Raw genomic sequence first — 114,726 nt, forward strand, 5'->3', positions numbered from 1 at the left:
CAGGTCACCACGACGGTCCGCGCCCAGCAGTCCCCGCTGCCACAGCGCGTCGATCAGGCCGACCATGAATGCGTCCCCGGCGCCGACGGTGTCCACCACCCGCACCGGGCGGGCCGCCACCCGCGCCGTCCCGGCCGCGCACATCGCGAAGGCGCCCCGGTCACCCAGCGTCACCGCCACGATCGACGGCCCCGACGCCAGCCAGCTGCGGGCGATCCGCTCGGCGGAGCGATCCGGGTCGATCCAGCGCAGGTCCTCGTCGCTGACCTTGACCACGTCGCTGCGTTCGACGAGGTGGTCAATGCGTTCGCGGCCCAGCACCGGGTCGGGCAGCAACCCCGGGCGCACGTTCGGGTCCAGGGTCACGGTCGCCGAGATGCGGTAGGCATCGATCAACGCCGCGACCGCCAGACAGCCCGGATCCAGCACGGCGGCGATCGACCCGGTGTGCACCAGCAGCGGTGGCGGCACCGTCGAGGGCCCGGGCAGCTGCCAGTCGATATCGAAGGCGTACTCGGCCGAGCCGTCCTCGGCCAGGGCGACCCGGGCGGTGGAGGTCCGCGCGGCCGTCGTCCCCGCCGGGACCAGGCGGGCACCCGACGCGTGCACGTACTCGGCGATCCGGTGCCCCCGCGGGTCGTCGCCGATGTGGGTCCAGAAATCCACCGGCCGGCCCAACCGGCCCAGCCCGACCGCGACGTTGAGCGGGCTGCCGCCGACGTACTCGCCGCTGACCTGCCCGTTGCGCTCGACGACGTCGATCAGCGCTTCACCGATCACCAGCGCCCTGCCCACTGGCGCCCTCCTTACCCAGCAGTGCCTCCAGCGTCGCCCGCGCCCCGCGGCGATGCAACGAATCCAGTGTCCACCGGTAGGCCGCCACGAAGCGGGGCTGACCCGCCAGATCCCCGAACAGCGCGGTGTTCTCGATGAACGCGGTCGGGTGGCTGCGTTGTGACCGGGCCAGCGGCACCAGCGACTCGGCGAGCCGGTCCACCACCTCGATCGGCCGGCCCCGCTCGTCGATGCCCTCGGCGTACCGCGCCCAGGCTGCGACCGCCGCGGCCGCCAATCGGATCGGTGCACCGCGGGCCAGGTTGGCCCGGATCACCGGCAGCAGCCATTTGGGGATGCGGTCCGACGCGTGCGCGCACAGCCGCGCGATCGTGTCGCGCACGCCGGGGTTGGCGAACCGCGCGATGAGGGTGCGCTGATACTCGGCCAGGTCGATCCCGGGCACCGGGTGCAGCGTCGGCGCCGCCTCGGAAACAAAGTAGCCGCGCAGCAACTCGGCCAGCAGCGGGTCGTTTGCCGCGTCGGCGACCCACCGGTAGCCGCACAGGTAGCCGAAATAGGCCAGGCACTGGTGGCCGGCGTTGAGCAGCCGCAGCTTCATCAACTCGTACGGACTCACATCGTCGACCAGCAGCACCCCGGCCCGCTCCCACGGCGGTCGGCCGGCGGCGAAGTCGTCCTCGAGCACCCAGGCGCTGAACGGCTCGGTGACAACCGGCCAGCCGTCGGCGACGCCGCAGTCACGGTCCAGCGCGGCCGCGACATCGGGGGTGGTGAGCGGGGTGATCCGGTCCACCATTGAGTTCGGGAACCGGGCGTGCTCGGTGATCCAGTCGGCCAACCCCGGATCCCGGCGCTCGGCGTGCATCGTCACCGCCCGGCGCGCCACCTCGCCGTTGTGTTCGATGTTGTCGCACGACATGATCGTCGGCGCGGTCAGGCCACGGTCGCGCCGGCGCGCCAGGGCCGCGGTGATCAGGGCGAACGCGGGCCCGTCGGGGTCCTGGTAGCCGCCCTCGGTGATGGTCAGCGAGACGATCCGGGTGCCGGGCGCGGCGAGCAGCTCGATCACCTTCTGCGGGTCGTCGGGCGCGTAGCGGTAGTCCACGATCGAGCCGATCACCCGCGGATCGCGCCGGCCATCGGGATGCTGCACCACCAGCGTGTACAGCCCGTCCTGGGCGCGCAGCACGTCACGCATCCGGCGGTCGGCGGGCAGCACCCCGACCCCGCAGATTCCCCAGTCCCGGGCCAGCCCCTGGTCCAGCAACCGGTCCAGGTAGGCGGCCTGGTGCGCGCGATGAAACCCGCCGACACCGAAATGCGCGATGCCGATCCCGATTTCGCTGCGGTCATAGCCCGGTGCGGGGATCGGCAGCCGGCCCAGTGCCGCGTTGGTCAGCTTCATGACGGGTCCACAGCGCTCATCATGCCGCCACGGTCGGCGGGCTCGCCGGCGTTCACCGTGAACCCACATTCACTCTGCGTGCACCAGGCGAAAGTGCGAGTGACCCGCGTGGTAGGCGCAGACTCAACGCGAATCCGGCACCCGGTGCGGGAACATGGAGCGGTGACGTCGACGCAGGTGTGGCCACCGGGTGCGACATCGGGTCCGCGGGTCAAGCTGACCAACGCCGACAAGGTGCTGTACCCGGCCAGCGGAACCACCAAGGCCGACGTCTTCGACTACTACACGCGCATCGCCGAGGTGATGTTGCCGCATATCGCCGGGCGCCCGGCGACCCGCAAGCGCTGGCCCAACGGCGTCGAGCAGCCGTCGTTCTTCGAGAAGAACCTGGCCGACTCCGCACCGGACTGGCTGCGCCGCGGCACCGTCGCGCACCGCTCCGGCACCACCAGCTACCCGATCCTCGACGACACCACGGCGCTGGCCTGGATCGCGCAGCAGGCGGCCCTGGAAGTGCATGTGCCGCAGTGGCGGTTCGTCGGCGGAAAGCCCGGCCCGGCAACACGGTTGGTCTTCGACCTGGATCCCGGCGAGGACGTGACCATGGCCCAGCTGGCCGACCTGGCGCGCACCATCCGGGAGCTGATCGGCGACATCGGGTTGAGCACCTTCCCGCTCACCAGCGGCAGCAAGGGGCTGCACCTGTATGTCCCGCTGGACAAACCGGTGAGCAGCCGGGGCGCCGTGGTGCTGGCCAAACGCATTGCGCAGCAACTCGAGCAGGAGGCACCGACGCTGGTCACCTCGACCATGACCAAGAGTGTGCGGGCCGGCAAGGTGTTCGTGGACTGGAGCCAGAACAACGGGTCGAAGACCACCATCGCCCCGTATTCGCTGCGCGGCCGCGAGCAGCCCACCGTGGCCGCGCCCCGCAGCTGGGCCGAACTCGACGACCCCAAGCTGCGGCAGCTGCGCTACGACGAAATGCTGGACCGGATCGGCGCGCACGGTGACCTGTTGGCGGCGCTGGACGCCGATCTGGGCACCGCCGACCGGCTCGACATCTACCGCGGCATGCGCAATGCCGGCAAGACCCCCGAACCATTGCCGAAGTCCGTCACCCCCGCCGGCAACAACGACCGGTTCGTCATCCAAGAGCACCACGCCCGCCGGCTGCACTACGACTTTCGGCTAGAGCGCGACGGGGTGCTGGTGAGCTGGGCGGTGCCCAAGAACCTGCCCGACACCCCGGCGGTCAACCATCTGGCCGTGCACACCGAGGACCACCCGCTGGAATACGCGACGTTCGAGGGCACCATTCCCAAGGGGGAGTACGGCGCCGGCCGGGTGCTCATCTGGGACGCCGGCACCTACGACACCGAGAAGTTCCGCGACACCGGCGAAAACGGGGAGGTGATCGTCACCCTGCACGGTGACCGGATCTCCGGGCGGTACGCGCTGATTCAGACCAACGGCGACCAGTGGCTGGCGCACCGGATGAAGGATCAGAAGGTGTTCGGCTTCCAGGAGCTGTCCCCGATGCTGGCCAGCGAAGGCTCGGTGGCGGAGCTGACCGCCCAGCAGTGGGCGTTCGAGGGCAAGTGGGATGGCTACCGGTTGTTGGTGGAGGCCGACCACGCGAACCTGCGGCTGCGGTCGCGTAGCGGGCGCGACGTCACCGCCGAATACTCCCAGCTGCAGTCGGTGGCCGACGCCGTGGCCGACCATCGGGTGGTGTTTGACGGCGAGGTCGTGGTGCTCGACGACGCCGGCGTGCCCAGCTTCACCGCGATGCAGAACCGCGGGCGCAGCGCCCGAACCGAGTTCTGGGCATTCGATCTGCTGTATCTGGACGGCCGGTCGCTGCTGCGGGCCAGCTACCGGGATCGGCGGCGTCTGCTGGAAACGCTGGCCGCCGGAACCGATTTGATCGTTCCGCCGCTGCTGCCCGGCGACGGCGCCGCGGCGCTGGACTACTCCCGCGACCGGGGCTGGGAGGGGGTGGTCGCCAAGAAGTGGGAGTCCCCCTACCAGCCGGGTCGCCGGGCCACGTCGTGGGTCAAGGACAAACACTGGAACACCCAGGAGGTCGTCATCGGCGGCTGGCGCGCCGGCGAGGGTGGCCGCAGCGGAGGTATCGGGTCGCTGCTGATGGGCATTCCCGGCCGCGGCGGGCTGCGGTTCGTCGGGCGGGTCGGCACCGGCTTCACCCAACGCGACCTGGCCCGGCTGAAGAAGACCCTGGCGCCGTTGCACACCGACGACTCACCGTTCAACGCCCCGCTGGGCACCCAGGACGCCAAGGGCGTCACGTTTGTCCGGCCGACCCTGGTCGGTGAGGTGCGCTACAGCGAATGGACGTCGGACGGTCGGCTGCGCCAACCCAGTTGGCGGGGCCTGCGGCCGGACAAGACACCGGACCAGGTGGTCCGGGAAGACAGGAGGTAGTGATGCGCTGGGTGACCTATCGGGACGGTGTGGGTGAACGCACCGGGGTGTTGTCCGGGGAGGCGATCCACCCGCTGCCCGCCGGTGTCACGCTGCTGGAGCTGATTCGGGGCGGCCCCGCCGGGCTGCGCCGCGCCGGGCAGGACGCGCTGCGGGCCCCGGCCACGGCGCGGCTGGCCGAGGTGACGCTGATGGCGCCGATCCCGCGGCCGCCGTCGATTAGGGACTCGCTGTGCTTTTTGGAGCACATGCGCAACTGTCAGGCCGCGATGGGCGGGGGCCGGGTGCTCAAGGACACCTGGTACCGGGTGCCGGCGTTCTACTTCGCCTGCCCGGCCACCGTGCTGGGCCCCTACGACGACGCGCCGATGGCGCCCGGAAGCGCTTGGCAGGACTTCGAATTGGAGATCGCGGCGGTGATCGGGGTGGCCGGCAAGGATCTGTCGGTCGCTGAAGCCGAAGCCGCGATCATCGGCTACACCATCTTCAACGACTGGTCGGCGCGCGACCTGCAGCAACTGGACAGCCAATTGGGCATCGGGCAGGCCAAGGGCAAGGACAGCGGCGTCACCTTGGGCCCCTACCTGGTCACCCCCGATGAGCTGGAACCCTACCGCCACGGCGACAAGCTCAGCCTCGGCGTCACCGCGCTGGTCAACGACACCGTGATCGGCTCCGGGTCGACCGCGACGATGGACTGGAGCTTCGGCGAAGTCATCTCCTACGCGTCGCGCGGGGTGACCCTGGCCCCCGGCGACGTCGTCGGCTCCGGCACCGTGCCGACCTGCACCCTGGTCGAACACCTGAACCTGACCGCGCCGGAAGCCTTCCCGGGCTGGCTGCACGACGGCGACGTGGTCACCCTGCGGGTGCAAGGGCTCGGCGAAACCCGGCAAACCGTGCGCGCCACACCCGTCCCGCACCCGCTGCCGCCGCGACCCAACCCGGACGCCGGCCCGCCCGCCGCCCGGGTGAACCCGGCGCCGGCGAAGATTCCGTATGCCCGCGGGCTGCACCAGGTCGGCGACCGGGTGTGGGCCTGGACGCTGCCCGACGGCGGCTACGGCTGGAGCAACGCCGGGCTAGTGGTCGGTGACGGCGCGTCGCTGCTGGTCGACACGCTGTTCGACCTGCCGTTGACCCGGGAGATGCTGGCCGCGATGCGGCCGTTGACCTCGTCGGCGCCGCTGACCGACGCGGTGATCACCCACTCCAACGGCGACCACACCCACGGCAATCAACTGCTGGACCGCTCGGTGCGCATCATCGCCGCCGCCGGCACCGCCGCGGAGATCGCGCATGGCATGGCCCCGGAGATGCTGACCTTGACCCAGACCGCCGACCTCGGCCCGGTCGCCACCCGCTACGCCCGGGATCGCTTCGGCCCCTTCGATTTCAGTGGGATCCGGCTGCGCAACGCCGACCAGACGTTCGAGGACCAGCTGAGCATCGAGGTTGGCGGCCGGCCGATCCGGGTGCTGAACCTGGGGCCGGCGCACACCGCCGCCGACTCGGTCGTGCACGTCCCCGACGCCGGGGTGCTGTTCGCCGGGGATCTGTTGTTCATCGGCTGCACCCCGATCGTGTGGGCCGGCCCGATCGCCAACTGGGTGGCGGCCTGCGACGCGATGATCGCGCTGGACGCGCCCACCGTGGTGCCCGGCCATGGCCCGATCACCGACCCGGACGGCATCCGCGCGGTCCGCGGCTACCTGCTGCACGTCGCCGAGCAGGCCGAGGCAGCCCACCGGAAGGGCCTGTCGTTCGCCGAGGCCGCCGACGCCATCGACCTCGGTGAGTATGCGGCCTGGCTGGACGCCGAACGCGTCGTCGTCAACGTGTATCAGCGCTACCGCGAACTCGACGCCGACACACCGCGATTGGAGCTGATGGCGCTGCTGGGCCTGCAGGCCGAGTGGCTAGCCAAACGCAGCAGGTGAAATTGCGCCGACTGTGCCGTTTCATACGCTTTTCGCCGCGTGGGCGTATGGCGCCGCACAGTCACGAACGGCCTGATTCGCGGACGCGCTGACGAGGGCGTTGTACCGATTGCCGACAGGTCTGCGCGCCCACATTACTGACTCAAGTCATTGACTCCAGTCAGCCAATCGGCTACAAAGAGCGGACCATGCCGCGAGTGACCGAGAAGCCATCCGCACGGGAGGCGCAGCGTCTGCAGACGCGTCAGCGCCTGTTGCGGGCGGCGCTGACCGAGTTCAAACGCGCCGGGATGGCCGAGGCGGACGTCGGCGCCATCGTCGCCGCCGCCGGCGTCGCGCACGGCACCTTCTACTTCCATTTCCCGACCAAGGAACACGTGCTGTTCGAGCTGGAACGGCGCGAGGAACAACGGCTGGCCGACGAGTTCGCGCGTTTCCTGGAATCACCGCACGACCTGGCGGCGGCCTTGACCGAGGTGGTGCGGGTGGTGGCCGCGCTCGAACAACGGCTGGGCAGCCTGTTGTTCAAAGACTTTTTGGCCCTGCACTTCTCGTCGAACCGGCCACCGGACGACGACTGGACCGACCACCCGCTGATCGTGCTGGTCGTTCGGGAGCTCGAGCGCGCCCGCGACGCCGGCGAGGCCGGCGCGGAGGTGGACCCCTTCCACAGCGCGGTGTTCTTCCTGCTGGGGCTGTATTCGCTGCTGACCACGACGCGGACGTCCGAAGCGCTCCGCGCCGACATGTTGGACACGTTCGTCGCCACCGCGCTGCGGGGCATGGAAGCTCGATGAGAGGGAGACCTGACCTATGTGGCAAGAAATCCTGCGCCTGCTGCTGGCCTGGGGCGCCATCTGCGGCATGGTCGCGTTCTGGTACTGGATGATGAGCAACATCGGCACGTTCTGACCATGTCCACCGCGTTAGCCGTTGAGCGCAGCTGTGCGCTGACCGCGGTCGCCCTGTCGGACCGCCGCCGGGTGGGGGTGCGGCTGATCTCCGGGGACCGGCGCAGCTTCGGGCTGAACCCCGCCCGAAACCTCGTGCAGGTCCCGTACCCGGCGCCGGTGCCCGACTGGACCCGGCGCACCGTGACCTGCGGTGTGGCGCTGCAGTGTTCGCCGTCGAAGGACCGCATCGCTCGGTATCCGCTGCATGAGTATTCGCCGCGGCGCCGCGCGGCGCTAACGCTGGTGGAAGGCGGTGTCGCGCTGGGGTGGGTCGCCGCGCGGTGGCCGGGGCTGCTGGCCGAAACCCGGCGGGTGCTGCCCGGCGTCGAGCCCCTCGACCCCGACCTGGGCGGCGACGAAATGCTGCACCGCGCTGCGGAATTGGCGCGGTCCCGGCAGCCACTGCCCGGCTACCCGCTGCTCGGGCAGTTGCCGCTGGCCGCCGCGGCGCACGGCGCGCTGGGCACCGCCATCCGGCGTGCCTACGGCCGGATGCCGTGGACCACGCCGCGCAAGGACGCCAAGCGGCTGATGTCGGTGCCGGTGGGCGGCGAAGGGGGCGTGCGCAATCCGAACCTGCCGCCGCCGAGCCGCCCGGAGAACGACGACATCGAAATCCGCCCCGATCAGCGCGCCGGCATCCCGTACCCGGAGTGGAACGCCTGGACGCAGCGGTTTCTCACCGATCATGTCGCGGTCCTGGAGCGCAGGCACGCGGCGCGGGGCCGGCGCTCGGTGGCGGTCCCCCCGGAGCTGCGTCGCTGGTTCGAAGAGCACACCCACCGCGCGATGCGCACCGGCCTGGAGGACGGATCCGATTTGGACATCGACCGCTACGTGAGCCACTACGTCGACGCCCGCACCGGCACCGCCGCCCAGCCGCGGGTGTTCCGCGACCTGCTGCCCAGCTGCCGCGACGTCACCACCGCGCTGCTGCTGGACGGCAGTTCGTCGCTGGGCATACACGGCGGCCGGGTCTTCCGGCTGGAGCTGGCCTGCGCCGACGCGTTATCCCGCGCCATGACGCTGACCCGGGAACGCCACGGCATCTTCGTGTTCAGCGGCAACACCCGGCACCGCGTCGAGGTGCGGTGCCTGAAGGACTTCGACGACACCCATGCCGTCGACCCCAGCGGGTCCGGGTTGGCCACCGGCGGCTACACCAGGCTCGGTGCCCCGCTGCGGCATTTGACCAGCCGACTGCTGGCCCAGCCGTCGGAGCGGCGGCTGCTGATCGTGATCGGCGACGGCCTGATGTCCGATGAGGGCTACGAGGGCCGCTACGCCTGGGCCGACGTCGCGCACGCCGTGCAGGAAGCGGGCGAGGCCGGCGTCACCGTGTACTACCTCGGCGTCGGGCCCACCCGGGTCGACCCGCTGCCGGAGGTGTTCGGGCCGCGGCGGTCCCAGCGCATCCGGCGGGTCGAGCAGCTGCCGCGGGTGCTGGCCCACGTGCATCGCGAGTTGGTGGCCGCGTGACCGGCCTCTACTACGCCACCGGCAACGAGATCGCGTTATTCGAGCGGGCCTTTCAGCAGCGGCTGCCGGTCATGCTCACCGGCCCCACCGGCTGCGGCAAGACCCGATTGGTCGAGCACATGGGCGGCCTGCTGGGTCGGCCGGTGGTCACCATCAGCTGCCACGACGACCTGACCAGCTCCGATCTGGTGGGCCGGTTCCTGGTGACCGGCGGTGACGTGGTGTGGACCGACGGCCCGCTGACCCGGGCGGTCAAAGACGGCGCAATCTGCTACCTCGACGAGGTGGTCGAAGCCCGGCACGATTCGCTGGCCATCCTGCATTCGCTGACCGACCACCGGCGCGCGCTGTATCTGGATCGGGCCGGGGAAGTGGTGCACGCGCCGGAGTCGTTCATGCTCGTCTGCTCCTACAACCCGGCGTATCGGAGCTCGCTCAAGGAGCTGAAACCGTCGTTCCGGCAACGCTTCGTGACCTTGGCCATGGACTACCTGGCGCCCGATCGAGAGGCCGAAGTGCTGGTCAAGGAGGCCGGCATCGACCTACCGACCGCGCAGCGGCTGGTGGCCTGCGCCACCAGCATCCGCCGCGCCGACGACGCGTTTCATTTCGAACCGCCGTCCACCCGGGTGCTGGTCACCGCGGCCCAGCTGATCGCTGCCGGCGCAGCAGAACTCGAGGCCGCCGACGCCTGCATCCTGGCGCCGCTCAGCAGCGACGGCGCCGTGTCCGACGGGTTGCGCGAGATTGCCGCAGCGACCCTGTCGGCCCCCGACGGATCACCGACGCAACGGTGAGGAAAGGACCCCGCCCGTGAATGACCAAGACCACAAACGCAAACGCGCGATGATCGCGTTCCAGCTCTTCGCCTATGGCTGGCTGCTGACGATGTTCTTGATCCAGCTGCACATGTACATGGTTCGGGATTGGTAGAGGATAGCGTGAACGTGCCTACGGTTTCCGCGGATTCGCTGACCTACGACGAACACCTGGAGCAATCGCGCCAGGCGCAACGCCAAGCCGACCGTTGGCTCATCGGCGGCTCGCTGCTGATCGGCACCATGTTCATCGGCTTCGCCGGCCTGCCGTTCTTCCTGCGGGGGGTGTGGCTGCAACGCAAGGCGCAGCAGTCCGGGCTGTCGGTGCGGCCCGTGATCGTCACGTTGATCGGCTACCTGGTGATCGTCGACGCCGCCCTCAACAGTCTGGGGTGGTCCCTGGATCTGCTGGCCAATCACACCCTGTTGAACCGCACCATCATCACCGCCTGGGGCAACTTCTTCGACGCCGGATACTTCTGGCATTACAACGAGCTGTGGATCGGCGGGGCGGGCGCGCCGGGGGAGAAGGCCTGGGAGGTCGCGCTCATCCTCACCGTGTTCACCATGCGCATCGCCGCGGCGATCGCGTTCTTGCAGATGAAGCGGTGGGGCCATCAGTGGCTGATCGTCACCTGCTGGTTCGGCATCGTCATCTGGATCGGCTACACGTTCAACATGACCATGTACGCCGACATCCGCTACGCGGGTGTGGTGTTGCCGGTGATCGGCTGGTGGATCTACGACATCTTCTACATCACACCGTTTTTGGCGATCCCCTACCTGCACACCGTCAACCGGGAAATCTTCTCCGACTGAGAAAGGACACTGCTCATGAGCATATCGACGTCGGATGAGCTTCCGCTGGGCACCACACCGGTGTTTGCGCGGATGCACAAGTGGCTCAAACGCGGGCTGTTCGTGTGTTTGTTCGGGCTGGTGATCGAGGGCTCGTTCACCATGCCGGCGCTGGCGGTCTGGTACGGCTGGCCGACGCTGTCGTTTCGCGAGATCTGCAGCGAGCTGATGAAGGTCCGCTACTCCGACGACACCGCGGAATGCGCGTTCCCGTACCCGATGGGCGGCGCGCCGTTCGGCGGGGCACCCGAAGCCGCCGGGCAGCACACCGCGCAGGACAAGTGGGGGGTGCAACCGGTGCCGCAGTATCACCGGATCGGATTCCGGGAGCTGGTCAAAATCCACGACGAGCGGCTGGCCCGCCAAGCCGCGACGGGTGCCGGACGTTGAGATTGCGTCGAGGGTCGTGCTTTTCGGAAAATCGCGACCCTACACGCAATTTCAACACGCTCGCGGGAAGGTCAGGGCAGCAACGGCAGCCGCCACCACGGGGTGTCGGCGTCGATCAGCCACAACTGGGTGGCGGTCAGCCGCAGGATACGCAGCGCCCCGATGATCAGGATCACCGCCAGCGGCAGCGACACCCCGGCGGTCAGCAACGACACCCACAAGTCGCGCGGGCCGGCGGTCATCACGTCGAACCACACGTCGCAGACCAGCAGCACCCCGGTGGTGAACGCGGACAGGATCAGCACCTGACGGCGTAGAAAACCCAGGATCGCGGTGCCGGCCATGAACAGCACCAGCAGCGTGTCGAAGCCCACCCAGGTCGCCGGCCAGTTATGCGCGAGATAGGTGTCCGGCAGCGTCAATGCCAAATAGACGATCCACGGGATCAACCCCACCGCACCGCTGATCATCAGCCCTAGACGGATCCGGCGCTCCCGCTCGTAGGTCATCGCCGGCACCAGATCGGCCAACGGCCGGCGTAGCCGACGAATCAGGTCGCGACGCTGGGCGGCGGACATGGCGGCGATCGTCGCGTCGGAGATGAGGTCTTCGGTCATGATGGCCCTTCCCAGGTGGCGAGCAGACACAGAATCGCACGGAGGCCGCACCATCGGCGGGATTCTGCGAGTCCTCGACGGTTACGGTGAACCCATGGCTGCGGTGGACGTGAAGACCCTGGACAACCAAATCGCCTGCGTGACGTTGAACCGGCCGGCCCGGCTGAACGCCATCGACGGCGCCCTGCTCGACGGTATGGACGCCGCCCTGGACCGGCTCAGCACCGGCGAATTCCGGGTCGCCGTCCTCACCGGCGCCGGGCGGGGCTTTTGCGCCGGCGCCGACCTGAGTGGCACCGGCGAGCCGTGGACCAAGCCCGGCCCCAGCCCGGCGTTCAAGACCAGCTACGACGCCCAGGTGCGGCTGGCCGACCAGCCACCCGGCTCTACGAGCTGCCGATCCCGGTGATCGCCGCCGTCAACGGGGTCGCCGTCGGCGGCGGGTTGGCGTTCGCGCTGCACTGCGACATCCGCATCGCCGCCGAGGCGGCCCGGTTCGGGTCGGTGTTCATCAAGGCCGGCTTCTCCTCGATGGACATGGGCACCAGCTACCTGCTGCCCAAAATCGTCGGCGCCGGGGTGGCCCGCGAACTCATGCTGACCGGCCGCATCATCGACGCCGACGAGGCCTACCGGATCAGGCTGGTGCATGAGGTGGTGGCCGCCGACGCGCTGATGACCGCCGCGGCGACGATGGCCCGCTCGATCGTCGACAACAACGCCTACGGCGTGTGGCAGACCAAGATCGGCCTCAACGCCGCCCTGGACTCGCCCAGCCTGCGGCACGCCAAGGAGATCGAGAACCGCACCCAGATCCTCAGCGGATTCACCAACAACCCGGCCGAAGCCGCCAAGGCCCACCAGGAGAAGCGCTCACCGATCTGGGATCCGCTGTAGCGGTTACACTTTCGCGATCACCCGCTCGGCGAACCGTTCCAGGTTGGCGATCTTGGTGTCCAGCGGCTCGGTGTCGGGGCCCACGATGTAGGGGACACGGAATCCCACGATGACGTCGGTGACGCCCTTGTCCTCCAGCCGCTTCACGCCGTCGACGGTGAACCCGTCCAGCGAGATCACGTGAATCTCAAACGGGCCGCTGCGCCCCTCTTCCCGCCGGAGCTGGCCCAGCCGGGCGATCAGCCGGTCGAGCTCGTCGGCGTCGCCGCCGCCGTGCATCCAGCCGTCGGCGCGCGCCGCGCGCCGCAACGCGGCGTCGGCGTGCCCGCCGACCAGAATCGGGATCGGCGCGGTGGGCGCCGGCGTCATCTTCGTCTTCGGGATGTCATAGAACTCGCCATGGAATTCGAAGTAGTCCCCGCTGGTCAAGCCCTGGATGATCGCGATGCACTCGTCCATCCGCTTGCCGCGCCGGGCGAACGGGACCCCCAGCAACTCGTAGTCCTCCGGCCACGGGCTGGTGCCCACCCCGAGCGCGAGCCGGTTGCCGATCAGCGCCGCCAACGATCCGGCCTGTTTGGCCACCAGCGCCGGCGGGCGGATCGGCAGCTTGAGCACGAACGGGGTGAACCGCAGCGTGCTGGTCACCGCACCCAGCGCGGCGGTCAACACGAACGTCTCGATGAACGCCTTGCCGTCCAGAAACTCCCGGTTGCCGTCGGGGGTGTAGGGGTACGTCGAGTCCGACTCGAAGGGATAGGCGAGGCTGTCCGGGATGGTCATGCTGGTGTACCCGGCCGCCTCGGCCGCCTGTGCCAGCGGCACATAAAACGAGGGGTCGGTCATGGCCTCGGCGTAGCTGAACCGCACGTCATCTCCTTGGCAGTCTGAGGGACCACCAAATACTAGAACGTGTTCTATTTCCGCGGGCGGGTTTGGCCGCGCCGGCGGATCAGACCGCGGCGCGCGGCGGCAGCGCGACTTCGACGTCGGGCAGCGGGAACGGCGGGTATCCGGCGACCCCGACCACCGCCAGCGTGCCCCACGGGGTGCGTTCGGCGACGCGGGCCGCGCCGCTGTGCTCGCCGATGCGGATGCTGACCCGCGAACCGGTCACCCGATCACCCGGCAGTTCGGCGAAAAGGGTTCCCTGCCAATGGTATTGACCGTCGATCGGGTCGACATGCCCGGCCAGTCGCACCCGGGCGGGGTGCTCCTGGCCGTCGTGGATCAACGTGGCCGGGCCGTCGTAGACCTCGTCGTCGGCGCCCACCGATCCGGTGAGGTAGAACCGGGACGGGCCGCGGGTCGGCAGCCGGCGATGCACCCGGATCCGCGACCGGGCCTCGATGCGGGTGGCCCCGCCGCGCCGCACCGCGTCCAGGCAGCCGGCCACGTAGCGGGCCTGCCGGTCGGTGTGCGGACCGGGGATCCGGAAGTGATTGGGGACGCCGTGCACGGCGACGACCTCGTCGTTGCTTTCGGTGGTGTCGACCAGTATCCGTGCGGTCCGGGTTTGGCCGTCGGCGGTGGTCACCGTCCAGGTGTCGGTGCGGTTGTCGAACCGCGTCGTCGCGGCGGACGGGACCGCGGTGTCGTAGCCGAGGAGCCCGCGCAGGCGGCCGGGGTCGCCGATGACCAGGACGCCGGTGCTCACAGGAACCCGGCCCGCCGCCACATCCGTCGGCCCAGCCGGCCCATCAGGCCGACCTCCTCGAAGAACGCGGCCAGTGGCGCGAACGCCGAACGGCAGTTGGCGTGGAAGTTGGGATTCGCGCGGGCGATGCGGCGGGTTTCCTTACCGTCGAGCCCGACCCGTTGGTACACCAGCGGGACGGTGAACAGGTAGCGGTAGAACGGGCCCCCGACGCCCTGGAGATTGGCCATATACATCCGGCGATACCACGGCATCGCCGGAACCCGCTGGCGCAGCCCGTCGCGGGCGAACTGGATGTGGCGGGCTTCCTCGGTGACGTGGATCCGCATCAGCCGTTTGACGATCGGCTGCAGGTCGGGGTCGTCGAGGATCTGGCGCTGCAGCGCGTCGAAGATCTCCTCACCGACCAGCGCCGCGCCCCACAACACGCTGCCGCGGAACAGCTTCGGCAACATGTTGATCACGACGCGTTGATAGAACTTGGGCCGCACCGGGACCCCGCCGACCCGGTCGATGGCCTTCCCGAACATCACCATGTGCCGGGTTTCGTCGCCGAGCTCGGTCAGCTCGTAGTGCGTCGAGGCGGCGGTGGGGTTTTTGTGCATCATGTTGCGCAGCAGCGCCTGGTTGAGAATGTTCTCGAACCAGATGCCGGCCGAGAGGATGTTGACCAATTCCTGCCGGGACAGCTCGATCTGCTGCTCCCGGGTCATCGACTCCCACAGCGCGGTGCCATACAGGGTGCACATCCGCGGCGGCAGGAAGAACTTGTCGTCGTCGAGCGGGGCGTCCCAATCGATGTCGACGATCGGGGCGTAGGACTTTTTGACCGAACCCTTGAGCAGCCGCTCGGCGAACTCGTCCCGAGTCGGGCCGTCTGTCTTCACTGCACTGCTCGTCATGGGCCGTCCCTTCGCTGCCGTTGTGCTTCACGAAGTTACGAAGGACACCGGCAAGATGTCAATACCCACGGTACCGGATACTTTGCGGGTCCGTCGGCTGGTTAGCCTGCCGACATGCGTTGGGTCCACGTCATCGGCATCGGCGCGGGCCATCCCGACTACCTGACCGTGCAGGCCATCGAGGCGCTCAACGACACCCAGGTGTTTTTCGCCATGGACAAGGGCGAGGCCAAAAGCGAGCTGGTGGAGCTGCGGCGGCACATCTGCCAGCGGTTTATCCGCCACCGCGACTACCGCTTCGTCGAACTGCCCGATCCGCCGCGGGCCACAGACGGCGACTACCGGCAGGCGGTGGCGGACTGGCACCTCGCCCGGGCGCGGATCTGGGCCGACGCCATCGCCGCCGAACTCGGCCCCGACGGCGTCGGGGCCTTTCTGGCCTGGGGCGATCCGTCGCTGTACGACAGCACGCTGCGCATCCTGGACACCGTCGCCGAGCAGATCGAGCTGCGCTACGACGTCGTCCCCGGGATCACCGCGGTGCAGGCGCTGACCGCGCGGCACCGGATCCCGCTCAACGACGTCGGCGAACCCGTCCTGATCACCACCGGACGTCGGCTCCGCGAGCGGGGCCTGACCGGCTCGGCGGTGGTCATGCTCGACGCCGACTGCGCGTTTCGCGGCTGCCCGCCGCAGACCCGGATCTGGTGGGGCGCCTACCTGGGCACCGAGCATGAGCTGCTGGTGGCGGGCACGGTGGGGGAGGTGGGCGCACGGATCGTCGGGCTGCGCGCCGAGGCCCGGGCACGACACGGCTGGATCATGGACACCTATCTGCTGCGGGCCGCGGAGTAGGTTCGGCGCATGGGCCCCTTCCTGCTTCGTGCCGCGCTCACCGGATTCGCGTTGTGGGTGGTCACCCTGGTCGTCGACGGGATCCGCTTCGTCGGCGGCGCGGAGACCTGGCAGAAGATCGGCATCATCTTCGTCGTCGCGGTGATCTTCGGTCTGGTCAACGCGTTCATCAAACCGGTGGTGCAGATCCTGTCGATCCCGCTGTACATCCTCACCCTGGGCCTGATCCACATCGTGATCAACGCGTTCATGCTCTGGCTCACCGCGTGGATCACCGAGAACACCACCCACTGGGGCCTGCAGATCGACCACTTCTGGTGGACGGCGATCTGGGCCGCGATCGTGTTGTCGGTGGTGAGCTGGCTGCTGTCACTGGTGGTGCGGGATGCCCGCCGCATCACCCGCTGACCGGGCAGACTGGAGGCCGTGCCTGAACTCCCCGAAGTCGAAGCGCTCGCCGACCACCTGCGTCGGCACGCCGTCGGGTTAACCATCGGCCGCGTCGACGTGGTCGCCCTCTCGGTACTCAAGACCTTCGACCCGCCGATCACCACGCTGCACGGGCAGACCGTGACCGCCGCGCACCGGTGGGGCAAATACCTGGGCTTGCAGGCCGACCAGCGGTACCTGATCGCGCACCTGTCCCGGGCGGGCTGGCTGCGCTGGTCGGATGCGTTGCCGGCCGCGCCGCCGCGGCCGGGTAAGGGACCGATCGCGCTGCGGGTGCACCTGGGTGCGCCCGGTGCGGCACCCGGGTTCGACTTCACCGAGGCGGGCACCCAGAAGCGGTTGGCGGTGTGGCTGGTCGACGACCCCAGCCAGGTACCGGGCATCGCCGCGCTGGGTCCCGACGCGCTGAAAGTGTCCGCTGATCAGCTGGCGGAATTGTTGGCCGGCAACACCGGGCGGATCAAGACCGTCATCACCGACCAGCACGTGATCGCCGGGATCGGCAACGCCTACAGCGACGAGATCCTGCACACCGCGCGGATTTCCCCGTTCGCCACCGCCGGGAAACTGACCGAGTCCCAGCTGGCGGCACTGCACGAGGCGATGACCTCGGTGCTGAGCGACGCGGTGACCCGCTCGGTCGGCCAGCAGGCCGCCACCCTCAAAGGCGAAAAGCGGTCCGGGCTGCGCGTGCACGCCCGCACCGGCCTGCCGTGCCCGGTGTGCGGCGACACGGTGCGTGAGGTGTCGTTCGCCGATAAGTCGTTCCAGTACTGCCCGACCTGCCAGACCGGCGGCAAGGTGCTGGCCGACCGGCGCATGTCGCGGCTGCTCAAGTAGCGGGCCCGCGATTTTTGACAGCTGTCGAGCCCGGCTAAGCTGCCCTGATGACCCGCCAGAAGATCCTCATCACCGGGGCCAGCTCCGGCCTGGGCGCCGGGATGGCGCGCGCGTTCGCGGCCAAGGGCCGCGACCTGGCGCTGTGCGCCCGTCGCATCGACCGGCTCGATGAACTCAAAGACGAACTGACGCAAAAGCACCCGAACATCACGGTGGCCGTCGCCGCGCTGGATGTCGACGACCACGACCAGGTGCCCAAGGTGTTCGCCGAGCTCGCCGACACGCTGGGCGGGATCGACCGGGTCATCGTCAACGCCGGCATCGGCAAGGGCGCGCGGCTGGGCTCGGGCAAGCTGTGGGCCAACAAGGCCACCATCGGAACCAACCTGGTGTCGGCGCTGGTGCAGATCGAGACCGCGTTGGAGATGTTCACCAAGGCCGGCGGCGGGCACCTGGTGCTGATCTCCTCGGTGCTGGGCAACAAGGGGGTGCCGGGCGTCAAGGCCGCCTACGCCGCCAGCAAGGCCGGGGTGTCGTCGCTGGGGGAATCGCTGCGCGCCGAGTACCCGAGCGGCCCGATCAGGGTCACCGTGCTGGAGCCCGGCTACATCGAGTCGGAGATGACCGCGAAGTCGGCGTCGACGCTGCTGATGGTGGACAACGACACCGGGGTCAAGGCCATGGTGGGTGCCATCGAACGGGAAACCGGGCGCGCGGTGGTGCCGGGCTGGCCGTGGGCGCCGCTGGTGCAGCTGCTGCGGGTGCTGCCGCCGCGGTTCACCAAACCCTTCGCCTGAGTTCTGCGCTCGCACTGTTGCCGCGAGCGGGAACGCCGCGACGCCATCTCGGCGTGTCGCGTCGTGAGATTCCCACTCGCGGGTGTGAGCTGCGGGTGTGAGCCCAACTAGCTAGCCCGCGCGGCCGCGCTCGACGCGGTAGCGGCGCACCAGCGCGTCGGTGGAGCTGTCCGACTGCTGACCCGGCGAGGCGTCGGCGGTGATCACCGGCAGCAGCGCCTTGGCCTGCGTCTTGCCCAGCTCGACCCCCCATTGGTCGAACGAGTCGATGCCCCACACCACGCCCTCGGTGAACACCTGATGCTCATACAGCGCGATCAGCTGGCCCAGCACCGACGGGGTCAGCTTGCTGGCCAGGATCGAGGTGGTCGGCCGGTTGCCGGGCATCACCTTGTGCGGCACCACCTCGGCCGGGGTGCCCTCGGCGGCGATCTCCTCGGCGGTCTTCCCGAACGCCAGCACCTGGGTTTGCGCGAAGAAGTTGCTCATCAGCAGGTCGTGCATGCTGCCGGTGCCGTCGGCGGTGGCCAGGTCGTCCAGCGGCTCCGAGAAGCCGATGAAATCCGCCGGCACCAGCCGGGTGCCCTGATGCAGCAACTGGTAGAAGGCGTGTTGGCCGTTGGTTCCCGGTTCGCCCCAATAGATTTCACCGGTGTCGGTGGTGACCGGGGTGCCGTCGGCGCGCACCGACTTGCCGTTGGATTCCATCGTCAGCTGCTGCAGGTACGCCGCGAACCGGGCCAGGTCGTTGGAATACGGCAGCACCGCCCGCGATTGCGCGTCGAAGAAGTTGGAGTACCACAACTCGATCAGGCCGAGCAGCGCCGGCGCGTTGGATTCCAGCGGGGCGGTGCGGAAGTGCTCGTCGACCAGATGGAACCCGGACAGGAAGTCGGCGAAGCGTTCCCGGCCAATCGCGGCCATCACCGACAGCCCGATTGCCGAGTCGACCGAGTACCGGCCGCCCACCCAGTCCCAGAAGCCGAACATGTTGGCGGTGTCGATGCCGAATTCGTCGACCAGCCGCTTATTGGTGGAGACCGCGACGAAGTGCTGCGCCACCGCGGCGTCGCCGAGCGCGTCGGTGAGCCAGCGCCGGGCGGCGGTGGCGTTGGTCAGCGTCTCCAAGGTGGAGAACGTCTTCGACGCGACAATGAACAGCGTTGTGGCGGGGTCTAAGTCGGCCAGGGTGGCGATCAGGTCGGCGGGGTCGACGTTGGAGACGAACCGGGCCGAGATGCCGGCGTCGGCGTAGTGACGCAGCGCCTGATACACCATCACCGGCCCCAGGTCTGATCCGCCGATACCGATGTTGACCACTGTCTCAATCCGCTTGCCGGTGGCGCCGGTCCACTCGCCGCTGCGCAGACGGTCGGTGAAATCCCCCATCGCGTCCAGCACCGCGTGCACATCGGCGACGACGTTGCGCCCGTCGACGATCAGCTCGGCGTCGCGCGGCAACCGCAGCGCGGTGTGCAGCACCGCCCGGTTCTCCGAGGTGTTGATGTGCGCCCCGGCGAACATCGCGTCGCGGCGCTGCTCCAGTCCGGCCGCGCGGGCCAGGTCGGTCAGCAGGGTGATGGTCTGCCGGGTGATCCGGTGCTTGCTGTAGTCGATGTACAGGTCGCCGACGCTCAGCGTGAGCTCGCGGCCGCGGTCGGGGTCGTCGGCGAACAACTGCCGCAGATGGGTGTCCCCGATCTGCTGGTGATGGCTGCGCAGGGCGTTCCAGGCGGGCGCGGCCGAGATGTCGGGGAGCTGTTGCGCGGAGGTCATAGTTTCGACCCTAATGCGGCGGTTCGGCGGGCGACGTCAATGATGGATCCATGGACATTCAACGGCTGCTGGCGGCGGTACCTACCGGACTGTGGATCGGTGGCGAGCAACGCGCCGGGTCGGCGCGCTTCGACGTGGTCGACCCGTCCAGCGGTGAGGTGCTGACCACCGTCGCCGACGCGTCTGCCGCCGACGGGATCGCCGCGCTCGACGCCGCCGCGGCGGTGCAAGCCGACTGGGCGGCCACCCCGCCCCGGGTCCGCGGCGAGATCCTGCGGGCGGTGTTCGAGACGATCACCGCCCGCGCCGACGACATCGCGACCGTGATGACCCTGGAAATGGGCAAGGTGTTCGCCGAGAGCCAACGCGAAGTGGCCTACGGCGCCGAATTCTTCCGGTGGTTCGCCGAAGAGGCCGTCCGCATCGGCGGGCGCTACGCCCCCAGCCCCGCCGGCGGCGGCCGCATCGTGGTGACCAAGGCCCCGGTCGGCCCGTGCCTGGCCATCACGCCGTGGAACTTCCCGCTGGCGATGGGCACCCGCAAGATCGGTCCGGCGCTGGCCGCCGGCAACACCATCCTCGTCAAACCGGCGGCCGAGACCCCGCTGACCATGCTGCTGCTGGCCCAGCTGATGGACGAGGCCGGGCTGCCCAAGGGGGTGCTGTCGGTGCTGCCGACCACCGATCCGGGCGCGCTGACCACCGCGCTGGTCGACGACGGCCGGATCCGCAAGCTGACCTTCACCGGCTCCACCGGGGTGGGCCGCGCCCTGGCCAAACAGGCCTCCGACCGGCTGCTGCGGCTGTCGCTGGAGCTGGGCGGCAACGCCCCGTTCCTGGTGTTCGACGACGCCGACCTCGACGCCGCGGTCGACGGCGCAATCCAGGCCAAGATGCGCAACGGCGGCGAGGCCTGCACCGCGGCCAACCGGTTCCACGTCGCCAACGCGGTCCGCGCGGAATTCACCGACAAACTCATCAAGCGGATGAGCGAGTTCACCCTGGGCCGCGGCCTGGACCCGGCCGCGACGCTGGGCCCGGTGGTCAGCGCCAAGCAGCGGGCGACCGTGCAGGACCTGGTCGCCGACGCGGTGGCGCGCGGTGCGACCGTCGCGCTCGGCGGCGACACCCCGGATGGGCCCGGCCACTTCTACCCGGCCACCGTGCTGACCGACGTCCCGGCCGACGCCCGGATCCTGCGCGAGGAGGTGTTCGGGCCGGTCGCGCCGATCGCCGGGTTCGACACCGAGGACGAGGCGGTGGCCGCCGCCAACGCCACCGAGTACGGCCTGGCGGCCTACCTCTACACCCGCTCGCTGGACCGCGCGCTGCGGGTCGCCGAGAGCATCGAGTCCGGGATGGTGGGGGTCAACCGGGGGGTGATCTCCGACCCGGCGGCGCCGTTCGGCGGCGTCAAGCAATCCGGGTTCGGCCGCGAGGGCGGCTTCGAGGGCATCGAGGAGTACCTGGAGACCAAGTACATCGCGCTGCCCTGACGCCCTGTCGCCCTGACGCCGAGATCGACGTTAGCGCGAAGAATTGCGAGATGACGTCACGTTAACGTCGATCTCGGCGCAGGAAACAGGCGCAAGAAGCAGCAGACCCTCAGTGGCCGAGCCGGCCGCGGCCCATCCGCAGCAGCAGCATCGCCAAGTCCTTGCCGTCCGGGCCGAGCTCGCTGTAGCGCTCGATGACCTTCATCTCCCGGCTGTGCACCAGCCGGGTGCCGCCGGAGGCCATCCGGGCCTTGCCGATCTGCTGGGACACCTCGGTGCGGCGTTTGACCGCGGCCAGAATGGTCGCGTCCAGGTGGTCGATCTCTACTCGCAGCTCGTCGATATCGGGGAGCTGCGCGGCTTCTACAGTCATGGGTGGGGTCTCCGGATTCTCGCTGTTGGTGGCTTCTGGTCCCATCCGTATCCCGGCTTCACACAACAGACGAGCCCCGGATCCGGATGCGGACCGCGGGGCTCTAGGAAGCAGCTACACCACGGGCACCGCTGGCCGGTACCCGTAGAAAAATCGAAGCTGCGCGTCGAGCACGAATTGAGTCTGCCACTAAGGGCCGTGCCTGCGCAAAGGCTGTCACCGGGCGGCGGTACGTTAGGGCAGAGATGAGTGTGAACCTTCCCGACACGCGGCCAGCCCCCGACACCGACCACCTGCTAGACGGGCTGAACCCCCAGCAGCGCCAGGCGGTGCTGCATGAGGGCTCGCCGCTGCTGATCGTCGCCGGGGCGGGCTCGGGCAAGACGGCGGTGCTGACCCGGCGCATCGCCTACCTGTTGGCCGCCCGCGATGTCGGGGTCGGGCAGGTGCTGGCCATCACCTTCACCAACAAGGCCGCCGCCGAGATGCGGGAACGGGTGGTGGGCCTGGTCGGCGCGCGGGCCCGGGCGATGTGGGTGTCGACGTTCCACTCGATGTGTGTGCGGATCCTGCGCAACCAGGCGGCGCTGATCCCGGGGCTGAACTCCAACTTCTCCATCTACGACGCCGACGATTCCCGGCGGCTGCTGCTGATGATCGGCCGCGACATGGGCCTGGACGTCAAGCGGCACTCGCCGCGGCTGCTGGCCACCGGCATCTCCAACCTGAAGAACGAGCTGATCGACCCCGACCAGGCGGTGGCCAACCTCACCGACACCTCCGACGACCTGACCCAGGTCATCGCCACCGTCTACGCGGAATACCAGCGCCGGCTGCGGGCGGCCAACGCGCTGGATTTCGACGACCTGATCGGCGAGACGGTCGGGCTGCTGCAGGCCTTCGACCAGGTCGCCCAGCACTATCGGCGCCGGTTCCGGCACATCCTGGTCGACGAATACCAGGACACCAACCACGCCCAATACGTGCTGGTCCGCGAGCTCACCGGGCACGGGGCCGCCGACGACGGGGTGCCGCCGGCGGAGCTGTGCGTCGTCGGGGACGCCGACCAGTCGATCTACGCGTTCCGCGGCGCCACCATCCGCAACATCGAGGACTTCGAACGCGACTACCCCGACGCGACCACCATCCTGCTGGAACAGAACTACCGGTCCACCCAAAACATCCTGTCGGCGGCCAACTCGGTGATCGCCCGCAACTCCGGGCGGCGGGAAAAACGGTTGTGGACCGACGCCGGGGAAGGCGAACTGATCGTCGGCTACGTCGCCGACAACGAGCACGACGAGGCCCGGTTCGTCGCCCAGGAAATCGACGCCCTCGCCGACGCCGGGGAGATCACCTACAACGACGTGGCCGTGTTCTACCGGACCAACAACTCGTCGCGGTCGCTGGAAGAGGTGTTCATCCGCGCCGGCATCCCGTACAAAGTCGTTGGTGGCGTGCGGTTCTACGAACGCAAAGAGATCCGTGACATCGTCGCCTACCTGCGGGTGCTGGACAACCCCGGCGACACGGTGAGCCTGCGGCGCATCCTGAACACCCCGCGCCGCGGCATCGGGGATCGTGCCGAAGCCTGCGTGGCCGTGTACGCCGAGAACACCGGTGCCGGCTTCGCCGACGCGCTGGCCGCGGCCGCCGACGGCAAGGTGCCGATGCTCAACACCCGCTCGGAGAAGGCGATCGCCGGGTTCGTCGAGCTGCTCGACGAGCTGCGCGCCGGCCTGGACGGCGATCTCGGCGAGTTGGTCGAGGCGGTGCTGGACCGCACCGGCTACCGCCGGGACCTGGAATCCTCGCACGACCCGCAGGACCTGGCCCGGCTGGACAACCTCAACGAACTCGTCAGCGTCGCCCACGAATTCGCCATCGACCGGGCCAACGCCGCGGCGCTGGAGGAGTCGTTGGACGTCCCGGACGACGAAGACGTGCCCGACACCGGCCTGCTGGCCGAGTTCCTAGAGCGGGTATCGCTGGTCGCCGACGCCGACGAGATCCCCGAGCACGGCGCCGGCGTGGTCACCTTGATGACCTTGCACACCGCCAAGGGGTTGGAGTTCCCGGTGGTGTTCGTGACCGGCTGGGAGGACGGCATGTTCCCGCACATGCGGGCACTGGGTGACCCGCGCGAACTGTCCGAGGAGCGGCGGCTGGCCTACGTCGGCATCACCCGGGCGCGCCGGCGGCTCTACGTCAGCCGCGCCAAGGTGCGCTCATCGTGGGGCCAGCCCATGGTGAACCCGGAATCCCGTTTCCTGCAGGAGATCCCGGCCGACCTCATCGATTGGCGGCGCACCGACCCGACTCCGTCGTATTCCGCCCCGGTCAGCGGCGCAGGCCGCTTCGGCGCCCCTCGGCCGTCCCCGACGCGAAGCGCCAGCAAGCGCCCACTGGTCGTGCTGGCGCCCGGCGACCGGGTGACGCACGACAAATACGGGCTGGGCCGGGTGGAGGAAGTCTCCGGTGTCGGGGAATCGGCGATGTCGCTGATCGACTTCGGCAGTTCCGGGCGGGTCAAGCTGATGCACAACCACGCCCCGATCAGCAAGCTGTAGGGGCGGGAGGCTCGGATCCCGTTACGGCAGTTTGCGATCCGTCGGTTCAGCGCGGTATGTGGATGCGCGACCAGCCAGGCACCAGCGCTCGGTGGAGGATGTGAGTGCCAGCGCAGCCGTCACGGAGGGCATGATGACGCCCACGATCAGGAGGGGTACGTTGCCGGCGGTCGCCACCCCATGCTCCTGTGAAAAGTCTTGGGTATAAGCAAAGTTGACGAAGATGAGCAGGATGGCGATCACACATGCCGTGACGATGATCAACCTCCCGCCGATGCGCCGGCGCAGCAGCATGATGCCCCCGACTAGGAGTCCGACCGCGACGACCAACCCCGCCAGGCCCACGAACCCAAAGTAGCCCGTGCTCACCCCGGCGGCCTCCAACTCCGGGGACCCGACCAACATGATGTTGGAAAGCGCGCCGACACCGTTGGCGAGACCGCCCAGGACGCTCAGGGTCCCGGCCGTGATGGCGGTACCGCGGCTGGGCGGTGACAGGTAGCCGGGCGGGGTGTCGTGAGGCCGTGGCTCCGGCTCTGACGGATCCATGGCAATGAACGCTAGCAGCGTGCTCCTGGTGGGAGAGGGGTGTTCGCCAACGCGGCGGACCACTGGCCGGACAACCAGCTTGTTGCTCACCAAGCTGTGGTGCTCGTCCTCGCCAGGCACCACCGCTTGGTGGCCGGTGCCAACGCAACGATAGTAGTTGGCACACCGATCGCCGCGGTAACAACGATGCCGATGATGGCAGCGTGTAGCGGTCCGTCGTAATGCCTATGTGCACTACGGATCAGCTCGGCGAACACCAACGCGACAATTTGCATCGCGACCGAGGTCGCGCAGGTAATGATCAGGATGACCCGGCTGGACAGCCGTCGGCAGAGCAGCATGACTCCGCCGACGAGAAGCGCCACCGCGACCGCGGACAACACCATCCCCATAAACACAAGGAAATGGGTCCCGTCGACGGGTAGGCGATTTCGACGTCGCGCAACCGTTGCGAGAAGCAACACCGCGGTGATGGCATAGATGGCGCAGCCAAGAAAACTCAAGACCGCCGCGGTGATGGCGGTGGCGCCGCTGGGGCGCGGGGGCGGCGGGTAGCCGGGTTGTCCATACGGCTGCTGCGTCGGTGGCATGGGCCAGCCCGGCTGACCGGGCGGCTGCTGCCAAGGGTTCATAGCCACGCACGCTATCAGGCGAGACGGGATGCGGCAGAAGCCAATTTCCGCGCTGGTGTAGCGCACATTCAGGCTCGGTGAGCCGGTCACCACGGGGGCGGCGGCCGCCTGGCCAGGCACCACCGCCGGGTGGACGGCACCAGCGCGAGCGTCATCGTCACCGCCGGCATGATCAGGTTCACCGCCAGGCCGGGCAAGCCGTAGGTTGATGCCGCAAACGCGTAGTCGTGCATCGCGTTTTGGGTATAGCCAAAGCTGACGAGCTCCATCGTCATGGCGATCCCGCACGCCACCGCGATGACCATCCGCCCGGCCAGTTTCCGGCGGAGCAGCAGGATCGCGCCGACGAGCAGAGCGATGGCGATCACGAACGAGACCAGGGCCAAGAACACAAAGAAACCGGTGTTCAGGCCAGCGGCTGCCGCCAGGGAGTCGCCGATCAACGACGACCAGATCACGATGACGCCCGAAATGACGCCGACCCCGTTGGCGGCGCAGCCAAGAAAACTCATGACCGCCGCGGTGATGGCGGTGGCGCCGCTGGGCGGCGGCTGGTGTGGGTAGCCGCCCGGCTGCGGACCGTACGGGTACTGCGGCGGCGGGGTGCCCCAGCCCGGTTGGCCCTGCCAGGGATTCGTCACTCGCCGATCACCACGCGCCCGGCGGCTGCGGGCTGGGTGGCTTGGCATAGCACCACCGCAGGGTCGGTGGCACCAGCGCCAGCGCCATGGTCACACCCGGCATGACCGTGTTCAGCAGCAAGCCGAGCGGGCTGCTGGTGAAGCCGGTAATGCCGTACCCGCGCAACAGGTGCTCGGAGTACGCGTAACTAGCGACCGCCAGCAGGATGACGGCGCCGCACGACGCCGCGATAACCACTCGCCCGGTGGGCCGGCGGCGCAGCAGCATGATGCCGCCCACCAGGAGGCCGGCCGCGACGCCACCGGATACCACCGCGAGCAACGCAAAGAAGCCACCGGACACGTTGCTGTACCGGGTGAGCGGCGAGGCGAGCCCCAACAGGCTGCCGACGGCGGCGATCCCATGGACGAGGCTGCCGAGGAAGCTCAAGATCGCGGCCGTGATGGCAGTCGCGCCGCTGGGCTGCGGCAGGGCCGCACCCAGCGGGGGATAGCCCGCCTGACCAGACGGGTAGCTGGGTTGGCCAAACTGGGAGCCCACCGCGGGACCATACGGATTCCCTGCCTGACCATAGGAATTCCCCGGTTGGCCATACGGGTTTGCCGCGGGGGCGCCGTACGGATTCTGTCCCGGGCCGGGGCCCCACCCGGGCGGCCCCTGCCAGGGAGTCACCACGGGCCGGTCGCCGGTGCGGCGGTCCTCGCCGGCCCGGCCAAACACCACAGCCGGGTGGACGGCACCAGCGCCAGCGTCATCGTGATCGCCGGCATCACCAGGTTGAGCAGCAGCCCGCCCATCCCATAGCCCAGGCCCGCCGCGCTGTTGACCGGCATGCCGTATTCGCTGGAAATGCTGTGCAGCATGTGTTGGCCGTAGGCGAAACCGATCAGCGCGATCAGCATCGCCGCCACGCACGCCCCGGCAATCACGGTCCGGCCGGTCAGGCGGCGGCGCAGCAGCAGGATCCCCCCGGTCGTCAGCGTCGCCGCCAGCGCCAGCGAGACCAACGCGGTGAAGGCGAAGTAGCCGGTGCTGGCGTATTTCGCCCACGGTGCGCTCAACGCGATGGCCGTTCCGATGACCCCGACGCCGGAGGCCACCGCGCCCAGGAAACTCAAGACGGCGGCCGCAATCGCCGTCCCGCCACTGGGTGCGGCACCCGGGTAGGCCGGCGGCGGGTAGGGCACCCCGGGGTAGGGGCCACCCACCGGCGGCGGGCCGTACTGCCCGGGCTGCGGACCGTACGGTCCGGGAGGCGTGGGGGGACCCCAACCCGGTTGGCCGGGCGGCTGCCAAGGGTTCATGCTGATGAACGCTATCAGGGGCAGGTGGGTGCGGTGGCCGCGAATTTCGGGCCGGGGCCGAGCGGGCTCAGCCGACCAGCCAGCGCTTGGTGGCCGGCAGCAGTGCGAGCACCCCACTAGCGATCTGCAGCACCGGGATGGTGTGCACGATCCACGGCACCCGGGCACCCGCGATGAACACGGCGCCGAACGTCAACAAGGCGATCACCGCGCCGACCGCGATCAGGTAGCGGCCAAAAGGTTGGCGCCGCAACAGCAGGATCACCCCGGACACCGTGCTCGCGGCGAACACCAGGGTGAGAAACCCGACCGCGACGCAGAACAGGCGATCCGACCCCCACCACCCGGCGATCAGGTCGGTGGCCACCACCGCGGTCGCCCAGCCGCTGAGGATGGTGATGGCGCTGGTGGCGATGGCGGTTTTGCCGCTGGATTCCGGCATGGGCGGGCCGCCGTAGGACCCCAGCCCCTCCGCGGGCGCGGGTGGTGGCCGGTGTTGGGCGACCCGGGTGGTCGGGATCGGTATCGCCCCGGTGGGGGCCCGACGGATGATCCCGGTTCGGGGACCCGTGAAGGCCCCGGTCCCCGGTCCGACGGGACCGCTGGAGGTTCGTGGATTCGCGCCGGAGGGGAATTCGTGCGAGTCGGTCACTCGACCAGATTATCCACCCATGTTGATGCCGCGCTTGGCCAGCCACGGGACCGGGTCGATCCGGCTCGAACCGTTGAGCAGCACTTCGAAATGCAGGTGCGGACCGGTGGAGTCGCCGCGGTTGCCCATCGTCGCGATCTGATCGCCCGCCAGTACCCGCTCGCCGGCGCTGACCGTCGTGGTGTTGACATGGCCGTACAGGGTGACCGTGCCGTCGAAGTGACGCAGCTTGACCAGCATGCCGTAGCCGGCGCTGGGACCCGCCTCGATGACGACGCCGTCGGAGACCGCCAGGATCGGGGTGCCGATGGAGTTGGCGACGTCGATGCCGCCGTGCAGGGCGCCCCACCGGTAGCCGAAGCTCGAGGTGAAGATGCCGTGCGTCGGCTGCACGTACAGCGGCCGCTGCAGCCGCGCCTCGCGTTCGGCGCGTTCCTGCGCGAAGGCCACGCCCTTGGCCAGTTCCTCATCGTGCACGACGGTGTTGGCGGCGGGCCGCACGGTGACCATCTGCATGTTCTGTGTCGGGGTGGGGCCGGTGCCGCCGCCCATCGAGGCGGCGCCGGCGGCCAGCACCGTCGTCGTCGACGGGGTCGCGGAGTGATTGAGCGCGGCGTGCGCCGCCGCGGAGGCCGCGCCGGCAGCCATGGCCGCGATCAGGATGCGCCCCTTGACCGCGCTGGTCGCCGGCTTGCGGTGCTGTCCGCGACGTTCGGTCGGCGTGTCGACGCTGGGAATGGTCAGCGTCAGCGCGGTCAGGTTGTCGGTGTCGTGCAGGTCGTCCAGTTCGGGGGCCTGCAGTACGTCACCGTCGAATGGCTCAGCGAGATCACCGAACTCGTCGAACGGGATGATGTCGGTGACTTCGTTACGGCTGGGTGCGGGGACGTGCGATCCACGGGTGGCTCCGGTAGCGGGAGACTGAGCCCGGCCGCGGTGCGTCAACCTGGAATCCCTCTGGTCGTGACCATAACGTTACATAGACCTTGGAGAGAGTAGCGACCGGTCGCCGAAACTGGCAAGTCATCCGGCAAATCTGCCTCCGCCTGTGACTTGAATCACTTCTCATCCTCGGTGAGATGTGCCACATGTGTGGTAGGCGGCGACGGGTACTCACTAGTAGGTCGATACAGTTCCCCCCGAGCGAGGCAGTCGACGACGATAGACAGTGAGGCCATGGATCTTTTCGAGTATCAGGCGAAGGAGTTATTCGCCAAGCACAGTGTTCCCACCACCCCGGGCCGGGTGACCACCTCGGCCGAGGACGCGCAGGCGATCGCCGAAGAGATCGGCAAGCCCGTCATGATCAAGGCGCAGGTGAAGACCGGGGGACGCGGTAAGGCCGGTGGCGTGAAATACGCCGCCACCCCGCAGGACGCCCACACGCACGCCAAGAACATTCTCGGCCTGGACATCAAGGGCCACATCGTTAAGAAGCTGCTGGTGGCCGAGGCCAGCGACATCGCCGAGGAGTACTACATCTCCTTCCTGCTCGATCGGGCCAACCGCACCTACCTGGCGATGTGCTCGGTGGAAGGCGGCATGGAGATCGAAGAGGTCGCCGCGACCAAACCCGAACGGCTGGCCAAGGTGCCCGTCGACGCGGTCAAGGGTGTGGATCTGGCGTTCGCTCGCTCGATCGCCGAGCAGGGCCACCTGCCCGCCGACGTGCTCGACGCGGCGGCGGTGACGATCCAGAAACTGTGGGAGGTCTTCGTCGCCGAAGACGCCACCCTGGTCGAGGTCAACCCGCTGGTGCGCACCCCCGACGACCAGATCCTCGCGCTGGACGGCAAGGTCACCCTGGACGCCAACGCCGACTTCCGGCAGCCCGGCCACGCCGAGTTCGAGGACCGCGAGGCCACCGATCCGCTGGAGCTCAAGGCCAAAGAGAACAACCTCAACTACGTCAAGCTGGACGGTCAGGTCGGGATCATCGGCAACGGCGCCGGCCTGGTGATGTCGACCCTCGACGTGGTCGCCTACGCGGGGGAGAAGCACGGCGGGGTCAAGCCGGCCAACTTCCTCGACATCGGTGGTGGCGCGTCGGCCGAGGTGATGGCCGCCGGGTTGGACGTCATCCTGGGCGACGACCAGGTCAAGAGCGTGTTCGTCAACGTCTTCGGTGGCATCACCGCGTGCGACGCGGTCGCCACCGGCATCGTCAAGGCGTTGCAGATCCTCGGTGACGCCGCCACCAAGCCGCTGGTGGTTCGCCTGGACGGCAACAACGTCGACGAAGGTCGACGCATCCTGGCCGAGGCCAACCACCCGCTGGTGACGTTGGTTGCCACCATGGACGAGGCCGCCGACAAGGCGGCCCAGCTGGCCAACGCCGGAAAGGACGCGTAAGGCGATGTCGATCTTCATCAACCAGGACAGCAAGGTCATCGTCCAGGGCATTACCGGCAGCGAGGCCACCATCCACACCGCACGGATGCTCAAGGCCGGCACGCAGATCGTCGGCGGGGTCAACGCCCGCAAGGCCGGCACCACCGTGTCGCACGAGAATAAGGATGGCCAAGGCGTCGATTTGCCGGTGTTCGGCAGCGTGTCCGAGGCCATGGACAAGACCGGCGCCGACGTGTCGATCATCTTCGTGCCGCCCAAATTCGCCAAGGACGCCATCGTTGAGGCGATCGACGCGGAGATCCCGCTGCTGGTGGTCATCACCGAGGGCATCCCGGTGCAAGACAGCGCCTACGCGTGGGCCTACAACGTGGAGAAGGGCAACAAGACCCGCATCATCGGCCCCAACTGTCCGGGCATCATCACCCCGGGCCAGGCGCTGGTCGGCATCACCCCCGCCAACATCACCGGCTCGGGCCCGGTCGGCTTGGTGTCCAAATCGGGCACCTTGACCTACCAGATGATGTACGAGCTGCGCGATTTCGGGTTCTCCACGTCGATCGGCATCGGCGGTGACCCGGTCATCGGCACCACCCACATCGACGCCATCGAGGCCTTCGAGAAGGATCCCGAGACCAAGGTCATCGTGATGATCGGCGAGATCGGTGGGGACGCCGAGGAGCGGGCCGCCGAGTTCATCAAGGCCAACGTGTCCAAGCCGGTGGTCGGCTACGTCGCCGGATTCACTGCCCCCGAGGGCAAGACGATGGGGCATGCCGGGGCGATCGTGTCCGGGTCGTCGGGCACCGCGGCGGCCAAGAAAGAGGCCCTGGAGGCCGCCGGGGTGAAGGTGGGCAAGACCCCGTCGGAAACCGCGGCGCTGGCCCGCCAGATCCTGGAGAGCCTGTAGCGGTTTTCCCGCGAGCAGACGCAAAAGTCCCGAAACCGAGGCTGTATCAGGGGCTTTTGCGTCTGCTCGCCGTAGAAAGGTGACCACATGAGTGTCCACCCGCGCACCCCCGTCGTCGTCGGGGTCGGCCAGGCCGCTGAGCGGATCGACGACGCCGCCTACCGCGCCATGTCCCCGGTCGAGTTGGCCGCCGCCGCCGCGCAGGCCGCCTTGGACGACGCCGGGGCGGACGCCACCCTGGTCGCCAAGGCCGTCGACACCGTGGTGGCCACCCGGCAATTCGAAAACTCGATTCCGAAAGCCCCGGCGCCGCTGGGCAAGTCGAACAACTTCCCGCGGTCGGTGGCGCGCCGGATCGGCGCCGATCCTGCGCGGGCGGTGCTGGACAAGGTCGGCGGTCAGGGGCCGCAGAAACTGCTCACCGAGTTCGCCGGTGAGATCGCGGCCGGCACCGCCGACGCGGTGCTGTTGTGCGGATCCGATGCGACGTCGACGCTGCGGCACTTCGCCGACGCCGAGGACAAACCGGACTTCACCGAGACCGTCGACGGTCAGCTGGAGGACCGCGGCTTCGGGCTGGAGGAGTTCGTCGAGCGCTACACGGTGATCCACGGGCTGACCGGGGCGCCGGTGCAGTACGGGCTGCTGGAAAACGCCCGCCGGGCCCGGCTGGGACTGGGTCCGGCCGACTACCTGCAGGCGATGGGGGAGCTGTTCGCCCCGTTCACCAAGGTGGCCGCCAAGAACCCGCTATCGGCCTCCCCGGTCGAGCGCTCGGTGGACGAGCTGATCACCATCAGCGAGAGCAACCGGATGATCTGCGACCCGTACCCGCGGCTGCTGGTGGCTCGCGACCAGGTCAACCAGGGTGCGGCCGTGCTGCTGATGTCGGCGGAGGCCGCCCGGCGCCTCGGGGTCCCCGAAGACAACTGGGTGTACTTGCACGGCCACGCCGATATGCGTGCCCAGCGGCTACTCGAGCGCCCCGACTTGGGGGCCTATCCCGCCGCCGTGACGGCCGTCAACGAGGCGCTGGCGGGTGCCGGCATCGGACTCGACGACGTCGCCGCCCTCGACCTGTACAGCTGCTTTCCCATCCCGGTGTTCAACATCTGCGACGCGTTCGGGTTGTCCGCGGACGATCCGCGCGGCCTGACCCTGACCGGCGGGCTGCCGTTCTTCGGCGGCGCCGGCAACAACTACTCGATGCACGCCATCGCCGAGGCGGTCGCCAGCACCCGCCGGGCACCGGGCCAATTCGCGCTGGTCGGCGCCAACGGCGGCATGATGAGCAAATACTCGGTGGGGGTGTATTCCACGACGCCGACGGACTGGAAACCGGACAACAGCCGCGCCTTGCAGGACCAGGCCGACGCGCTGCCCAAGGTCGCCGTCACCGAGCAGGCCGACGGGCCCGCGACGATCGAGACCTACAGCGTCCGCTACGACTGGCCGACGCGGACCGGGATCGTCATCGGCCGACTCGACGCCGACGGCACCCGCTTCCTGGCCACCACCGAGGACGAGGACCTGGTGGCGCTGCTGTCCGATGGCGAACCGCTCGGGGCGCAGATCACCGTCCGCGCCCTGGACTACGGCAACCGCTGCAGCCTGCGCTAGCCCTGGGGTCTTGGCCCCTCGGGCCCCTCGGGCCCCTCGGGCGCGAGCGTGCGCAGAATGCCAGTTTCCGCGCGTTTTTGCGTACAACTGCGCACCTTCGCGGCGGCGAAGGCGGCGAAGGCGGCGAAGGCGGCGCGGCCGCGAAGGCGAGCTAGGCCAGGGCGCCGAGTTTGCCGGCCAGCCGCTCCACGTAGGCGGCCACCTCGGCCTCGGGCTTGTCCGGCAGGCCGAACAGCACCTCGGTGACGCCTAGCTCGGCCCAGTGCGCCAGCTTCTCGGGCACCGGTTTGAAATCCAGCGCGACGATCTGCGGCGCCCCGTCACGGTCGGCGGCCGCCCAGGTGTCCTGCAGGAGTTTGACCGGCGCGTCGATGTCGAAGTCCCGCGGCGTGGTGATCCACCCGTCGGCGCTGCGGGCGATCCACTTGAAGTTCTTCTCGGTGCCGGCGGCCCCGACCAGCACCGGGACATGCGACTGCACCGGCTTGGGCCACGCCCAGCTGGGTCCGAACTTGACGAATTCACCGTCGTAGGAGGCTTCCTCCTGGGTCCACAGCGCCCGCATCGCCTCGAGGTACTCGCGCAGCATGGTGCGGCGCCGCCCCGGTGGCACGCCGTGGTCGGTGAGTTCGTCGGTGTTCCAGCCGAACCCGACACCCAGGCTCACCCGACCGCCGGACAGGTGATCCAGGGTGGCGATCGACTTTGCCAGGGTGATCGGGTCGTGCTCGACGGGCAGCGCCACCGCGGTCGACAGACGCACCCGCGAGGTGACCGCGCACGCCGCGCCGAGACTCACCCACGGGTCCAGGGTGCGCATATAGCGATCGTCGGGCAGCGATTCGTCGCCCGTCGTCGGATGCGCGGCCTGGCGTTTGACCGGGATGTGGGTGTGCTCGGGCACGTAGAAAGTGCGAAAACCGTGTTCGTCGGCAAGCTTGGCGGCCGCCGCCGGGGTGATGCCGCGATCGCTGGTGAATAGTACGAGCCCGTAATCCATGCCTCGAATTAGAACGTGTTCCAGTTGGGGAGGCAACTACCGGGGTGGTCAAAGCGCCCCCAAACGTCCGGCGATGCCGCCGCGAAAGGCATCCAGATCGGCGCAGCGGACCCGCTGCTGCGTGCGCTAGCGTAGGTGGTCGAACCGCGTCGCATCGCCCGCTTCGCCGAGCTGCGGCGTTTTATGGCGCGGTCCGACGTAGCGTCGCGGGGAAGCGACGCCTGGGGTAGCGTCCACCACGCGACGCTGCAACAGCACTGGAAGCACAGGAGACGCCATGACCTACCCGCCGGGAACCTCCGGATATCCGCCCGCACAGCAGCCGCCCGGCTCCTACGGGTCCTCCACTGCCTCGTTCGCTAAGACCGAAGACGCCGAGAGCAAGCTGCCGCTGTACCTGGCGGTCGCGACGGCGGTGCTCGGCCTGGCGGCGTATCTGGCTACCTTTGGCCCGATTCACGTCAGCGAGGACGGCGACTTTTCCAGTAGCGGCGCCGGCCAGGGCATCGGGGTGGCGGTCGTGGCCGCGCTGCTCGCCGCGGTGGGTTTGCTGCCGAAAGCCAAGAACTACACGCCGATCGTCGCGGTGATCGCGGTGGGCGGTGCACTGCTGACGATCTCGGAAGCGTTGACCCCGGGTGAGCACTTCGCGACCGGTTGGGGTCTGTGGTTGGCGTTGGGCTTCACCGTGCTGCAGGCGGTCGCCGCGGTGGTTGCGCTGCTGCTGGAGGCGGGTGTGGTCACCGCGCCGGCGCCCAAGCCCAAATACGACCAGTACGCGCAATACGGGCTCCCGCAGGGCGGCGGCTACTACGGTCAGCAGGCCCCGGGTCAGCAGCAGTCCGGCTACCCCTCGTATGGCAGCTACCCGTCGGGACCGTCGACCGGAGGATTCAGTGCGCAGGGACCTTCGACGGGCGGATTCGCCACCGGTGCCCAGCCGACGCAGCAGGTCCAGCAGCAGCAGGGACAGCAGCACCAAGGTCCGCCCACCCCGCCGACCGGGTTCCCCAGCTTCGGCCAGCCCCCGTCCGGCGGGCAGGGCGGCCCGAATTCCGGCCACGGTCAGCAGCAGCAACACGGCCAACAGCACGGCCAGCAGCAGCACGGCCAAGGCCAGCAGGCGCCGTCGGGACCCCAGCAGCAATAATCGCGCGCTCTCGCGCCAGTTAGGGTGCGTGCGCGAAGAGTGACATCGGTGCAGGACAGTCGCGCAGCGGGCGCACGCCAGGCACGTGACCTGGTCCGGGTCGCATTCGGCCCGGCACTGGTCGCGTTGGTGGTCATCGCGGCAGTGACGTTGGTGCAGTTGCTGTTTGCCAACAGCGACATGACCGGCGCACTGGGTGCCATCGCCAGCATGTGGTTGGGGGTGCACCAGGTACCGATCTCGATCGGTGGCCGCGAGCTGGGCGTGATGCCGCTGCTCCCGGTGCTGCTGATGGTGTGGGGCACGGCGCGCGCCACCGCCCAGGCGACCCTCGGGCACTCGTCCTGGTTCGTCATCCGCTGGATCGTGGCGTCGGCGTTGGGCGGACCGCTGCTGATCGCCGCGATCGCGCTGGCCGTCATCCACGACGCGGCGTCGGTGATCACCGAGCTGCAGACCCCCAACGCCGCGGCGGCGTTCGCGCACGTGCTGGTGGTGCACGCCATCGGCGCCGGAATCGGTGTCGGGTCGCGGGTAGGCCGGCGGCTGTTGGCGATATCGATGCTGCCCGATTGGCTGGCCGGCTCGTTGCGGGCCGCGGCCGCGGGGGTGCTGGCGCTGGTCGGGTTGTCGGCCGCGGTGACGACCGGGTCGCTGGTGGTGCACTGGTCGACCCTGCACGAGCTGTATGCGATCACCGACTCGGTGTTTGGCCAGTTCAGCCTGACCGTGCTGTCGATGCTGTATGCGCCCAACGTGATTGTCGGCACCTCCGCGATGGCGGTGGGCTCCAGCGCGCATATCGGTTTCGCGACGTTCAGCTCGTTTTTCGTGTTCAGCGGCGACATCCCGGCGCTGCCGATCCTGGCGGCGGCGCCGAGCCCGCCGTTGGGCCCGGTGTGGGTGGCGCTGCTGATCATCGGCGCGTCATCCGGGGTGGCGGTCGGCCAGCAGTGTGCGCGACGGGCGTTGCCGCTACTGCCGGCCATGGCCAAGCTGCTGGTCGCGGCGCTGGTCGCGGCGTTGGCCATGGCGCTGCTCGGGTACGCCGGCGGTGGCCGGCTCGGCAATTTCGGCGATGTCGGTGTGGACCAAAGCACCTTCGGTGTCGCGGTGTTCGGCTGGTTCGCGGTCGTCGGCGCGGTCACCGTGGCGATGAGCGGCGGCATCACCCGCCGACCGCGTGCGCCCAAACCCCCGCGCCGCCCCGAACCCGCTCCGACGCCTGGGCCCTCGCCGGATGCCGCGCCGGATGAGGAGCCCGATCGCGGGCCGGATGAGGAGCCCAGCGCCGAAGCCGCCGCGTCGGTCGAGGACCCGAGCCGCGACACCGTTGCGGCGGCCGAACCGTTCGGGGACCCCGAGGACGAGATGTTCACCGACGACGACGTCGCACCCGACGCCGACGAGCCGCCGCGGCCAGCCGATTAGGCCGTCGGCGGGATCGAGACTGAACTGACAGCGCCGAGGCCGCGTCCACGGCGCCGAGCCTGCAGCCAGGGCGTGATTTCCGGCGGCAAGTAGCTCTGAGGTCAGGCTCGGCGCCACCACCGCAGCCTCGACGCCCTGGCCTCAGGCTCGGCGCGGTAAGTGCAGACTCAACGCCACCACCGCACCCTCGGCGCCGATCCGCGTGCCGCTGCCCGGCCCGCACCGCCGCCGGGCTAGGCTCGTGACGTGCAGCAAACGCTCCGTGTGCCCCCGAGTGCACCGGCCCGGCTGGTGGTTCTGGCCTCGGGAACGGGGTCGCTGCTCCAGTCCCTGCTCGACGCCGCCGTCGCGGACTATCCGGCTCGGGTCGTCGCCGTCGGCGTGGACCGCAGTTGCCGCGCCGTCGAGGTCGCCGAGGCCGCCGGCGTGGCGGCCTTCACCACCCGGCTCGCCGACTACCCCGACCGCGTCGCCTGGGACGCCGCCATCACCGCGGCCACCGCCGCGCATGCACCCGACTTCGTCGTCTCCGCGGGTTTCATGAAGATCCTTGGACCGCAGTTCCTTTCCCGCTTCCCCGGACGCATCCTGAACACCCACCCGGCGCTGTTGCCGGCTTTCCCCGGCGCCCACGCCGTGCCCGAGGCGCTGGAGTACGGGGTGAAGGTCACCGGGTGCACGGTGCACCTGGTGGATGCCGGCACCGACACCGGGCCGGTGCTGGCCCAGCAACCCGTTCCGGTGTTCGACAACGACGACGAGGCCACCTTGCATGAGCGCATCAAAGTTGTCGAGCGGCAACTGTTGGTGGACGTGGTGGCGGCACTGGTCACCGGTGGCGTGACCTGCATCGGACGAAAGGCGACCATAGGATGACGGACAGAAGGCCGATCCGCCGCGCGCTGATCAGCGTCTACGACAAGACCGGGCTGGTCGAGTTGGCCCGCGGCCTGCACGCCGCCGGGGTGGAGATCGTCTCCACCGGCTCGACCGCGAAGACGATTGCCGACAAAGGCATTCCGGTGAAACCGGTGGAAGAGGTGACCGGCTTTCCCGAGGTGCTCGACGGCCGGGTCAAGACCCTGCATCCGCACGTGCACGCCGGGCTGCTCGCCGACCTGCGCAAGCCCGAGCACGCCGCGGCGCTGGCCGAGCTGGGGATCGCCGCGTTCGAACTCGTGGTGGTCAACCTGTACCCGTTCAGCGAGACCGTGGAGAGCGGGGCCGGCGTCGACGAGTGCGTCGAGCAGATCGACATCGGCGGTCCGTCGATGGTGCGGGCGGCCGCCAAGAACCACCCCAGCGTGGCGGTGGTGGTCGACCCCCTCGGCTACGACGGTGTGCTGGCCGCCGTCAAGGCCGGCGGGTTCACCCTGGCCGAACGGAAACGGTTGGCGACGCTGGCTTTTCGGCACACCGCCGAATACGACGTGGCGGTGGCCGGCTGGATGGGCTCGACGCTGGCCGACGACGAACCCGCAGAGCCGTTGCCGGAGTGGTTCGCCGGGACCTGGCAGCGCTCGGCGCTGCTGCGCTACGGCGAGAACCCGCACCAGCAGGCCGCACTCTACGCCGATGCCAGCGCCTGGCCGGGTTTGGCGCAAGCCGACCAGCTGCACGGAAAAGAGATGTCGTACAACAACTTCACCGACGCCGACGCGGCGTGGCGGGCCGCCTTCGACCATGAAGAGATCTGCGTGGCGATCATCAAACACGCCAACCCGTGCGGGATCGCGGTCTCCGCGGAGTCGGTCGCCGACGCGCACCGCAAAGCCCACGACTGCGACCCGCTGTCCGCGTTCGGTGGGGTGATCGCGGCGAACACCGAAGTCAGCGTCCAGATGGCGGAGTACGTCAGCACCATCTTCACCGAAGTCATCGTCGCGCCGGCGTATGCGCCGGGCGCCGTGGAAATCCTGGCCAAAAAGAAGAACATCCGGGTGCTAGTGGCCTCCGAACCGCTGCGCGGCGGCACCGAACTGCGCCAGGTCAGCGGCGGGCTGCTGATGCAGCGACGCGACGGCCTCGACGCGCCCGGCGACAACCCGGCCAACTGGACCCTGGCCACCGGATCGCCGGCCGATCCCGCGACCCTGGCCGATCTGGTGTTCGCCTGGCGCGCCTGCCGCGCGGTCAAGTCCAACGCGATCGTCGTCGCCGCCAACGGCGCCACCGTCGGGGTCGGCATGGGACAGGTCAACCGGGTCGACGCCGCCCGACTGGCCGTCGAACGGGGCGGGGACCGGGTCCGCGGCGCGGTCGCGGCCTCCGACGCGTTCTTCCCGTTCCCGGACGGCCTGGAGACGCTGACCGCGGCCGGCGTCACGGCGATCGTGCACCCGGGCGGCTCGGTCCGCGACGACGAGGTCACCGCCGCGGCCACCGAGGCCGGGGTGACCCTGTACCTGACCGGGGCCCGCCACTTCGCCCACTAAAAGCCCGGCACACCGCGGTGCGCAGACCCCCGCACGCTTTACAGAAAGATTGCAGGCGCTTACTATCTAAAGCGTGTTCGCTGATCGCCCGACATCCGGGCGAAGCGATGAGCGGGGGTGGCGCACATGGCCTACGACATAATCATTCGCAACGGGTTGTGGTTTGACGGCACCGGCCGGGCGCCGCAGGTCCGCACCCTGGGCATCCGGGACGGCGTGGTGCGCACCGTGTCCGCCGACCCGGTCGACGAAACCGGCTGCCCCGACGTGATCGACGCCGCCGGCAAGTGGGTAGCGCCGGGCTTCATCGACGTCCACACCCACTACGACGCCGAGGTATTGCTCGATCCGGGGCTGCGCGAGTCGGTGCGCCACGGTGTCACCACGGTGCTGCTGGGCAACTGTTCGCTGTCCACGGTGTACGCCGACGCCGAGGACGCCGCCGACCTGTTCAGCCGCGTCGAGGCGGTGCCGCGCAAGTTCGTGCTGGGCGCGCTGCAGGCGAAGAAGACCTGGTCGACGCCCGCGGAATACGTCCACGCCCTCGACGAGCTGCCGTTGGGGCCCAATGTCGGGTCGTTGCTTGGTCATTCCGATCTGCGGGCGGCGGTGCTGGGGTTGGACCGCGCCACCACGCCAGGTGTCCGTCCGGCCGAGGCCGAGTTGGACCGGATGGCCGCGCTGCTCGACGACGCGCTGGCCGCCGGACTGCTCGGCATGTCGGGTATGGACGCGGCCATCGACAAGCTCGACGGTGACCGGTTCCGCTCCCGGGCGCTGCCGTCCACCTTTGCCACCTGGTATGAACGCCGCAGGCTGATCGGTGTGCTGCGCAACCGCGGCCGGGTCCTGCAGAGCGCGCCCAATGTGAAGAATCTGCTGTCGGGCGTGCAGTTCTTCTTGGCCAGCAGCCGGCTGTTCGGGCGCCGCCGCGGCGTCCGGATGAGCCTGCTGGTCTCCGCCGACACCAAGTCGAGTCCCGCCTCCGCGGCAGTCCTGGGGCCGATCACCCGGCTGCTCAACACCGTGCTGGGCTCGTCGGTGCGGTTCCAACACCTGCCGGTTCCGTTCGAATTGTATTCCGACGGAATCGATCTGCCCGTGTTCGAAGAGTTCGGCGCCGGCACCGCGGCGCTGCACCTGCGGGACCAGTTGGAGCGCAACAAATTACTCGCCGACGTCGAGTACCGTCGCAAGTTCCGGCGCCAGTTCGACCGGCGCAAGCTGGGTCCGACGTTGTGGCACCGCGACTTTCACGACGCAGTGATCGTCGAATGCCCCGACGCGAGCTTGATCGGCAAAAGCTTCGGGCAGATCGCCCACGAGCGTGGGCTGCACCCGTTGGACGCGTTCCTCGACGTGCTGGTCGACAACGGTGAGCGCAACGTCCGGTGGACCACCACCGTTGCCAATCACCGCCCCAAACAACTCGACAAACTGGCCGGCGAGCCCACCATCCACCTGGGGTTCTCCGACGCCGGTGCGCATCTGCGCAACATGGCGTTCTACAACTTTCCGGTGCGGCTGCTCAAGCGGGTGCTCGACGCGAACGCCGCCGGCCATCCGTTCCTGTCCGTCGAGCGGGCGATCTATCGGCTGACCGCCGAAGTCGCGGACTGGTTCGGCCTGCAGGCCGGGACGCTGCGGGAAGGCGACCGCGCCGACTTCGTGGTGATCGACCCTGCGGGGCTGGACGATTCGGTGGACGGCTACCACGAGGAAGCGGTCCCGTTCTACGGCGGCCTGCGCCGGATGGTCAACCGCAACGACGCGGCCGTGGTCGCCACCGGCGTCGGCGGCACGGTGGTCTGCCGCCACGGCGAATTCCGCGCCGGCTACGGTACGACGGTGAAGTCCGGCCAGTTCTTGCGGGCCGGTGCCCGTCAACCGCAGCACGCCTGACATGGCCAGGACCCAGCAGCAGCGCCGGGAGGCCACCGTCGCGCGGCTGCTCGACGCCAGCATCGCCACCATCGCCGAGATCGGCTACGCCCGCGCGTCGGCCAAGGTGATCACCGCCCGCGCCGGGGTCTCGGACGGGGCGCTGTTCCGGCACTTCGACACCATGGGTGACTTCATGGCCGCCACCGCCCACGAGGTGGCGCGCCGGCAGCTGGACCTGTTCACCAAACGGGTCGCGGAGATCCCCGCCGACCGGGCGGCCCTGGAAGTGGCGCTGACCATCCTGGCCGATCTGACCACCAACGCCACCAACGCCGTGCTGTACGAGCTGATGATCGCCGCCCGCACCGACGACAAACTGCGGGTCACGTTGCGCACCGTGCTCGATGACTACCGGGCGAAGATCTTCGACGCCGCCCGGGCGCTGCCCGGCGCCGACGGGTTTCCCGCGGACCTGGTGCCCAACCTGGTGGCGCTGGTCACCAATAGCTTTGACGGCGCGGCGATCGTGGAAGCGGTGCTGCCGCAGCCCGATCTCGCGGCCAAGCGGATTCCGCTGCTGCTGTCGTTGCTCGCCGCGGTGCCCAGCAGCCAGTTACCCTACGGGTTTTCGTGAAACGTACGGCGGCGCCGGATCAGGCGCTGGCTTCGTCGGGCACCGTCATCACATAGTCGATGAACGTGGCGATCTCCTGGACCGCCCGGCGCGCATCGGGGTTGACGTCGAAGGACAGCTGGAACATGTGCATCGACTTGTGCCACACCTGCACCCAGGACGGCACCCCGGCGGCGGTGAGCCGCTCGGCCAACGCGAAGGTGTCGCCCAACAGCATCTCGTGGGTGCCGACCTGCAGCAGGCACGGACCCAGGCCGCGCAGATCGGCTTCCGGCGGCATCAGTGGCAGCTCCCGGGTGCCGTTGACGGTGGCGAACACGTCGTAGATGAACTTGACCGTCATAAACGGGAACAGCACGTCGCGATGGGTTTTCAGGGCGCGGTACTTGAGGTCCATGTCCGACGACGTCAACGGCGACAGCAGCGCCTGCCCGGCCGGCACCGGGAGCCCGGCGTCGCGGACGGCCAGCGCGGTCAGCGCCGCCATCAAACCGCCCGCCGAATCCCCGGCCAGCACGATGCGCTCCGGGGCAAACCCCAGCGACAGCACCTGGCGGTAGGCGTCGACGCCGTCGGCGATCGCTTCCTCGACGCCGGCCTGCGGCGCCAACCGGTAGCCGACGTTGAGCACCTGCGCGTCGGCGGCCTCGGACAGCTTGCTGACGAACCGCCGGTGGGAATTGAGGCCCAGCGTCACCAGCGCCGACCCGTGGAAGTAGATGATCACCCGGTCGGAGCTCCGCGCGGCCGGGGCGATGACCCATTCGGCCGGGCAGTGCGGCAATGTGACCGGAGTCACGTCGGTGCCCGGCAGCGGCGGCACCACCCGCAGCGGCTTATCGATCACGTCGAGGCGGGCGCGTTGCAGCAGATCCGGGCGGACCCGGTTGATCACCAGGCCGATCAGGGTCAGGGCGCCCAGCACCGGCCGAACGAAGATGGCGGTCAAGGTGCCGAGTAGCCGGGACTGCCAGCAGGCCGGTCCGTAGTGGGCGGTCGCGGGCCGGCCCTCCCAATCAGGCAAATTCACGGTACCAAGGGTATCGGGTACGCCCGGCCGCGCCGAATCGGCAGGGGCGAGCCTGTGACGGCCCGGCGCGCGCGTCGTAGCGTGGAGTGGTGACTTCACCGCAGACGCTGCCCCGCACCCTCGGCGAATTGCGCGCCGCCGGCCACCACGAGCGGGGGATCAAACAGGAAATCCGGGAAAACCTGCTGGCCCGCCTCGCCGAAGGCGCCGATGGTGAAGCGATCTGGCCGGGTATCTGGGGCTTCGACGACACCGTGATCCCGCAGCTGGAGCGGGCCCTGATTGCCGGCCACGACTTCGTGCTGCTCGGCGAACGCGGCCAGGGCAAGACCCGGCTGCTGCGCTCGCTGGTCGGTCTGCTCGACGAGTGGACGCCGGTGATCGACGGTGCCGAGCTCGGCGAGCACCCCTATTCGCCGATCACCCCGGAGTCCATCCGCAGGGCGGCCGACCTCGGCGACGACCTGCCGGTGGCGTGGAAACACCGCAGCGAGCGCTACACCGAGAAGTTGGCCACCCCGGATACGTCGGTGGCCGACCTGGTCGGCGACATCGACCCGATCAAGGTCGCCGAGGGCCGCACCCTGGGCGATCCGGACACCATCGCCTACGGCCTGATCCCGCGGGCGCACCGCGGCATCGTCGCGGTCAACGAGCTGCCCGACCTGGCCGAGCGCATCCAGGTGTCGATGCTCAACGTGATGGAGGAACGCGACATCCAGGTCCGCGGCTACACGTTGCGGCTGCCGCTGGACGTGCTGGTGGTGGCCAGCGCCAACCCGGAGGACTACACCAACCGGGGCCGGATCATCACCCCGCTCAAGGACCGGTTCGGCGCCGAGATCCGCACCCACTACCCGTTGGAGCTCGACGCGGAGGTCGGTGTCATCGCGCAGGAGGCGCACCTGAGCGCGCAGGTGCCCGACTACCTGCTGCAGGTGATGGCCCGGTTCGCCCGCTACCTGCGCGAATCCCGGTCCGTCGACCAGCGTTCGGGGGTGTCGGCCCGGTTCGCGATCGCCGCGGCCGAGACGGTGGCCGCCTCGGCGCGGCACCGCGGCGCGGTGCTGGGCGAGACCGACCCGGTGGCGCGGGTGGTCGATGTGGGCACGGTGGTCGACGTGCTGCGCGGCAAGCTGGAGTTCGAATCCGGTGAGGAGGGCCGCGAACAGGCGGTGCTCGAACACCTGCTGCGCCGCGCCACCGCCGACACCGCGTCCCACGTGCTCGGTGGGGTGGACGTCGGCCCGCTGGTGTCCGCGGTGGAGCGGGGCGCCGTGGTGACGACGGGGGAGCGGGTGTCGGCCAAGGATGTGCTGGCCGCGTTGCCCAACTTGCCGGTCGTCGAGGCGATCGCGCGCCGGTTGGGCGCGGACACCGATGGGGAACGCGCCGCCGCGCTGGAGCTGGCGCTGGAGGCGCTGTATCTGGCCAAACGCATCGACAAATCATCGGAGGACGGCGAAACCGTCTATGGCTGAACCTATTAAGGGCCACTCACTCCGCTACTCGGCGTACACCGGCGGGCCCGACCCGCTGGCCCCGCCGGTGGATCTGCGTGAGGCGTTGGAGGAGATCGGCCGCGACGTGATGGAGGGCACGTCGCCGCGGCGGGCGCTGTCCGAGCTGCTGCGGCGCGGCACCAAGAACCTGACCGGGGCCGACCGGTTGGCCGCCGAAGCAAACCGGCGTCGACGAGAATTGTTGCGCCGCAACAATCTAGACGGGACCCTGGGCGAGATCAAGAAGCTGCTCGACGAGGCGGTGCTGGCTGAACGCAAGGAGTTGGCCCGCGCCCTCGACGACGACGCCCGGTTCTCCGAATTGCAGCTGGGGGCGTTGCCGTCGTCGCCGGCCAAGGCCGTACAAGAGCTCTCCGACTACCAGTGGCGATCCGGTGAGGGCCGCGAGAAATACGAGCAGATCAAGGATCTGCTCGGCCGCGAACTGCTCGACCAGCGCTTCGCCGGTATGAAACAGGCGCTGCAGGGCGCCAGCGACGAGGACCGCCAACGCGTCGCCGACATGCTCGACGACCTCAACAACCTGCTGGACAAGCACGCCCGCGGCGAGGACACGCCGCAGGACTTTCAGGACTTCATGGACAAGCATGGCGAGTTCTTCCCGGAGAACCCGCGCAACGTTGAGGAGCTGCTGGATTCGCTGGCCAAACGCGCCGCGGCCGCGCAGCGGTTCCGCAACAGCCTGTCCGCCGAGCAACGCGCCGAGCTCGATGAACTGGCCATGCAGGCGTTCGGGTCCCCGGCGCTGCAGCAGTCGCTGATGCGGCTGGACGCCCACCTGCAGGCGGCGCGCCCGGGTGAGGACTGGTCCGGCTCCGCGGAGTTCTCCGGGGACAACCCCTTGGGCATGGGGGAGGGGGTGCAGGCGCTGGCCGACATCGGCGAGCTGGAGCAGCTGGCCGAGCAGCTGGCGCAAAGCTACCCGGGTGCGACCATGGACGACGTCGACCTCGACGCGCTGGCCCGCCAGCTCGGCGACCAGGCCGCCGTCGATGCCCGCACCCTGGCCGAGTTGGAGCGCGCCCTGCTCAACCAGGGGTTTTTGGACCGCAGCTCCGACGGCCAGTGGCGGCTGTCACCCAAGGCGATGCGTCAGCTCGGCCAAACCGCGTTACGCGATGTGGCCCAACAGCTTTCCGGGCGCCGCGGGGAACGCGACCACCGCCGAGCCGGGGCGGCCGGGGAGCTCACCGGCGCCACCCGGCCCTGGCAGTTCGGCGACACCGAGCCGTGGAACGTCACCCGCACCCTGACCAACGCGGTGCTGCGGCAGGCGGGCAGCTCGCCGGACGGCCCCAGCACGCGCATCCGGATCACCGTCGACGACGTCGAGGTCTCCGAAACCGAGACCCGCACCCAGTCGGCGGTGGCGCTGCTGGTGGACACCTCGTTCTCGATGGTGATGGAGAACCGGTGGCTGCCGATGAAGCGCACCGCGTTGGCGCTCAACCATCTGGTCAGCACCCGGTTCCGCTCGGATGCGTTGCAGATCATCGCGTTTGGCCGGTACGCGCGCACCGTGAGCCCCGCCGAGCTGATGGGGCTGGAAGGCGTCTACGAACAGGGCACTAACCTGCACCACGCACTGGCGTTGGCCGGCCGGCATCTGCGCCGCCATCCCAACGCCCAACCGGTGGTGCTGGTGGTCACCGACGGGGAGCCCACCGCGCACCTGGAGGACCTGGAAGGGGAGGGGTCGGCGGTGTTCTTTGACTACCCGCCGCACCCGCGGACCATCGCGCACACCGTGCGCGGCTTCGACGAGGTGGCCCGGCTCGGCGCGCAGGTGACCATCTTCCGGCTGGGCAGCGATCCCGGGCTGGCCCGGTTCATCGACCAGGTCGCGCGGCGGGTGGAGGGCCGCGTCGTGGTGCCCGACCTCGACGGGCTGGGCGCCGCGGTGGTCGGCGACTACCTGCGGTCCCGTCGCCGCCGGTAGGTTCTCGCTCGTTCGAGCCCGCCCGCTCGTTCGCCGAACGTGCGCTCAGGGCGAGATTTCGGCGATTTTTTCGCCATCAGCGCACGTTCGACGATTCTCATCCACCGCGAGCGTGGTGAGATTGCGGCGGTGGTCGTGCATTTTCGAAAACCACGACCCTCGACGCAATCTCAACGCCAGCCGCGGCGGGTGAGCTACTCGGGCTTGTTGCGCCGGTTCTTGCGTTTGATGCCGACCCCGCCCCACAGCGAGAAGCCGCGCACCTTGACCGTCGGCGCACCCGGGGTGCCTTCGCCCTTGACGTCGTGGTCGAAGCCGCCCATCACCCCGTGGCCGTGGATGTCGACGTTGACTTCGGGTGGCAACAGGATGGTCTGCCCGCCCATGATCGAATACGCATTGATCTCGACGTCGGGGGAGGTGAAGTCGGCGTACCGCAGATCCACCACCCCGCCCCCAAACAGCGCGAACGTGGTCAGCCGCTTCGGCACATTCCAGCGGCCGCGCCGCTCGAACGCGCTCATGATGGCCAGCAGCACCGACGACGGCGCGGGCTGGTAGGCGCCGCCGCGCAGCGGGCACACCGAGGAGCCCGGCAGGTCGGCGCGCAGCTCGTCGAGCTCGTCGTAGGTTTGTGCGGCGTAGGCCTTGGTGAGCCGGTCCTCGTATTCGTTCATCGGCAGCCGACCCTGCTCAGCGGCGTCGCTGAGCAGCTGCGCGACCTGGATGCGGTCGGTGTCTGCCGCCCGCGACTCATCCCGCTGCGCTGAATTGCCCATCGGCTATGAGCCTACGACGAACAGAATTTCCTGCAAGGCGGGTTCGCCAAACTGCGTCGTCACCGTTACCGGGCGTGGCCTTGACTGGCCCCGCGGCGGGCGTTTCTGCAGGACGGCGAGCATCTGGTCGGGCACGACGCGGGCTTCAGTCGGGGAGACCGAGCGCTGTGGCCAGGGTCGCCGACCATTGCTTGGCGATGGCGCGCCGGCGCACCGAGTCGTCGGTCAACACGTCGGCCAGGCCGAGGCCACGGGCCAGGTCGAGGGTGATCTGCACCAGGTGGCGGGCCTGCGGGTCGCTGTCGTCGACGCCCAGGGCGCGGACGGTGGCGCGGTGGGTGACCCGGCCGAACTTGGCTTCCAGCGGCACGATCCGCTCCCGCAGCACCGGGTCGGCGGCCGCGTTCGTCCACACCTGCAGCGCCGCCTTGAAAAACGGGCTGGCGAAGGATTCCAGCAGGCCGGTGATCACGGCTTCGGTGCTGGGCGGCCCGTCGACCTGGCCGATGGCGGCGAAGATCCGGGAATCGAACATGACCTCCAGCGCCGCCAGGACCAGATCCTCCCGGGTCGGGAAGTGGTGCTGGGCGGCGCCGCGGGACACCCCGGCGCGTTCGGCGACGACGGACACCGTCGTCGCCGTCCAACCCAGCTCGGCCAGGCATTCGATCGTCGCCTCGAGCAGGCGTTGGCGCGTGGCGCGGCTGCGATCCTGTTTCGGTTCACGGATCGTGGTCACGCTAGGCACCTCCGGGCGCTGGGCACTACTGCGCCCAGCGGGGTTGTCTCTTCTGCAGGAACGCCATCATGCCTTCGCGCACCTCGTCGGTCCCGAAGAAACTCGCCGACCGCGCGGCGAGTTCGTCGGCGGAACGGTCGAACTCGGCGAGCACCGCCGCGGTGGTGAGACGTTTGCTCTCCGCCAGCCCCTGCGGCGACCCCTTGCGCAGGTCGGCGCAGAGTCCGGCGAGCGCGGCCGCGGGATCGTCGGCTGCCACCGTGATCAGCCCGATCGCGGCGGCCTCGTCGGCGCCGAACTTCTCGCCGGTCAGATAGTAGCGGCCCGCGGCGCGCGGACTCAGCCTCGGCAACAGCGTCAGCGAGATCATGAACGGCGCGAGCCCCAGCCGCGCCTCGGTCAGCGCGAACGAGCTGCCGCGCCCGGCCACCACGATGTCGCACGCCGCCACGATCCCCATGCCGCCGGCCCGCACGTTCCCGTCGATCACCGCGACGACCGGCTTCGGCGCGGCGACGATCGTGCGCAGCACGCTGATCATCTGCCGGGTCCGGTCGTCGGCGGCGGTGGCGGGGTCGGTGTTGCTGGCCTCGGACAGGTCGGCGCCGGCGCAGAACGTGTTGCCGGTATGGGTCAGCACGATGCCGCGCACGACCGCGTCGGCGGCGGCCCGCTCGAGCCCGGCCAGCAGCTCGGTGACCAACCGCGTCGACAGCGCGTTGCGGTTGTGCGGGGAATCCAGGGTCAGCGTCGCGAAGCCGTCCGCGACGGTGTACCGGACATACGGGGTGTCGGCCATGTCCCGCCTTCCTCAGTAGGACTTGGGCAGTCCGAGGCTGTGCTGGGCGACGAAGTTGAGCACCATTTCCCGGCTGACCGGTGCGATCCGGGCGATGCGCGCCGCGGCCAGCATCGAAGCCAGCCCGTATTCGGCGGTCAGCCCCGACCCGCCGTGCGTCTGGATGGCCTGGTCCAGCGCCTTGATGCTCGCTTCGGCGGCGGCGTACTTGGCCATGTTGGCGGCCTCGGCGGCACCGAACTCGTCGCCGCTGTCGTAGAGCGTCGCGGCCTTCTGCATCATCACCTTGGCCAGCTCCAGCTCGATCTTGACCTGCGCGAGCGGATGCGAAATCCCTTGGTGGGCAGCGATGGACGTCTTCCAGACGGTGCGCTCCTTGGCGTATTCGACCGCCCGGTCGATGGCGTAGCGGCCCATGCCGATCGCCATCGCCGCGCCGAGGATGCGCTCGGGGTTCAGCCCGGCGAACAGCTGGGCGATGGCGGCGTCTTCGCGGCCGACCAGCGCGTCGGCCGGCAGCCGCACGTCGTCGAAGAACAGCGAGAACTGGTGATCGGGCTCGATGATGTCCATCTCTTGCTGGGTTTTGACCAGGCCTTGTGCGTCGGTGGGCATGATGAACAGCGCCGGCCGCAGGTTGCCGGTCTTGGCGTCCTCGGTGCGGGTCACCACCAGGATGGCTTCGGCCTGATCCACGCCGGAGATGAAGTGCTTCTGGCCGCGGATGATCCAGTCGTCACCGTCGCGGCGTGCGGTCGTGGTGATCTGATGTGAGTTCGACCCGGCGTCGGGTTCGGTGATCGCGAACGCCATCTTGGTGGAGCCGTCGGCCAGCCGCGGCAGCCACTTCTGCTTCTGGGCGTCGGTGCCGAACTTGGTGATGATGGTGCCGCAGATCGCGGGGGAGACCACCACCAGCAGCAAGGCCGCGCCGTTGGCGGCCATCTCCTCTTGGACCAGCGCGAGTTCGTAGATGCCGGCCCCGCCGCCGCCGTACTCCTCGGGCAGGTTCACCCCGAGGAAGCCGAGCGCACCCGCCTCGTCCCACAGTTCGGTCAGCGCCTCACCCACCCGGGCCTTCGGCAGCACGTAGTCGCGGTAGTTGTACTTCTCGGTGAGCGCGGCGACCGCGGTGCGCAGTTCCTTTTGCTCAGCGGTTTCGATGAAGCTCATTGGTTCTCCTCATTTTCTACAACGGCTAGGACGGCGCCGACGTCGACTTGCTGGCCGACGGCGACGTTCAGTTCGGTGAGCACCCCCGCCGCGGGGGCGACGATCTTGTGCTCCATCTTCATCGCCTCCAGCCACAGGATCGGCTGGCCGGCATCGACCGTGTCGCCGGCCTGGGCGCCGAGCCGGATGACGGTGCCGGGCATCGGCGCCAGCAGCGACCCGGCCGCGACGTGCTCGGCGGGGTCGACGAACCGCGGCAGCCGGCGCACACTGACCGCTCCCAGCGGGGAGTCGACGCACACCAGATCGCCGTAGCGGGCGATCTCGAAGCGGCGGCGCACCCCGTCGACGTCGGCGACCACCAGCTCCGGGGCCGCCTGCACGACGGAAAGCCCGGGCAGGCCGTCGATCTCGACACCGTCGCGGGTGACCCGGTAGGCGACCTGATGTGTTCCGGTGGTGCGGCTTTCGTAGGATTTGGTCTGTGGCTGCGACGGCAGGTTGCGCCACCCGCTGGGCAGTCCGCCGCCGACGCGTGCGCTGCGCCGGTTCGCCGCGGCGTCGGCCAGGGCTGCGGCCGCGATCGAGGTCGCCTCGTGCTCGGCGGTGACCAGCGGGGCGGCCAGCGCGTCCAGGCCATGGGTGTCGAAGAACGCGGTGTCGGTGTCGCCGGCCAAAAACGCCGGGTGCCGCAGCACCCGGACCAGCAGATCGCGGTTGGTGACCAGACCGTGAATCTTGGCCCGCTGCAGCGCGGTTGCCAGCAGCTGCGCGGCGTCGGTGCGGGTGTCCGCGTACGAGATCACCTTCGCCAGCATCGGGTCGTAGTGCACGCCGACCACCGACCCGTCGACGACGCCGCTGTCCAACCGCACGCCGCCGCGGTCTAAAACACCGAATTCGGTTGCGGTGTCGGGGAACGCGATGCGATGCACGGTGCCGCTCTGCGGCTGCCAGTTGTGCGCCGGGTCTTCGGCGTAGAGCCTGACCTCGATCGAGTGCCCGCGCCGCCCCGGCTGCTCGGGTGGCAGCGGCAAGCCGGCGGCGATTTGCAGCTGCAACCGCACCAGGTCCAGGCCGGTGGTGCACTCGGTGACCGGGTGCTCCACCTGCAGGCGGGTGTTCATCTCCAGGAAGAAGAAGTCGCCCTGCTCGTCGGCGAGGAACTCGACGGTGCCGGCGCCCTGGTAGCCGATCGCGTCGGCTGCCAGGCGGGCCGCCTGGAACAGCCGCTCCCGCATCCCGTCGATCTTTTCGACCAGCGGGGACGGCGCCTCCTCGACGACCTTCTGGTGGCGGCGCTGGATCGAGCACTCGCGTTCGCCTACCGACCACACGGTGCCGTGGGTATCGGCCATCACCTGAACCTCGATGTGGCGGCCGGTCTCCAGGTAGCGCTCGCAGAACACGGTCGGGTCGCCGAAGGCGGATTCGGCTTCCCGGCGGGCGGCGACGATCTGGTCCTGCAGCTGCTCGAGCGCGCGGACGATGCGCATGCCGCGGCCGCCGCCCCCGGCCGAGGCCTTGATCAGCACCGGCAGGTGTGCCTCGGTGACCTCGGCCGGGTCGAGTTCGGCCAGCACCGGCACCCCGGCGGCGTCCATCATCTTCTTCGACTCGACCTTGGACCCCATCTGCTCGATCGCCTTGACCGGCGGACCGATCCAGGTCAGACCCGCGTCGAGCACCGCCTTGGCGAACGCGGCGTTCTCCGACAGGAAGCCGTAGCCGGGATGAATCGCGTCGGCGCCGGCGGCGCGGGCGGCGTCGATGATCGCCTCGCCGCGCAGGTAGGTCTCGGCGGGGGTGTTGCCCGGCAGCCGGATCGCGGCGTCGGCGGCGCCGACATGGGGGGCGTCGGCGTCGGCGTCGGAGAACACCGCAACGGTGCCGATCCCCATCGCGCGGCAGGTCGCGAAGACCCGGCGGGCGATTTCGCCGCGGTTGGCGACCAAGACGGACGTTATGGCCATGTCACTCACATCCTGAAGACGCCGAAGCGTTCGGCGCCGCTGATCGATTCGGTCGCGATGGCGGACAAGCACATGCCCAGCACGGTGCGGGTGTCGCGGGGGTCGATGACGCCGTCGTCGTAGAGCATCCCGGACATGAACATCGGCAGCGATTCCTGCTCGATCTGCTGCTCCACCATGGCGCGCATCCCGGCGTCGGCTTCTTCGTCCCAGGCCTGTCCGCGGGCCTCGGCGGCCGCCTTCCCGACGATCGAGATCACCCCGGCCAGCTGCGCGCCGCCCATCACCGCCGACTTGGCGCTGGGCCAACTGAACATGAACCGCGGGTTGTAGGCGCGCCCGGACATGCCGTAGGCACCCGCGCCGTAGGACGCGCCGAGGACCAGCGAGATGTGCGGCACCGTCGAATTGGACACCGCGTTGATCATCAGCGAGCCGTGCTTGATGATGCCGCGCTGCTCGTATTCTTTGCCGACCATGTAGCCGGTGGTGTTGTGCAGGAACAGCAGCGGGGTGTCGTAGCGGTTGGCCAACTGGATGAACTGGGTGGCCTTCTGGGCTTCTTCGGAGAACAGCACCCCGCGGGCGTTGGCGAGAATGCCGACCGGGAAGCCGTGTAGCTCGGCCCATCCGGTCACCAGGCTGGAACCGTAGAGCGGTTTGAACTCGTCGAAGTCGGAGCCGTCGACGATCCGAGCGATCACCTCGCGCGGGTCGAACGGGATCTTCAGATCCGACGGCACGATGCCGAGCAGCTCCGCGGCGTCATACCGCGGTTCGATCACCTGCGCGCGCGGCGCCGGTCCGCGCTTGCGCCAGTTGAGGCGTTTGACGATGGAGCGCCCGATCCGGATCGCGTCTTGCTCGTCGACGGCGAAGTAGTCGGCCAAACCCGAGGAGCGGGCGTGCATCTCGGCGCCGCCGAGCGATTCGTCGTCGGACTCCTCCCCGGTCGCCATCTTGACCAGCGGCGGCCCGCCCAGAAAGACCTTGGAGCGCTCCTTGATCATCACCACGTGATCGGACATGCCGGGGATGTAGGCGCCACCGGCGGTGGAGTTGCCGAACACCAGCGCAATCGTGGGAATGCCGGCGGCCGACGCGCGGGTGAGGTCACGGAACATCTGCCCGCCGGGAACGAAGACGTCCTTCTGGGTCGGCAGATCGGCCCCGCCGGATTCCACCAGCGAGATCACCGGCAGCCGGTTCTCGCGCACGATGTCGTTGATGCGCAACGTTTTCCGCAGTGTCCACGGGTTGCTGGTGCCGCCCTTGACGGTGGGATCCGGCGCCACGATCATGCATTCGACGCCCTCGACGATGCCGATACCGGCGATCGTGGAGGCCCCGACATGGAATTGGCTGCCGTAGGCGGCCAGTGGGCACAGCTCGAGGAACGGCGAGTCCTCGTCGATCAGCAGCTCGATGCGCTCCCGGGCGGTCAGCTTGCCGCGCTTGCGATGCCGGGCCACCTTGTCCGGCCCACCGCCCGCGATGGCCTTGGCCAGTTCGGTTTCCAGCTCGGACAGCTTGGTGGTCATCGCCGCCGCGGCGGCGGTGTACTCCGCGGAGTTCGGGTCGAGGGCAGACCTCAGTATCGTCATTGGTACCCCAGTAATTTCGCTGCCAGCATGGTCATGATTTCGTCGGTGCCGCCGCCGATGCCGATGATGCGGAAGTCGCGGTAGATGCGTTCGACTTCGGATTCCCGCATGTAGCCCATGCCGCCGAACAGTTGCAGCGCCTCGTTGACCACCCAGGCACCGTTTTCGACGGCGGTGTTCTTGGCGAAGCACACCTCGGTGATCAGGTCGGTTTCGCCGGCTTCGGCGCGCTGCACCAGCGCGCGGGTGTAGACCCGGGCGACGTCGACCTTGCGGGCCATTTCGGCGAGCTTCATCTGCACGTGTTGGCGGCTGATCAGCGGCCGGCCGAACGTCTGCCGGTCCCGGCACCAGGCCACGGCCAGATCCAGGGCGCGCTGCGCGTGCCCGTAGGCCAGTACCGCCAACCCGATGCGTTCGGACACGAACGCCGCGGCGATCTGCGCGAAACCGCTGTTCTCTTCCCCGACCAGGTTTTCCACCGGCACGTGGACGTCGACGAACGACAACTCGGCGGTGTCCGACGCCAGCCAGCCCATCTTGTCCAGCTTGCGCGACACCGTGAATCCCGGAGTGTCCTTGTCGATCACGAGCAGCGAGATGCCGGCGGCGCCCGGCCCGCCGGTGCGCACCGCGGTGGTCACGAAATCGGCGCGCACCCCGGAGGTGATGAACGTCTTGGCGCCGTTGACGATGTAGTGGTCGCCGTCGCGGCGGGCGGTGGTGGACAGGTTGTTGACGTCGGACCCACCACCGGGTTCGGTGATGGCCAGCGCACCGATCAGGTCGCCGGCCAGGGTGGGTTTGACGTAGCGGTCGATCAGCGTCGGGTCGCCGGACGCGGCGATGTGCGGGCAGGCGATCGCGCAGGTGAACAGCGACGCCCACAGCCCGCCGGACACCCCGGCGTAGAGGGCTTCCTCCACCAGGGTGACTTCGTCGATGCGGGTGCCGCCCGACCCGCCGACCGACTCCGGGAACGCCAGCCCGAGCAGACCCAGCGCACCGGCTTTCTTGTGCAGTTCGCGGGGCAATTCGCCGTCGCGCTCCCACTGATCGAGGTCGGGCAAGACCTCGCGCTCCACGAATCCGCGGACGGTGGCGCGCAGCGCCGTCCGCTCCTCGTCGGTCCACACGGTGCTCACGGCAGCAACTCCTCCGGGATGTCGAGGTAGCGAGACCGCAGCCACTCCGCGAGTCCCTTGGCCTGCGGATCGAATCGGGCGTTGTACGCCACGCCCTTGCCGAGCAGTCCTTCGAGCACGAAGTTCACCGCCCGCAGCTTCGGCAGCACGGTGCGGGTGACGGTCAGCGGCGCGGCCTCCGGCAGCAGCCGTTTGACCTCGTCGACCGTCAACGCATGCACCAGCCAGCGCCACTGCGCGTCGGTGCGCACCCAGACGCCGATGTTGGCGTTGCCGCCCTTGTCCCCGCTGCGGGCCGCGGCGATCGTCCCCAGCGGTGCCCGCCGGGAACCGCCGGACGGCAGCGGCTCGGGAAGTTGCGGCGCCGCGACCTCGGCCAGCGGCTGGGTCTCGGTCGGCGGCGCGATGTCCACCCGGGCACCGTCGGGCAGCACCGCGATGTGCGGCACCTTCTCCTGGTCGACGTAACCCGGGCTGTAAATGCCGTACGGCGACCCGTTGCCGGGCATCGCGGTGAACGAGCAGCCCGGGTAGCTGGCCAGCGCCAGCTCCACGGCGACGTTGGAGAAGGCGCGGCCGACCTTGTTCGGGTCGGGGTCGCGCACCACGCAGCGCAGCAGCGCGGTCGCCTGTTCCTCGGTTTCGGCGTCGGGGCGATCCAGCCGGGCCAGCGTCCAGTCGAGTTCCTGGGGTCGCACCGGCAGCCACGATTCGAGCTGGGTGCGCGCGAGCTCGGCCTTGGCGTCGATGTCCAGGCCGGTGAGGATGAATTCCATCTCGTTGCGGAAGCCGCCGAGGGTGTTCAGCGACACCTTCAGCTGCGGCGGCGGTGGTTCCCCGGTGACGTCGCTGATCAGCACCCGGTCGGTGCCGTCCTGGCGCAGCGCGATGCTGTCGAGCCGGGTGGTCACGTCGGGTCCGGCGTAGCGCGCGCCCTGGATCTCGTACATGAGCTGCGCCTCGACGGTGTCGACGGTGACCGCGCCGCCGGTGTTGGGGTGCTTGGTGATGACGCTGGAGCCGTCGCGGCGGATCTCGGCGATCGGGAAGCCGGGCCGCCGCAGGTCGGCGATCTCGGCGAAAAAGGAGTAGTTGCCGCCGGTGGCTTGGGTGCTGCACTCGATCACGTGCCCGGCGACGACGGCGCCGGCGAGCTGGTCGTAGTCGGTGCGGCCCCAGCCGAAATGCGCCGCCGCGGGGCCCACGATGACCGAGGCGTCGGTGACCCGGCCGGTGACGACCACGTCGGCGCCGGAGTGCAGGCACTCGACGATGCCCCACGCGCCTAGGTAGGCGTTGGCCGCCAGCGGCGCGCCGAGGTTCAACTCGGCCGCGCGGGCGGTGATGTTGTCGCCCTCGACGTGGGCGATCTTCGCGGCGAGCCCCAACCGGTCGTTGATCTCGCGGAGTTTGGTGGCCAGCCCGGCCGGGTTGAGGCCGCCGGCGTTGACGACGATCTGGACGTTGCGGTCCAGCGCCAGACCCAGACAGTCCTCCATCTGGCGCACGAACGTCTTGGCGTAGCCGAGGCTGGCGTCCTTCATCATGTCCCGGCCCAGGATCAGCATGGTCAGCTCGGCGAGGTAGTCGCCGGTCAAAACGTCGAGGTCGCCGCCCTCCAGCATTTCCCGGACCGCGCTGAGCCGGTCGCCGTAGAAGCCCGAACAGTTGCCGATGCGGATCAGATCCGGATCGGCGGCAAGGTCGCTCATCGAGGACGAGTCTCGCAGCGGTCCCGAAAAAAAGCAAGCACACATGCTTGTTTTTTGGGCTCCGGCCGTGAGCCGGAGGGCTGACCGCCATTTTGGTGCCGATGCTGGTCACCGGCTATCCTGGCGAGAACTGTCGGCGCTGGACTGTGCACGGCAACATCGGTATCAAGGAGAAGCTCGATCATGGCTGTGCCCAAGCGCAGGATGTCGCGTGCGAACACCCGTTCCCGTCGCGCGCAGTGGAAAGCCGAAGCCCCCGGGTTGGTCAACGTCACCGCGGGCGGCCAGCAGCACAAGGTGCCGCGTCGGCTGCTCAAGGCCGCGCGCCTGGGCCTGATCGACCTCGACCGCCGCTAGTTAGGCTGCCGCGGCGCCGAGCGTGCGTCCAGGGCGGGGATTCGCCCGATTTTCCGCCACAGGTGCACGTTCGGCGGCTGAGCTGGCGAGAGCGGCGGCGCTGACCAGGGCCAAACCGTCAGGGCGCGCCTCTTAGGCCGCTCTCAGGCGATGGGATAAAACTAGAGGCCGTGCGGATACTTGTCGTCGATGACGATCGCGCGGTGCGTGAATCGCTACGCAGATCCCTTTCCTTCAACGGCTATTCGGTGGCATTGGCGACCGACGGCGTGGAGGCGTTAGAGGCGATCGCTGCGGATCGGCCCGACGCGGTGATTCTGGATGTGATGATGCCGCGGCTGGACGGCCTGGAAGTCTGCCGTCAGCTGCGCAGCACCGGCGATGATCTCCCCATCCTGGTGTTGACCGCCCGCGACTCGGTGTCCGAGCGGGTCGCGGGTCTGGATGCCGGTGCCGACGACTACTTGCCTAAACCCTTCGCGCTCGAAGAGTTGCTGGCCCGGATGCGGGCCCTGTTGCGGCGCACCGTCCCCGATGTGTCCGGCGACTCCGCGCCAATGACGTTCACCGACTTGACGCTGGACCCGGTGACCCGTGAAGTCACCCGCGGGGAGCGCCAAATCAGCCTGACCCGTACCGAATTCGCGCTGCTGGAGATGCTGATCGCGAATCCGCGCCGGGTGTTGACCCGCAGCCGCATTCTGGAGGAGGTGTGGGGCTTCGACTTCCCGACCTCCGGGAATGCGCTGGAGGTCTACATCGGGTATCTGCGTCGGAAAACGGAGGCCGAGGGGGAGTCGCGGCTGATCCACACCGTGCGCGGTGTGGGTTATGTGTTGCGCGAGTCGTCGCCTTGATGCCGTCGCTGGGACACCGCGGTCCGCGGCGAGGCACCACGTCGGTGTCGCTGCGCGGGCGGGTGATGCTGCTGGCGATGTCGATGGTGGCGATGGTCGTCTTTTTGATGGCGTTCGCCGTCTACAAGGTGATCTCGGTCGCGCTGTATAAGGACATCGACAACCAGCTGTGGAGCCGCGCGCAGCTGCTGATCGCCAGCGGTTCCCTGGCGGCCAATCCCGGCAAAGCCATCGAGGGCACCGCCTACTCGGATGTGAACGCGATGCTGGTGGTGCCCGGCCGGGCGACCTATATGGCCAATCAGCAAGGACAGCGGCTGCCGGTGGAAGGGCCGGAGGAGGCCGTCATCCGCGGTGAGCGGTTCATGTCCTGGCACACCGTGGGCAAGCAGCGGGTGTTCGCCGTGCACTTGCCCAACGACAACTCGCTGCTGATCTCCAAGAGCCTGGTCCCCACCGACGCGGTGATGACGCGGCTGCGGTGGGTGCTGCTGGTCGTGGGCGGGGTCGGGCTGGCGGTCGCCGCGATCGCCGGGGAGATGGTGACCCGCGCCGGGTTGCGGCCGGTGGGCCGTCTCACCGAGGCGGCCGAACGGGTGGCGCGCACCGACGACCTGCGACCCATCCCGGTCTACGGCAGCGACGAATTGGCCCGGCTCACCGAGGCGTTCAACCTGATGCTGCGGGCGTTGGCCGAGTCACGGGAGCGGCAGGCGCGATTGGTCGCCGACGCCGGCCACGAACTGCGCACCCCGCTGACCTCGCTGCGCACCAACGTGGAGTTGCTGATGGCCTCGATGGAGCCCGGTGCCCCACGACTGCCGGAGCAGGAAATGGCCGATCTGCGTGCCGATGTGATCGCCCAGATCGAGGAACTCTCCACCCTGGTCGGTGATTTGGTGGACCTCACCCGAGATGAGGCCCGCGAAGTGGTGCATGAACCGGTGGACATGTCCGAGGTCATCGACCGCAGCCTGGAGCGGGTCCGGCGGCGCCGCAACGATATTGAGTTCGACGTCGAGGTCACCGGATGGCAGGTCTACGGCGATGCCGCCGGGCTGTCCCGTGCGGTGCTGAATCTGCTGGACAATGCGGCGAAATGGAGCCCGTCGGGCGGGCGGGTCGGTCTGCGGCTGACCCAGCTCGATCCGTCCCACGCCGAGCTGGTGGTCTCCGATCAAGGGCCGGGCATCCCGCCGGAGGAGCGCCGGCTGGTGTTCGAGCGGTTCTTCCGGTCGGCCTCGGCGCGGGCGATGCCCGGTTCGGGTTTGGGACTGGCAATCGTCAAACAGGTGGTCCTCAAGCATGGCGGCGCCCTGCGCGTCGAAGACACCAGCCCGGGCGCTCAGCCGCCGGGAACCTCGATCTACCTGCTGTTGCCCGGGCGTCCGGTTGCCGATGTGGCGTTGCCCACGCCGATGGCAGACCCGCAGGTCGCGGCCACCGCGCCCCCCGGCGGGCAAAAATCTGCGAACCCACCGAGTAGCATCACAGACGATTCTCAGTCCGGGCAGGCAACGTAGTCGTGCAGCACACGTTGCATCTCATTTCAACTCCGAGGAGGAGTGACGTAGCGACATGACGAATCACCCACGGTATTCGCCACCGCCGCAGCCGGAGCACCACACGGGGTCGGCCCCGGTGATGCCGTCACCCGAGCACACCGGGCAGATTCCGCACCAGACGCTGTCCCACCCGTACGACTGGCGCTACGCGCAGCAGCAACAACGGCAACTGCCGCGCCCGCCGTACGACGGCTATCGGGGCGCTCCGCCCGGATTTGACCGCCCCCCGGCCGATTTCCGGCCGATGCCGCAAAAGCGTTCCCGGACAGGGTTATTGATGACCGGCGCGGTAGCCATCGCGGTGGTGTCGGCCGGTATCGGCGGAACCGTTGCGACGGTGATGCATCCGGACCGGCAGACCGTGGTCGGCGCCCCGTCGGTGACGGCACCCGGCAACACGCCGGGTCAGCCGGCCGCCGCGAGCCTGCCCGAGGGCACGGTGGAGAAGGTCGCCGCCAAGGTGGTGCCCAGCGTGGTGATGCTGGAAACCGACCTGGGTCGCCAGTCCGAGGAGGGCTCGGGCATCATCTGGTCCACCGACGGGCTGATCCTGACCAACAACCACGTCGTCGCGGCCGCCGCCAAAACCGATCATCCCGGCCCGGACGGTCCGAAAACCACCGTGACCTTCGCCGATGGACGTACCGCATCGTTCACCGTGGTCGGGGCCGACCCGGCCAGCGACATCGCCGTCGTCCACGTCGACGGGGTGTCCAACCTGACCCCGATCTCGCTGGGCGCCTCGGCGAATCTGCGGGTCGGCCAGGACGTGGTGGCCGTCGGGTCCCCGCTGGGACTGGAGGGCACCGTCACCACCGGGATCGTCAGCGCGCTCAACCGGCCGGTCTCGACCAGCGGTGAGGCGGGGAACCAGAACACCGTTCTGGACGCCATCCAGACCGACGCCGCGATCAACCCGGGTAACTCCGGTGGCGCGTTGGTCAACATGAACGGCGATCTGGTCGGCATCAACTCGGCGATCGCCACCCTGGGCGGTGATTCGGCCGAGGCGCAAAGCGGCTCGATCGGGCTGGGCTTCGCCATCCCGGTGGATCAGGCCAAGCGCATCGCCGACGAGTTGATCAACAGCCCCAGCCACACCGCGACCCACGCCTCGCTGGGGGTGCGGGTCACCAGCGATCGCACCGCCCACGGTGCGAAGATCGTCGAGGTGGTTGCCGGGCAGGCCGCGGCCAAGGCGGGGTTGCCCGACGGCGTCACCGTCACCAAGCTCGACGACCGCCCGATCGGCGGCGCCGACGCGTTGGTCGCCGCCGTGCGGTCCAAGGCGCCCGGTGAAACGGTGACGCTGACGTACCTGGAGCCGGGCGGGGACAGCAAAACCGTGCAGGTCGTGCTGGGTACGGCGGAGCAGTGATGGGAGTCGGCGGGCCGCGGTCCGTGCCTGCAGATACGGTGGCATCCATGGAAGAGGCAGGGGACATGGTCGGCAGGGCCCTCGTCGTCGTGGTCGACGACCGCACCGCGCACGGCGATGAGGATCACAGTGGGCCGTTGGTGACCGAGTTGCTTGCCGAGGCCGGGTTTTTAGTGGACGGCGTGGTGGCCGTGGCCGCCGACGAGGTCGAGATCCGCAATGCGCTGAACACCGCGGTGATCGGCGGGGTGGACCTGGTGGTGTCGGTGGGCGGTACCGGAGTGACGCCCCGCGACGTCACCCCCGAAGCCACCCGCGAGATTCTGGACCGGGAAATCCTCGGTATTTCCGAAGCGCTGCGGGCCTCGGGGCTATCGGCGGGGATCGTCGACGCCGGTTTGTCACGCGGGCTGGCCGGAATATCGGGGAGCACGCTGGTGGTCAATCTCGCCGGTTCCCGTTATGCCGTCCGTGACGGAATGGCGACCCTGAATCCGCTGGCCACCCAGATCATTGGCCAATTATCGAGTTTGGAGATCTGAACCCGGTGTTCGACACCGAATTTCCGGCCGCATCGGCCGACGAGCGCGACCCGGACACCGCGCGCGACATCGAGGAGCGCGAGCGGTGGCTGCGGGATAACGTGCCACCGCATCACGGCTGATCAGGGCCCTACACCGGGCATTGTCGAGGTCACGGCCCGGTTAACGTTCGATTCCCACTTCATCGGCAATCTCGCCGAAAACGCGCGATTGTGCGCAGCTGCGCATACGGTTTTCCTGGGCGAAGTCACGTCGCCCCAGAAGTGGTGCCAACGGAACGGCTTATGAAAGGGGCGTTCATGCTCAAGGGGTTCAAGAATTTCTTGATGCGCGATGACGTGATCACCGTGGCCGTCGGTCTGGTCGTCGCGACGGCTTTCTCGAACCTGGTGAAGGCCTTTACCGACAGCGTTATCACCCCGCTGGTGGCGGCCGCTCAGCCCGGCAGCGGAAAGCTCGGGTTGGGGGTGCAGCTCAAATCCGGTAACGAGGCGACGTTTATCGACTTCGGGACAGTGATCTCGGCCATCATCTACTTCGTTGTTTTCATGGCGGTGGTTTATTTCCTGATCGTGCTGCCCTACAAGCACATCCAGGCGCGTCGCGGGATCACCGTGTTCGGCGACGACGAGCCGGCCCCGTCCACCAAGACCTGCGAGGAGTGCCTGTCCGACGATCTGCCGCTGGCGGCCCGCAAATGCAAGCACTGCGGCAGCCTGCAGGTCAGCTCGCCTAGTGCAGGGTGAACGTCACCGTCTGCGTCAGCGCGGCCCCGGCGACGGCGTTGGCGGCGCTGACCGGCAGCGCTACCAGCACCACCCGGTCCTCGGATTGACCCGGCTGTTTGGCCGACACCAGGACCACCACCGCATTGCTGGCCACCAGCTTCGGGGCAGCCCCGCCGGGTGAGGCGGCGCCCGGGGCCTCGGGGGCGGCGGCCAGGATGTCGACCACGTCGCCGGGGCGAAGCAGATCGATCAGCCCGGCGTCGGCTGGATGCACCGGCACGATCCGGGCGTCGGGCCCGGCCGTTGACTCGGCCAGCCGCGCCCCCAGCAACCGGACATCGGTGAGCACCTCCCCGCGCCGCGTCGCGCCCGCCACCGTCGCACCGGCCACCGCACCCAGGCTGGTTTGCGCCCCGTCCGGGATCGTCGTGGTCGGCCGCGGCTCGAGCCGGACATCGTCGGTGGTCAACGCCGTGCCCGGCTGCAGGTCGTGCGCCGCGACCAGCACCGGGGCGCGGTCGGCGTCGGGATCGGAGCGCAACGCCGCGATTCCGGCCAACACGACCAGTCCGCCGGCGGCGACCCGGCGGGCCAGCACGGTGCGGGCCCAATCGGGGTGCAGCCACAGCGCGAGCCGGCTGGTCAGGGTGGGGTTGAGCGATTCGCCCATGCCGCCACGGTAGGCAGCAACCTACCCGGGCGCCTGCGTCGTAGCGCGCGGGCTGTGGATAAGGAGCGCCGTTTTAGCTCGAGGCGGCCGCAGTGGACGGTGCGGGGGAGGAGCTGGCGGTCGCTGTGCTCGACTTCTCGGTGGACGTGGACTTGTCGCTGGAGCTGGACTCCGAGCTGCTCTTGGCGGAGCCGTTGATGGTGCTCTTCGTCGACTCGCGGCTGTCGGTGCGGTAGAAACCGGTGCCCTTGAACACCACACCGACCGACCCGAACAGCTTGCGGAGTCGACCCGAGCACTTCTCGCAGGTGGTCAACGCATCGTCGGTGAACGCCTGCACCGCGTCGAAGCGGTTGCCGCACGCGGTACACGCATAGCTATAAGTCGGCACAGAAACCTCCGGGATGTGCGCAGAGTTGTTAGCACTCTACAGTGCTAAGTGCTAGAACCGCTATGTGGCGCGTGTCATTCCCGCGCCGAGCGAGGTCACGCCCGCGCCGGGGGTCAGCGCGTGGGTCATCCGCACATCGTGCGGCTCGCACGGCAGCTCGTCGAGCACCTCCTCATCGCGCACCACCGCGATCCGCGGCGCATCGGGCGCGGCCAGCGCCAGGGAGCGGTCATAGAAGCCGCCGCCGCGGCCCAGCCGCACCCCGCGGCGGTCGACGGCCAGCGCCGGCACCAGCACCACCCCCGCCTGCCTAAGTGCCGACGCCGGCAGCCACGGCTCGGGCGGTTCGAGCAGGCCGAACCGCGCGGTCACCAGCCGCCCCGGCCGGTACTCGCCCCACCGCAGCGGCAGCGGAACGTCGTCGCCGGTGGTGCGGGCAACCGGCAGCAGCACCCGCAGGTCGCGACGCAGCAACGCGTCCAGCATGCCGATCGCGCCCGGTTCGGCGCCCACCGGCACGTAGGCGCAGACGGTGCCGGTGCTGGTCGTCAGCGCGGCGAGGTGTTCGGTGAGTGCCTGCGCTTCGGCGGCACGCACGTCGTCGGCAACCGCGCGGCGGGCCTGCAGCAGCCGGCTGCGCAGCGCGGCCTTGCCTGCGGTGCCCATGGCCTCCACGATGCCAGGACGGACTTTCCCGCTGCCACACCCCAATGCGCAGGCCGATGCCGTTATCGTGTGAACGATGTCTGGATCACAGCTTCCGGTTCCGCGCACGGCGATCGTGCCCGCGGCCGGTCTGGGCACCCGATTTTTGCCCGCCACCAAGACGGTGCCCAAGGAGCTGCTGCCGGTGGTCGACACCCCCGGTATCGAGTTGGTGGCCGCCGAGGCCGCCGATGCCGGTGCCGAGCGGTTGGTGATCGTCACCTCCGAGGGCAAAGACAGCGTCGTCGCCCACTTCGTCGAAGACCTGGTGCTGGAAGGCACGCTGGAGGCGCGCGGCAAGAAGGCCATGCTGGCCAAGGTGCGCCGGGCGCCCGAGCTGATCAAGGTCGAGTCGGTGGTGCAGGCCGAGCCGCTGGGGCTGGGCCACGCCATCGGCTGCGTGGAGCCCACCCTGGGCGACGACGAGGACGCGGTCGCGGTGCTGCTGCCCGACGACCTGGTGCTGCCGACCGGGGTGCTGGAGACCATGTCGAAGGTGCGGGCCAGCCGCGGCGGCACCGTGTTGTGCGCCATCGAGGTCACGCCCGAGGAGGTCAGCGCCTACGGCGTCTTCGCTGTCGAACCGGTGCCCGACAGCGACAACCCGGACGTGCTCAAGGTCGTCGGCATGGTGGAGAAACCCAAGGCCGAGGATGCGCCGTCGCTGTACGCCGCCGCCGGGCGTTATGTGCTCGACCGGGCCGTCTTCGATGCGTTGCGCCGCATCGACCGCGGTGCCGGCGGCGAAGTGCAAATCACCGACGCGATCGCGCTGCTGATCTCCGAAGGCCACCCGGTCCACGTCGTCGTGCACCGCGGGTCTCGACACGATCTGGGAAATCCCGGCGGCTACCTCAAGGCTGCGGTTGACTTTGCCTTGGATCGTGACGACTACGGCCCGGAATTGCGGCGGTGGTTGGTGGCGCGATTGGGCCTGACCGAAGATTAGTCACCGGGCAATCGGATCGGGCCGACGCCGGGCACTGGAAGTTCGGCGGTAACCGCTCGACGGCAGAAAGGCGCGCGTTGCGTTCGGTGGAGGAGCAGCAGGCTCGGGTGACGGCGGCTGCGGTGGCGCCAAGACCGATCCAGGTTGCGATCGCCGAAGCGCAGGGCCTGATGTGCGCGGAAGAAGTCGTCACCGAGCAGCCGATGCCGGGCTTTGACCAGGCCGCGATCGACGGCTACGCGGTGCGCAGCGTCGACGTGCTCGACGTCCACGATGACGAGGCCGGGACGGCGTCCGGCGAGGTCAGCCTGCCGGTGATGGGAACCATCGAGGCCGGGGCGCGCACCCCCAGCCGGTTGCAGCCGCGCCAGGCCGCGCGGGTCCAGACCGGGGCCCCGATGCCGACGCTGGCCGACGCGGTGTTGCCGCTGCGCTGGACCGACGGCGGACAGAACCGGGTGCGGGTGCTGCGCGGGGTGCGCTCGGGCGCCTATGTCCGTCGCACCGGCGACGATGTGCAGCCCGGCGACGTCGCGGTGCGGTCCGGGACGATTATCGGCGCCGCGCAGGTGGGGCTGCTGGCCGCGGTGGGCCGCGAACGGGTGCTGGTGCATCCGCGGCCGCGGCTGTCGGTGATGTCGGTGGGGGGCGAGCTGGTCGACATCGCCCGCACCCCGGGCAACGGCCAGGTGTATGACGTCAACTCCTATGCGTTGGCGGCCGCCGGCCGCGACGCCGGTGCCGAGGTGAACCGGGTCGGCATCGTCAGCAGCGACCCCACCGAACTACGCGAAGTGGTCGAGGGTCAGCTGAACCGGGCCGAGATCGTGGTGATCGCCGGCGCGGTCGGGGGGGCGGCCGCCGAGGCGGTGCGCGCGGTGCTGTCCGAACTCGGCGAGATGGAGGTCGCCCGGATCGCCATGCATCCGGGCTCCGTGCAAGGTTTCGGTCAGCTGGGGTCGGACGGGGTGCCGACGTTCCTGCTGCCGGCCAACCCGGTCAGCGCGCTGGTGGTGTTCGAGGTGATGGTCCGGCCGCTGATCCGGTTGTCGCTGGGCAAGCGGCAGCCGATGCGCCGGGTGGTGCCGGCCCGCACCCTGTCGCCGATCAGCTCGGTGGTCGGACGCAAGGGCTACCTGCGGGGCCAGCTGATGCGGGATCAAGACACCGACGAATACCTGGTGCAGGCGCTGGGCGGGGCCCCGGGTGCGTCCTCGCACCTGCTGGCCACCCTGGCCGAAGCGAACTGTCTGGTGGTGGTGCCCGAGGAGGCCGAGCAGATTCCGACCGGTGAACTCATCGACGTCGCCTTTTTGGCTCAGCGCGGCTGAGCGGCGTACACGCTCGTGAACTTGTGGCGCTCCACCTCCCAGCATCCGGGTTGGCCGAAGGTGCTGGGGCCGCTACGGGTGGCGGCCGGGGTGATCCGGCTGCGGCCGGTGCGGATGCGCGACGGCGCGCACTGGAGCCGGATCCGGCTGGCCGACCGGGCCTACCTGGAGCCGTGGGAGCCCACCGCGGAGGTGAATTGGAATCTGCGGCACGCGCTTTCGGCGTGGCCCACGGTGTGTTCCAGCCTGCGTGCGGAGGCCCGCAAGGGCCGCATGCTGCCGTTCACCATCGAGCTGGACGGCCAGTTCTGCGGCCAGTTGACGATCGGCAACGTCACCCACGGGGCGTTGCGGTCGGCGTGGATCGGCTACTGGGTGTCCAGTGCCGCCACCGGCGGCGGCGTGGCCACCGGGGCGTTGGCGTTGGGCCTCGACCACTGCTTCGGGTCGGTGAAACTGCATCGGGTGGAAGCCACCGTGCGTCCGGAGAACGCGGCCAGCCGGGCGGTGCTGGCCAAGGTCGGTTTCCGGGAAGAGGGCTTGCTGCGGCGCTACCTCGACGTCGACGGGGGCTGGCGTGACCACCTGTTGGTGGGCCTGACCGTCGAGGAGGTCGCCGGCTCGGTGACCTCGCGGCTGGTGCGAAACGGCCAGGCCAGCTGGGTGTGAATCGTTTTGGGCCGTCGAGCCTGCGGTCATGGCTCGAGGCTGCGCTCACGGCTTCGAGCCTGTACTGAGAGCGTGTTTTTCGGCTGAAAGACGCTCTGGTTACAGGCTCGGCGCCGTAGCTGCAGGCTCGATGCCCCGAGCGCAGTCGCGGGGCACCGAACGCCCCTCGCGAGAATTTCGGTGTTACTAGTGTGGCAATTGTGGCTATTGGGGCTTTGCTGGAGTAAATTACAGACATGTAATCGTACTCGGCGCGTCGGCCGCGGACGCGCTGGTCGCACACCTAGCCTTGGCTAGGAAAGGAGCAGGCCACCATGCCCAGCATCCCCCAATCGTTGCTCTGGATATCACTGGTAGTGCTTTGGCTCTTCGTGCTGGTGCCCATGCTGATCAGCAAGCGCGAGGCCGTCCGCCGTACCAGCGATGTCGCCTTGGCGACGCGGGTGCTCAACAGCGGCAGCGCCGCCCGGCTGCTCAAACGCGGCGGCCCGGCCGCCGGTCATCGCAGTGACCCCGATTGGCAGCCCGAGCAAGACCACGCCGACGACGAGCTCGACGACGCCGAAACCGAGGCCCCGTCGCAGGCGGTGGCCGTGCACGCGGCCGAGGTTGACGACGCCGAGCCGGATTACCTCGACGTCGAGGTGGTCGAAGAGGATTCCGGGGCGCTGCCGGTGGGGGCCAGCGCGGAGGCGACCGACGCCGATGACCCCGCGCAGCCGGTGGCCGAGGACCCGCTTACCGACGAGGCGGAGTACGAGACCGAAGACCTCGACGACGACGAAGAGGCCGGCTGGGACGGCGACGACGACGTCGATGAGGCCGACGCCGACGAATACGAGTACGTCGAAGATACTTCGGGGCTGGAAGCCGAGGCCGACCCGCCCACCACGGCGACCCGGGCGCCGTCGTCGGGGGCGTCGCGGCGCCGGCGCTACGACTCCAAAACCGCCGCCGCCGTCAGCGCGCGCAAGTACAAGTTCCGCAAGCGGATGCTGATGGCCATGGCGCTGGTGCTGGTGGCCTCGGCCGCGGCGGCCTTCACCGTGGCGCCCAGTGCGTGGTGGCTGTGCGGCAGCGCCGCCGGGGTGACCGTGCTCTACCTGGCCTACCTGCGTCGCCAGACCCGCATCGAAGAGCGGGTGCGGCGCCGGCGCATGCAGCGGATGGCACGGTCGCGGCTCGGCGTGGAAAACACGCACGACCGCGAATTCGACGTGGTCCCGTCCCGGTTGCGCCGGCCCGGCGCCGCGGTGCTCGAGATCGACGACGAGGACCCGGCCTTCGAGCATCTCGCCTACGCCTCGTATGCGCGCGATTACGACTGGCGCACCGACCTCCCGCGCGCGGCCGGCCAGTAGCCCGTCGCAAACCGTGTTCGGTTTCTGGTCACCGGGCGGTGGCTGGTAACCTGCTAGCGGCCAGGGGCTATGGCGCAGTTGGTAGCGCGACTCGTTCGCATCGAGTAGGTCAGGGGTTCGATTCCCCTTAGCTCCACTTCAGTTTGTGCAGGTCAAGGCTATTTGGCTCAGTAGGCGTTTGCAGCGGTCCGCGAGGCGCGTCTGGCGCGGGGCAGGGTCTTTCCGGTGCGTCGGCTGGCACCATTGCGACAGCGCTGAAGTGAGTCGAGCGACGGTCTAGCGCGCACTCGCCGCGGTTACGGCCTGAACGCGGGCGCGACGAAGCGCTCCACAATCTGACGCTCGGTCACTGCATCATCAGCGGGCCAATACATCAGCGACATGACGACGCGAAGGATCCAGTGCACGGCCTGCTCGTCGTCATTGCTGAGTCCGTTGAGTTCCGTCGCGAATCCCGCCACGATCGCGGAGCCTTTAAGCCAGGCCATTTCCTGTGCGCGTATCGAGTTAAACATCAGTTGACCGAGCGGATGGGAGCGGATTTCAGCCAAGGCGGTGGTGATCGCGGTGACGACTCGATCGGGACCGCTGAGGTTCTCAACTTCGCGCCGAACTGTGTCGACGATCCGGCTGCCGGCGCGGATCAGCACCTCGTCGCGGATGTTGGCCTTGCCTCCGACGTGGCGATAGATCGTCGCGGGTGAGCAATGAACGCGGGCGGCCAACGTGTCGATGCTGAACGCTTCCAGCCCTTTGCGGGCGATGAGATCGGTGGCGGCGGCATAGATGCGTTCGGATGCTGCTTGCTGGCGACTTGCGCCTAGCAGCCAATCGTCGCGAGCCACGAGGTCGATTATCTCATCGTGAGAGAACCACCGCCATAATTCTCATGATCTGTGCAGGTACGAAGCTCGGCGTGAGAAGGGACGCCGAACCTCGTCCGAGCTGTGTCTTTCAACTTGCCCACGACTCGTTGACGGGTCGATGGCTGGCGATCAGCCTTGGGGCATGACGGTGCAAAGCGATCAGCTCGGCCTCGAATTGTTCGAGGACGAGTTCATTCAGAATCCCTATCCGCTGTACCAGCGGATGCATGCGAGCGGGCCAGTGCATTCGATTGGTGACTCGGGGTTTCATGCGGTGTGCGCCTGGGATGCGATCAATGACGCGGTTGCCCGTCCCGAAGACTTCTCTTCGAATCTGACCTCTGTCATGACCTACCAAGACGGCAAGGTCGGCTCGTTCGTGGCGGGTGAACTCGGCGGCGAGATACAAGCTCTCGCGACAGCTGATGACCCCGCTCATGCCGTTCACCGCAAGCTGTTGGTGCCTCAGTTTGCCGCCAAAAGGATCAGAATCCTTGAGCGCCGTATCCACAATGTCGCAGACGAACTGTGGAACGTTGGCGTGCAGGACGGTGCCATCGAGTGGATGTCGGCGATGGCAAATCGTCTGCCGATGATGATCGTTGGCAATCTGATCGGGCTTCCCGACGATGACGCTGATCGGCTGATTGGTTGGGGGTTTGCCGCTACGAAAATCGTCGAAGGACTTGTCGGCCAGGAAGAGCTGGATGGTGCTTGGGTCGCCACCATGGAACTGGCCGCTTACATCAGCGACCACTTCCGCCGGGCTGCTGCCGATCCACAGGACAACCTGCTTGGTGACCTTGCCATCGCCCGCGCCGCAGGCGAACTGGGAGACCTCACCGCGCTAAACATCATGGCGACACTATTCGCCGCCGGCGGAGAATCGACCGCATCGTTGATCGGGTCCGCCGCGCATGTTCTAGCGAGCCGTTCAGATGTTCAACAACAACTACGCGAGAACCCTGAGCTCCTGGGTATCTTCCTTGAGGAAGTGCTTCGTTTCGAACCACCGTTCCGTGAGCATTACCGAACCGTGGTGCACGACACGACCCTGTGCGGTGTGGACCTGCACGCAGGAGACCGGCTGCTGCTGTTGTGGGCGGCGGCCAATCGCGACCCCTCACACTTCGAAGATGCCAACGAGTTTCGACTTGATCGCCCTCGCGGCAAAGGGCACATCAGCTTCGGCAAAGGTGCGCACTTCTGTGTCGGCGCTGCCCTCGCGCGCCTGGAAGCATCAATTGTGATCGGCGAACTCCTCAAACGCACATCGCACATCGAGGCATCCGAGACAGGCCGCTGGCTGCCCAGTCTTCTCGTTCGGCGACTCGAACGACTCGAACTCGCCGTCTCCTGATGACCCGTTACGGCCTGTTCGCACCGACGCTGCCCGACGACCACGGACACCAAATTCCACGGCGCGGGTGACCTGTGGCCCCGGTACCGGCTGGTCACACAGGACACGTCCGAGTCGCCGGGGGACACGGCGCCGCAGCTGTAGGCTGGGCGCTCGTGTACGAGGACCTGTTCGTGGTGGATGTGGAGGCGACCGCCCCGACGCCGATGACCGGGGTGATGCCCTGTTTCGGGGCGGTGCACGTCGTCAGTGGACGCACCTTCTACGGGCATCTGTACCGGTGGCGTCACGATCATGCCGGACTACCCGTGCTGGAATTCGGCGCCGGCGGGGCTCCGATCGCCGAACCGTACTGGGCGGTCGACGGCCAAGACGCGCCGCGCGCCGAGCATTCGGGCGACGTCGCCGCCGCGTTGCAGGCCTGGGTCGGTGGCTTCGAGGTCGCCCGACCCACGCTGGTCAGCGACAACAATGGCTTCGATGCGATGTGGCTGAACTGTTTCACCGACGGTGCGGGGCTGGGCCTGCTGTTTGGGCATTCCAGTAGGCGCATCGGCGACTTCTTCGCGGGTACCCGCGGCCGGTGGGCCGACCAGTCGTCGTGGAAGTCGTTGCGTCGCACCGCGCATACCCATCACCCGGTCGACGACGCGATCGGCAACGCCGAGGCGCTGCGGGTGATCCTCGGCATCGGTTAGCGGTGTCGGTCGAATTCCGCGGCTCACGGATGATCGTGATGATCCAGTGCGCCGGGCAGGCCGCGCTCGCGAACCCAGGCGTGGTGCAGCTTGCCCAGTTCGGTGCTGGGTTCGGGCGACGCCCGCTACTTGCTCGGCGTCGTCGACGAGGAGATCGAGCTGCTGCAGATCGCCGCGCGCACCCCGGCCGGGCGCTCGACCCGGCTCGACACCGCCTACGCCGCCCTCATCGACGGGCTCAACACCGAACTGGCCGACTGGATGTCGGCGTGGAAACGCCAGCTGTCCCAGGATGATTGCGCCGTGCTGGCGGCGCTCGGGGTCAGCGGAATCCTCGGCATGCGCTTCACGACCGGTCTTATCCACCGGGCCCACGCCGCGATCCCCGATGAGCGTTACCTCGCGGAATGGACCGCGGTCATCGCCGCTCGGCTGGACAACTTCGATTGACTCTGCGCTGACCAGGCGCTCTACTCGAACTTTTGTCTGGTAGGCGCAGAATCAACGGCCAAAGACGAGGCGATGCTCAGATCAGGCCCTGGGCCAGCATGGCGTCGGCAACCTGGGTGAACCCGGCGATGTTGGCGCCGGTGATGTAATTGCCGGGCGCGCCGTACTCCTCGGCGGTGGCCAGGCAGCGGTCGTGGATGCCGTGCATGATGGCGGCCAACCGCTGCTCGGTGTAGCCGAATGTCCACGAATCGCGGGATGCGTTCTGCTGCATCTCCAGTGCGCTGGTGGCGACCCCGCCGGCGTTGGCCGCCTTGCCCGGAGCGAAGATGACCCCCGCCTCGGCGAACGCCTTGACCGCGTCGGGCGTGCACGGCATATTCGCGCCCTCGGCGACGATGCGGCAGCCGTTTTTGATCAGCCGGGCGGCGTCGGCGGCGTTGAGTTCGTTGTGGGTGGCGCTGGGCACCGCGATGTCGCAGGGGACGTCCCAGGTCAACCGGCCCGCGACGAAGTCCGCCGCGCCGCCGCGGCCGTCGACATAGGCCTGCAGCCGCTCCCGGCGCTGCTCTTTGACCTCTTTGAGCAACTCCAGGTCGATGCCCTTGTCGTCGACGACGTAACCGGAAGAATCCGAGCAGGCCACCACGGTGCCCCCGAGCTGATGGATCTTCTCGATCGCGTATATCGCGACGTTGCCCGACCCGGACACCACCGCCCGCTTGCCGTCGAAGGAATCGTGCGCGGCTTTGAGGATCTCGTCGACGAAGTACACCGCGCCGTACCCGGTGGCCTCGGTGCGGACCTGCGACCCGCCCCAGGTCAGGCCCTTGCCGGTCAACACCCCCGACTCGTAGCGGTTGGTGATCCGCTTGTACTGGCCGAACAGGTAGCCGATTTCGCGGCCGCCCACTCCGATGTCGCCGGCCGGGACGTCGGTGTATTCGCCGATGTGGCGGTAGAGCTCGGTCATGAACGACTGGCAAAACCGCATGATCTCCCCGTCGGAGCGGCCCTTGGGGTCGAAGTCCGAACCGCCCTTGCCGCCGCCGATGGGCAGACCGGTCAGCGAGTTCTTGAAGATCTGCTCGAAACCGAGGAACTTGATGATCCCGAGGTACACCGAGGGGTGGAAGCGCAGTCCGCCTTTGAAGGGGCCCAGCGCGGAGTTGAACTCCACCCGGAAGCCCCGGTTGATTTGCACGGCACCGTGATCGTCCACCCACGGCACCCGAAAGATGATCTGTCGTTCCGGCTCGCACATCCGGCGAATCACCGCGCTATCGGTGTACTGCGGATGTTTGGCGACCACCGGCCCGAGGCTGTTCAGCACTTCGTACACGGCCTGGTGGAATTCGGTTTCACCGGGGTTGCGGCGCAGCACCTCGTCGTAGATATCGTGCAGTTTTCCGTCCAACCCGGTCATGGCCCGCCTCTTCCTCACACGTGTCGGCTCCGCATGGTGAGGTTAACGACCAGCGCGCGCCACGCCCGATCCGGGGCGATTGCCCCGCCGCGGTCGGGGCCATAACCTAAATCAGACGACCTCGACCTGGTTGGGGGCTATGGGTGGCCGAACTGACGGTGCGCGCCGACGAACTCGCGGCCATGGACATTTTCCAGGGATGTTCGGCCGAGGACTTGGCACCGCTGGTCGCCCGGCTGCAGCCGCTTCGCGCCGCCACCGGGCAGGTGCTGATGCAGCAGGGCGAGCAGGCCGTCTCGTTTCTCCTGATCTCGTCGGGAACTGCGCAGGTCAGACACCGCCGCGAGGACGGCGTCGTGACCCTGGACGAGGTCTCCGCCGGCATGATCGTCGGCGAGATCGCGTTGCTGCGCCACATTCCGCGGACCGCGACCGTCAGCACCACCACGCCCCTGACCGGCTGGATCGGTGATGACCAGGCGTTCGCCGAGCTGGTGCACATCCCGGCGGTCATGGACCGGCTGGTGCGCACCGTGCGTCAGCGCCTGGCCGCGTTCATCACCCCGATCCCGATCCAGGACCGCGACGGCGGCGAACTGCTGCTGCGCCCGGTGCTGCCGGGGGACCGGGAGCGAACGCTGCACGGGCACGTCCAGTTCTCCAACGACACGCTGTACCGCCGGTTCATGACACCACGGATCCCCAGCCCAGCGCTGATGCACTACCTGGCCGAGGTCGACTACGTCGACCACTTCGTCTGGGTGGTGACCACCCTGGACGGATCCCCGGTGGCCGACGCCCGCTTTGTCCGCGACGAGGACGCCCCGACCGTCGCCGAGATCGCGTTCACCGTCGGTGACGCCTACCAGGGCCGCGGTATCGGCACCCTGTTGATGGGTGCGCTCGCCGTCGCCGCCCGGGTGGGTGGGTTGGGAAAGTTCTCCGCGCGGGTGCTGTCCGACAACCTGCCGATGCGCGCCATCATGGACCATCACGGGGCGTTCTGGCAGCGCGACGAACCCGGGGTGGTCACCACCGTCATCGACGTGCCGCCCCTGGCCGACCTGCCGTTGGGCCAGCAGCTGCTCGAGCAGGTCGAAGACGTTGCCCACCAAGTGATCCAGACATTCGGGTGACGCGGAGAACGCGACTGGCTGCGGCGGTGGTGGTGCTGATGGCCGGGTGTGGCCATCCGCCGCAACACGGGCCTGAGGCGTCGGGCCGGGCCACCCCGTCGTCGCACATCAACCCGGCCAATATCGGCCGGGTCCGCGGCGCGATGCCGCCTGATTACGAGGTCGGCGGGCTCACCGGGGTGTCGTCACCGGCCGCGCTCTGGGGTCTGCACGGGGCGTGGACGGCCGATCCGCCGCCCTGCGCGGTATTGGCCGATCCGCTCGGCGAACGGGCCGGAACTGCCCGCGGGGTGTCGGGCTCCGGGCCGGGCGGGCTCAGCTACGCGGTGGTCGCGGCGTCGACGACCGGACCGGTGACCCTGGATCGGGGCCGGCTGGGGGAGTGTCCGCACTGGACCATCACCCAGGGGCGCACCACCGCCCGGGTGCAGGTGATCGACCCGCCCCGCATCGACGGCGCCGACACCGTCGGCCTGGCCAGCGCGATCAGTACCTTCGTCGAGGGCGGCACCCAAATCACGTCCCGCGCAGACACTTTCACCGCCTACCTGGGTGACTACTACGCATTCACCGCCGTGGTCGCCGACCCCGGCGCCCCGCATCCGGCGCTGGGCGCGGGGTTCGCCGCCGACCTGCTGAAGAAAACGGTGTCCGCTTTACGGAGCTGAGCGCGACCGGTTGGGTAGATTGACCACGATGCTGAACCCGAAGGCTGTACTCGCGATCGGATGTGCGTGCTGGCTGGCCGCCTGCGGATCCGATAAATCAGCGGAGTCGGTCTCCGCCGACATCACCAAGGTCAACGCCGTCAAATCCAGTTTCGGCCCGGAGTTCAAGGTCAAGGACTTCGGGAAGACGGGCATCGACCCCAAGATGCTGTCCAACCGCAAGCTGCCGGAGGGGGTGAAGTTCGACCCCGCCAGCTGTTCGAAGTTCGCGAACGGCCAGCAGTTACCCGACGGCACCCAGGGCAACATGGCCGCGGTCGCTGCCGAGGGAAACGGCAACCGCTTCATCACCATCGCCCTGCAAACATCCGAACCGGTCCCGGTTACCGAACCGCGGCGGGGCTGCGAGACGGTCAAGTTCTTCGAAGCCCACGTCAACGGGGTCATCCAGGCGGTCGACGCGCCGAAGATCGACGGGGTGCGCACGCTTGGCGTCCACCGGGTGGTGAAGGCGGTGGGCAAAAATGGGCAAACCCGCGCCGGCGAACTGTACACCTACTCCGCGCACTTCGGTGACTACCAGGTGATCGTCACCGCCAACCCGCTGGTGCTGCCGAACAAACCCCCCGCCAAGGTCGACATCGAACGGGCGAAGAAACTGCTCACCGACGCGGTGGCCGCGGTCCGCAGCTGAGTTTCCCGCAGCTCAGCGCACGTCGCGGGGCCGGAACTGGATGCTGATCCGCGGACCGGTGCGCCTCGACGTCTTGGGAATCGCGTGCTCCCAAGTCCGCTGGCAGGAGCCGCCCATCACCAGCAGATCGCCGTGCTGCTGCGGCAGGCGCAACGACGGTCCGCCGCCGCGGGGCCGTAACGCGAACGTGCGGGTGGCGCCCAGGCTGACGATCGCGACCATGGTGTCCTCGGTGCTGCTGCGGCCGATGGTGTCGCCGTGCCAGGCGACGCTGTCGGAGCCATCCCGGTACAGGCACAGCCCCGCGGTGGTGAACGGCTCGCCCAGCTCACCGGCGTAGATGTCGTTGAGCCGGCGGCGCAGCAGGGTCAACGCCGGATGCGGGGCCGCTTCGACGGTCAGGTCGTGAAAGCTCACCAGCCGCGGCACATCGAGCATCCGCTCATACATCTGGCGGCGCTCGGCCCGCCACGGCACCGTCGATCGCAGGGCGTCGAACAGCTCGTCGGCTTCGGTTGCCCAGTTGGAGCGAATGTCGAGCCAGGCGCCGTCGCCGAGCGCTCTTCGTTCGGCGACGTCGAACAGCGACTCCTGTACCGGTATCGCCACGTCGGCCAGTTTATCGCACGCCTGTTCGAGTTGGCTGTCGCGTTGAGATTGCGTTCAGGGCTGCTGGTGCGCCGATTTCACGACCCTAGGCGCAGTTTCACCGGATGGCCGCGGCGGGCAAAGGCCTGCGCGACCCGATGCAGGATGAAGCGTCGGCTGTGTTCGCGCACCACGTGGATGTCGATCCAGCCTGCGCTCTCGATCAGCTCAGCGCGGCCGATGCCGTGCACGTAGCACGCCCGGTCGCTGCTGTGGTGCTGGCCGTCGTAATCGAGGCCGACCATCGGCGCGTCGTAACCCATATCGATGACGGCCTCATTGAACCCGTCGGTCACCCGTATTTGTGTCCTGGGCGGCGGCAGACCGGCGTCGATGAGGAGCAGCCGCAACCATGTCTCCTTCGGCGATTCGGCGCCCCCATCCATCAGGGCGAGCGCGACCTGCGACCGTCCTAGCCCGCGCGCCTTCGGGTACCGTTCGGCCAGTAACAGGGCGTGATCGGCTTTCACGTCGGTTGCGCGGGCCAGTGCGTCGAGGTGTCGGACCGCGACATCGCGCGGCAGATGCCGTCCGAGATCCAGCGCGGTCCGCGCAGGACTGGTCACGAGCATCCCGTCAACGTCGACGATTTCGTCGGCGGCTATCCGTTCGTTGCGCACCACAATTCCCGGCGGTGGGCGGCCATTACGCCAGATCATCTCGATCGGGGTGGTTGTCTCCACCCACTGCGCGCCGTGCACGGCGGCCGCTGCCCGCCCGGCGATTACCCCGTTGCGGCCCGACCACAGCCAGGCACCGACGGTATTGCGCCGCAGCGTTGGTGGCGACGCCCGCGGGGCATAGACATTGGGAAATATCGCGGTGTAGTGCCAGCGCAACTGGCCGCGGGTGAGCGCGCCGCGAGCGAGCATCTCCCGCCCGATGAATGCCTCGGCCATGCCCCGATGCTGGTGGCCGGCGGCGATTTACGTGTTCCGGTTGCACCTAGGGCTGTGGATAGCACCGAATCCACAGCCCACGCCGCAATCTCGACGTCAATCGGGGCAACGTCATCGCCAGCTGGGCAGCCAGATCTCCATATTCCAGGTGCTCTGGGAGATGGGCTGGCCGGTGAGCACCGGGAACAGCCAGGCGAAGTTGGTCAGCACCATCGCGATGTAGCAGCACACCACGATCAGCCCCAGGGTGCGGCGCTCGGCGCCCTGGCCGGGTTGGTAGAGGATGTCGCCGAGGATCACCGCGAGCGCCATCACCAAAAACGGCGCCATGACCACCGCATAGAAGAAGTACATCTGCCGGTCGATGTCGGCGAACCAGGGCAGCCAGCCGGCGCAGTAGCCGACCAGGATCGCCGCGTAGCGCCAGTCGCGGCGCACCGCCGTCCGCCAGGTCGCGTACAACAGCACCGGCACCGCCAGCCACCACATGGCCGGGGTGCCGACCAGCATCACCGCTTTCACACACGACTGCGGCCCGCAGCCGGGCACGTTTTGCTGGTCGATGGCGTACAGCACCGGCCGCAGCGACATCGGCCAGGTCCACGGCTTGGACTCCCACGGGTGGTAGTTGCCCGCCGCATTCGTCAGGCCGGCGTGGAAGTGATAGGCCTGATACGTGTAGTGCCACAGCGACCGCACCGCGGCGGGCAGCGGGAACGCGGTGTCCGGGCCGATGGTGTGGCCGATCTCGTGACGATCCACCGCCGTTTCGGAGGCGAACCACGGCGCATACGAGGCCAGATACACCCCGAACGGGATGAGCAGCAACGCATACAGTGTCGGGCCCACGTCGCGGCGCAGCGTCCCCAGCCACGGCCGCAGCACCCGGTATTGGCGGCGCGCCGCCACGTCGAACGCCAGCGACATCAGCCCGAAAAACAGCACGAAATACAGGCCGGACCATTTGGTGGCGCACGCCAACCCGAGCAGCACCCCGGCGCCGAACCGCCACCAGCGCACCCCGAGTCGCGGCCCCCACGGCGTGTCGGCGCTGCGGCCCTCGGTGAGCACGGTGTGCATCCGTTCCCGCACCTGGTCGCGGTCCACGATCAGCGCCCCGAACGCGGCCACCACAAAGAACGTCAAAAACCCGTCCAGCAGCGCGGTGCGGGCCGCGACAAAGCTGACGCTGTCGGCGATGAGCAGCAGCCCGGCGATCGCGCCCACCAGCGTCGAGCGGCTGATCCGGCGCACGATGCGCGCCACCAGCGCCACCAGGACCACGCCGAGCAGCGCGCCGGTGAACCGCCAGCCCACCCCGGTGTAGCCGAAGATCGCCTCGCCGACCGCGATGAGTTGTTTGCCGACCGGGGGGTGCACCACCAGACCGAAGCCGGGGTTGTCCTCGACCCCGTGGTTGCCCAGCATCTGCCAGGCCTGCGGCGCGTAGTGCTTTTCGTCGAAGATCGGGGTGCCGGCATCGGTCGGCGAACCCAGGTTCATAAACCGCGTCACCGCCGCCAGCGCGGCGATCCCCCCGGTCATCACCCAGCCGTTGAGCCGGTCGACCGGCCCGAAATCCGGGACCGGCACCAACGGGCCGGGGCTGATGACGGGGACCACGCGCTCCGGGGCGGGGGCTGCAGGGGCTACAGCGGGCGGGGCGGTCATCACCCACGATCGTAAGCTGTGCGCCATGGGCGGCGGTCGACTGTTGCTGGGCGCGACCCCGCTGGGTCAACCCGCCGACGCGTCGCCGCGGCTGGCGGCCGCGCTGGGCTCCGCCGACGTGGTGGCCGCCGAGGACACCCGGCGGGTGCGGACCCTGGCGTCCGCGCTTGAGGTCCGCATCGCCGGCCAACTGGTCAGCCTGTTCGACGCCAACGAGGCCGGGCGGGTGCCGTCGCTGGTGGCCGCCGTCGAATCGGGGGCCACGGTGCTGGTGGTCAGCGACGCCGGGATGCCGCTGATCAGCGATCCGGGCTACCGGCTGGTGACGGCGTGTGTGGCCGCCGGCCTGGCGGTGAGCTGCCTACCCGGCCCGTCCGCGGTGACCACCGCGCTGGCGGTGTCCGGGCTGTCGGCGGAAAAGTTCTGCTTCGAAGGCTTCGCCCCGCGCAAGGCCGCGGCCCGTCGGGCGTGGCTGGCGACGCTGGCCGGGGAGCGGCGCACCACGGTGTTCTTCGAATCGCCGCGCCGGCTGCCGGCGTGCCTGCGCGACGCCGTTGAGGTGCTGGGCGCCCAGCGCGCCGCGGTGGTGTGCCGCGAGCTGACCAAGGTGCACGAGGAAGTGGTGCGCGGATCGCTGGGCGAGCTGGCGGACTGGGCCGCCGCCGGCGTGCTGGGGGAGATCACCGTGGTGTTGGCGGGGGCGGAGCCCAAGGCCGATGTGGCGACCCTGGTCGCCGAGGTGACGGCGTTGACCGACGACGGCGTCGGCGTCAAGGACGCCTGCGCGCAGGTGATCGCCGCGCATCCGGGTGCGCCGTCCCGCCGCGAACTCTACGACGCGGTGCTGCGATCACGGGCTTGAGGCCGTTGGACTCTGCGCTCAGGGCGTCAAAGTGCGAGTAGCCCTCGCCGTGGACGCAGCGTGAACGGGTTCCGCGTTGAGCCCGACGACCGGTGCGGCCTTATCCAGGCATTCCTGCCATTCGGCGTCCGGGTCGGAGTCGGCGGTGATACCGCCGCCGACCCCCAGCACGGCGCCGCCGACCGCGTCGAACTCGACGGTGCGAATCGCCACGTTGAGCTCACACCCGGCCACCGGCGACGCCAACCCCACGGTGCCGCAATACACCCCGCGTCGGTGCGGCTCCCAGTGCGCCAGCAGTTGGCGGGCCCGCAGCTTCGGTGTCCCGGTGACCGAGGCCGGCGGGAACGCGGCGTCCAGCAGCGCCGACATCGGCGCCGCCACCGGCACCCGCGCCGTCACCGTCGACACCAGATGCCACACCCCGGGCGCCGGGCGCACCGCTAACAGTTCGGGCACACTGACCGTCCCGGTGACCGCCACCCGGCTCAGGTCGTTGCGCACCAGGTCCACGATCATGATGTTTTCGGCGACGTCCTTGGTCGAGGCGCGCAGCGCCGACGGGCTGGCGTGCCGGGGCAAGGTGCCCTTGATCGGGCTGGAGGTCACCACGTCGCCGCGGCGGCGCAGGAACAACTCCGGCGACAACGACGCCACCGCGCCCCAGGCGCCGGCGAGGAACGCGGCCCGCGCCGGTGCGGTGCGCTCGACCGCGTCGGCGAAGAAGTCCAGCGGGGCTCCGCGGACGGTCCCGGTGAGCTGGGTGCACACACAAGCCTGGTAGATCTCGCCGGCCCCAATGGCTTCCAGACAGTCCAGCACCCCGGCCCGGTGCCGGTCGCGGTCGGCGTCGACCCAGTCGATCCGGCAGTGCCGCGGCGGGGCCGGGGTCGCCAACGCCTCGGCCAGCCAACCTTCCATCGGCGTGTCGGACAGGCTTTCGTACCACCACTGTCCGTCGCCGTCGCGGCGCAACACGCAGTCGGTCCAGCCGCCGGCGGCGTGCGGTATCCGGGCCGGCCGGCCCGCGGCACCGGCGTCCGGGTAGGACAGGTAGCCGATCCAGCCGCCGCCGACCGCGGTGGTGTCGGCGCCGGGTGCGACGGCGAACGCGTCGGCGGGGTCGACGGGCTCGATCGCCACGCTGGGGGCGATCACCGCCCGCGCGCCGAACCAGTCGCCGGTCAGCGCCGCCGGCGGCGGCAACCGCAGCCGGGTGGTGACCGCACCGACCGCGCGCAGCACCTCGCCGGCCTCGCCTAAGGCGCCGAGCCGCTCGATTCGCACCGTCCTAGCTTGCGGTGTCCGGCGAGCAGACGCAAAAGACCCCGTGGCGGACGGGGCCTCAGGCGCGGCTGATCTCGCGGGTGGCGGCCAGCGCGGCCAGCTTGTCCGGGTTGCGCATCGCGTAGAAGTTGGTGATCAGCCCGTCGACGATCTCCACGGTGAACACCCCCTCCAACCGCTCGGCGCGGTACAGCAGCACCGCGGGGGCGGCGTTGCAGACCACCATCTGCACCCGGACGTCGGGCAGCTGCAAACCCCTGCTGACCAGCCCGACAAGCCCGCGGGCGACCTTGTCGGCCCCGATCACCGGCCGGCGGGCCGCGCTGGCCTTGCCGCCGCTGTCGGCGGTGTACACCACGTCGGGGGCCAGCATGGCCATCACGGCCTGCACGTCACCGCTGGCCGCCGCGGCCATGAATTCCGCGGTGATCCGCGCGTTCTCGTCCGGGTCGACCGGGGTGAACCGTGGCCGTCGGGCCCGCACATGTTCGCGGGCCCGATGCGCGACCTGACGGGACGCCGCCACGGATTTGCCTACCGCGGCGGCGATCTCGTCGTAGTCGAAGCCGAACACCTCGCGCAGCACGAACACCGCGCGTTCATCGGGGCTCAGCGTCTCCAGCAGCACCAGCATCGCCATCGACACCGATTCGGCCAGCAGCACATCGGCCGACGGGTCCTGCTCGGTGAGCAGCAGCGGTTCGGGCAGCCACGGCCCGATGTAGTCCTCGCGGCGCCGGGCACCCGCCCGCAGCGCATTGAGCGCCTGGCGGGTGACCAGCTGGGCCAAATACGACTTGGTGTCGCGAACCTCGGCGAGGTCGACCTCGGCCCACCGCAGGTAGCTGTCCTGCAGCACATCGTCGGATTCGGTTGCCGAACCCAGGATTTCGTAGGCGATGGTGAACAGCAGCCGCCGCAGCGCGGTGAACCGTTCGGCGTGCTCGGCGGTGCTCGGCGCGGTCGTCATCTACACCATCTCGTCCTGTTCGGCCGGGACCGGCCGCCGGCCACCCTTGACCCAGAACACCGAGGCCGGTTTGGCCGCCGCCCGGCGAATCGACCACACCGTGGCCTTGCAGACCGCTTCCTTGAGCGCCGCGCCCAGCCGCCCGCCGAGGTAGGCGTTGATCGGGGTGTCGTCGAGGCGGGCGAACTGGATGGTGGCGGCGTGGCGGCCCAGGGCGAGCGCCTGACCGGTGAATCCCTGGTTCAGCGCGGCCGGTTCGGTGCCGGCGATGCGGCTCACGACGGTGTTGGCGGCTTGGGCGCCCATCGGTCCGGCGGCCTGGCAGCTCATCCGCAGCGGTTGTCCCGACGGGGCGGCGGCATCCCCGGCCGCCACGATCCACGGGTTGTCGACGCTGGTCAGCGTCTCGTCGGTGAGCAGCCGGCCCAGCGGGTCGGTGGCCAGACCGCTGGCGGTGGCCAAATCCGGGACACCGAAGCCCGCCGTCCACACCGTCACCGCGCTGGGCAGCATGCTGCCATCCTGCAGCACCACCGCATCGGGACGCACCTCGGTGACCTTGGCGGATTCACGGACCTCCACGCCGAGCCGGCGCAGCGCCTTGGCCACCGAGCGACGGCCCGGTGCCGACAACGACGGCGCCAACACGCCACCGCACACCAGCGTCACGGCCCGGCCCTGCTCGGCCAGCTCCGAGGACGTCTCGATGCCGGTCAAGCCGCCGCCGACCACGGTCACTGGGGCATCCGGGGGCACCTCGTCGAGCCGGTGCTGCAGCCGCTGCGCCGGCTCGAATTCGGCCACCGGGTAGGCGAATTCGGCGGCGCCGGGCACGCTCGCCGGCACCGCGCCGGTGCTGCCGGCGGCGTAGATGAGGTAGTCGTAGGTCAGCTCGCGACCGGAGGCCAAGTCGACACGCCGGTCGGCGGCGTTGATCCGGGTGGCCTTGTCGACCAGCAACTGGACACCGTCGCCGAGCAGGGTGCCGTAATCGACGGTGGCCCGGTAGGTGCCGGCCACGTGCTGGTGCAGCCGGATCCGTTCGACGAACGCCGGCCGCGGGTTGACCAGGGTGACGTCGATGTCCGGCCGCACCCGCAGGTGGTTGGCGGCCAAGGTGCCGGCGTAGCCGCCGCCGATGACGACGACGTGGGTGCGGGTCATGGTTGTCTCCTGCCTGTAGCTGGTGCCCTCAAGACACCGCGGAGACACCGGATGTGACAGCGTGTGACCGGAGTCACTGGCGAGCGAGGCGGGTGAGCGTTAGCCGGCGGCCAGCTTCCATACCCGTTTCCGGTTGGAGCCGTCATCGGTGACGTAGACGTTGCCGGCCGCATCGATAGCCACATCGCGGGGGTTCTGCAGGTCGCTGAACGGGAGGACCTGCGGGCTGGTCGCCCCTTTCGGCAACTTCAGCACCGTGCCCGAGTCGATGACGTACACGCTGCCGGCGGCATCGACGGCGACCCCGATCGGACCCTTGAGGTCATGAAACGGCAACTCCTGCTGCGCGTTCGACCCGGTGGGCAGCGTCAGCACCCGATGCCGATCGAAGTCGGAGACGTAGACGTCGCCGACGCGATCGACCGCCACGCCGTACCCGCCGCTGACACCGGAGAACGGCAGCAGCTGTTGGGTATTCGACCCGGCCGGCAACTTCAGCACCCGGTTGGTGCCGATATCGGCGAGATACAGGTCGCCGGCGGTGTCGACCGCCAGCGCATTGGGGTACTGCAGGTCGGTGAACGGCAACTCCTGCTGGGTTGTCGACCCGGCCGCCAACGTCAGCACCCGATGGTTGCCGGTGTCGCTGACGTAGACGCGGCCCGCGGCGTCGACCGCCACCCCCTCCGGGCTGGCCAGACCGGTGAACGGCACCGTCTGTTGGCGTGGCTGGTCCGCCGGCAACTGCACCACCCGGGTGAGTCCCAGGTCGAGGACGTACACGTTGCCGTGGGCGTCGACGGCCACCTCCCCGGGGTCCATCAAATCGGTGAACCCGAGCACCGTTTCCGCGGGCGGCTTGTGCGGATCGGTGGGCTGACCCGGCGGCGGATGCTGTCGGGTCGGCTGCCCGCTGCACCCGGCGACCGCGAGGGCGACGGCCAGCACCGCCGCGAGCGTGTTGAGATTGCGCCGGTGGTCGTGCATTTGCGAAAACCGCGACCCTAGACGCAATCTCAACGGCAGCGCCGCACCAGGCCCCACCCCGCGGCACACACTCACTCCACTTGATAGCGCGGGAAGACCCCGGTGGGCGCGGGCAGCGTGATCCCGGGCTTGAGCCGCTCGGCCACCGCGGCAAACGTGCGCTGCTGCTCGGGCTGTCCCAGCAGATCCAGCAGCTTGGCCGCCGATTCGGGCAGCACCGGCTGGATCAGCAGCGCCGCGATGCGCACCACCTCCAGCGTGGTGTACAGCACCGTGCCGAATCGGGTTTGGTCGGCGGCGGATTCACTCTTGCGCAGCACCCACGGCTGCTGCGCCGAGAAGTACTTGTTGGCCGCACCCAACGCCAGCCAGATCGCCTCCAACGCCAAATGCATGGCCTGGGCGTCGAAGTGGGCCCGCACCCGGTCCAGCAGCCCGTCGGCCAACGCCAGCAGCTCGTCGTCCTCGGCGGTCAAATCCGTGGGCACCGGGACAACGCCGTCGAGGTTCTTGGCCACCATCGACAGCGACCGCTGCGCCAGGTTGCCCAGCTCGTTGGCCAGGTCCGTGTTGACCCGGGTGATCATCGCCTCGTCGGAGTAGCTGCCGTCCTGGCCGAACGGTATTTCGCGCAACAGGAAGTACCGCACCTGGTCCACCCCGAACTGCTCGACCAGGGCGACCGGGTCGATGACGTTGCCCACCGACTTGCTCATCTTCTCGCCGCGGTTGAGCAGGAACCCGTGGGCAAAAACCCGGCGCGGCAACTCGATTCCGGCCGACATCAAAAACGCCGGCCAGTACACGGTGTGGAACCGGATGATGTCCTTGCCGATCATGTGCAGATCGGCCGGCCAAAACCGGCGGAACAGCTCCGAGTCGGTGTCGGGATAACCCACCCCGGTCAGGTAATTGGTCAGCGCGTCCACCCACACGTACATGACGTGGTCGGGATGGTCGGGGACCGGCACCCCCCAGTCGAACGACGTCCGCGAGATGGACAGATCGCGCAGCCCGCCGGAGACGAAGCTGACCACCTCGTTGCGCCGCACGTCGGGCGCGATGAACTCCGGGTGCGCGGCGTAGTGCGCCAACAGCCGCTCGGTGTATGCCGAGAGCCGGAAAAAGTAGGTCTGCTCCTCGGTCCAGGTCACCGGCGCCCCGGTCTCGGTGGCCACCCGGGCGCCATCGTCGGTGAGCCGGGTCTCGGATTCGGTGAAGAACCGCTCGTCGCGCACCGAATACCAGCCCGAATACGTGTCGAGGTAGATGTCGCCGGCGTCGACCATCCGCTGCCAGATCGCCGTGGACGCCGCCAGGTGGTCGGCGTCGGTGGTGCGGATGAACCGGTCGAAGGAGATGTTCAGTTTCTCCTGCAACCGCTGGAACACGTCCGAGTTGCGCCGGGCCAACTCGGCGGTCGGCACGCCCTCGGCGGCGGCGGTCTCCACCATCTTCAGGCCGTGCTCGTCGGTGCCGGTCAGGTAGCGCACGTCGAAGCCGTCGAGCCGGCGGAACCGGGCGATCGCGTCGGTGGCGATGTACTCGTAGGCGTGCCCGATGTGCGGCTCACCGTTGGGGTAGGTGATCGCCGTGGTGACGTAGTAGGGCCTCATCGGATACCACCCTATTGTGTGCGCGTGAGTTCTAAACGGCCGCCGCCACCGGCTCCGCCGCCGCTGGCCCCGCTGATCGACGCGCACACCCATCTGGACGCGTGCGGCGCGACCGACGCCGACGGGGTGCGGTCGATACTGGACCGGGCCGCGCACGCCGGCGTCGAAGCCGTCGTCACCGTCGCCGACGATCTGGCGTCGGCGCGCTGGGTGACCCACGCCGCCGACTGGGATCCGCGGGTCTACGCCGCGGTGGCGCTGCATCCCACCCGCGCTAACACCCTCACCGACGACGCCCGCGCCGAGATCGAGCAACTGGCCGCCCATCCGCGGGTGGTGGCGATCGGGGAAACCGGGCTGGACCTGTATTGGCCGGGCCGGTTGGAGGGCTGCGCCGCACCGGCCGCCCAGCGCGAGGCCTTCGCCTGGCATATCGACCTGGCCAAGCGGACCGGCAAGCCGCTGATGATCCACAACCGCGACGCCGACGCCGAGGTGCTGGACGTATTGGCCGCCGAAGGCGCCCCCGAGACGGTGATCTTCCACTGCTTCTCATCCGGGCCGGCGATGGCCCACAGCTGCATCGACGCCGGCTGGCTGCTCAGCCTGTCCGGCACGGTCAGCTTCCGCAACGCCCGTGACCTGCGGGAAGCCGCGCCGCTGATCCCGGCCGACCAGCTGCTGGTGGAGACCGACGCCCCCTTTCTGACGCCGCACCCGTACCGCGGCGCGCCCAACGAGCCGTATTGCCTCCCATACACTGTTCGGGCGTTGGCCGACCTGCTGGATCGGCCGGCCGATGAGCTGGCCGCGGCGTCCACCGGCAACGCGCGACGGGTGTACGGGCTTTAAGAGTCCAGTAAGAACCGCTCCAGACGGGCCGCGCAAGTTGCCCGATGTAGACAGGTTCGTTACCGTCTCGTTATCGAATTGCGGGCCTGCGGGCCCGTTTAGTTTGTCACTGAGTTTTTGAGGCCGGGGAAGACGCACGTTGAACGTACTCACCAAGCTGCACCAGACCCCATCACCGATATTGCGAGTCCTGATCGCCGCGTTGCTGCTGGTGCTGACCTTCGCCGGTGGTTACGCGGTCGCTGCGCAGAAGACGGTCACCCTCAACGTCGACGGAACGCCGGTCACGGTGACCACGATGAAGTCGCGGGTGCTCGACATCGTCGAGGAGAACGGGTTCACCGTCGCCGACCGCGACGACCTGTACCCGGCCGGTGACGTGCAGGTGCATGACGCCGACACCATCATGCTGCGGCGCAGCCGGCCGCTGCACATTTCGCTGGACGGCGGCCAGGACAAGGACGTCTGGACGACGGCCTCGACCGTGGACGAGGCGTTGGCGCAGCTGTCGATGACCGACACCGCCCCGGCCGCGGCCTCCCGTGGCAGCCGTGTCCCGCTGGCCGGCATGGCCCTGCCGGTCGTCACCGCCAAGAACGTGCAGATCGACGACGGCGGGGCGGTCCGCGCCGTGCACCTGGCCGCGCCGAACGTCGCGGGCTTGCTCGCCGCCGCCGGCGCCCCGCTGGAACAGGGCGACAAGGTGACGCCGGCCGCGTCGGCGCCGGTCACCGAGGGCATGCAGGTCCAGGTGACCCGCATCCGGGTCGAGCAGGTCACCGAGCGGGTGGAGCTGGCCCCGAACGCGGTGCGCATCGAGGACCCGGAGATGAACATGAGCCGGTCGGTCGTCGAGGACCCGGGCACCCCGGGCGCCCAGGATGTGACGTTCGCGGTCGCCAAGGTCAACGGGGAAGAGACCGGCCGGCTGCCGGTGGCCAACGTCGTGGTGACCCCGGCCCGCGACTCGGTGCTGCGGGTCGGCACCAAGCCGGGCACCGAGGTGCCGCCGTCAACCTACGGCAGCGCGTGGGACCGCATCGCCAGCTGCGAGTCGCACAACAACTGGGCCATCAACACCGGCAACGGCTTCTACGGCGGCGTGCAGTTCGACCAGAACACCTGGGAGCGCAACGGCGGCCTGAAGTACGCCCCCCGCGCCGACCTGGCGACCCGCGAGGAGCAGATCGCCATCGCCGAGGTCACCCAGGCGCGTCAGGGCTGGGGCGCCTGGCCGGTGTGCAGCGCGAGGCGTTGACGATTCGGCTGCTCGGGCGCACCGAGATCCGGGCGCTGGCCAAAGAACTCGAGTTTCGGCCGCGAAAATCGCTGGGACAGAACTTCGTTCATGATGCCAACACCGTGCGTCGGATCGTGTCGGCCGCGGGCGTCAACCGCGACGACCACGTGCTGGAGATCGGGCCCGGGTTGGGCTCGCTGACCTTAGCCCTGCTGGACCGCGGGCCCACGGTCAGCGCCATCGAAATCGATCCGGTACTGGCCGGTCGGCTGCCGCAAACCGTCGCCGAGCATTCCCGCAGCGAGGCGTCCCGGTTGAGCGTGCTCAACCGGGACGTGTTGTCGCTGCGTCGCGCGGAGCTGGAAACCGAGCCCACCGCGGTGGTGGCGAATTTGCCCTACAACGTGGCGGTCCCCGCGCTGCTGCACGTGCTGGCCGAATTCCCCTCGCTGCGGACCGTGATGGTGATGGTGCAAGCCGAGGTCGCCGAGCGGCTGGCCGCCGAACCGGGCGGCAAGGACTACGGGGTGCCCAGCGCCAAGATGCGGTTCTTCGGGCCGGTCCGCCGGTTGGGCACCGTGCCGCCCAGCGTGTTCTGGCCGATCCCGCGGGTCTATTCCGGGCTGGTGCGGCTGGACCGGTACGAGACGTCGCCGTGGCCCACCGAGGACGCCTTCCGTCGCCAGGTGTTCCACCTGGTCGACATCGCCTTCGCGCAGCGGCGCAAGACGGCCCGCAACGCGTTTGCCGAATGGGCGGGCTCCGGCAACGAATCGGCGAACCGGCTGCTGGCCGCCAGCATCGACCCGTCCCGGCGCGGGGAGACGCTGAGCATCGCCGACTTCGTGCGGCTGCTGCAACGCTCCGGCGGCTGGGAGCACGCCTCGGCGAGCTAAGGGGCTCCGCCGGGCCTGAGCGGGAGCTGAGAACGTCGGCCAAAACTTTATGAATCGTTTGGCAGCAACTCAGGTTATTCTCAGCTACTCTGCGGGAAGTCGTGCTCGCCGGCATCGCCGCAGGGAGGTCGCACATGCTGCGTCGCAGGTTGTTTTCGCTGGTTGTCGCGGTGCTGGCGGTGGTCAGCGCCACGGTGCTGAGCCTGACGTCCGCGTTCGAGTCGACGATACGAACGGTGATGGCCGAGGCGGCGCTGCTGGCCGATGACTCATTAGTGATGGGCGGGAGCGGCTTACCGATCCCGCCGGATAGCTACGTGACGGGCCTTACTAACACCTTCATCACCCCGAACTTCCCCGGTTTCACCAGCGACACCGCGTACGGCCTGGTCACCCCGGAGGGGTTGTACCCGCTCACCGGGATCAAGTCCTTGCCGCTCGATACCTCGGTGCAACAGGGCCTGACGATCCTCAACAATGCGATCATGAACCCGCCGGACGCGACGAGTCCCGGCTACGCCGGAAACGATCTGGTGGTCTTGGGCTACTCGCAGAGCGCGGTGATCTCGTCGCTGGAGATGGACCAACTCGCCAACACCCCTGGCGCGCCGAGCGCCGATGACTTGCATTTCGTGCTGCTCGGCGACCCGATGAACCCCAACGGCGGGCTGCTGGAACGCTTCGCGGGCCTGGATCTGCCGAGTCTCGGGCTGAACTTCTATGGCGCTACCCCGGACTCCACCATCTACCCGACCGACATCTACACGCTGGAATACGACGGCTATGCGGACTTCCCGCGCTATCCATTGAACTTGCTGTCGGACCTCAACGCCTTCGCCGGCATCGAGTACGTGCACGGCACCTACCCGGATCTGACGGCTGCGCAGATCGCCCCGGTCACCGACGGCGGTGAGGCAATTCTGCTGCCGGGGTCGGCGGAACTCACCGGGGAGGGGGCGACCAACTATTGGATGATCCCCACCGAGAACCTGCCGCTGTTGAACCCGGTGCGCGACATTCCGCTCATCGGCAAACCGATCGCCGACCTGTTGCAACCGGATCTGACGGCGTTGGTGAACCTGGGCTACGGCGACCCCGACTACGGCTGGTCGACGGCGCCGGCGAACGTGGCCACCCAGTTCGGGTTATTCCCCAGCCTCAGCGACTTCGAGAAGCTGCCCGGTCTGTTGGTCAGCGGCACCCAGCAGGGGATTGAGGCGTTCGTCAAGGACATCAGCGGCGGCCTGTCCGGTCTGTCGCTGTCGAGCCTGACCAACCCGTTGGCGGCCCTGGACACCGGATCGGCCGTTGCGGCGGCGTCCGACCCGCTCGGCATGCTCAGCAATGTCGTGAACGCGCTCACCAGCGCGGCCGCGTCGGGCTACGCCACCTTGCTGCCGACCGCGGACATCCTCAACGCCCTGGTCACGTCGATTCCGCTGTACGACGCGACGCTCTTCGTGGACGCGGTGAGCAGTGGTGATCTGCTCGGCGCCATCGGCGACCCGATCGCGGCGGACGTCGGGCTGGGCACGATGGCGGGCGGCTTTGAGCTCATGGTCGTCGTGGATGCACTGCAATCGGTGGTGGGTGATCTGACCAGCATCATCCCGTTCTGAGCCCGGTTCGGCGATAGTCTCGTGCGGTGTCGAGGGAGGGAAACACCGCCACCGAGTGGGTGGCCACCGGGTCGGTCACCGTGCGCGTCCCCGGCAAGGTCAACCTGTACCTGGCGGTCGGGGATCGCCGCGCCGACGGCTACCACGATCTGCGGACGGTGTTTCACGCCGTCTCCCTGGTCGACGAGGTGACCATCCGCAACGCCGACACCCTGTCGCTGCAGATCGTCGGCGAGGGCGCCGACCAGCTGCCCACCGACGAACGCAACCTGGCCTGGCAGGCCGCCGAACTGCTGGCCGACCACGTCGGCCGGCGCCCCGACGTGTCGATCACCATCGACAAATCCATCCCGGTGGCCGGCGGCATGGCCGGCGGCAGCGCGGACGCCGCCGGGGTGCTGGTCGGCATGAACACGTTGTGGGAATTGGGTGTGCCGCGGCACGACCTGCACGTGCTGGCCGCCCAACTCGGCAGCGACGTGCCGTTCGCGCTGCACGGCGGCACCGCGCTGGGCACCGGTCGCGGCGAGGAGCTGGCCACCGTGCTGGCCCGCGACACCTTCCACTGGGTGTTGGCGTTCGGCAAGAGCGGACTGTCGACGCCGGCGGTGTTCACCGAGCTGGACCGGCTCCGCGACGTCGGCAGCCCGCCGCGGCTGCCGACCCCGGAGCCGGTGCTGGCGGCGCTGACGGCCGGCGATCCGCACCGGCTGGCGCCGTTGCTGGGCAACGAGCTGCAAGCGGCGGCGGTCAGCCTGGACCCGGGGCTGCGCCGCGCGCTGCGCGCCGGGGTCGAGGCCGGCGCGCTGGCCGGCATCGTGTCCGGCTCCGGACCGACGTGCGCGTTTTTGTGCGCGTCGGCGGCGTCGGCGATCGACGTGGGCACCGAGCTCGCCGGGGCCGGGGTGTGCCGCACGGTGCGGGTGGCCAGCGGCCCGGTGCACGGCGCCCGCGTCGTGCCCGCCCCGGCCACCGAGGTGTGACACACGCCTCAGGGTTTGGTAGTTACTTAAGAGGAGTTTAAGATGTTCGGCGGTGACGACTAGCGTTCAGGGACAGCGCGGGATACATTCGTCTGCCGGGTACCCCGGTGGACGGTCAACGCAGCTGTGGCGCGCGGTTCCTGGCTCAACACCGATTCGAGACATAACTGCTCCCCAATTGTGTGTGCGTGCCAGTTACGAAGCGCCCCTTACCCGGGGCAGCATTAGATCCCGGTCCTTGTGGAATCGACGAGTGCCGGAACCGAGGAGGTTGTGGTGAGCAGGTTCACCGAGACGATGTTCCGCAACGCCCGCACCAGCACCAAAGGCATGGTTACCGGCGAGCCACACACCCCGGTCCGGCACACCTGGCTCCAGGTGCATGAACGCGCCCGCCGCATCGCCGGCGGGTTGACCGCGGCCGGCGTCGGCCACGGCGACGTCGTCGGTGTGCTGGCCGGCGCACCGGTCGAGATCGCCCCCACCGCCCAGGGGCTGTGGATGCGCGGCGCCAGCCTGACCATGCTGCACCAGCCCACCCCCCGCACCGACCTGGCGGCGTGGGCCGAAGACACCCTGACCGTCGTCGACATGATCGAGGCCAAGGCCGTCATCATCTCCGAGCCGTTCATGGCCGCCATGCCGGTGCTGCAGGAAAAGGGCCTGACGGTGCTGACCGTCGAGGAGCTGCTGGCCGCCGAGCCCGCCGACCCGATCGAGACCGGCGAGGACGACCTGGCGCTGATGCAGCTGACGTCGGGATCGACCGGATCGCCCAAGGCCGTCCAGATCACCCACCGCAACATCTACTCCAACGCCGAAGCGATGTTCATCGGCGCCAAGATGGACCCCACCGGCAACGACGTCATGCTGTCCTGGCTGCCGTGTTTCCACGACATGGGCATGATCGGCTTCTTGACCGTGCCGATGTACTTCGGCGTCGAGCTGGTCAAGGTCACCCCGATGGACTTCCTGCGCGACACCCTGCTGTGGGCCAAGCTGATCGACAAGTACAAGGGCACCATGACGGCGGCCCCCAACTTCGCCTACGCGCTGTTCGCCAAGCGGCTGCGCAAGCAGGCCACACCCGGCCAGTTCGACCTGTCCTCGCTGCGGTTCGCGCTGTCGGGCGCCGAGCCCGTCGACCCCGCCGACGTCGAGGATCTGATCGACGCCGGGAAGCCGTTCGGGCTGCGACCCGAGGCGATCATGCCGGCCTACGGCATGGCCGAGACGACGTTGGCGGTGTCGTTCTCCGAGCTGGGCGACGGGCTGGTGGTCGACGAGGTCGACGCCGACCTGCTGGCCGCGCTGCGCCGCGCGGTGCCGGCAACCAAGGGCAACACCCGCCGGCTGGTGTCGCTGGGGCCGCTGCTGACCGGTCTGGAGGCCCGCGTGGTCGACGAGGACGGCACGGTGCTGCCCGCCCGCGGCGTCGGGGTCATCCAGCTGCGCGGCGAGCCGGTGACCCCGGGCTACCTGACTATGGCCGGCTTCATCCCGGCCCAGGACGAGCACGGCTGGTACGACACCGGCGACCTGGGCTATCAGCTGGAGAACGGGCACATCGTGGTCTGCGGCCGGGTCAAGGACGTCATCATCATGGCCGGCCGCAACATCTACCCGACCGACATCGAGCGGGCCGCCTGCCGGGTCGCCGGGGTACGTCCGGGCTGCGCGGTGGCGGTGCGGCTGGACGCCGGGCACTCCCGCGAGACGTTCGCCGTGGCCGTGGAGTCCAACGCCCACCAGGATCCCGCCGAGGTGCGCCGCATCGAACACGACGTCGCGCACGAGGTCGTCAAAGAGGTCGACATGCGGCCGCGCAACGTCGTGGTGCTGGGACCGGGCAGCATCCCCAAGACGCCGTCGGGCAAGCTGCGGCGGGCCAACTCGGTCGCCCTGGTCACCTAGGGGCGCCGGGCCCACCGCTGAGATTGCGTACAGGGTCGCATTTTTTCGAAAACCGCGACCCTCGACGCAATCTCAATGTCACGGCTTGCTTGTGCGCCGGCTATACCTTGATCACCGAAAGCGCGGAACATACCCGCGCCATCTGATCGAAGTCGGCATCCTGCGTCGCGACGGGCAGACCGTGTTCAATCGCGGTCGCCGCGATCAACGAATCGGTTAGCTTGACCGCCCGATGCAGACCCGCGGCACGGCACTCGGCGACGAGTCGGGCCCACGACACCATCACCGCCTCGCTCACGGGGATGGGGTCTGCCGCCCGCGCCAACGCAAGGGTGTCCGCGCGCCGTGCGCGGGTTGCCGCATCAGTCGCATTGAGCACGCCGAGTTGCAGTTCGCCGACGGTGATGACCGACAACGCGACACGTTCTGGCAGCGCCGCCATCGGGCGGCCGCCTTCGCGCGCAATAAACACCGAGGTGTCCAGCAGGCCGACTTGGGCCCGGGTGGCGCTCACGGCTCATCGAGAGTCTGGCCCGCAACCTCATCGAGTTCGCCGGCCAGCGGCGCGTCGGCGGCGCGATCGGCCAGTTCGTGTCGGAGCTGCTCACCCGCCAGCCACCGGACGCGACGTTGATGCGGCACGATGTCGGCGACCGGTTCACCATGCACGGTGAGCGTGACCTGCTGCCCGGCTTTGACCGCGTCAATCACCTGGCTGGTTCGATTGCGCAGGTCCCGCACGCCGACCTCCATGTGCGACAGCGTAGCACTTTCGTCGGCTGCTCGACCGATGTGGGACCGGCTGCTGGGCTGGGCGGCGCGGGTTACTTAAGCCTTGGCCGGCTGCTTTTGCGCGTACAGCCGGGCCCACTCCTTGCGCGGCCGGATGGAGACGTCGACGTCGGTCGCCTGAGCCCGCAACGCGCCCACGGTGGCCTGCTCGCGCGGGGTCCGCGCGAACGGATCCCAGCCGAAGAACCGGCAGGCGTTCTCCCAGGTGATCTTGTTGATGTCGGTGTCGTCGGCGCCGGCGTCGTTCAACTCGGCCAGCACCTGCTCGGGGGCGTCGGGCCAGAAGCAGTCCGAGTGCGGGTAGTCGCACTCCCAGGCGATGTTGTCGATGCCGATCTCGTGGCGCAGCTTCAACGACGTCTTGTCGGTGACGTAACAGGCCAGCGCGTGCTCGCGGAACACCTCGGACGGCAGCCGGCCGCCGAAGTCGCGGCGCAGCCACTTCTGGTTGGTGTAATGGCGGTCGCAGCGGTCCAGGTAGAACGGGATCCAGCCGATGCCGCCCTCGGAGAACGCGAACTTCAGGTCCGGGTAGCTGCGCATCGCCGGGCCCCACACCAGATCCTGGGCGGCGATCGCCGAGATCTGGGTGGCCAACACGATCAGGTTGTCGATCGGGGCGTCCTTGGCCATCGAGATCGCACCGAACCCGGTGCCGATGTGCAGGCACATCACCACGTTCTGCTCGCACAGGGTCTGGAACACCGGGCCCCAGTATTCGATGTCGTGGTAGCTGGGCAGCCCCTCCAGGTGCGGCAGTTCGGGCATGGTGACCGCGCGGCAGCCCTTGGCCGCCACCCGGCGGATCTCGGCGCACATCGCCTCGGGATTCCAGGTGGGCAGCAGCGCGATCGGGATGAACCGGTCCGGGTAGGCGCCCGCCCACTCGTCGATGTGCCAGTCGTTGTAGGCCTGCACCATGATCACGGTGACCGGGTCCTTGTGCTGGTTGAGGTGCCGAGCCGAGAACCCGGTGAACGTCGGGAAACACATCGAGGCCAGGATGCCGTTGCGGCTCATGTCGCGGACCCGTTCGTGCACGTCGTAGACGCCGGGCCGCATCTCGGCGAACCCGGCCGGGTCGCGGCCCCACTCCTCGGCCGGCCAGGACACCACCGCGTTGAGGCCACTGACCCCGGTGGGCCGGCCCTGGTAGATCCACTGGTCGACGCCGTTGTCGTCGGTGACGACGATCGGCGCCTCCTCCTTGTACTTGGCCGGCACATGGTTCAGGAACATGTCGGGCGGCTCCACCACGTGGTCGTCGATGCTGACCAGGATCAAGTCGTCGGTCTTCATGTCTCTACTAGTACCCTGGAAAATCGTGACCGTCTCCGCGCGTTCGGCCATAGATTTTGCAGAACCGGCCAACATCGATCTGCGCCGAGGCGGCCGTGCCCGGGCCGGCAGCTATCTCTACGAGGGACAGCATCTGGTCACCGGGTGGCACTCCCACGACATGCACCAGATCGAGTACGCCGTCGGCGGGGTGGTCGAAGTCGAGACCGCGGCCGCGCACTACCTGTTGCCGCCGCAGCAGGCGGCCTGGATCCCGGCCGGGCTGCAGCATCAGGCCACCATGCGCCCGGAGGTGCGCACCGTGGCGGTGATGTTCGACCCGGAGCTTGTCGCGCACGCCGGCGACCGGGCACGTATCCTGACCGTCTCGCCGCTGATCCGGGAGATGATGCTGCATTCGCTGCGGTGGCCGATCGAGCGGCCCGACGGCGACACGGTGTCCGACGATTTCTTCCGCACCCTGGGCCACCTGGTGTCGGCCGCACTGGACCACGAGGCGCCGCTGAGCCTGCCCACCTCCGATCATCCGACCGTGGGTGCGGCCATGGTCTACACCAAGGCGCACCTGGCGTCGGTGACCGCCGCCGAGGTCGCCCAGGCCGTCGCGGTGTCCGAGCGCACCCTGCGCCGCCAGTTCGAAGCGGTGATCGGCATGTCGTGGCGCACGTATCTGCTGCACGCCCGAATGCTGCAGGCGATGGCGCTGCTGGCCGCGCCGGATCAGGGAGTGCAGCAGACCGCGACCGCCGTCGGTTTCGACAGCCTCAGCGCCTTCACCCGCGCGTTCACCCGATTCGCCGGCGAAGCACCGTCGACCTACCACCGCAGGATCACCGCCGAGGGGTAGTCGCCGTCCGCCGCGAGAGGCACTCTCACGACGCGACGCGCCGCTGGCGCGTCGCCGAAGTGCCATTCGGCGCGTCTTAGCCCCAGGCGTGGACGATGTTTTGGGCGGGCTCCAGGCCCCGCTCGATCAGCAACTCGGTGGCGTCGGCGGCCTGCTCGCAGATCGTCGGCACCTGGCTGCGCTCGGCGGCGGTGAACGTCTCCAGCACGAACGTCGCCGGGTCCTTGCGGCCGGGTGGGCGGCCGATCCCAATCCGCACCCGTTGAAAGTCCTTGGTGCCCACGGCGTTCGCGATCGAGCGCAGCCCGTTGTGGCCGCCCTCGCCGCCGCCCAGTTTGAGCCGGACGCGGCCGAAATCCAGATCGAGATCGTCGTGGACGACGATCACGTCCGCCGGCGGCACCGAGTAGAACTTCGCCAACGGCCCCACCTGGCGGCCGGACTCGTTCATGTAGCACCGCGGCCGGGCCAACACCACCGATCGCCCACTGAGCCGACCGGTGGCCACCTCCGCACCGGACCGCTTATGCGCCTTGAGCGCCGAGCCCAGCCGCTGCGCCAGCAGGTCGACGACCATGAATCCGAGGTTGTGCCGGGTCTTGGCGTAATTCGGTCCCGGGTTGCCCAGGCCGACGACCAGCAACGGCTCGGCCATCCGGTGATCCGTCTACTCGGACTCTTCGGCGGCCGCGGTCTCCTCGGCCGCTTCGGCAGCCGCCTCGCCCTCGGCGGCCTCTTCGGCGACCTCGCCCTCCATCTCCTCGGCGGTCGGCGCGGTCACCACGTTGACCACCAGCAGCTCCGGATCGGAGATCAGGCTGACGCCCTTGGGCAGGGTGAGCTGGCCGGCGGCGAACTGGGTGCCGGCTTCGACACCCTCCACCGAGACGGTCAACTCTTCCGGGATCGACAGCGCCTCGGCCTCGATCTCCACGGTGTTGGTCTCCTGGGTGACCAGGGTGCCCGGGGCGGCGTCGCCCTCGATGACGACGTTGACCTCGACGACGACCTTCTCGCCGCGGCGCACCACCAGCAGGTCGGCGTGCTGGATGGTGCGGCGGATCGGGTGGATGTCGAGCGCCTTGGTCAGCGCCAGCTGCTCCTTGCCGTCGATGTCGAGCGCGAGCACGGCGTTGGTGCCGGCGTGACGCAGCACGGCCGCGTAGTCATGGCCGGGCAGCTCCAGGTGCTGTGGCTCGGTGCCGTGGCCGTAGAGCACCGCGGGAATCTTGCCGGCCCGACGCGCCCGGCGGGACGCGCCCTTGCCGGTCTCGGTCCGCACCGCGGCGGCGAGTTTGTTGGTGTGCGAAGTCGCAGACTTGGCCATGGTGTCGCTCCTGTGTTCGGGGCACGGCCAGCATCGCGACAACCACTACGGGAAATATCCGGGTCGCCGTCGATAACGGTGATCAGCACAGTTGTCGATCGCCCTCGCCGTGACGCCGGTCAGGATAGCGCATCGGCGCCACCCAGCGGAAATTCGCCCGGGCAGCTATTTGGCGGCGACGGTGAAGCCGTGGATGATCGCCTCGACGTCGTCGGACTCCGCGACGGCCTGGGTGGCGATCGTGGTGATGGTGAGCTGAACCAGGTAACGCTGCTTGGCCGGGGCCGCGCCGGTGGGGATGACCACCCGGTTGTAGCTGTGCAGCCGCTGCCCGAGCTGGTCGTAGGAGCCTTGAATCATCCCGGACGGGAAGCCGTGATAGTCGTCGGTGGAGGAGTCCAGCTTCTTGAAGTTCTGGGTCAGCTCGGCATCGGCGAAGCTGTGCTTGACCACCTCGGCGGCGTCGAAGTCGCCGCTGAGCTTGAACACCATCAAAATGGCCATCGGATACGACGGGCCCTTGCTGATCGCCACCGTTCCGGGGGAGAAGTGCCAGTTGGTGGACGTGCTCCACCCCGGCGGGGTCGGGATCGACACCGTCAGATCGGTCAGCGAGTCGGGCGCCACCTGCTCCCCGGAGACCCCGATGCTTTCCAGGTATTGCGGGAACGCGACCGGTTTTCCGGTCCCGGTCGTGGTCGGGGCAGTGGTCGTCGTTGTCGCGCTGGTGGTCCAGATGGACTGGTAGTCAGGCGACTTGGGCCCGCAACCTACCAGGCAGAGAACCGCCGCGGTGACGCCGAACAGCCGAAAGTTCACAGAATTTCGCGGACCGCATCAATCGGGCGGGCCAGCCGGGTGCCCTTCGCGGTGACGACGAACGGGCGTTGGATCAGGATCGGGTGCTGCGCCATCGCGTCCAGCAGGGCGTCGTCGGACGCGTCGGCCAGGTTCAGCTCGGCGTACAGCGCTTCCCGGGTGCGCACCGCGTCGCGCACCGCGATCCCGGCGTCGTCGATCATCTGCACCAGTTCGGCGCGCGACGGCGGGGTCTTCAGGTATTCGACAACGGTGGGCTCAATGCCGTTATCCCGTAACAGCTCCAGCGTTTTGCGTGAGGTGGAGCAGCGCGGGTTGTGGTAGATGGTGGTAGCGGCCATTTACGCGTCCCCGTCGAAAAGCCCGGTGACCGAGCCGTTCTCGAAGACGGCGCGGATGGTGCTGGCCAGCAGCGGGGCGATCGACAGCACGGTCAGCTGCGGGAAGCGTTTGTCCTCGCCGATCGGCAACGTGTTGGTGACGATCACTTCGCGGGCCCCGCACTCGGCCAGCCGCTCGGAGGCCGGGGCGGACAGCACCCCGTGGGTGGCGGCGATCACCACGTCCTTGGCGCCGTCATCGTGCAGCAGCTTGACCGCGCCGGCGATGGTGCCGCCGGTGTCGATCATGTCGTCGATCAGCACACAGGTCTTCCCGGCGACCTCACCGACCACCCGGTTGGACTTCACCTGGTTGGGCACCCGCGGGTCCCGGGTTTTGTGAATAAACGCCAGCGGCACCCCGCCCAGCGAGTCGGCCCACTTCTCGGCGATGCGCACCCGGCCGGAGTCCGGGGACACCACCACCATGTCGTCGCGCGCGTAGTTGTCGGCGATGTAGTTGCCCAGCAGGGCCTGCGCGCGCATGTGGTCGACCGGCCCGTCGAAGAAGCCCTGAATCTGGTCGGTGTGCAGGTCGACGGTGACGATCCGGTCGGCGCCGGCGGTCTTGAGCAGGTCGGCCACCAGCCGCGCGGAGATGGGCTCGCGGCCGCGGTGCTTTTTGTCCTGCCGGGCATACGGGTAGAACGGCAAGATCGCGGTGATCCGCTTGGCGCTGCCCCGCTTGAGCGCGTCGATCATGATCAGCTGTTCCATCAGCCACTGGTTCAGCGGCGCCGGGTGCGACTGCAGCACGAACGCGTCGCAGCCGCGCACCGACTCGTTGAACCGCACGAAGATCTCCCCGTTGGCGAAATCGCGGGCGGTCTGCTCGGTGACGTGGACGTCGAGTTCCTTGGCCACCTGTTCGGCCAGCTCGGGGTGGGCCCGGCCGGAGAAGAACATGAGGTTTTTGCGGTTGTCCATCCAGTCGTAGCTCACGTGCTGCCCCCGGCGGTTAATCGAGATGGTCGCCTAATGGTACGTAGCCACGGGGTCACGGTGTTGCCGGGTTCCCCGAACCCGCCGCGGGTCACTCCGGCCGGTCGGCCGCATCGGGGCTGGTCCGCGCCCGCTCGGCGGCCTGCGCGGCCGCGCTGCCCGGCCGTTTGCGTTGCACCCAATCCTCGATGTTGCGTTGCGGGCCGGCCGATACCGCCAACGCGCCCGGCGGAACGTCGTCGCGCAGCACCGTGCCCGCCCCGGTGTAGGCGCCGTCGCCGACGGTGACCGGCGCGACGAACATGGTGTCCGAGCCGGTGCGCACATGCGAGCCGACCGTGGTGCGCCGTTTGGTCTGCCCGTCGTAGTTGACGAACACGCTGGAGGCGCCGATGTTGGAATGCTCGCCGATGTCGGCGTCGCCGACGTAGGTCAGGTGCGGCACCTTGGTGCCGGTGCCGATGGTGGAGTTCTTGGTTTCCACGAACGCGCCCAGCTTGCCGTCGGCGCCGAGCACGGTGCCCGGCCGCAGGTAGGCGAACGGGCCGACGGTGGCGCCGTCGCCGATGACCGCCGAGCCGGCGTGGGTGCGGACCACCGACGCGCCGTCGCCAACGGTGACGTCGGTCAGCGTGGAGTCCGGGCCGACGGTGCAGTGGGCGCCGATGCGGGTGACCCCGAGCAGCTGGGTGCCCGGCGCGATCACGGTGTCGCGGCCGATGGCCACGTCCACGTCGATCCAGGTGGTGGCGGGGTCGACGACGGTGACACCGGCGCGTTGGTGGCCGGCCACGATGCGCCGGTTGAGTTCGGCGCCCAGCTCGGCCAGCTGCACCCGGTTGTTGACCCCGGCCACCAGCGCCGCGTCGTCGACGTGGCGGGCCCGCACGATCAGGCCGTCGCCGCGCACGATGCCGATCACGTCGGTCAAATACAGCTCACGCTGGGCGTTATCCGAGCTCAGCCGGGTCAGCGCCGAGCGCAGCGCGGCCGCGTCGAACGCGTACACCCCGGCGTTGACCTCGCCGATCTGCTGCTGCGATTCGCTGGCGTCGGCCTGCTCGACGATCGCGATGACCTCCCCGTCCTGGGTGCGCAGGATGCGGCCGTAGCCGGTGGGGTCATCCAGCGTGGTGGTCAGCACGGTGACCGCGGCCGGTCCGGCCCGGTGGCTGGCGATCAGGTCGGCCAGCGTGGCGGCGTCCAGCAGCGGGGTGTCCCCGGAGGTGACCACCACGACCCCGGCGAAATCGTCGGGCAGCGCCGACAGCCCGCACAGCGCGGCGTGCCCGGTGCCCAGCTGCTCCTGCTGCACCGCCACGGCCACCTCGCGGCCCAGCTGCTCGGCCAGCTCAGCGACCGCCGGCGCGACCCGGTCGCGGCCCTGACCCACCACCACGGCCAGGTGCTGCGGGCCGAGGCCGGCGGTGGCGTGCAGGGCGTGCGCGAGCATGCTGCGCCCGGCCAGGGTGTGCAGCACCTTGGGGGTATCCGAGACCATCCGGGTGCCGGCCCCGGCCGCCAAGACCAGGACCGCGGTGTCGCCGTGTGTTGTCATGGGCCTCCTCGGCTTGCTGGCGCGAGCGTGCGCAGTTGTACGCCGATACGCCGTCTAGCGTGGCATTTTGCGCACGCTGGCGGCAAAAGGCCGGGCGAAAAGCTCCGTCGCCAGGACTCGAACCTGAACTCTCAGAACCAAAATCTGATGTGCTGCCGATTACACCACGACGGATGGACTGCAAGGAGACTCTAACCGAACTGGATATCCTGGTAGACGTGGCAGCTCCGGACAAAGATGTGCGGGCGCCGCGCGCCCGGATGACGGGTAGCGAGCGTCGTCACCAACTCATCGACATCGCGCGCTCGCTGTTTGCCGACCGCGGGTACGAGGGCACCTCGATCGAGGAGATCGCGCAGCGCGCCAACGTGTCCAAACCGGTGGTCTACGAGCATTTCGGGGGCAAGGAAGGGCTGTACGCGGTCGTCGTTGACCGGGAAATGTCGGCGTTGCTGGACGGCATCACCGCGTCGCTGACCAAGCAGACCAACAACCGGTCCCGGCTGCGCATCGAGCGGGTGGCGTTGGCGCTGCTGACCTACGTGGAGGAGCGCACCGACGGCTTCCGCATCCTGATCCGCGACTCGCCGGCGGCGATCAGCGCCGGCACCTACTCCACCCTGCTCAACGACGCCGTCAACCAGGTGTCCTCGATCCTGGCCGGCGACTTCTCCCGGCGCGGCCTGGACCCCGAGATGGCGCCGCTGTACGCGCAGGCGCTGGTCGGGTCGGTGTCGATGACCGCCCAGTGGTGGCTCGACGTGCGTGAACCCAAGAAGGAAGTGGTCGCCGCGCACCTGGTCAACCTGTGCTGGAACGGGCTGACCCACCTGGAGCCCGACCCGGATCTGCTCGACGAGTAGCTGCCCGGCCGCGATGCGGTTTGCGCCGCAGCGCCGAGATCGACGTTTTCGGGCAAAAGTTCGAGTGCGCATCACGGGAACGTAGATCTCGGTGCAATCCAGGTGGCACACGTGGGTTGTGGCGGCGGTCACGCCCGTTTTGGCCAGCGCCGCAACGTGAATCGCGAAGCATAGAATGGTGCAAATGACCGCACCGGGGCCTGCCCGCCCAGTTACCCCGATCGCGGGGCTGGTCGACCTGGCGTTGACCGCGCCCACCTTTACCCAACTCATCGACCGGGCCGCTGAGCGGCCCGGTGAGCTGGCGTTGGTCGGCCCGGCCAGCGCCCGGCTGTTCGCGGCGGCCGCGCTGGCCCGCCGCACCCCGCTGCTGGTGGTCACCGCCACCGGACGCGAAGCCGACGACCTGACCGCGGAACTGCGCGGGGTGCTCGGCGACGCCGCGGCGATGTTCCCGTCCTGGGAGACGTTGCCGCACGAGCGGCTCTCCCCGGGCGTGGACACCGTCGGCGCGCGCATGCTGCTGCTGCGCCGGTTGGCGCACCCCGACGACGCCACCCTGGGGCCGCCGCTGCGGGTGGTGGTGACCACGGTGCGTTCGCTGCTGCAGCCGATGACCCCCCAGCTGGGCCGCATCGAACCCGTCACGCTGGCCGTCGGGACCGAGATCGGCTTCGAGGACGTGATCGCCCGGCTGGTCGAGCTGGCCTACACCCGGGTGGACATGGTCGGGAAACGCGGCGAGTTCGCGGTGCGCGGCGGCATCCTCGACGTGTTCGCCCCCACCGCCGAGCACCCGGTGCGGGTGGAGTTCTGGGGCGACGAGGTCAGCGAGATGCGGATGTTCGCGGTGGCCGATCAGCGCTCCATCCCCGAGATCGCGGTGGACACCCTGGTCGCGGTGCCGTGCCGGGAGCTGCTGTTAACCGAGGACGTGCGCGAGCGCGCCGCCCACCTGGCCGCCCAACACCCCAAAACGGAGAACACCGTCACCGGCACGGTCGCCGACATGCTGGCCAAGCTGGCCGAGGGCATCCCGGTCGATGGCATGGAGGCACTGCTGCCGGTGCTGCGTCCGGCCGATCTGTCGCTGCTGACCGACCAGCTCGGCCCGGACACCGCGGTGCTGGTCTGCGACCCGGAGAAGGTCCGCGCCCGGGCCGCCGACCTGATCAAGACCGGGCGCGAGTTCCTGGAGGCGTCCTGGTCGGTGGCCGCGGTCGGCGGGGATGCGCCCATCGACGTCGAGCAGCTGGGCGGATCGGGGTTCCGGGAGCTCGAGGAGGCGGCGGTGGTCGCCCGCCAAGCCGGGCACCCGTGGTGGACGCTGAGCCAGCTGTCCGGAGAGGCGGCCATCGAATTGGACGTCCGCGCGGCCCCGTCGGCGCGCGGGCATCAGCGTGACATCGACGAAATCTTCGCGATGCTGCGTGCGCACGTGGCCACCGGCGGCTGCGCGGCCATCGTGGCTCCCGGTGTCGGGACCGCGCACCGCGTCGTGGAGCAGCTGGCCGAATCCGACACGCCGGCAACGCTGTTGGACCCGGGTGACCCCCCGAAGCCGGGCGTGGTGGGGGTGCTGCGGGGGCCGCTGCACGACGGCGTCGTTGTCCCCGGTGCGCAGCTGGTGGTCATCACCGAAACCGATCTGACCGGCAACCGCGCCACCGGCCCGCAGGGCAAGCGGCTGGCGGCCAAGCGACGCAACATCGTCGATCCGCTGGCGTTGACCGCCGGGGACCTGGTGGTGCACGACCAGCACGGCATCGGCCGGTTCGTGGAGATGGTCGAGCGCACCGTCGGCGGGGCCCGGCGGGAATACCTGGTGCTGGAGTACGCGTCGGCCAAGCGCGGCGGCGGATCCGACAAGCTGTACGTGCCGATGGACGCGCTGGACCAGCTGTCCCGCTACGTCGGCGGGCAGGCCCCGGCGTTGTCCCGGCTGGGCGGCAGCGACTGGACCAACACCAAGACCAAGGCCCGCAAGGCGGTCCGCGAGATCGCCAGCGAACTGGTCGCGCTGTACGCCAAGCGGCAGGCCTCGGCCGGCTACGCGTTCGGACCGGACACGCCGTGGCAGGCCGAGATGGAGGACGCGTTCGGATTCACCGAGACCGTCGACCAGCTCACCGCGATCACCGAGGTCAAGGCCGACATGGAAAAGCCGGTGCCGATGGACCGGGTGATCTGCGGCGACGTCGGCTACGGCAAGACCGAGATCGCGGTGCGGGCCGCGTTCAAAGCGGTGCAGGCCGGCAAACAGGTCGCCGTGCTGGTGCCCACCACGTTGCTGGCCGACCAGCACCTGCAAACGTTTTCCGAGCGGATGGCCGGCTTCCCGGTCACCGTCAAGGGCCTGTCCCGGTTCACCGACCCGGCCGAGTCCCGGACCGTGGTCGACGGCATGGCCGACGGGTCCGTCGACATCGTGATCGGCACCCACCGGTTGCTGCAGACCGGGGTGCGTTGGAAGGACCTGGGTTTAGTCGTCGTCGACGAGGAGCAGCGGTTCGGCGTCGAACACAAGGAGCACATCAAAAGCCTGCGCACCCACGTCGACGTGCTGACCATGAGCGCCACCCCGATCCCGCGGACGCTGGAGATGAGCCTGGCCGGGATCCGGGAGATGTCGACGATCCTGACCCCGCCCGAGGAGCGCTACCCGGTGCTGACCTACGTCGGCCCGCACGACGACAAACAGGTCGCCGCCGCGCTGCGGCGCGAGTTGCTGCGCGACGGGCAGGCGTTCTACGTGCACAACCGGGTCAGCTCGATCGACGCGGCCGCCGCCCGGGTGCGCCAGCTGGTGCCCGAGGCCCGGGTCGTCGTCGCGCACGGCCAGATGCCCGAGGAGGCGCTGGAGACCACCGTGCAGGGGTTCTGGAACCGTGACTTCGACATCCTGGTGTGCACCACGATCGTGGAAACCGGGCTGGACATCTCCAACGCCAACACGCTGATCGTGGAGCGGGCCGACACCTTCGGCCTGTCCCAGCTGCATCAGCTGCGCGGCCGGGTGGGCCGCGGCCGGGAACGCGGCTACGCCTACTTCCTGTACCCGCCGCACGTGCCGCTGACCGAGACCGCCTATGACCGGCTGGCCACCATCGCGCAGAACAACGAGCTGGGCGCCGGCATGGCGGTGGCGATGAAGGACCTGGAGATCCGCGGCGCCGGCAACGTGCTCGGCGCCGAACAGTCCGGGCATGTCGCCGGGGTGGGTTTCGACCTGTATGTGCGGTTGGTGGGCGAGGCCGTGGAGGCGTACCGGGCCGCCGCCGACGGGCAGACCGTCACCAGCACCGAACCCAAGGATGTGCGCATCGATTTGCCGGTGGATGCGCACCTGCCGCCGGACTACATCGGCAGCGACCGGTTGCGGCTGGAGGCCTACCGCCGGCTGGCCGCCGCCGCCGATGATGCCGCGGTGGCGGCCGTGGTCGACGAACTGATGGACCGTTACGGGCCGCTGCCCGAACCGGCCCAACTGCTGGTGGCGGTGGCCCGGCTGCGGCTGCTGTGCCGCGGCTACGGCATCACCGAGGTGAGCGCGGTCAGCGCGTCCACCTTGCGGTTGGCGCCGTTGACGCTGCCGGACTCGGCGCAGCTGCGGCTGAAGCGGGTGTATCCGGGGGCGCACTACCGCGCCACCACCTCCACCGTGCAGGTGCCGATTCCGCGGAGCGGTGGCCCGGCCCTGGGCGCGCCCCGGATCCGTGATCTTGAACTGGTGCAGATGGTGGCCGACCTGGTCTTGGCGCTTGATGGCAAACCGCCGGGCGAAGTTGATATAACCGGCCTGGTGCCGCCCGGCGGGGCCAGGGAGGAGTCGCGCTCATGACCGTCGTCTTGGTCGACCCGCGCCGCCCAGCATTGGTGCCCGTCGAGGCCATCGAGCTGCTGGCCGGGGAGGTGGCCTACACCGAGGAGATGCCGGTGGCGGTGCCCTGGTCGCTGCCGTCGGCGCGGCCGGCGCACTCCGGCGCCGACGCCCCGGTTCTGTTGTCCTCGGACCGCGAGCATCCCGAGGTTGCCGCACGGCTTGCCGCGGGGGAGACCCTGATCGCCGCGCCGGAGCCGCCGTCGGGTGAACGACTGATTGACGCCGTGGCGATGATGGACAAACTGCGCACCGCCGGCCCGTGGGAAAGCGAGCAGACCCATGACTCGTTGCGCCGGTTCCTGTTGGAAGAAACCTACGAGCTGTTCGACGCGGTGCGCAGCGGCAACGCCGACGAGTTGCGCGAAGAGCTCGGTGACGTGTTGCTGCAGGTACTGTTCCACGCCCGCATCGCCGAAGACGCCCCACATCACCCGTTCACCATCGACGACGTCGCCGACACGCTGCTGCGCAAACTCGGCAACCGTGTTCCGGCAGTGCTTGCCGGGGAAGCGATTTCGCTTGATGACCAGCTGGCGCAATGGGAAGAACGCAAGGCGTTGGAGAAGAAGGACAAGCCGCGGACCTCGGTGATGGACGATGTGCCGACCGGCCAACCGGCACTGGCGTTGGCGCAGAAGGCGATTCAACGCGCCAGTCGTGCTGGGCTGCCCGCGGATCTGATTCCTGAGGACATCTCCTCGATCGCGGTGACCACCGAGGTCGACGCCGAAACCAAGCTGCGCTCAGCGGTGCTGGAGTTCATGGACGCCGTTCGCGACACCGAGAAGGCCATCGCCGCCGGACGCCGGGGTGCTGACGTCCCGGAGGAGCTCGACGTGACTCCACTCGGCGAGGTCAGCGAGGAGGAGTGGCGGGCGTACTGGCTGACGGCCCTCGAGCCGCACGTCGAGGTTCCCGAGCAGCCCGAGCCCTCCGCCGAGGGCGAAGCGACGGAGGCCGAGGAGCACGCGGCGGAGGCCGAAGAGGCCGCCGACGATCAGCCCGACGTCGACGAACCCGCCACCTGACCTGGCCCGTGCCGGGCACCTGGTTGCCGAACACCGAGTCTGGCGGCCTTTTCGGGTAGTTGGCTACTCGTGACCCGCGCCGACTCCGGCGCGCAGCATGGGCGATGTCCACGAATGCGCGCGCCCGCGCCGGGCGCCGGAATTGCCCGGAGGAGCCTGGGTGAAGGTCACACTTGAGCGCCCCGTGGTCGAGGTCGACCACCACGAGGCGGCCGGCGGCGAACAACCATCCGATCTTGGCGGCGTGCCCAAATCGCGCCGGATCCTGCTCGCCTGCTGGATCGGCACCAATGCCGCCGTCATCATCGGGTTGGCCGTCCGGAACGCGACGCTGACCAGCACCGCCTGGGACCTGATCGGGACGGCATTGTTGAGCGGCATCGGTATCACGTGCACGCTGGCAGTGGTTCAGCTCGCCAAGGGATCCCCCGCTGCCGCACTCACCGCGATGCTGAGCCAGATCTTCGTCGCGGGCCTGGCGGTCTATGTATGGCTGGTCGATGAGCGCAGCCCCGAGGGCCAGCTGCTGGGGGTGACGGGCGTTGCGTTGACGTTGGGCGGTATTGCGCTGCTCTGGGTGCTCTATCTGGCGCGCTACGCACGCGGCGCCTTTAGCAAGGGCGCGGCCGTCCTCGTTGCCTTGTTCCCGCTGGTGGGTCTGGGTCAGTTCTGGATGCAGACCGAGTACCTTCCGACGTCCGTAAGTCCACTCATCGACATCAGCACCGAGTTATCGCCAGTCGGCTCGTCCGATTCGGTCATCCATCTGCTGGCGAAACTGACCCTGCACAACCGTGGCTCTGTCCAGACCGAGCTGCATGTCGGGCTGATGCGCGTCACCTCCTATCCCGTAGGGACGCCGGCAGAACCTCCCACCACCGACACCCTGCTGGCAGGGCTCACCCCGCTGGGGCGCACCACCCGAGGCCACTACCGCGAAACCCCGACCCTGGCGGCTGATGCCCGGCTGCTCTACGCCGATCTGTTCGCCGCCCCCTACGACGATGCTCTCCTCTCCGCCGGGGAAACGGCGGGGTGGCAGCGGGTGATCGATATCGACGCGCGAGCAGTCCGGCTGGTGCGCCTGTCGGTAGAGGGAGTTGTTGCCACCCACCGGATGATGCAGGGCGTCCACACGTGTTACCCGCCTCGGATCTCGATTTGGCGGGATCCGCTCGCCTTCTTTGTTGAAGCGGGAAAGCTGCATGACTGGAAGGGCGGGGCCGCGCATGTGCTGTGCGCGGAGAGCGAGTTCGCCTCGATAGGCGCCATTCAAGACCTGGTATCGGATCATCCGATGTTGAGGACGTTCATCGTGGTCGACACCCCCGCGCCGGTGATGGAATTGCCCACCTTGATGACGACCTTCGGCACCCGCGCAACCATCGAGGACGAGTTCAAAAACCTCGCCACGGCGAACCAGATCAACAAGGCGAATCCGTCCATCTTCATCCGGGATTCGGCGGAATATGCGCCGTCGGACGCTGATCTTCGTTCCGCAGGAGGGTCGCCATGACCCGGTCAATTCGGAAATGTCCGACCACGGACACCGCCGCAGTTGTGAGCTGGATGGACGGCGACGCTGCGCGCGCCGATTCGGAGGCGATCGTCCTGCCGTCGGTCCAGCCGGCGAAACGACGGCTGCACGCCGCCTGGCGAGAGAATGCCCAAAGCCGGATCCTCGCGCTTGATGTCGAAGTCGACTGTCTGATCGAGCAGTTGACGACCCTGACCGCGACCGAGCGGCGGCGGCTGGTCGATGCCAAGGAGCGGCTGCGCGCCGCCGACGCGATCGTCAAAAGCCGTCCGGGACTGCGGTACGCCTGGACGGGAGTCGATATCGCACGGGCCCTGGCCCACATCAACGCGGTCGAGGTCACGCTCACCCGCCTGTCGCCGCCGAGCGCCGTCGCCGCGAAACTGCCCAACATCATCGCCGACGCCACCCTCCTCCTCAAACCACATGACGCCCGCGTGGAAGACCTCCGCCACTATGCGGCCAAGCAGCAGCTGAACGACGACGACCGCGATGCCATCGCGCACGACTTGCGGGCGATCTACGCGGCATGCGCCGACGAACACGTCAAGACGCGAAGCTTTCGCAACATCCTGTTGGGGGCCACCTTTGTCCTCACCCTGTTCGCGGTCGGGATCGGACTGCTCGGCTGGCGTGCACCGGACTGGGTTGCGCTGTGCGCACCTACCCGCCAGATGGTGGCCACCTGCCCGTCCGGGGGGTGGGCACCGGCCAGGGGCGACGTCTTCGTGGTCGAGCTCATCGGGTTGTTCAGTGCCAGCCTGGTGGGAGCGGTGGCCATTCGCCGAATGCGGGGCTCCTCAACGCCGTACGCGGTTCCGATGGCCTCCCTGCTGGTCAAGCTGCCGACCGGCGCGCTGACGGCGGTCGCCGGTCTGCTGCTGCTCCGCGCCGGAATCCTGGGACCGGACGTCGCCGCCGCAGGCACGGCGCAACTGGTCGCATACGCGCTGATCTTCGGGGCGTCACAGCAGGCCTTCACCCGGCTGATCGATATCCAAACCCAGCATGTGCTGGACAGCATTCCTACCCCCAGCCGTGACGCGGCAAAGGACCCGGGCACTAGGACGAGTGAGGGAAATGTCTTCGAATAACCCGCTCTGGCTGCCCGACGTGCTGCGCGCCGAAGGCCTCGACGTTATCGAGTTCCCCGGCTGGCGGACCCGCGGTCGCGGCGACTTCACCGACATCTGGGGTGTTATCTGCCACCACACCGGGGCCGAGGAAGCACCGCCGCAGCGGATCGCCGCCGGCAGCGCCGCGTTGGCGGGTCCGCTTGCGCAGCTTCACCTCGCCCAGGATGGCACGGTCACCGTGATCGCGGCGGGCGTCGCCCCGCACGTGCGCGTGGGTCAGTATCCGGGTCTGCCCACCAACGCCGCGGCCCAGCACACGATCGGGGTGCAGGCCGTGAATACCGGCACCGAAGGCTGGGCTCCCGCCCAGTACGACGCCTTGGTGCGGTGCTGCGCCGCCATCGTGGGCAAACTGGGCCAACCCGCCTCCCATGTGATCGGTCACCGGGAGTGGAATCCGCGCAAATGGGACCCGGGGGCCCTCGACCTCGACCGATTCCGCACCGACATCACCGCGCGGTTGGTCACTCACCTGGCCAGCTGACCCACCGCCACCACCGGCGCCGGTCAGGGCGTGCAGCCCGCCGCCGCGGCGATGGCCCAGGCGATCTGCGGGTGCCGAATGTCGCTGTGGGCGCCGCTGAACGGCGACTGGTTGGCGTTGATGACGGCATTGGCGTCCAATGCGTAGAACTGGCCGGACACAAAGTCGTACGGCTTGCCCGCGTCGACGAGCGCGACGACGTCGGCGGCGGGATTGTTTTGATACCCGTCGTGCCCCATTGCGCCCCACCGGTAGACGAGATCCTGGGCGGCTTGCGCGTCTTGGCGGGCGAGCATGCTCGCGGCCGGATACCACCAGCCGACCGCACGGTCGGCGTTGCTGAACGTCGCCAGCAGCGGACCGTCCACCCGGGTGCCCAATCCGGTGAGCGCACCGGCCCGGCCGGGGGCGAAGGGCAGTGCGGTGGCGAAGCAGAAGTGGGAGAACGCACCCTGGATCAAGGTCAGCGATTTGACGGGGCTGGCCGTCGCGGTCATGCCGGCGGGCAGGCCGGCCAGCGCGTAGGAAACCAGGCGGGCGCCGAAACTGTGGCCGATCAGGTGAATGCGCGGGGGACCGCTGAGCCGCCCGAGCAGCGGGCCCAGCCCGGCCTGGCCAACCACCCCGGCACGGTTCTTCATCTCGTAGTAGCTCAGTGTGCGCAACAATTCCCGAGCTCCCGACCACAGCCCCGCGAACGGGTTACCCAGCCCCTGCGCGTTGCTGGCGCCCACGGGCGCCATCGCGGCGGCATGGCCCAGCACGGCCACAGTGTCGGTTGTGGTGCCGGCTAGCAGCGCTGCTTCCCCGGTGTCCTCGCTGCCTTGCGGCTTCGTGGTGACCAGATCGCTGGCAAGGGTGTGGAATTCGGTCAGCTTGTCCGGGTCCTGGGGTTGATCATCGAGCAGTTTTCCCAACGCGTCGAGATGGGCTTGCTGGTCGGGGAACGCCGGCGCCAGCGCAGTGGCCAGCTGTGACCCGCTGGACGGCATTGGTGGCGCGGTGGCCGGATCGTCATCGGGGAACAGCAACGACGGCCAGAGGACGCCGACGGCCGCGCTGCCGGAGACCCGGGCACCGAGCTGCTCGGCCAACAGCGTGAACATCGCCTGGTAGAGGTTACGGGCAGAGCCGACCCCGTTGTTCCACCCGTGCGCGAAGACAAACAGGTCGGTGATGCCGCCGGCGGCGACCGCCGTCGGCAGTCCGCCGTCGCCCTGGCCGGACACCGTGTTGAGAGTGCCGTCGGCGTTGAAATCGATTTCGTAGTAGGGCAATCCACCAATTGTGGCCATGTCGATCCTTTCCTTTCCCTAGGTGCTGGTCAAGGCGCGAAGCAGGCTGATCAAGCCGGCGCCTTGAAAGAACTGGTGTCGTCCGAGGTCGGTTGCGGTGTCGAGGAAGATCTTCTTGACCTGGTGCGGCTGGCCGATGAACTCGGTACGGGCGGAAAGAAACGCCGCGATCGCGCCCGATACGTGGGCGGCAGCCATGGAGGTTCCGCTGTCTTCGATGTAGCAAGCCAGATCCGGGGGGTCAGACGGTCCGGTCACCAGCGGCGGAACTCCGGCAACCAGTTTCCCCGTCCCGGCGGAGGTGATTCGTTCACCGGGCGCCACCAGGTCGGGTTTGAGCCGCCCGTCGAGGGTGGGACCTTTCGAGGAGTCGAATGTGACACCGAAGGTGTGCGGTTTGTAGCGGTGCACCGAACCGACCGTGATGGCCGCGGCAGCGTTGCCGGGGTCGGTGATCGTGGACAACTGCCCGTACACGTCACCGTTCGCGCCGGCCGCCTCCACACCAACACCGGCGCCGGCGACACCGGCACCCATGTTGCCGGCGCTGACCACGGCGACAACACCCGTCCCGACAAGCAGATCCAGCTCCCGGCACAGCGGGCTTTGACCGGCCGCGTAATCCCTGATGAGCCAGCCGCAGCCGAGTGACAGGTTCACCCCGTGGATGATCAGGTCGCGTCCCCCGCTGTTGACGGTGCGCACATAGTCGAGTGCGTCGATCACCGCACTTGAGAGCGTCTGGCCGTTCTCATCCAGCACCCGCAGGCTGACCAGGTTCGCGCGGGGCGCAACGCCGGACAGGGCGACGCCGGGCGGCAGGTCGCGCTGGACCCAACGCGGGAGTCCCTGCGCAGTCGGCTCGTTGGCGGCGATGCGAACCACCGACGGATCCCGCGGAGCCTGACCAGCAATGATGCCGGCGACGTGGGTGCCGTGCCCAAAGGGGTCGGTCAACGGAGCCGATCCGGTGGTCGTACTCGACGGGTCGGAGATAGTGAAATCGCGGTGCAGCGACGCCACCGCACCCGCCGACAGCGTGGCGGTGCCGATGAAATGCGGGTGGCGCTCGTCGATCCCGGAATCGATCACCGCCCAGGCCACGCCGGTGCCGTCACAGCTGAACGTCCGCGACGCCGCATCCGCCTGGATGGTCGTCACCGAGCGATCCAGATGAGCGTCGACCACGAAGTCCGGCCACACGTGGTAGATCAACTGCACGGCCCGCTCAGCCGCGGCCGCGGTGGGGCGGGCACCGCCCCGTACGAGTCGTTCGACTTCCGCGGGGGCCAACACGCAGCGCATGTAGTGGCGGCCGACGGGCACCGGTTGAGGTGGCCGGTTACGTCCTCGGAAGACCCGCCCAAACAGGTCGTGGAACTGATCGCGAACCTCGCTCGCTGTCGCGCCGGGAGACAGCCGCAATTCGACGAGAACCACCCGGCGGCCCTGCTCAACGGAGAGCACCGCTCGATCGGCCGCCGGCGGAACTTCGTCCGGAGGGGCGAGTAACAGCGGGCTGACGAGCGGTGGCCGGCGCGGACCCCGCAGCGGCGGACCGGCGGTCACGGCCGGGCTTCCCGTCGGCGCGCCCGCCACGGTGGGCGCGCCGGACCGCCGACGGCGGCGCTGAACCGGTGCGACATGCAGTGATTGTGGCGCGACGCTGCGTAGGGCACAGGAGTACTCACCTACTCGTTTCTTCGGGTGCTCGGCACACGGCCGGGTTAATCCTCGAGATGACGGTCGTAGTCCCATCGCTCGAGCCGCAACTGCAACTCGTGCAGGCCGCTGGCGGTGAGCACGGTCAGCACGGCCGCGCACGCGGCCACGGCGGTGCTCATAGCCTCAGCATCTCGCGCGCCATGCGCGAGGGTTCCAGGTAATCCCGAGTGCTCGGGTAGTGGGGTCGCGGGTCGTTCACCCAGCCCACCAATCCCATCAGCATCTGCCGCAAGGCCCGCGTGACGCGCCGGCCGGCACCGGTGCGCGGCGCGCGAAGCGCGGCCGCCGTGCCAAACAGCACTTCCTGTTCGGTGATGAGCACCGCCGTCGCCGACCGCGTGCTTTCGGCGGGGGAGCGGGCATTTTTGACCGCATCCGCCGTGTTGGTCGGCTCGGTCTGCGAATACAACGACATTTCGATCTCTCCTCACATCGGACGATCCGTTCCTGATGCAAGAAAATTAGGGCCGTTCAGCGGCCGCGGCACGAGTGGCTAACTACGTGTTTTGGGCCGGGCGACGCGATAGATGCGCAGGTAGGCGGCGTTCCGTCGGCCTGGATGCGTCGAAGATGGAGTAATCGATTACTCGTGTGCTTCCCGAAACTGCCCTCGACAATCGATGTGTCCATTCGTTTCAGACCGGGAGGCGGGCGGCGCGGAGTGACGGCAACAATGTTGCGGTTCATGTCGAGAATCGCCGAATTGGCGGATCGCACAATCGGGTGGTCGAGGCTGCCTCGGCCGCTGGCGATTCTGGTGCTCGTCGGGCTTCGCAACCAACTGCGCGCCTACAACCTGTACGACGTCGGCCGGGGGGCCGCCGATCGGCCCTGCGGCGACGGGCCCGCCTTCAGCAACCGGGTCGGCGCGCGCACCCTCAACGGCACCGATAACGATGTCGACGACCCGTTGATGGGCTCGATCGGCAGCAGGTTCGGCCGCAACGTTCCGCTGCCGTACACCTATCCGGAGGATCCCGCGCGGCTACTGGATCCCAATCCTCGGCTGATTAGCCGGCGCCTGCTCACCCGCGATTACTTTCAGCCCGCGACCACGCTCAATCTGCTCGCCGCGGCGTGGATCCAATTCGAAGTACACGATTGGTTCAGCCACAACACCGTCGACCCGCAACCCTGGCAGATCCCGCTGCACGATCACGACCCATGGCCCGAGCGGCCCATGACGATCAAGCGGACGGCGCCCGACCCCAGCCCCGACCCGAATGGCCCGCCAACCTACGTGACCGCCGACACCCACTGGTGGGATGCGTCGCAAATCTATGGATCGACACCGGATTTCTCCGATGGGCTGCGCTGCGGACACCGCGGTCAACTCCGCATCGACGAGCTGGGATTGCCTCCCGCCGATCTGGAGAAGTACCTCGACTTGAGCGGCGTCGCCGGCAATTTCTGGGTCGGTCTGGCCATTTTGCACTCGTTGTTCATGCGCGAGCACAACGCGATATGCGAACGGCTGGCCACCGAATACCCGCGGCTGACCGACCAGGAACTGTACGCGAAGGCCCGGCTGGTGAATTCCGCGCTGATCGCCAAGATCCACACCCTCGACTGGACCCCGGCGATCATCGCTCATCCCACCACCGTTTACGCAATGCGGGCGAACTGGTTCGGCGTTCTCGGGGAACGATTCCGACGCCGCTTCGGGCGCATCAGCGACAGCGAGGTGTTACAGGGCATACCCGGGGCACCCACCGATCACTACGGGGTTCCCTACTCGCTCACCGAGGAATTCGTGGCGGTCTACCGGATGCATCCGCTCATTCCCGACGACTTCGTGTTCCGGTCCCTGGCCGACGACTGCGTGGTGACCGCGCATACGTTGCCCGAGCTGACGGTGCTGCATGTGCGTGAGCGGCTGGCCGAACTGCCCATGGCAGACCTCCTGTACTCGTTTGGCCGCGCCCATCCCGGTGCCATCACCCTGCACAACTTCCCCCGGCATCTGCAGCATTTCAACCGGGCGGACGGTTCGCTGCTCGACCTTGCCACCACCGACATCTTGCGGGTGCGCGAGCGGGGGGTGCCGCGCTACAACGAGTTCCGACGTCTGCTTCGCCTCAAACCCGTTGCGTCGTTCGAAGAGCTGACCGATAACCCGGTATGGGCCGAGGAACTGCGGCAGCTCTACCATGACGTGGAGCGGGTGGATCTGATGATCGGGTTGTATGCCGAACCCAAGCCGCCAGGATTTGGGTTCAGCGACACCGCTTTTCGGATCTTTGTGTTGATGGCATCGCGGCGGCTGGCCAGCGATCGCTTCTTCACTCGCGATTTCCGCCCGGAAATCTACACTCAGGCCGGCATGGACTGGGTCAACGACAACAGCATGCGCACCGTGCTGCTGCGCCACTTTCCCGCACTTGCGCCCGCGCTAGACGGGGTGGCAAATCCGTTCGCGCCCTGGCGAGCGGTCGCCCCGGCCAACCCGGCCGGCACCGCGCCGGCACCGGCGGG

Annotated in this window: 103 protein-coding genes, 2 tRNA genes and 4 pseudogenes (1 of these 109 running past the window's edge); 58 read left to right on the forward strand and 51 right to left on the reverse strand. The window is 68.9% G+C overall.

The features are described from left to right. Window positions 1–795, reverse strand: the 5' portion of a protein-coding gene (locus ACAG26_RS09215) for a carbohydrate kinase (RefSeq protein WP_370481474.1). The gene continues 132 nt to the left of window position 1, outside the view; 795 of the gene's 927 nt are visible here — the first part of the coding sequence; the start codon lies at window positions 793–795; its stop codon lies beyond the left edge, outside the window. Then, window positions 770–2,203: a mannitol dehydrogenase family protein gene (locus ACAG26_RS09220; RefSeq protein ID WP_370481476.1), complete on the reverse strand. Its 1,434-nt coding sequence runs from the start codon at window positions 2,201–2,203 to the stop codon at window positions 770–772. Before ACAG26_RS09220 ends, ACAG26_RS09215 begins: the two co-directional genes overlap by 26 nt. A 177-nt stretch (window positions 2,204–2,380) precedes the next feature. Between ACAG26_RS09220 and ACAG26_RS09225 the strand changes: the two genes are divergently transcribed. From ACAG26_RS09225 to ACAG26_RS09255, 7 genes are all read left to right on the forward strand, one after another. Beyond that, window positions 2,381–4,651, forward strand: coding sequence for an ATP-dependent DNA ligase (locus ACAG26_RS09225; protein ID WP_370481676.1), 2,271 nt, complete (start codon window positions 2,381–2,383; stop codon window positions 4,649–4,651). A 2-nt stretch (window positions 4,652–4,653) separates the two neighbouring features. Then, the gene (locus tag ACAG26_RS09230; RefSeq protein WP_370481479.1) at window positions 4,654–6,591 is read left to right on the forward strand and encodes a fumarylacetoacetate hydrolase family protein; all 1,938 of its coding nucleotides are present in this window, start codon (window positions 4,654–4,656) and stop codon (window positions 6,589–6,591) included. Window positions 6,592–6,779: 188 nt separating this feature from the next. After that, entirely contained in the window at window positions 6,780–7,388 is a 609-nt protein-coding gene (locus tag ACAG26_RS09235) for a TetR family transcriptional regulator (RefSeq protein WP_370481482.1), read from the forward strand. A 117-nt stretch (window positions 7,389–7,505) separates the two neighbouring features. Then, on the forward strand, window positions 7,506–9,023 hold the full coding sequence (locus ACAG26_RS09240; RefSeq protein ID WP_370481484.1) for a nitric oxide reductase activation protein NorD: 1,518 nt from the start codon (window positions 7,506–7,508) through the stop codon (window positions 9,021–9,023). Then, on the forward strand, window positions 9,020–9,820 hold the full coding sequence (locus ACAG26_RS09245) for a CbbQ/NirQ/NorQ/GpvN family protein (RefSeq protein WP_370481487.1): 801 nt from the start codon (window positions 9,020–9,022) through the stop codon (window positions 9,818–9,820). The genes ACAG26_RS09240 and ACAG26_RS09245 overlap by 4 nt, the downstream gene beginning before the upstream one ends. Before the next feature lie 150 nt (window positions 9,821–9,970). Beyond that, a complete protein-coding gene (locus ACAG26_RS09250) occupies window positions 9,971–10,660 on the forward strand; it encodes a hypothetical protein (protein ID WP_370481489.1) in 690 nt (229 codons plus the stop codon). Between the two features lie 15 nt (window positions 10,661–10,675). Next, window positions 10,676–11,089: a hypothetical protein gene (locus tag ACAG26_RS09255; RefSeq protein WP_370481490.1), complete on the forward strand. Its 414-nt coding sequence runs from the start codon at window positions 10,676–10,678 to the stop codon at window positions 11,087–11,089. A 71-nt stretch (window positions 11,090–11,160) separates the two neighbouring features. Here the strand turns inward: ACAG26_RS09255 and ACAG26_RS09260 are convergent, their stop codons facing one another. Further along, on the reverse strand, window positions 11,161–11,706 hold the full coding sequence (locus tag ACAG26_RS09260; protein ID WP_370481492.1) for a hypothetical protein: 546 nt from the start codon (window positions 11,704–11,706) through the stop codon (window positions 11,161–11,163). Between the two features lie 103 nt (window positions 11,707–11,809). On the opposite strand from ACAG26_RS09260, the pseudogene ACAG26_RS09265 reads away from it, so the two are divergent. Further along, window positions 11,810–12,603: pseudogene (locus ACAG26_RS09265) on the forward strand (enoyl-CoA hydratase/isomerase family protein). A 3-nt stretch (window positions 12,604–12,606) separates the two neighbouring features. On the opposite strand, the gene ACAG26_RS09270 reads toward ACAG26_RS09265, so the two are convergent. The 3 genes from ACAG26_RS09270 to ACAG26_RS09280 all read right to left on the reverse strand — a co-directional run bounded on the left by ACAG26_RS09270 (window position 12,607) and on the right by ACAG26_RS09280 (window position 15,147). Beyond that, window positions 12,607–13,473, reverse strand: coding sequence for a TIGR03619 family F420-dependent LLM class oxidoreductase (locus ACAG26_RS09270; protein WP_370481494.1), 867 nt, complete (start codon window positions 13,471–13,473; stop codon window positions 12,607–12,609). 82 nt (window positions 13,474–13,555) lie between these two features. Then, window positions 13,556–14,260, reverse strand: coding sequence for a DUF4873 domain-containing protein (locus tag ACAG26_RS09275; RefSeq protein ID WP_370481497.1), 705 nt, complete (start codon window positions 14,258–14,260; stop codon window positions 13,556–13,558). Next, window positions 14,257–15,147 (reverse strand): diiron oxygenase, encoded by an 891-nt coding sequence (locus ACAG26_RS09280; RefSeq protein ID WP_370481498.1) that lies wholly within the window; start codon window positions 15,145–15,147, stop codon window positions 14,257–14,259. The genes ACAG26_RS09275 and ACAG26_RS09280 overlap by 4 nt, the downstream gene beginning before the upstream one ends. 129 nt (window positions 15,148–15,276) lie before the next feature. Here ACAG26_RS09280 and cobF point away from each other — a divergent pair, with 129 nt between their 5' ends. The 5 genes and pseudogenes from cobF (at window position 15,277) to ACAG26_RS09305 (ending at window position 18,104) form a co-directional block, all read left to right on the forward strand. Further along, window positions 15,277–16,017, forward strand: a complete 741-nt coding sequence (gene cobF / locus ACAG26_RS09285) for a precorrin-6A synthase (deacetylating) (protein ID WP_370481499.1) — start codon at window positions 15,277–15,279, stop codon at window positions 16,015–16,017. Between the two features lie 9 nt (window positions 16,018–16,026). Further along, window positions 16,027–16,425 (forward strand): phage holin family protein, encoded by a 399-nt coding sequence (locus tag ACAG26_RS09290; RefSeq protein WP_370481500.1) that lies wholly within the window; start codon window positions 16,027–16,029, stop codon window positions 16,423–16,425. Between the two features lie 18 nt (window positions 16,426–16,443). After that, window positions 16,444–16,695: pseudogene (locus tag ACAG26_RS09295) on the forward strand (DNA-formamidopyrimidine glycosylase family protein); the annotation flags it as partial. A 123-nt stretch (window positions 16,696–16,818) separates the two neighbouring features. Next, the gene (locus ACAG26_RS09300) at window positions 16,819–17,307 is read left to right on the forward strand and encodes a zinc finger domain-containing protein (protein ID WP_370481678.1); all 489 of its coding nucleotides are present in this window, start codon (window positions 16,819–16,821) and stop codon (window positions 17,305–17,307) included. A 47-nt stretch (window positions 17,308–17,354) separates the two neighbouring features. Then, window positions 17,355–18,104 carry an SDR family oxidoreductase gene (locus ACAG26_RS09305; RefSeq protein ID WP_370481502.1) on the forward strand — a complete coding sequence of 250 codons (750 nt, stop codon included), beginning with the start codon at window positions 17,355–17,357 and terminating at the stop codon, window positions 18,102–18,104. A gap of 111 nt (window positions 18,105–18,215) precedes the next feature. Here the strand turns inward: ACAG26_RS09305 and pgi are convergent, their stop codons facing one another. Further along, entirely contained in the window at window positions 18,216–19,880 is a 1,665-nt protein-coding gene (gene pgi / locus ACAG26_RS09310) for a glucose-6-phosphate isomerase (RefSeq protein WP_370481504.1), read from the reverse strand. A gap of 50 nt (window positions 19,881–19,930) precedes the next feature. Here pgi and ACAG26_RS09315 point away from each other — a divergent pair, with 50 nt between their 5' ends. Beyond that, on the forward strand, window positions 19,931–21,376 hold the full coding sequence (locus tag ACAG26_RS09315) for an NAD-dependent succinate-semialdehyde dehydrogenase (protein ID WP_370481505.1): 1,446 nt from the start codon (window positions 19,931–19,933) through the stop codon (window positions 21,374–21,376). Between the two features lie 109 nt (window positions 21,377–21,485). Here ACAG26_RS09315 and ACAG26_RS09320 read toward each other — a convergent pair whose 3' ends face one another. Further along, window positions 21,486–21,794 carry a chorismate mutase gene (locus ACAG26_RS09320; protein WP_370481506.1) on the reverse strand — a complete coding sequence of 103 codons (309 nt, stop codon included), beginning with the start codon at window positions 21,792–21,794 and terminating at the stop codon, window positions 21,486–21,488. A 200-nt stretch (window positions 21,795–21,994) separates the two neighbouring features. On the opposite strand from ACAG26_RS09320, the gene pcrA reads away from it, so the two are divergent. Continuing rightward, window positions 21,995–24,319 carry a DNA helicase PcrA gene (gene pcrA / locus ACAG26_RS09325; RefSeq protein WP_370481508.1) on the forward strand — a complete coding sequence of 775 codons (2,325 nt, stop codon included), beginning with the start codon at window positions 21,995–21,997 and terminating at the stop codon, window positions 24,317–24,319. Between the two features lie 21 nt (window positions 24,320–24,340). Here pcrA and ACAG26_RS09330 read toward each other — a convergent pair whose 3' ends face one another. The 7 genes from ACAG26_RS09330 to ACAG26_RS09360 form a co-directional block, all read right to left on the reverse strand. Then, the gene (locus ACAG26_RS09330; RefSeq protein WP_370481510.1) at window positions 24,341–24,958 is read right to left on the reverse strand and encodes a hypothetical protein; all 618 of its coding nucleotides are present in this window, start codon (window positions 24,956–24,958) and stop codon (window positions 24,341–24,343) included. After that, on the reverse strand, window positions 24,955–25,566 hold the full coding sequence (locus tag ACAG26_RS09335) for a hypothetical protein (RefSeq protein ID WP_370481511.1): 612 nt from the start codon (window positions 25,564–25,566) through the stop codon (window positions 24,955–24,957). The genes ACAG26_RS09330 and ACAG26_RS09335 overlap by 4 nt, the downstream gene beginning before the upstream one ends. A gap of 20 nt (window positions 25,567–25,586) precedes the next feature. Continuing rightward, the gene (locus tag ACAG26_RS09340; RefSeq protein WP_370481513.1) at window positions 25,587–26,141 is read right to left on the reverse strand and encodes a hypothetical protein; all 555 of its coding nucleotides are present in this window, start codon (window positions 26,139–26,141) and stop codon (window positions 25,587–25,589) included. A gap of 7 nt (window positions 26,142–26,148) precedes the next feature. Next, window positions 26,149–26,682 carry a hypothetical protein gene (locus tag ACAG26_RS09345; protein WP_370481515.1) on the reverse strand — a complete coding sequence of 178 codons (534 nt, stop codon included), beginning with the start codon at window positions 26,680–26,682 and terminating at the stop codon, window positions 26,149–26,151. 128 nt (window positions 26,683–26,810) lie between these two features. Further along, the gene (locus ACAG26_RS09350; protein WP_370481516.1) at window positions 26,811–27,446 is read right to left on the reverse strand and encodes a hypothetical protein; all 636 of its coding nucleotides are present in this window, start codon (window positions 27,444–27,446) and stop codon (window positions 26,811–26,813) included. Window positions 27,447–27,513: 67 nt separating this feature from the next. Continuing rightward, complete coding sequence (locus ACAG26_RS09355) at window positions 27,514–28,098, reverse strand: hypothetical protein (RefSeq protein WP_370481517.1); 585 nt, start codon at window positions 28,096–28,098, stop codon at window positions 27,514–27,516. Between the two features lie 9 nt (window positions 28,099–28,107). Continuing rightward, complete coding sequence (locus ACAG26_RS09360; protein WP_370481518.1) at window positions 28,108–29,043, reverse strand: M23 family metallopeptidase; 936 nt, start codon at window positions 29,041–29,043, stop codon at window positions 28,108–28,110. Window positions 29,044–29,274: 231 nt separating this feature from the next. On the opposite strand from ACAG26_RS09360, the gene sucC reads away from it, so the two are divergent. The 3 genes from sucC to ACAG26_RS09375 all read left to right on the forward strand — a co-directional run bounded on the left by sucC (window position 29,275) and on the right by ACAG26_RS09375 (window position 32,977). Next, window positions 29,275–30,450 (forward strand): ADP-forming succinate--CoA ligase subunit beta, encoded by a 1,176-nt coding sequence (sucC, locus tag ACAG26_RS09365; protein WP_370481519.1) that lies wholly within the window; start codon window positions 29,275–29,277, stop codon window positions 30,448–30,450. A 4-nt stretch (window positions 30,451–30,454) separates the two neighbouring features. After that, window positions 30,455–31,357, forward strand: a complete 903-nt coding sequence (gene sucD / locus ACAG26_RS09370; RefSeq protein ID WP_370481520.1) for a succinate--CoA ligase subunit alpha — start codon at window positions 30,455–30,457, stop codon at window positions 31,355–31,357. 87 nt (window positions 31,358–31,444) lie between these two features. Then, window positions 31,445–32,977 carry an acetyl-CoA acetyltransferase gene (locus ACAG26_RS09375; RefSeq protein ID WP_370481522.1) on the forward strand — a complete coding sequence of 511 codons (1,533 nt, stop codon included), beginning with the start codon at window positions 31,445–31,447 and terminating at the stop codon, window positions 32,975–32,977. A 151-nt stretch (window positions 32,978–33,128) separates the two neighbouring features. Here ACAG26_RS09375 and ACAG26_RS09380 read toward each other — a convergent pair whose 3' ends face one another. After that, on the reverse strand, window positions 33,129–33,977 hold the full coding sequence (locus ACAG26_RS09380) for an LLM class F420-dependent oxidoreductase (RefSeq protein WP_370481523.1): 849 nt from the start codon (window positions 33,975–33,977) through the stop codon (window positions 33,129–33,131). Window positions 33,978–34,254: 277 nt separating this feature from the next. On the opposite strand from ACAG26_RS09380, the gene ACAG26_RS09385 reads away from it, so the two are divergent. The 6 genes from ACAG26_RS09385 (at window position 34,255) to ACAG26_RS09410 (ending at window position 41,511) form a co-directional block, all read left to right on the forward strand. Then, window positions 34,255–35,127 carry a DUF5336 domain-containing protein gene (locus ACAG26_RS09385; protein ID WP_370481524.1) on the forward strand — a complete coding sequence of 291 codons (873 nt, stop codon included), beginning with the start codon at window positions 34,255–34,257 and terminating at the stop codon, window positions 35,125–35,127. A 39-nt stretch (window positions 35,128–35,166) separates the two neighbouring features. Then, entirely contained in the window at window positions 35,167–36,558 is a 1,392-nt protein-coding gene (locus ACAG26_RS09390; protein ID WP_370481525.1) for a DUF6350 family protein, read from the forward strand. A 246-nt stretch (window positions 36,559–36,804) separates the two neighbouring features. Then, window positions 36,805–37,434 (forward strand): phosphoribosylglycinamide formyltransferase, encoded by a 630-nt coding sequence (gene purN, locus ACAG26_RS09395; protein ID WP_370481527.1) that lies wholly within the window; start codon window positions 36,805–36,807, stop codon window positions 37,432–37,434. Then, window positions 37,431–38,993 carry a bifunctional phosphoribosylaminoimidazolecarboxamide formyltransferase/IMP cyclohydrolase gene (gene purH, locus ACAG26_RS09400; protein WP_370481528.1) on the forward strand — a complete coding sequence of 521 codons (1,563 nt, stop codon included), beginning with the start codon at window positions 37,431–37,433 and terminating at the stop codon, window positions 38,991–38,993. The genes purN and purH overlap by 4 nt, the downstream gene beginning before the upstream one ends. Before the next feature lie 126 nt (window positions 38,994–39,119). After that, a complete protein-coding gene (locus ACAG26_RS09405; protein WP_370481529.1) occupies window positions 39,120–40,895 on the forward strand; it encodes an amidohydrolase family protein in 1,776 nt (591 codons plus the stop codon). Between the two features lies 1 nt (window position 40,896). Beyond that, window positions 40,897–41,511, forward strand: a complete 615-nt coding sequence (locus ACAG26_RS09410) for a TetR family transcriptional regulator (RefSeq protein ID WP_370481530.1) — start codon at window positions 40,897–40,899, stop codon at window positions 41,509–41,511. A gap of 19 nt (window positions 41,512–41,530) precedes the next feature. On the opposite strand, the gene ACAG26_RS09415 is transcribed toward ACAG26_RS09410, so the two are convergent. Continuing rightward, window positions 41,531–42,541, reverse strand: a complete 1,011-nt coding sequence (locus tag ACAG26_RS09415) for an alpha/beta hydrolase (RefSeq protein ID WP_370481531.1) — start codon at window positions 42,539–42,541, stop codon at window positions 41,531–41,533. Between the two features lie 86 nt (window positions 42,542–42,627). On the opposite strand from ACAG26_RS09415, the gene ACAG26_RS09420 reads away from it, so the two are divergent. Continuing rightward, window positions 42,628–44,022, forward strand: coding sequence for a sigma 54-interacting transcriptional regulator (locus tag ACAG26_RS09420; RefSeq protein ID WP_370481533.1), 1,395 nt, complete (start codon window positions 42,628–42,630; stop codon window positions 44,020–44,022). Then, window positions 44,015–46,003, forward strand: a complete 1,989-nt coding sequence (locus tag ACAG26_RS09425; RefSeq protein ID WP_370481535.1) for a VWA domain-containing protein — start codon at window positions 44,015–44,017, stop codon at window positions 46,001–46,003. Before ACAG26_RS09420 ends, ACAG26_RS09425 begins: the two co-directional genes overlap by 8 nt. A gap of 194 nt (window positions 46,004–46,197) precedes the next feature. Here the strand turns inward: ACAG26_RS09425 and ACAG26_RS09430 are convergent, their stop codons facing one another. From ACAG26_RS09430 to ACAG26_RS09465, 8 genes are all read right to left on the reverse strand, one after another. Then, window positions 46,198–46,782, reverse strand: coding sequence for a DUF1707 domain-containing protein (locus ACAG26_RS09430; RefSeq protein WP_370481537.1), 585 nt, complete (start codon window positions 46,780–46,782; stop codon window positions 46,198–46,200). A 145-nt stretch (window positions 46,783–46,927) separates the two neighbouring features. Further along, window positions 46,928–47,521: a TetR/AcrR family transcriptional regulator gene (locus tag ACAG26_RS09435; protein ID WP_370481538.1), complete on the reverse strand. Its 594-nt coding sequence runs from the start codon at window positions 47,519–47,521 to the stop codon at window positions 46,928–46,930. A gap of 25 nt (window positions 47,522–47,546) precedes the next feature. Then, a complete protein-coding gene (locus tag ACAG26_RS09440; RefSeq protein ID WP_370481539.1) occupies window positions 47,547–48,320 on the reverse strand; it encodes an enoyl-CoA hydratase family protein in 774 nt (257 codons plus the stop codon). A gap of 12 nt (window positions 48,321–48,332) precedes the next feature. After that, window positions 48,333–49,493: an acyl-CoA dehydrogenase family protein gene (locus tag ACAG26_RS09445; RefSeq protein ID WP_370481540.1), complete on the reverse strand. Its 1,161-nt coding sequence runs from the start codon at window positions 49,491–49,493 to the stop codon at window positions 48,333–48,335. Continuing rightward, window positions 49,490–51,466 (reverse strand): biotin carboxylase N-terminal domain-containing protein, encoded by a 1,977-nt coding sequence (locus ACAG26_RS09450; protein WP_370481542.1) that lies wholly within the window; start codon window positions 51,464–51,466, stop codon window positions 49,490–49,492. The genes ACAG26_RS09445 and ACAG26_RS09450 overlap by 4 nt, the downstream gene beginning before the upstream one ends. A gap of 5 nt (window positions 51,467–51,471) precedes the next feature. Beyond that, window positions 51,472–53,064: an acyl-CoA carboxylase subunit beta gene (locus ACAG26_RS09455; RefSeq protein WP_370481679.1), complete on the reverse strand. Its 1,593-nt coding sequence runs from the start codon at window positions 53,062–53,064 to the stop codon at window positions 51,472–51,474. Window positions 53,065–53,066: 2 nt separating this feature from the next. Beyond that, window positions 53,067–54,215, reverse strand: a complete 1,149-nt coding sequence (locus ACAG26_RS09460; protein ID WP_370481544.1) for an acyl-CoA dehydrogenase family protein — start codon at window positions 54,213–54,215, stop codon at window positions 53,067–53,069. Beyond that, window positions 54,212–55,927, reverse strand: a complete 1,716-nt coding sequence (locus ACAG26_RS09465) for an acyclic terpene utilization AtuA family protein (protein WP_370481546.1) — start codon at window positions 55,925–55,927, stop codon at window positions 54,212–54,214. The genes ACAG26_RS09460 and ACAG26_RS09465 overlap by 4 nt, the downstream gene beginning before the upstream one ends. Window positions 55,928–56,110: 183 nt before the next feature. Between ACAG26_RS09465 and rpmF the strand changes: the two genes are divergently transcribed. From rpmF to ACAG26_RS09495, 6 genes are all read left to right on the forward strand, one after another. Further along, window positions 56,111–56,284, forward strand: a complete 174-nt coding sequence (rpmF, locus tag ACAG26_RS09470; RefSeq protein ID WP_071021028.1) for a 50S ribosomal protein L32 — start codon at window positions 56,111–56,113, stop codon at window positions 56,282–56,284. Window positions 56,285–56,454: 170 nt separating this feature from the next. Then, window positions 56,455–57,141, forward strand: a complete 687-nt coding sequence (locus ACAG26_RS09475; protein WP_071021025.1) for a response regulator transcription factor — start codon at window positions 56,455–56,457, stop codon at window positions 57,139–57,141. Further along, complete coding sequence (locus ACAG26_RS09480) at window positions 57,141–58,664, forward strand: ATP-binding protein (RefSeq protein ID WP_370481550.1); 1,524 nt, start codon at window positions 57,141–57,143, stop codon at window positions 58,662–58,664. Before ACAG26_RS09475 ends, ACAG26_RS09480 begins: the two co-directional genes overlap by 1 nt. 55 nt (window positions 58,665–58,719) lie before the next feature. Next, window positions 58,720–60,084: a S1C family serine protease gene (locus ACAG26_RS09485; RefSeq protein ID WP_370481552.1), complete on the forward strand. Its 1,365-nt coding sequence runs from the start codon at window positions 58,720–58,722 to the stop codon at window positions 60,082–60,084. Then, entirely contained in the window at window positions 60,084–60,626 is a 543-nt protein-coding gene (locus ACAG26_RS09490) for a molybdenum cofactor biosynthesis protein B (RefSeq protein ID WP_370481555.1), read from the forward strand. Before ACAG26_RS09485 ends, ACAG26_RS09490 begins: the two co-directional genes overlap by 1 nt. 284 nt (window positions 60,627–60,910) lie before the next feature. Continuing rightward, window positions 60,911–61,372, forward strand: a complete 462-nt coding sequence (locus ACAG26_RS09495) for an MscL family protein (protein ID WP_370481557.1) — start codon at window positions 60,911–60,913, stop codon at window positions 61,370–61,372. Here the strand turns inward: ACAG26_RS09495 and ACAG26_RS09500 are convergent. The 3 genes from ACAG26_RS09500 to ACAG26_RS09510 form a co-directional block, all read right to left on the reverse strand. Next, complete coding sequence (locus tag ACAG26_RS09500; protein ID WP_370481558.1) at window positions 61,359–62,024, reverse strand: SAF domain-containing protein; 666 nt, start codon at window positions 62,022–62,024, stop codon at window positions 61,359–61,361. The two genes, ACAG26_RS09495 and ACAG26_RS09500, sit on opposite strands and share 14 nt — an antisense overlap. A 73-nt stretch (window positions 62,025–62,097) precedes the next feature. Further along, the gene (locus tag ACAG26_RS09505; protein WP_370481559.1) at window positions 62,098–62,415 is read right to left on the reverse strand and encodes an FmdB family zinc ribbon protein; all 318 of its coding nucleotides are present in this window, start codon (window positions 62,413–62,415) and stop codon (window positions 62,098–62,100) included. Between the two features lie 60 nt (window positions 62,416–62,475). Continuing rightward, window positions 62,476–63,081: a 5-formyltetrahydrofolate cyclo-ligase gene (locus tag ACAG26_RS09510; protein WP_370481560.1), complete on the reverse strand. Its 606-nt coding sequence runs from the start codon at window positions 63,079–63,081 to the stop codon at window positions 62,476–62,478. Window positions 63,082–63,157: 76 nt separating this feature from the next. Here ACAG26_RS09510 and ACAG26_RS09515 point away from each other — a divergent pair, with 76 nt between their 5' ends. The 5 genes from ACAG26_RS09515 to ACAG26_RS09535 all read left to right on the forward strand — a co-directional run bounded on the left by ACAG26_RS09515 (window position 63,158) and on the right by ACAG26_RS09535 (window position 67,566). After that, the gene (locus tag ACAG26_RS09515; RefSeq protein WP_370481561.1) at window positions 63,158–64,069 is read left to right on the forward strand and encodes a UTP--glucose-1-phosphate uridylyltransferase; all 912 of its coding nucleotides are present in this window, start codon (window positions 63,158–63,160) and stop codon (window positions 64,067–64,069) included. A gap of 77 nt (window positions 64,070–64,146) precedes the next feature. Beyond that, complete coding sequence (glp, locus tag ACAG26_RS09520; protein ID WP_370481562.1) at window positions 64,147–65,400, forward strand: gephyrin-like molybdotransferase Glp; 1,254 nt, start codon at window positions 64,147–64,149, stop codon at window positions 65,398–65,400. A 15-nt stretch (window positions 65,401–65,415) separates the two neighbouring features. Beyond that, the gene (locus ACAG26_RS09525) at window positions 65,416–66,069 is read left to right on the forward strand and encodes a GNAT family N-acetyltransferase (RefSeq protein ID WP_370481563.1); all 654 of its coding nucleotides are present in this window, start codon (window positions 65,416–65,418) and stop codon (window positions 66,067–66,069) included. A 314-nt stretch (window positions 66,070–66,383) separates the two neighbouring features. After that, window positions 66,384–67,430, forward strand: coding sequence for a gephyrin-like molybdotransferase receptor GlpR (glpR, locus tag ACAG26_RS09530; RefSeq protein ID WP_370481564.1), 1,047 nt, complete (start codon window positions 66,384–66,386; stop codon window positions 67,428–67,430). A gap of 63 nt (window positions 67,431–67,493) precedes the next feature. Next, window positions 67,494–67,566, forward strand: a tRNA-Ala gene (locus ACAG26_RS09535). A 160-nt stretch (window positions 67,567–67,726) separates the two neighbouring features. On the opposite strand, the gene ACAG26_RS09540 is transcribed toward ACAG26_RS09535, so the two are convergent. Continuing rightward, window positions 67,727–68,275, reverse strand: coding sequence for a TetR/AcrR family transcriptional regulator (locus tag ACAG26_RS09540; protein ID WP_370481566.1), 549 nt, complete (start codon window positions 68,273–68,275; stop codon window positions 67,727–67,729). Between the two features lie 163 nt (window positions 68,276–68,438). Here ACAG26_RS09540 and ACAG26_RS09545 point away from each other — a divergent pair, with 163 nt between their 5' ends. The 3 genes from ACAG26_RS09545 to ACAG26_RS09555 all read left to right on the forward strand — a co-directional run bounded on the left by ACAG26_RS09545 (window position 68,439) and on the right by ACAG26_RS09555 (window position 70,804). Beyond that, window positions 68,439–69,656, forward strand: coding sequence for a cytochrome P450 (locus tag ACAG26_RS09545; RefSeq protein ID WP_370481567.1), 1,218 nt, complete (start codon window positions 68,439–68,441; stop codon window positions 69,654–69,656). 155 nt (window positions 69,657–69,811) lie between these two features. Further along, the gene (locus ACAG26_RS09550) at window positions 69,812–70,354 is read left to right on the forward strand and encodes a hypothetical protein (protein WP_370481568.1); all 543 of its coding nucleotides are present in this window, start codon (window positions 69,812–69,814) and stop codon (window positions 70,352–70,354) included. 90 nt (window positions 70,355–70,444) lie between these two features. Next, on the forward strand, window positions 70,445–70,804 hold the full coding sequence (locus ACAG26_RS09555) for a hypothetical protein (protein WP_370481569.1): 360 nt from the start codon (window positions 70,445–70,447) through the stop codon (window positions 70,802–70,804). Window positions 70,805–70,880: 76 nt separating this feature from the next. Here the strand turns inward: ACAG26_RS09555 and gdhA are convergent, their stop codons facing one another. After that, entirely contained in the window at window positions 70,881–72,230 is a 1,350-nt protein-coding gene (gene gdhA, locus ACAG26_RS09560; protein WP_370481570.1) for an NADP-specific glutamate dehydrogenase, read from the reverse strand. Between the two features lie 143 nt (window positions 72,231–72,373). On the opposite strand from gdhA, the gene ACAG26_RS09565 reads away from it, so the two are divergent. Genes ACAG26_RS09565 through ACAG26_RS09575 form a run of 3 tightly spaced genes read left to right on the forward strand, consistent with a single transcriptional unit; the run spans window position 72,374 to window position 74,728 of the window. Beyond that, the gene (locus ACAG26_RS09565) at window positions 72,374–73,366 is read left to right on the forward strand and encodes a GNAT family N-acetyltransferase (protein ID WP_370481572.1); all 993 of its coding nucleotides are present in this window, start codon (window positions 72,374–72,376) and stop codon (window positions 73,364–73,366) included. Further along, entirely contained in the window at window positions 73,363–74,034 is a 672-nt protein-coding gene (locus ACAG26_RS09570; protein WP_370481573.1) for a DUF5642 family protein, read from the forward strand. The genes ACAG26_RS09565 and ACAG26_RS09570 overlap by 4 nt, the downstream gene beginning before the upstream one ends. A gap of 28 nt (window positions 74,035–74,062) precedes the next feature. Continuing rightward, on the forward strand, window positions 74,063–74,728 hold the full coding sequence (locus ACAG26_RS09575; protein ID WP_370481574.1) for a DUF5642 family protein: 666 nt from the start codon (window positions 74,063–74,065) through the stop codon (window positions 74,726–74,728). 12 nt (window positions 74,729–74,740) lie between these two features. Here the strand turns inward: ACAG26_RS09575 and ACAG26_RS09580 are convergent, their stop codons facing one another. The 3 genes from ACAG26_RS09580 to ACAG26_RS09590 all read right to left on the reverse strand — a co-directional run bounded on the left by ACAG26_RS09580 (window position 74,741) and on the right by ACAG26_RS09590 (window position 77,898). Then, entirely contained in the window at window positions 74,741–75,337 is a 597-nt protein-coding gene (locus tag ACAG26_RS09580) for an alpha-ketoglutarate-dependent dioxygenase AlkB (RefSeq protein ID WP_370481576.1), read from the reverse strand. A gap of 77 nt (window positions 75,338–75,414) precedes the next feature. Then, the gene (locus tag ACAG26_RS09585) at window positions 75,415–76,275 is read right to left on the reverse strand and encodes a hypothetical protein (RefSeq protein ID WP_370481577.1); all 861 of its coding nucleotides are present in this window, start codon (window positions 76,273–76,275) and stop codon (window positions 75,415–75,417) included. A gap of 111 nt (window positions 76,276–76,386) precedes the next feature. Next, complete coding sequence (locus ACAG26_RS09590; protein ID WP_370481680.1) at window positions 76,387–77,898, reverse strand: dolichyl-phosphate-mannose--protein mannosyltransferase; 1,512 nt, start codon at window positions 77,896–77,898, stop codon at window positions 76,387–76,389. A 73-nt stretch (window positions 77,899–77,971) separates the two neighbouring features. Between ACAG26_RS09590 and rsmI the strand changes: the two genes are divergently transcribed. After that, window positions 77,972–78,808, forward strand: coding sequence for a 16S rRNA (cytidine(1402)-2'-O)-methyltransferase (gene rsmI / locus ACAG26_RS09595; protein ID WP_370481579.1), 837 nt, complete (start codon window positions 77,972–77,974; stop codon window positions 78,806–78,808). Between the two features lie 18 nt (window positions 78,809–78,826). Here the strand turns inward: rsmI and ACAG26_RS09600 are convergent, their stop codons facing one another. The 5 genes from ACAG26_RS09600 to metG form a co-directional block, all read right to left on the reverse strand. Further along, complete coding sequence (locus ACAG26_RS09600; RefSeq protein ID WP_370481581.1) at window positions 78,827–80,095, reverse strand: aminodeoxychorismate synthase component I; 1,269 nt, start codon at window positions 80,093–80,095, stop codon at window positions 78,827–78,829. 58 nt (window positions 80,096–80,153) lie between these two features. Further along, on the reverse strand, window positions 80,154–81,065 hold the full coding sequence (locus ACAG26_RS09605) for an RNA polymerase sigma-70 factor (RefSeq protein WP_370481582.1): 912 nt from the start codon (window positions 81,063–81,065) through the stop codon (window positions 80,154–80,156). After that, complete coding sequence (locus tag ACAG26_RS09610) at window positions 81,066–82,229, reverse strand: NAD(P)/FAD-dependent oxidoreductase (protein WP_370481584.1); 1,164 nt, start codon at window positions 82,227–82,229, stop codon at window positions 81,066–81,068. It abuts the gene before it with no gap. 99 nt (window positions 82,230–82,328) lie between these two features. Further along, window positions 82,329–83,216 carry an NHL repeat-containing protein gene (locus ACAG26_RS09615; protein ID WP_370481586.1) on the reverse strand — a complete coding sequence of 296 codons (888 nt, stop codon included), beginning with the start codon at window positions 83,214–83,216 and terminating at the stop codon, window positions 82,329–82,331. A gap of 71 nt (window positions 83,217–83,287) precedes the next feature. After that, window positions 83,288–84,832: a methionine--tRNA ligase gene (metG, locus tag ACAG26_RS09620; RefSeq protein WP_370481588.1), complete on the reverse strand. Its 1,545-nt coding sequence runs from the start codon at window positions 84,830–84,832 to the stop codon at window positions 83,288–83,290. Between the two features lie 18 nt (window positions 84,833–84,850). Here metG and ACAG26_RS09625 point away from each other — a divergent pair, with 18 nt between their 5' ends. The 6 genes from ACAG26_RS09625 (at window position 84,851) to ACAG26_RS09650 (ending at window position 92,336) form a co-directional block, all read left to right on the forward strand. Next, a complete protein-coding gene (locus ACAG26_RS09625) occupies window positions 84,851–85,684 on the forward strand; it encodes a TatD family hydrolase (protein ID WP_370481589.1) in 834 nt (277 codons plus the stop codon). Between the two features lie 139 nt (window positions 85,685–85,823). Continuing rightward, window positions 85,824–86,942 (forward strand): transglycosylase family protein, encoded by a 1,119-nt coding sequence (locus tag ACAG26_RS09630; protein ID WP_370481591.1) that lies wholly within the window; start codon window positions 85,824–85,826, stop codon window positions 86,940–86,942. Then, the gene (gene rsmA / locus ACAG26_RS09635; RefSeq protein WP_370481682.1) at window positions 86,915–87,820 is read left to right on the forward strand and encodes a 16S rRNA (adenine(1518)-N(6)/adenine(1519)-N(6))-dimethyltransferase RsmA; all 906 of its coding nucleotides are present in this window, start codon (window positions 86,915–86,917) and stop codon (window positions 87,818–87,820) included. The genes ACAG26_RS09630 and rsmA overlap by 28 nt, the downstream gene beginning before the upstream one ends. Window positions 87,821–87,954: 134 nt before the next feature. Next, the gene (locus ACAG26_RS09640) at window positions 87,955–89,439 is read left to right on the forward strand and encodes a PE-PPE domain-containing protein (protein WP_370481593.1); all 1,485 of its coding nucleotides are present in this window, start codon (window positions 87,955–87,957) and stop codon (window positions 89,437–89,439) included. A gap of 26 nt (window positions 89,440–89,465) precedes the next feature. Further along, entirely contained in the window at window positions 89,466–90,422 is a 957-nt protein-coding gene (locus ACAG26_RS09645; RefSeq protein ID WP_370481596.1) for a 4-(cytidine 5'-diphospho)-2-C-methyl-D-erythritol kinase, read from the forward strand. A gap of 276 nt (window positions 90,423–90,698) precedes the next feature. Next, entirely contained in the window at window positions 90,699–92,336 is a 1,638-nt protein-coding gene (locus ACAG26_RS09650) for a fatty acyl-AMP ligase (RefSeq protein WP_370481597.1), read from the forward strand. Window positions 92,337–92,526: 190 nt separating this feature from the next. Here ACAG26_RS09650 and ACAG26_RS09655 read toward each other — a convergent pair. From ACAG26_RS09655 to ACAG26_RS09665, 3 genes and pseudogenes are all read right to left on the reverse strand, one after another. Further along, window positions 92,527–92,850: pseudogene (locus ACAG26_RS09655) on the reverse strand (PIN domain-containing protein); the annotation flags it as partial. Then, entirely contained in the window at window positions 92,847–93,089 is a 243-nt protein-coding gene (locus ACAG26_RS09660) for a type II toxin-antitoxin system Phd/YefM family antitoxin (RefSeq protein WP_370481599.1), read from the reverse strand. The pseudogene ACAG26_RS09655 and the gene ACAG26_RS09660, both read right to left, overlap by 4 nt. Before the next feature lie 75 nt (window positions 93,090–93,164). Next, window positions 93,165–94,427 carry an amidohydrolase family protein gene (locus ACAG26_RS09665; RefSeq protein WP_370481601.1) on the reverse strand — a complete coding sequence of 421 codons (1,263 nt, stop codon included), beginning with the start codon at window positions 94,425–94,427 and terminating at the stop codon, window positions 93,165–93,167. 25 nt (window positions 94,428–94,452) lie between these two features. Between ACAG26_RS09665 and ACAG26_RS09670 the strand changes: the two genes are divergently transcribed. Beyond that, entirely contained in the window at window positions 94,453–95,274 is an 822-nt protein-coding gene (locus ACAG26_RS09670; protein ID WP_370481602.1) for a helix-turn-helix transcriptional regulator, read from the forward strand. A gap of 76 nt (window positions 95,275–95,350) precedes the next feature. Here the strand turns inward: ACAG26_RS09670 and pth are convergent, their stop codons facing one another. The 7 genes from pth to ACAG26_RS09705 form a co-directional block, all read right to left on the reverse strand. After that, complete coding sequence (gene pth, locus ACAG26_RS09675) at window positions 95,351–95,929, reverse strand: aminoacyl-tRNA hydrolase (protein WP_370481604.1); 579 nt, start codon at window positions 95,927–95,929, stop codon at window positions 95,351–95,353. Between the two features lie 12 nt (window positions 95,930–95,941). Beyond that, on the reverse strand, window positions 95,942–96,601 hold the full coding sequence (locus ACAG26_RS09680; protein ID WP_370481605.1) for a 50S ribosomal protein L25/general stress protein Ctc: 660 nt from the start codon (window positions 96,599–96,601) through the stop codon (window positions 95,942–95,944). 165 nt (window positions 96,602–96,766) lie between these two features. Continuing rightward, window positions 96,767–97,420 carry an LpqN/LpqT family lipoprotein gene (locus ACAG26_RS09685; protein WP_370481607.1) on the reverse strand — a complete coding sequence of 218 codons (654 nt, stop codon included), beginning with the start codon at window positions 97,418–97,420 and terminating at the stop codon, window positions 96,767–96,769. After that, window positions 97,417–97,761 carry an arsenate reductase (glutaredoxin) gene (gene arsC / locus ACAG26_RS09690; protein WP_370481609.1) on the reverse strand — a complete coding sequence of 115 codons (345 nt, stop codon included), beginning with the start codon at window positions 97,759–97,761 and terminating at the stop codon, window positions 97,417–97,419. The genes ACAG26_RS09685 and arsC overlap by 4 nt, the downstream gene beginning before the upstream one ends. Next, a complete protein-coding gene (locus ACAG26_RS09695; RefSeq protein WP_370481611.1) occupies window positions 97,762–98,742 on the reverse strand; it encodes a ribose-phosphate pyrophosphokinase in 981 nt (326 codons plus the stop codon). It abuts the gene before it with no gap. Window positions 98,743–98,833: 91 nt separating this feature from the next. Then, window positions 98,834–100,300, reverse strand: a complete 1,467-nt coding sequence (glmU, locus tag ACAG26_RS09700; RefSeq protein WP_370481612.1) for a bifunctional UDP-N-acetylglucosamine diphosphorylase/glucosamine-1-phosphate N-acetyltransferase GlmU — start codon at window positions 100,298–100,300, stop codon at window positions 98,834–98,836. 102 nt (window positions 100,301–100,402) lie between these two features. Further along, window positions 100,403–100,474, reverse strand: a tRNA-Gln gene (locus ACAG26_RS09705). Between the two features lie 86 nt (window positions 100,475–100,560). Here ACAG26_RS09705 and ACAG26_RS09710 point away from each other — a divergent pair. The 6 genes from ACAG26_RS09710 to ACAG26_RS09735 all read left to right on the forward strand — a co-directional run bounded on the left by ACAG26_RS09710 (window position 100,561) and on the right by ACAG26_RS09735 (window position 109,231). Next, complete coding sequence (locus tag ACAG26_RS09710; RefSeq protein WP_370481684.1) at window positions 100,561–101,163, forward strand: TetR/AcrR family transcriptional regulator; 603 nt, start codon at window positions 100,561–100,563, stop codon at window positions 101,161–101,163. A gap of 184 nt (window positions 101,164–101,347) precedes the next feature. After that, window positions 101,348–105,004 (forward strand): transcription-repair coupling factor, encoded by a 3,657-nt coding sequence (mfd, locus tag ACAG26_RS09715; RefSeq protein WP_370481614.1) that lies wholly within the window; start codon window positions 101,348–101,350, stop codon window positions 105,002–105,004. Continuing rightward, entirely contained in the window at window positions 105,001–106,074 is a 1,074-nt protein-coding gene (locus ACAG26_RS09720; protein ID WP_370481615.1) for a nucleoside triphosphate pyrophosphohydrolase, read from the forward strand. The genes mfd and ACAG26_RS09720 overlap by 4 nt, the downstream gene beginning before the upstream one ends. Window positions 106,075–106,234: 160 nt before the next feature. Continuing rightward, entirely contained in the window at window positions 106,235–107,590 is a 1,356-nt protein-coding gene (locus ACAG26_RS09725; RefSeq protein ID WP_370481617.1) for a hypothetical protein, read from the forward strand. Further along, window positions 107,587–108,705: a hypothetical protein gene (locus ACAG26_RS09730; RefSeq protein ID WP_370481619.1), complete on the forward strand. Its 1,119-nt coding sequence runs from the start codon at window positions 107,587–107,589 to the stop codon at window positions 108,703–108,705. Before ACAG26_RS09725 ends, ACAG26_RS09730 begins: the two co-directional genes overlap by 4 nt. After that, window positions 108,692–109,231: an N-acetylmuramoyl-L-alanine amidase gene (locus ACAG26_RS09735; RefSeq protein WP_370481621.1), complete on the forward strand. Its 540-nt coding sequence runs from the start codon at window positions 108,692–108,694 to the stop codon at window positions 109,229–109,231. The genes ACAG26_RS09730 and ACAG26_RS09735 overlap by 14 nt, the downstream gene beginning before the upstream one ends. A 23-nt stretch (window positions 109,232–109,254) precedes the next feature. Here the strand turns inward: ACAG26_RS09735 and ACAG26_RS09740 are convergent, their stop codons facing one another. The 3 genes from ACAG26_RS09740 to ACAG26_RS09750 all read right to left on the reverse strand — a co-directional run bounded on the left by ACAG26_RS09740 (window position 109,255) and on the right by ACAG26_RS09750 (window position 112,666). Continuing rightward, the gene (locus ACAG26_RS09740; RefSeq protein WP_370481622.1) at window positions 109,255–110,526 is read right to left on the reverse strand and encodes a serine/threonine protein kinase; all 1,272 of its coding nucleotides are present in this window, start codon (window positions 110,524–110,526) and stop codon (window positions 109,255–109,257) included. Between the two features lie 18 nt (window positions 110,527–110,544). After that, window positions 110,545–111,852 (reverse strand): S8 family peptidase, encoded by a 1,308-nt coding sequence (locus tag ACAG26_RS09745; RefSeq protein ID WP_370481624.1) that lies wholly within the window; start codon window positions 111,850–111,852, stop codon window positions 110,545–110,547. Between the two features lie 514 nt (window positions 111,853–112,366). Beyond that, window positions 112,367–112,666 (reverse strand): hypothetical protein, encoded by a 300-nt coding sequence (locus ACAG26_RS09750; RefSeq protein WP_370481625.1) that lies wholly within the window; start codon window positions 112,664–112,666, stop codon window positions 112,367–112,369. A 258-nt stretch (window positions 112,667–112,924) separates the two neighbouring features. Between ACAG26_RS09750 and ACAG26_RS09755 the strand changes: the two are divergent. Then, window positions 112,925–114,697 (forward strand): annotated as a pseudogene (locus ACAG26_RS09755) (peroxidase family protein); the annotation flags it as partial. Between the last annotated feature and the right edge of the window lie 29 nt (window positions 114,698–114,726).

Origin of the sequence: Mycobacterium sp. pUA109 (assembly GCF_041287095.1) — a bacterium.
GTDB lineage: Bacteria > Actinomycetota > Actinomycetes > Mycobacteriales > Mycobacteriaceae > Mycobacterium.

Excerpts from the sequence above, each read along its gene's own strand:
- ACAG26_RS09220 (WP_370481476.1), bottom strand. The coding sequence starts at position 2,203 with ATGAAGCTGACCAACGCGGCACTGGGCCGGCTGCCGATCCCCGCACCG.
- ACAG26_RS09230 (WP_370481479.1), top strand. The coding sequence starts at position 4,654 with ATGCGCTGGGTGACCTATCGGGACGGTGTGGGTGAACGCACCGGGGTG.
- ACAG26_RS09235 (WP_370481482.1), top strand. The coding sequence starts at position 6,780 with ATGCCGCGAGTGACCGAGAAGCCATCCGCACGGGAGGCGCAGCGTCTG.
- ACAG26_RS09240 (WP_370481484.1), top strand. The coding sequence starts at position 7,506 with ATGTCCACCGCGTTAGCCGTTGAGCGCAGCTGTGCGCTGACCGCGGTC.
- ACAG26_RS09255 (WP_370481490.1), top strand. The coding sequence starts at position 10,676 with ATGAGCATATCGACGTCGGATGAGCTTCCGCTGGGCACCACACCGGTG.
- ACAG26_RS09260 (WP_370481492.1), bottom strand. The coding sequence starts at position 11,706 with ATGACCGAAGACCTCATCTCCGACGCGACGATCGCCGCCATGTCCGCC.
- cobF (WP_370481499.1), top strand. The coding sequence starts at position 15,277 with ATGCGTTGGGTCCACGTCATCGGCATCGGCGCGGGCCATCCCGACTAC.
- ACAG26_RS09290 (WP_370481500.1), top strand. The coding sequence starts at position 16,027 with ATGGGCCCCTTCCTGCTTCGTGCCGCGCTCACCGGATTCGCGTTGTGG.
- ACAG26_RS09305 (WP_370481502.1), top strand. The coding sequence starts at position 17,355 with ATGACCCGCCAGAAGATCCTCATCACCGGGGCCAGCTCCGGCCTGGGC.
- pgi (WP_370481504.1), bottom strand. The coding sequence starts at position 19,880 with ATGACCTCCGCGCAACAGCTCCCCGACATCTCGGCCGCGCCCGCCTGG.
- ACAG26_RS09315 (WP_370481505.1), top strand. The coding sequence starts at position 19,931 with ATGGACATTCAACGGCTGCTGGCGGCGGTACCTACCGGACTGTGGATC.
- ACAG26_RS09320 (WP_370481506.1), bottom strand. The coding sequence starts at position 21,794 with ATGGGACCAGAAGCCACCAACAGCGAGAATCCGGAGACCCCACCCATG.
- pcrA (WP_370481508.1), top strand. The coding sequence starts at position 21,995 with ATGAGTGTGAACCTTCCCGACACGCGGCCAGCCCCCGACACCGACCAC.
- ACAG26_RS09350 (WP_370481516.1), bottom strand. The coding sequence starts at position 27,446 with ATGAACCCTTGGCAGCCGCCCGGCCAACCGGGTTGGGGTCCCCCCACG.
- sucC (WP_370481519.1), top strand. The coding sequence starts at position 29,275 with ATGGATCTTTTCGAGTATCAGGCGAAGGAGTTATTCGCCAAGCACAGT.
- sucD (WP_370481520.1), top strand. The coding sequence starts at position 30,455 with ATGTCGATCTTCATCAACCAGGACAGCAAGGTCATCGTCCAGGGCATT.
- ACAG26_RS09375 (WP_370481522.1), top strand. The coding sequence starts at position 31,445 with ATGAGTGTCCACCCGCGCACCCCCGTCGTCGTCGGGGTCGGCCAGGCC.
- ACAG26_RS09380 (WP_370481523.1), bottom strand. The coding sequence starts at position 33,977 with ATGGATTACGGGCTCGTACTATTCACCAGCGATCGCGGCATCACCCCG.
- ACAG26_RS09385 (WP_370481524.1), top strand. The coding sequence starts at position 34,255 with ATGACCTACCCGCCGGGAACCTCCGGATATCCGCCCGCACAGCAGCCG.
- purH (WP_370481528.1), top strand. The coding sequence starts at position 37,431 with ATGACGGACAGAAGGCCGATCCGCCGCGCGCTGATCAGCGTCTACGAC.
- ACAG26_RS09405 (WP_370481529.1), top strand. The coding sequence starts at position 39,120 with ATGGCCTACGACATAATCATTCGCAACGGGTTGTGGTTTGACGGCACC.
- ACAG26_RS09410 (WP_370481530.1), top strand. The coding sequence starts at position 40,897 with ATGGCCAGGACCCAGCAGCAGCGCCGGGAGGCCACCGTCGCGCGGCTG.
- ACAG26_RS09425 (WP_370481535.1), top strand. The coding sequence starts at position 44,015 with ATGGCTGAACCTATTAAGGGCCACTCACTCCGCTACTCGGCGTACACC.
- ACAG26_RS09430 (WP_370481537.1), bottom strand. The coding sequence starts at position 46,782 with ATGGGCAATTCAGCGCAGCGGGATGAGTCGCGGGCGGCAGACACCGAC.
- ACAG26_RS09440 (WP_370481539.1), bottom strand. The coding sequence starts at position 48,320 with ATGGCCGACACCCCGTATGTCCGGTACACCGTCGCGGACGGCTTCGCG.
- ACAG26_RS09445 (WP_370481540.1), bottom strand. The coding sequence starts at position 49,493 with ATGAGCTTCATCGAAACCGCTGAGCAAAAGGAACTGCGCACCGCGGTC.
- ACAG26_RS09450 (WP_370481542.1), bottom strand. The coding sequence starts at position 51,466 with ATGGCCATAACGTCCGTCTTGGTCGCCAACCGCGGCGAAATCGCCCGC.
- ACAG26_RS09465 (WP_370481546.1), bottom strand. The coding sequence starts at position 55,927 with ATGAGCGACCTTGCCGCCGATCCGGATCTGATCCGCATCGGCAACTGT.
- rpmF (WP_071021028.1), top strand. The coding sequence starts at position 56,111 with ATGGCTGTGCCCAAGCGCAGGATGTCGCGTGCGAACACCCGTTCCCGT.
- ACAG26_RS09480 (WP_370481550.1), top strand. The coding sequence starts at position 57,141 with ATGCCGTCGCTGGGACACCGCGGTCCGCGGCGAGGCACCACGTCGGTG.
- ACAG26_RS09485 (WP_370481552.1), top strand. The coding sequence starts at position 58,720 with ATGACGAATCACCCACGGTATTCGCCACCGCCGCAGCCGGAGCACCAC.
- ACAG26_RS09490 (WP_370481555.1), top strand. The coding sequence starts at position 60,084 with ATGGGAGTCGGCGGGCCGCGGTCCGTGCCTGCAGATACGGTGGCATCC.
- ACAG26_RS09495 (WP_370481557.1), top strand. The coding sequence starts at position 60,911 with ATGAAAGGGGCGTTCATGCTCAAGGGGTTCAAGAATTTCTTGATGCGC.
- ACAG26_RS09500 (WP_370481558.1), bottom strand. The coding sequence starts at position 62,024 with ATGGGCGAATCGCTCAACCCCACCCTGACCAGCCGGCTCGCGCTGTGG.
- ACAG26_RS09510 (WP_370481560.1), bottom strand. The coding sequence starts at position 63,081 with ATGGGCACCGCAGGCAAGGCCGCGCTGCGCAGCCGGCTGCTGCAGGCC.
- ACAG26_RS09515 (WP_370481561.1), top strand. The coding sequence starts at position 63,158 with ATGTCTGGATCACAGCTTCCGGTTCCGCGCACGGCGATCGTGCCCGCG.
- glpR (WP_370481564.1), top strand. The coding sequence starts at position 66,384 with ATGCCCAGCATCCCCCAATCGTTGCTCTGGATATCACTGGTAGTGCTT.
- ACAG26_RS09545 (WP_370481567.1), top strand. The coding sequence starts at position 68,439 with ATGACGGTGCAAAGCGATCAGCTCGGCCTCGAATTGTTCGAGGACGAG.
- gdhA (WP_370481570.1), bottom strand. The coding sequence starts at position 72,230 with ATGACCGGGTTGGACGGAAAACTGCACGATATCTACGACGAGGTGCTG.
- ACAG26_RS09575 (WP_370481574.1), top strand. The coding sequence starts at position 74,063 with ATGCTGAACCCGAAGGCTGTACTCGCGATCGGATGTGCGTGCTGGCTG.
- ACAG26_RS09585 (WP_370481577.1), bottom strand. The coding sequence starts at position 76,275 with ATGGCCGAGGCATTCATCGGGCGGGAGATGCTCGCTCGCGGCGCGCTC.
- rsmI (WP_370481579.1), top strand. The coding sequence starts at position 77,972 with ATGGGCGGCGGTCGACTGTTGCTGGGCGCGACCCCGCTGGGTCAACCC.
- ACAG26_RS09605 (WP_370481582.1), bottom strand. The coding sequence starts at position 81,065 with ATGACGACCGCGCCGAGCACCGCCGAGCACGCCGAACGGTTCACCGCG.
- ACAG26_RS09610 (WP_370481584.1), bottom strand. The coding sequence starts at position 82,229 with ATGACCCGCACCCACGTCGTCGTCATCGGCGGCGGCTACGCCGGCACC.
- ACAG26_RS09615 (WP_370481586.1), bottom strand. The coding sequence starts at position 83,216 with ATGCACGACCACCGGCGCAATCTCAACACGCTCGCGGCGGTGCTGGCC.
- metG (WP_370481588.1), bottom strand. The coding sequence starts at position 84,832 with ATGAGGCCCTACTACGTCACCACGGCGATCACCTACCCCAACGGTGAG.
- ACAG26_RS09640 (WP_370481593.1), top strand. The coding sequence starts at position 87,955 with ATGCTGCGTCGCAGGTTGTTTTCGCTGGTTGTCGCGGTGCTGGCGGTG.
- ACAG26_RS09660 (WP_370481599.1), bottom strand. The coding sequence starts at position 93,089 with ATGGAGGTCGGCGTGCGGGACCTGCGCAATCGAACCAGCCAGGTGATT.
- ACAG26_RS09665 (WP_370481601.1), bottom strand. The coding sequence starts at position 94,427 with ATGAAGACCGACGACTTGATCCTGGTCAGCATCGACGACCACGTGGTG.
- pth (WP_370481604.1), bottom strand. The coding sequence starts at position 95,929 with ATGGCCGAGCCGTTGCTGGTCGTCGGCCTGGGCAACCCGGGACCGAAT.
- ACAG26_RS09680 (WP_370481605.1), bottom strand. The coding sequence starts at position 96,601 with ATGGCCAAGTCTGCGACTTCGCACACCAACAAACTCGCCGCCGCGGTG.
- arsC (WP_370481609.1), bottom strand. The coding sequence starts at position 97,761 with ATGGCCGCTACCACCATCTACCACAACCCGCGCTGCTCCACCTCACGC.
- glmU (WP_370481612.1), bottom strand. The coding sequence starts at position 100,300 with ATGACAACACACGGCGACACCGCGGTCCTGGTCTTGGCGGCCGGGGCC.
- ACAG26_RS09710 (WP_370481684.1), top strand. The coding sequence starts at position 100,561 with ATGACGGGTAGCGAGCGTCGTCACCAACTCATCGACATCGCGCGCTCG.
- mfd (WP_370481614.1), top strand. The coding sequence starts at position 101,348 with ATGACCGCACCGGGGCCTGCCCGCCCAGTTACCCCGATCGCGGGGCTG.
- ACAG26_RS09720 (WP_370481615.1), top strand. The coding sequence starts at position 105,001 with ATGACCGTCGTCTTGGTCGACCCGCGCCGCCCAGCATTGGTGCCCGTC.
- ACAG26_RS09730 (WP_370481619.1), top strand. The coding sequence starts at position 107,587 with ATGACCCGGTCAATTCGGAAATGTCCGACCACGGACACCGCCGCAGTT.
- ACAG26_RS09735 (WP_370481621.1), top strand. The coding sequence starts at position 108,692 with ATGTCTTCGAATAACCCGCTCTGGCTGCCCGACGTGCTGCGCGCCGAA.
- ACAG26_RS09740 (WP_370481622.1), bottom strand. The coding sequence starts at position 110,526 with ATGGCCACAATTGGTGGATTGCCCTACTACGAAATCGATTTCAACGCC.
- ACAG26_RS09750 (WP_370481625.1), bottom strand. The coding sequence starts at position 112,666 with ATGTCGTTGTATTCGCAGACCGAGCCGACCAACACGGCGGATGCGGTC.